Raw genomic sequence first — 113,931 nt, 5'->3', positions numbered from 1 at the left:
GGGTCCGCTGGAGCTGGCTGACGCTGTCGGCGGAGACCTTGTTGAGGTTCGCGGCCCGGACCAGGGCCAGATTCAGCAGCTGCGGGGAGTTGGCGTCCACCGAGTCGCGCCACCGGGTGTGGATCTCGCCGAGCACCAACTCGCCCTGCGTGTGGTGGGGACCGGCCTCGACGATCTGCCCCTCCAGGTTCTGCTGGGTCGCCCAGGACTTGGCGGCCGTCAGCTTTTTGTACGTGTCGCGTTCGGCCCCGGTGAGGCTGAGGGCGACCCGCTGGAGCAGGTAGTCCTGAGCGCCGACGGCATCGACGAACACGTTGTATTCCTCGATCGTCAGATACCCGCTCTTCCAGTTCCTGCCGAGCAGGGAGTTCTCGCGCCCGAGCATGTCGATGGCGCTGTAGAGGTCGACCATGGTGTGCGCCAGCAAGGTCACACCGGCGTTGCTGCTGCGGCCCAGCGCGGTGAAGACGCTGATCAGCGAGTCGACGGTGCCGCTGTAGTAGGTGAACGCCGCCTTCTGGCCGGCCGACCGGGTGTCCACCGCCTGGCGCCGCACGGAGAGTTCGTCGAGATCGCGCACGGTGTCGGCGAGAGCCTTGCCGAGCCCCTGCTGCCCGTGCGAGGTGCTCTCGGCCGCGACGGGACGGAAGCCGGTCACCGCCTTGTCGGTCGCCGTGCGCGCGGCGACCAGCTTGCCCCGGGTGGTGGCGCCGGGGTCGGCCAGCGCTTCCGCGGTGAGCCGCCGCTCCTCCTGGAGGGACCGGAAGAGGACGGCCGCCGGCCGGTTCAACGAGGCGGTCAGGTCGGTCTGGGACTTCTCCGACTGCCAGCGGGTGGCGAGCTGATACGTGCTCAGGCCCCACAGGGGCGCGAGCGCGAGGCTCGGTACGACCACGAGGATGATCAGAACGGTACGCAGGGGCAGTCGACGGGAGCTGCCCCTTGACCCAACCAGTGCCGCGACAACGTTGGTTGACGTCGGAGCAGCAGCATCCGATGGCTGGTTCCCGACGGCCGCGCTTCGGGTCCGTCGGCCCCCGAACCTACCCAATCCGGTCACTTTAGGGATGCTCCCCTCACCGTTCGGTGCCTCTATGAGGAAAAATCGCCAAAGTCCGGCGACTGGTGGCTGATAGTAGCCACACACAACGAACCTCGTAAGCCCCTGGGCCACACCCGGCGCATCCGGTCTTCCACGGACCATCTCCGCGAGCCCGCCGGGTGGTTGGTCATGTGTCCAGCGTGTTCCGGACAATCCCGGCCGTGGTGCCCGTGGAGGGGGGTGGGGTGGAAGCGGCAGGAAGAGAGGACAGATGACAACGCAGCGGCCGGAACGGCTGACCCACGCTGCGGGCCGACGGAACGGAGTGGGCCTCGGGGCCCCAGTGGCATATGCGGCGAGTACCGGAACGGCTGGGCGACAGCGTTGTGCCGGGCCGTACTTCTGGGACAGTGAGCAACGGATTCCGAACCCACGGCACGCCGTGGGGCGTTCGCATCCAAGCGCAGTCTCAAGCGCACTCTCATGCACAGTCTCAAGCGCAGGCTCAAGCACCGGATCGCGCAGGCAGCACTCATCAACAGGAGGCACGCCCATGCACGTCCGCACCGCAGATCTGCCCATCAGACCCGTCCGGGCCGTACTGCTCGTCTTAGGCATGCTGGCCGCTCTGCTGGCCGCGGCCCTTCCCGCTGCCGGCCCCGCCCAGGCCGCCGTACCCGACCGCTGGGGATTCGCGTATCTGGACAACGCGACCCCGCCTCCCGGCTACGTACCCGATCCCTCCCGGCAGTGGGGCAGTTGGACCTCCCCGTCCACCAACCCCGTCAAGGTGGACCAGATCGGCCTCGGTTCGTACGTGGTGCACTTCCCGCTGATCGGCGGTCCGGGCGGGATCGCCCACGCCACCGCGGTGAACAGCGGCCCCCAGTGGTGCCAGATCGCCGACTGGAAGACCGTCGGGTCCGGTCAGGACGTCTACGTGAGCTGCTACCTGCCCAGCGGCGCACCCGCCAACTCCACCTTCACGGTGCTCTACACGAGCAGCAGCGGACTGCCCGCCGCGCCCTCGGGCTCGTACGGCTACATCAACTCGGACAGCGCCGGCACGGTTCTCACCCAGTACAACTCCACGGGTGCCACCAACGCGGTGAGCAAGGGCTCGACCGGCATCTGGAAGGCGTGGCTCCCCGGTCTCGGGCTGTCCACCAACGCCGGCGACCTTCAGGTGACCGCGGTCGACGCGCTACAGGGTGCGCGATGCAAGGTGTCCGACTGGGCACCGGGCACGGCGGGTCAGACCGTCCTGGTCGCCTGCTACGACGCGTCCAACGCCCCGTACGACACCGAGTGGACCTTGAGCTACTCGTACCTGCGAGCGGTCCACGGCCCGGCCTTTCCGCCGAGGTCCTTCGGATACCTCTGGTACAACGGATCGCTGCCTCCCCTGACCAACTACAACTCCAGCGGAGCCACCAACACCCTCGGCGGCTCGGGAGCCCCCTTCACGGTCACCATGCCGTCGGTGGCGGTCCCCTCGGACACCGCCCAGGTCACCGCCTACGGCAGCGGCCCCGCGTACTGCGGCCTACAGATGCCCTGGTCCAGGACCAGCGGCTCGGCCCGGCTCTACGTCACGTGCTTCGCCCCAGGGGGTGCCCCGGTGAAGGCCCCGTTCTTCGCCGCCTACACCTCGGCTTTCTGACCTGAGACCCGGCTGCCGCGGAGCACATCACCACAACGGCACGCTCCGCGGCACGCCGGAGACCCCCAGGAATCCGAGGCATCCGTACAGCGAAAGGGCCCAGGTCACCGACCTGGGCCCGGACGTCGGCGGCCGGACGGTACCCGTGGCCTGCCGGTGGGCGGGACCGGTCTCACCACCCGCAGTCGATGTCGGCGGATCCGCCACACCGCATCCCATGGACGACGCCGACCCCGACGCCGACGCCGCCGGTGGCACAGAAGACGGGCGCTTCCCGAACCGCGGAGTGCTACGGCTGCATCCTCCACATGCTCCAGGTCCGCAATGTATGTCTTCGCCGCATTGCCGTGGAACTTTTCGCGCGCCGCTCGGAGGCAAGCGCGGGGCGCAAGGAGCGTTCGCCAAGGGTCGATCGGGAGGTGTGCGCAGGGCGCTCCGAGCTTGGGAATCACTGGTGCTTGATCGCCTTCGGTTGCCCCGGTTGCCCCGGTTGCCCCGGATGTCAACACCATCGCGCCGCAGCTTGGTCCGGCTACGGGGGATTCACTGGGGGGAGGACCAGTACACCGACGGCACGATGAAGATCGCGGTGAATGCCGCCGTCGGTAGTCGTCCTTCGTCGGAGCCCGGTGATGACGATCGGGTGACTTCCTCACGGTCACCCGGATCGGTGGCCCGTCCCGCATGCTGCAGGGCTCACCGATCACGCCGATGAGCCCTGCGGGTTGCCGCTCCCACCGCCTCGCGGAAGTCGCCGGGGCGGGAATCCGTATCGGCCCCCACCACACCCGCGAGACCCCCGGACCGTCAGCCCGCCGTCGGCGGCGTCGGTACCCAGTCCGCGCCGGGCGCGGTCTCCGTACCATCGGCGAGTACAGCCGTCACCCAGTAGTAGTGGGTCGTGCCGGAGGCCGCTGTGGTGTCCGTGTACGAAGTGAACGCATGCGGGTCGGCGCCGGTCAGCGGCTCGTACCGGGCCGCGGCCCGGTCCCAGCGGTACACGCGGTAGCCTGTCGCCCCCTCGACCGCGTTCCAGGACAGCTCCACCGCGCCCTGCGTCCCCGTCCGGGCGTTCAGGTACAGGGGTGAACCCGGGGGAGTAGGGACGGTCGGCGTCAGGTCCAGCGCGGTGACGATCCTGGCGTCGGCCGCCTTGGTCCACCGGTAGTTCGAGTTGCCGCTGGTGTCGACGGCGTCGATCCAGAAGCAGTGCTCGCCGCCGTTCGGCTTCGCCGAGTACAGGTAGTGCGTCGTGGACGTGTCGAGGTAGGCGTACTCCGTGCCGCTGCACACGGTCTCGCCGTCGTCCCCGCGCAGTACCGTCCCGACGTAGACCACGTACCGCGCGAGGTCGGACTCGGTGTTCGCCTTCCAGTTCAGTGCGATGCCGTACTCGGTCGCCTCGGCGGTGACTCCGCTGACGGCGGCCGGCGGGGTGAGGTCGCGGTCGGAGACGAGCGTGGTGACGGACGCGGTGCCGGAGGCGGCCGACTCGCGGCCGCCGTTGTCGTAGCCCTTCACCACGTAGTGGTAAGTGGTCTCGGCGCCCGTGGTCGTGTCAGTACAGCTGTACTGCTTCTGGCCGTCGGCGAGAGTGGTCGACCGCGCGTCGCACCGCACCGGCTCGCCGGTGGTGTCCACCGGCAGGGACGTGGAGCGGTAGACGTGGTAGCCGAAATAGGCCCCGCCCGTCACAGAGTTGACCTTCCAGGTCAGTGCCACCCGATTGGCGTCCGCCCGGGCGGCGACCTCGTACGGCGCCGCGACGGGGCGCGAGACCTCCACACCGGCACTGATCGGTGATACCTGGTACCTGGTGGCGTGCCTGCCCTCCTGTATGCGCCGTGGCGATGGCGAAGTAACCGAAGCTGTTGGCCGGTGTTCGCCGATCCGGGATGATCCACGTATCGGGAGGCGGGGCTTCCGTTGTCAGACCTCTCGGTCAGACTCGTGGCATGAGCGTGAGGTCGGACTTCTCCCTGGATTTGCAGTTGGGGCTTGTGCTGAATGAGGCCGTTCATCCGGATGTGAAGGGAGCTCTCGTATCGGCAAGAGAGCACATGAACAGTGGGCGAGGAGGGCATCGCCGTGGCGGGAAGGTCCTCATCCATCTGTTGGAGACGGTCCGTCGACGTGCGGCGGACGTTGGCGAATGGCAGGTCGTCCGGCTGGTCCAGGACTCACTGGACTATGCCGAGGGGCGGATCCTTCAACCTGACTTCCATGAGCGCCATCGCCTGTTCCAGGATGGCGTTCGTAACAAGAGGCTCCAGAAGTATGCGGGAAACGGGCTCGGGATCGAGCTCAAGTACCTTGCAGAGGCAGGTCGTGAGTTCGTTGACGAGCATCCTGATGCCAGCCTGGACGATCTGATCGTCCACCTCTTCTCGCTCTCAGAGGACGCGCGGTTTCTTGATGCGCCGGAGGACCGTCCGGGGCGGTATCGCCTTCTTCGCGGGCGCGCGGAGTTGGCGGTGTGGCTGCAACGTGTCCTGCAGGAGCGGGTGGACATCGAGGATCCAGCAGAAGCTGCTCGCCGAATCACCACCTCGCCGGAGGCCATTGCTCTGCTTGCCGCAGATACAGAAGGCCAGATGGTTCTCCGCGCGGCTGAGTTGCACCGGCGATCGGGCGGCCTGGCGGCCCTCCGTACGGTTGTGGAGGATCCATCGGCATCCGAACACGCCCTTCAGCGTGCCTTGGAAGGACAGCACTGGATCTTCGGCGGACGGTTCGTGGGGGAGGCGATCCATCGGCGGCTGGTTCCGGGGGACGAGGTCGATCTTCCTCTGATCCGCCATGACGGGGCTTTGCACGTCGTCGAGTTGAAGCGAGCCATGAGCCTGAGCGGCCCTCTGGTGAAGAAGCACCGCGGATCATGGATTCCTACGGCCCAAGTACACGACGCCGTCGGTCAGGCCGTGAACTACCTGGTCGGCTTGGACGAGAACCGCCACCGGCTCCGCGAAGATCTCGGCATCGAAACCCGTCGAGCCAGCGCGATGGTGCTGATCGGGCACCCGTTGGTGCAGCCCCTCGTACCCGAGGAGTCGATCAACGAGGCGCTGCGCACACTCAACACTCACGTGAATCGCGTCGAGGTTCTCACCTACAAGGAGTTGATCGACAACGCCGAACGTTCCCTTGGCAGCACATCGGCGGCTTAGCTCCTTCGTGACAGCTTGGCCGAAGGTGAAGAAATAGGCTGCGGATTTCGCTAGGGCGACGGTCCTGGATCGGTCGGTCGCGGTCAGCCTGTGAGCGGTGATGTGCCGCCGCTCTACCTGCCTCGTGGAGGGCGACGACTTCGCACAGGACGTTCGTGACCATGACGTGCGTGAGGCTTACGGCGATGGACACGACCTCCGGCCAGTTGTCGACGTCGCAGAAGTCGTCCTACAGGGTGCCGAAGATGTCGTCCAGGCTCTCGAATGCGGAGGGTTCGAGCCGCACGTCCTGCTGCCAGAGTGAATTGGCGGGTGCCGGCACGGCGTGTGCAACATGGATGCGGAAGTTCGCTGTGTGCCGATTACCGTCGGTCACCGGGCGGAGCCCAACGGCTGTGGCTTCTGGGCGGCGCCGCCGTTTCCGGCACACGCCGATACGCCTGCCGGACCGCCGGCACGCTACCGGTGCGCACCCCGCCTTCCCAGCCGCGCCGGTGCGGGGTGACAAGGCTGGAAGCCGCAGTGGCTGAGAGTGCCGTTAAGGTCTTGGCATGGTTACTGAGCCGGTGTTGCGTGGGTACCTGCTGGAGGAGGTTCTTGCCTGGCTTCTGCGGTCCAGCGGTTACGAACTGCTCTCAGCGGCGGACGAAGAGGAGAAGGATCCCGAGCGGCGGGTTCTCGCCCAGCGCAACAACGGGCTGGCCGTTCGGGGGAGGGGAGCCTGGCACCAAGCCGACGCGCTCGGGCAGTTCCGCTATGTACCTCCGTTCTCTTTGCCCGTCAGGCTATTCGTCGAGGCGAAGTTCACGGGTCGCAATGTCAAGCTTCCGACCGTTCGCAACGGGCACGGAGTGGTGCACGACGTCAACGAGAACGTGGTCACGTCGATTCGCGGTGTCGGACCGAGCCGCCCCAGGACGCGCTATCGCTACAGCTACGCCATCTTCTCCACTTCCGGCTTCAGCCGGGATGCCCAGGAGTACGCGCTCGCCCACCAGATATCTCTGGTCGACCTCTCCATGCCTGATTTCGAGGGGTTGAGGACCCTCGTGTCGTCCACGGCGAAGCTGGTCCACGTGGCACTCGACGAGCTCCCGGTGGGGTCACGGCCGCCGGTCCACCGTCTACGCGGCTACCTACGGGATCGACTGCTCCGGACCGTGGACGCGTATCCGCTCTTCGACGGGGAGTCTCCCCTCCTGCACCCGATCGCCGCCGGGCCCCTTGATCACCTTGCCGAAAGGCTCAGCAGCCGCCAGACGCTCGGCCTGGTCCTCGCCTTCCCCTCCGCGCCCTTTGTCCTGGGGCTGGCCTCGGAGAAGCTCTACGACTTCGTGAACTATGCCCGTGAGCATCCCACCCACACTGTTCACCTGCGCAGACTCCGACGGAGTGCCTCGCATCCGCTGTGGGAGGTCCGTTCGGCCGAGGACCCGGACGCCTACGCCATGACGTTCAGCCTTCCTGAGCAGGTCGAGTCGTGGATCTTGGCTCAGGACGAAGCCGTCGGCTCACGGACGCGGTGGATCAAGAGGAGTGTCCTTTCCACCATGACGATTTACTGGCTGCACGGCGACCACGCCCTGACCTTCCAGTTGCGCTACGCGGCAGCCGAACTGCGTCAGTGAACGCGGGGCCGATGTCTCCGCGCTTCCCAACCGGCCATAGACCTCGGATTCCACAAGCAGGCCCGCGACCTGTCCACCGCCTCGAGCCAGGAGATCAGAGAACCCCACCGCACCTTCTTCTTCGCAGAGGCATCGCCGGCCCACAAAACAGCCTGCACACTGAGGGACTGCGGAGATCGACAGGGCGCGATCCGGCAGTTCCGTCGTAGGGTCCGCACCCCAGCTGGACGCGCGGGCCGCCGCCTATCTCGCACGAGTAGATTCACGCCGTCGTCGCGAAGGGGAGTGCGGATCGTATGTCGGAGTCGCTGGAGATCAAGCCCGTCGCCACCGTGGTCGGCGGACGCACCGAGCCCACCGACGACCACTGGACCGGGACGGCCATCATCCGCCTGAACCCGGACTTCGCCGTGGAAGTCGTCCAGGGCCCGGAGGAGTTCTCCCACCTGGTCATCGTCTGGCACTTCCACAAGGCGTCGCCCGACGACGTGGCGCTCCACGCCCGCAGTCCCCGCAACAACCCGGAGTGGCCGGCCACCGGGACGTTCGTCCACCGCAACCACCGCCGGCCCAACCAACTGGCCCAGTCCTTCCCCCGGCTGCTGAAGGTCGACGGCTTGGACCTCCACGTCGCGGACCTGGACGCGATCGACGGCAGCCCGGTCTTCGACCTCGCTCCCTACTTCCGCGAGCTGGGCCCTCGGGGCGAGGTATGTGAACCCGGCTGGCCGGGCGAGATGCTCGCGGACTACTGGGGTGACCCGCAGGACTGACAACACCCGTCCCCTGGCGGGCCGTACATGGTTGCGGCGCGACCGGGGCGCGTCAGGTTGTTCTGGTTGCCTCGTCCGTGTGTGCGGACGGGCGGGGGTCTGCGGCCCGGATGTGGCTACCCAGGTCGGGGAAGAGGGCTGGTTGGCCTGCGGCCGTGCGTACGGATGCCAGGCTGACGCTGTTTGTGTTGAGGCGTTCCAGCTTTGGGCGGGGGAGTACGTAGAACTCCCACTGGCCGGTGTCCAGCGGGTCGTAGCTGGTGTGCTCGGGTGCTGTTTGGACGGCGAATACGTAGACGTCGGCGTTGTAGGACTTCTCGTTGGAGTATCCGGTCGCGGGGGCCCAGGTGCGGGCGCGCAGTCCGGTGAAGCGGATGTCCGAGTGGCGGTGTTGTTCCCATGCCTGGAGGTAGGCGCCGGCCTTCACTTCGATGCGGAGGCCGTCGTCCGTCTCCACGTCGTGGCTGGCCCACTCCACCCGACGCCGAGTGGAGCCGACCGCCTGGTGAACGAGAAATTCGGCGAACACGCCACGAGTGTTGTTGACCTTGAGGTCGGGCATGGCGAAGCGCCAGAAGTCGACGACTGCGGTGTCGGAGAGTCCGGCGATCGGCTCATCCCCGAGTAAGGGCACCACTGGGAGTGGACTCATGGGTGTTTGGAAGGACAGCGTCATGGAAGCAGTTTTCCAGGGTCCAGCGCCGGCCTCGACGCGGCCGACGCTGGACCCTGGCCCGCAAGAAGTTGGTCTGGACAATATAGAGGCCCCTGGCCTCTTGGCCAGGGGCTTTTGTGTGGAGCGGGTGACGAGAATCGAACTCGCGCTCTGAGCTTGGGAATCACCCTGTACTTGATCGCGAAATGGGTCTCTGAACTGGGGAAGCGTGGCGTGGAGTGCCTGCGGGCGATGGCTGGTGCGGCGCCTGTGGTGACCGCTGTGGCAGGTAGTGGCACGGAGCCGAGCCGAGGTCGAGCCCGACTGCGGCATTCCCACCTCCCGGCCATCAGGCTCGCCCGTGCGTGCGAGGCCGGGGTCCGGCGCGGTCCGCGGGCGCGGGCGGGGGCGCGGGAACGGATCAGGAGCGGCCCCAGGAAGGCCAACAGGAGGCAACTGTTCACCAACAGGAAGGACAGCGGGTCGAATGTCCGGGTCGCCGTGCGCCGCCAGTACGGGGTCCGGAGACGGCACCGGACAACAACAGAAGCCCCAGGTCGCTGGCCTGGGGCTTCTGCATGAATCATTTTACGCGCGTCCGTCTAGGATAGTACGTCCGTTCCTCCCGAATCATTCACAGGGAAGCGAAAAAGGTGGTTTGGGCCCGGCTTCTTGAGGGTTGGTACACCGTAGTTGCCAAAGGCCTTTGCAATACTGCGCTGCTGGCCGGTACAAGTGTTGTTCCATGCCGTCGCAAAAAGGTGCATGACCTGGATAGCCGATTGCATGCCCCTCACCGGCTGCCGAGTGCCCTTTTCGATCGATTCTCCGCCTAGGAAGTAGTTGCGCAATACCAGTCCCGGGTCGCGTCGCTGGAAATTCTCCCCGGTTCCCAGCTGTGCGTACCACTGGTCCGGAACCTCGGAAGATCCGCACGCCTGAGTCGCCAGATAGTGAATGAGGGTGGTCGCACGTGCCGACGCCCGCGGAATCGGCTTTCCCCGCTTCACCGAGTGCCGGATTCCCGGGTGGCGGTCCAGCACCGTCTTGAGCTGGTCATCCGACACGGGATACCGGTTCTTCCATTTCTCGATCGGATGGTTTTCCCACATCCACAGCAGACGCAGAGCAGCGGACAGGTTGAAGGCATCCTTCTCGCCGGCGGCTGTGAACGTGTACGAACTGCTGCGCATCTTCCCACGGTCGACCACGTTGAAAGTGTCGCCCTCGATGCCACGCGCCACGCTGTAGCGCAGCGTGATCCCCACAATCACCTGAGCGGCCAGCCTGTGCTGTCCGTCGTACAGCATCCCCTGCTGGTCGATCGCCAGCCCCTGATGGGTGGTTCTCCACTCCTTACGGTGCATGGCGCCGGCCCATTCCTCGACCTTGCGCTCCTCCAAGGTGCGCTGGTACCACGGGATTCGGAGCAGCAGCTCGCACGCATCCATCGGAGAGATGTCCTCGAACGACAAGGAGGGGGCGCCGGACCAGAGGCGGGGCGCGGGGCGCCAATTTCTCTTGTAGAGCTTGTGCGTAAAGTCCAAGTACTCCGCGCCGGTCACTACCTCCGGCACGAGGAAGGGCTTCGTTGGGCTGTCTGTTCGGATTTCCCACGCGTCGTCATGCCGACTCATTGAGAATCTCGGATCTGAGCAGACCATGTCTGCGAATCTGGCCATGTTGTACAGGGGTGCGGTGGGCGCTTCGGTCGCACTGCTTTGTGGGGCGGTCATTGCGGCCTTCCTTGGGAGTTTCGGGGTAGATAGTCACTCTTTTTGGCGTGGTGGGTCAAGCGATTCAGGGAGCCAGTGGCAAGGGAATCGAGCAACGAGCGATTTGGTGTAAAAAAACTATCGAAAATCGACTGAATGTTCGGTCTTATGGCCCGTTTTTTCGAGCCACTTCGTGGTGACTGACGTCATCTCATCGCGCTTGTGCAGCCAGTCGATGTCCCGCCGCGTGCGTGACGGAGGAGGACAGCGGCCCAGGTGGTCTCCTCGGGGGCCGCATGGCATCGCGGGCAGGAATCTGACTCCGGCCCTGCCGGACCTGATTGGCGCGCTTCTTCCGTGCCGGACTTGACCAAGCGACCGGCGCTGCCGCCTCGCGTGCCGAAGGCTGCGGGTCGAGAACTGACGGGACGGCGTAGGGAGGAGGACACAGACGCCGCAGGCGCCGACCTGGGCCTTCGCCAGAGGATGAATGGTGGGGTATCGAAAGCGTGCCTCGAGTTTCGGAACGCTGATCCTGATCTGGTGCTCCTTGCCCTGCGAGGAGCACCGTCTGCGGTCTGCGTCTGCGAGTTTGCACCTGAGGATCCGTCGACAGGTGCTCAACGGCAGGCGGTCGAGCCGCTCGAGTTCTTGCGCCGTGTTTGTCGTCGACACGGTGCTGTACGCATGTGGGGTGGGGCGTGCCTGGTGGTACGTACCGCATGACCTGGTGACGCGGGGGCGTCGCCTGTCGCTGGTTTCGGGCATGGGCTCCGGACGAGATCTGGGACCGGGGCCATGACGCGTGCGTGACCGGGGCGGGTGACCGACGGGCGTCAGTCCGCAGGCCTCAACGACCGACTTGCCTCGGGGTCGGCGACGTTCTGTCAGGGCGGTGAGGCTGTCGGGTCCGATGCCGGCTGGCGGATGCATGTCCCAAGCACCGCCTGCGGGGGGGGGGCTTGGGGGCTGATCTTCCGGGTGTTGGCGCGCTCCGCCTCGGTCCGGATCAGCCAGGCATGGGACTGGTTGCGTCCGGTAGCCGGTCGCTGTCTCCGCATGGGCTGGTGGCCAACCGATTGCCCAGCATCTTCCGAGGAGTGGAAGTCTGCGGAGCAGGATACTGGACCGCCCCGTCGCCGGACTGTACGGCGAGCGGGCATCTCGTGTGACCGGTGGACGAGGCCGGGGGGAGGGCGTGGACCGCGGCGGAGTATGCCCACCGGACGCGGGCCAGGGCGGCCATGGGGCTCTCGACGGGTTCCGCGGGGGGGAGAAAACCATCGGTCGGATCGATGCCCTGGGCCGTGAGGGTGTTGGTCAGATAGGCGGTCAGGATGCCGAGGGGCTGTGGCTGGGGCACGTCAGAGCTCCTCGAAGTAGGCGTCGGGGTCGACCGGACTGGTCCAGGCCCAGTGACCACCCAGGGACGCACCGAAGCCTGCCCGTGTCGAGAAACCCTCCGAGCCGTTCATGATCTCGTTGACGAGACTGGGCACGGTGCCCGGGCGGACGGCCTTGGCGCGCAACCGTTCCAGCCCTGCGTGCACGTCCACTTGAGATGCATCTCGTCATGCGGACTGCTGCGGTCTCATGTGGCACTCGCGGTTGTTCACCCACGCTCCGCCTACCTGCCTGGGCTCAACCGGCACGCCACCGATACGCCACTTCCTCCCATGCATAACAAAGCCCCAAGCCAATGACCTGGGGCTACGCATGGAGCGGGTGATGAGAATCGAACTCGCGCTCTGAGCTTGGGAATCACAGGGACCTTTTCGCCGTCCGTGCTGGTCAGCTACACGTACGGTCCTGAAGTGCCCGCTGGACCGGTGTCGTTGGTGACCGTGGTTGACCGCTCCGTACCGCTGCGCGTGGTGCGGAAGTGGCGCGGCGAGCAAGCCTTACCGGTCGTGCAGGACGGTGGGCCGGGTGACGGGTACGACGGTCAGCAGTCCGTCGAGGCCCTTGTAGTCGTCGGGGTTGGTGGTGAAGAGCGGTAGTTCTTCGGCGATGGCAATGGCGGCGATCATGAGATCCGCAATCCGGCGGCGGGGTTTGCGGCCGGCACCGATCACGGCCGCACATACTCTCCCGTAGATGCGGGCGGCTTCGGTGTCGAAGGGGATGGGGTCGAACTCGTTCTCGGCGCGTTGCAGGATGTCGAGGCGGCGACCCCGTTCCGTGTGCTCGTCGTAGTCCTCCTGTTCCTCGTTCCTGCGCACCTCGTGCGGGCCCGCGGAGAGCTCGGCCAGGGTGACGGCGCTGATCGCCACCTCGGCAGGGAGTTCCTGGGGATCGAGCCACTTGCGCAGGATCACGATGTTGGTGTCGAGCAGGCCCTGAGCGTATTCAGCGGGCATAGGGGTCGTCCGTCTCCTGCTCGGCCGTGGCGTCCTGGTCGGACCGGAACGCCTCCAGGGAGACGTCCGACGCAGTGCGGGACATGGCGGCGAACTCCGAACGCGGGACGAACCGCCGACGCCTGCGCAAGGGGATCAGCTCGCCGATCTGGTGACCGTCGCGAGTGACGGTGAAGGACTGTCCGCCCTGGACGGCGTCCATGATCTCTTTGGAACGGCTGCGCAGGTCACGTTGGGTGATCTCGGGCTGGGCTGACATTTGTCCAGGGTAGCACTCTGTAGCACCATGTGCTCCGAAGCTCGGGTGCGGTCAAGTGTGAGCGGAAATGTCGATCGGCGTCGCCGGCGCCCGAGTGAGATACGGCGTCGGGCGAGGTGGGGGTCCGGCTGTCGGACCCTTCGATCAGACTCGTCGCACGAGTGTCAGATCAGATTTCTCTTTGGATTTGCAGCTGAAGTGTGTGCTGGAGGCGGCAGTTCATCCGGACGTGAAGGCTGCCCTCGTCTCGGCGTGCGCACATATGAACAGTGGAAGTGGAGGCCATCGCAGAGGTGGGAAGGCCCTCGTCCAGATGCTGGAAGCGACTCGCGGGCGCGCGGCGGATGTCGGAGAGTGGCAGGTCGTCCGGCTGGTCCAGGACTCTTTGGACTACGCCGAGGGACGGATTCTCCAGCCTGACTTCGACGAGCGGTACCGCCTGTTTCACGATGGCGTACGCGATGAGAACCTGCGGGAGTTCGCCGCAAACACGCTGTGGAACTCCTTCAGGTTCGTCGCGCGGGCGAGCCGTGAGTACGTGGATGAACACCCCCGGGCCGGAGTGGACGATCTGATTGCGCACTTCGGCTCGCTCTCGGAGGATGCGCGGTTTCTCGACGCTCCTGAGGACCGCCCGGGGCGGTACCGCGTTCTCCGCGGCCGGGCGGAGATGGCGGTGTGGCTGGAACGTGTCCTGCGTGAACGGGTGGACATCGAGGATCCGGCAGAGGCCGCCCGCCGGATCGCCGCCTCACCCGCCGTCGTCGTCTTTCTTGCCGCCGACACAGAGGGGCAGATGGTCCTAAGAGCGGCGGAGTTGCAGCGGCGAGCGGCGGGCATGGAGGCTTTGCGTACAGTTGTGGAGGACACCACGGCTTCCGAACGCGCGCTACAGCGAGCCCTGGAGGGGCAGCACTGGATCTTCGGCGGGCGGTTCGTGGGGGAGGCCGCCCACCGCAGGCTTGTGCCGGGCGACGAAGTCGACATCCCTCTGATCCGTGGTGACGGAGCGCTGCATGTGGTCGAACTGAAGCGCGCCGCAAGCCTGGCCGGCCCACTGGTGAAGATGTACCGCGGATCGTGGGTTCCCACGGCTCAGGTGCACAACGCCGTCGGCCAGGCGGTGAACTATCTGGTCGGCTTGGACGAGAACCGCCACCGGCTCCGCGAGGAGCTCGGGATCGAGACCCGCCGGGCCAGCGCGATGGTCCTTATCGGACACCCCTCGGTTCAACCCTCCGTGGCGGAGGAATCAATCAACGAGGCACTTCGCACCCTCAATACACACGTCAATCGCGTCGAGGTGCTTACCTACAAGGAGTTGGTCGACAACGCCGAGCGTTCCCTGGGCAGCACGCCTTCGGCGTAGCCGCCCGCTGACCTGCCCGCCACTTACGCCAGTCGGCTCTGTATCAAGATGGCCATACGCGGCCTGCGCAGCCACAGGTCGTTGACCTGGGGCTGTGCGCGGAGCGGGTGACGAGAATCGAACTCGCGCTCTGGGCTTGGGAATCACCGGGTCCTGCGAAGCCGATGTGTTGTCTGACCTGCGAGAACAGGAGCGCCAATGGCCCCTGGCGCAGACCGGATTGCACCGCTGTTGACTGGGGTTGTCCGGTCTGGAGGGCACGGTTGGGGCACGCCGTGGTCGAGGTGGTCCGTTGAGGTGCGATGAGCTGTCGGATCTGCCCCGTAGTGTGTGCGCACTCTTGTGCCGGGAGATCGAGGTTGCGGGAGCAAGGATGACCGCGAACGGGCTGTTTCGCCTCGCGGCGTGGTCCTCTCCTGCCACGCTGCTCGTCGTGACCTATGTCGTGAGTGTGGAAACCCACATCGCGCAGGACTCTCCGGAGACGGACCCCCTGCAACGTGCCGGCGCGGTGGCCATCCTCGAATCCGGGCTCGACTCGGTGGAGGGCATCGAGGGCCCGGACGGGATGGAGGCGGACCTCCACGAGTCGCTTGTGGCCGTCCGTCCGGGCGGGGCACTGCTGAGGATCTTCGTGGATGCTCCGGCGCTGGAGTTCGCAGAGGAGGCGGTTCGTTCGGTGGTCGGGGAACTGCTGGAGCGCTCTGAGCTGCTGGCCGAGTGGACGGTGGACAAGTGTGAGGTCCAGCTCCACCCCGGCTTGGCCCGGGAGGGGCTTGCTGCCGCCGACGGCCCGGATGTCCCTCCCGATGATTCCCCTTCACGACTCGGCGGATGGGATCGACGAGGATGCGGTGGGTGCCGCCCTCGGCATTGCGCCCATGGCGATCGGATCCTGGTTCACGCCTTCAACGAAGGCCGGTACGTCCATCCATATGCTGCCGACGCGTCGTCGGCCAGGTAAGTGAGAGCGGGCGTCTGTCGTCCCGAACGAGGTCCACCCAAGATCCCTGCCAGGTCGGATGGGGATTTGCGCTGGTCAGGGGTTTGGGCTGGGGTGGTTTCGCGTGGCCTCGGTGGGCCTTTAGGGGAAGATCATCTCTCAGTTTTCTTCCAGGCCACGGATCGGTAGTGCTGTCCCTGCGGCCGCAGGCCGCAGGCCGCAGGCCGCCGGACCTTCCGAGTCCGCGTCTCGTGGCCCCATGTTGGGCCGCTGAGTTGGCGTTCTCTCGCGTCGGACACTCGGTTGCCCACTTGTTCCCCGGTTGGGCAATCGAGCAGGAGCAGACCGGGCGCCGGCCGAGGCTGGTGTGCGGCCGGGTTCGTGTGCTTCCACCGGGTCCGTCCAGCCTGGCTTCGCGGTGGATTACCTCGCCGCCGAACGCGCGGAAATCTGTGTCGGCTGGAGTAGACATTGGGTGGCTGTGTGGTTATGGTTTCTCTCGTAGCCCAGAGAGACGGCAGGGCCTGGCAGGGAGAACTGCCGGGCAGCAGTAGAGCAATTGTGGTGTGCAGGGCGGTGCGGTGGTGGAGTTGCGAAGCCAGAGCAGTTGCAGGACGGCGACGGGACTGGCGACCGGACCGGGTGGCCCGCAGTGATCAGGGGCCGCCGTGAGCAGTACAAGCAGTGCGAAGTGCTCAGCAGCGGAGTAGGTAGTGGTACCTCGGTGAAGGCGTCGGCTGCGGGCGCGCGTACCGGGAAGTTCGGCAGTGGGGTTCTAAGCCAGAGCAGGAGCAGGACGGGCGACGGGGCTGGCTGCCGGAGAGTGGTGCTGTGACAGGCCCTCAGCAGTTCGCAGTACAGGCAGTTCGCAGTACAGGCAGTGCGAAGTACCCGTTGGTAAAGGCTGATCAAGAGGGAAGAACGGAGGAGCCGAGCGCCATCAGGATCGCCCGGGCGGAAACCTTGAGCCCGGGTACCGCAGGACATCGATAGTGAGGTGGTCTCCGGTCAAGCAACCGCGATCCCCGCATTCCCCACCCTCCCCCGGGTGGCCGTGCGGACACAGAAGGCCGGCGCAGCATGAGGGCCGGCGGATGGTGTAGCAGTTCCTTCGGGGCCTTGGTGCCAATCGGCACCAAGGCCCCTCCACGCGTTCCACAGAGAGGTGCGATGACAGCAAACGACTCCTACGGGCGTCTCGACGACGACGACTACCCCGCCTACACGATGGGCAGGGCCGCCGAGATGCTCGGCACCACCCAGGGCTTCCTCCGAGCCATCGGCGAAGCCCGCCTGATCACCCCGCTGCGCTCGGAGGGCGGACACCGCCGCTACTCCCGCTACCAGCTGCGCATCGCCGCCCGCGCCCGCGAACTCGTCGACCAGGGCACCCCCATCGAGGCCGCCTGCCGCATCGTCATCCTCGAAGACCAGCTCACAGAAGCCCAGCGCATCAACGCCGAACACCACCGCGCGGCGGAACCGGCGAATCCCACGACCGCGGCCTGAGGCGGCCGGCCACCGGCAGACGGCGCTCTGGTAGCTACACCGTTCGGGTCGGCCGGCTGTGGCGAGGCCAACTCGTGGCATGGCGAGGGGCCGACGGGACCTGGCACGTTCCGAGAAGTCGGTGAGTTGCGCGCACCCGTTTGAACTCGTCGGCAGTGAGGTTTTTCAACGAACTCAAGCGCGTGAGGTGACTCGGACCTGGGGTCCCGTGAGCCGCGATGAGTCCTGTGGCGTCCGGCTGTCGTACGGTCGAACCGTCACCGAGAAGAGCAGTTCTGATGCGAAGCGTGACCTATTCGATGAGGGTCTCGCTTGACGGCTATATCGTCGGGCCGGACGGTGGCTTCGACTGGACGGCACCCGACGAGGCGCTCTGTCGCTTCGCCGCCGATGAGGTGCAAGAGGTCGGCGTTCACCTGTTGGGACGACAGCATCGCGATCGGCGGCGCGGCTCTCGCCGCCGAGGCCGCCACGTCGGGGCTGATCGACGAGTATCGGCGTGCGTCAGCTCGTGAGTCGTCTGCCTTCGCTACCGCGTTCCCGCCCTTACGGGTCAGTACAGATAGTCCACCTCGCCTGCGACGAGAAGGATTGGAAAGCTGGGGGCTCTTGAGGGGTGAAGCTCCGCGGCGGCTGCATCGCATCTGGAACGGGACTTGAGGAGCAAGTGCCAGTGCAGGTCGTGTAGCTGCTGGTGTAGCCCTCCATCGTCGTTCGATCGGTTCGGCGCTGGTACCGCGCGGCAGTAGGTCGTGCTCGACAAGGTTCGACGCGACATCCGAACCCCCAAGGGGCGAGGCGCCTTTCTCGCCGCGCATGGCGCCGGCGCCGGGCGGAAGGCCGCCGCGGCGACGAAGGGCGAAGAGGGCGGCGCCTGCTGCTCGCTGTTCTGCTCTACGGAGGAACACCCCGCGGCGCTGAGGAGGGGCGCGGATCCCCGGGGCCCCGCAGCTGCTCGACCGGGGGCCCACGCCCTCCAGGCCGCCACCGGCGGCACCCGATTCTCATCTCAGGAGCCGGCCCGTCACTCTGCTGACCTCCTCAGGTCACGCAAGGCGCCATGCGGCTCGGCGGCCAAGAGGCCGTGGCAGCACGGCCCTGCGCCGGGAACCGCAGGTTCTGTTCTGCTCACGGACGTGAAGCTATCGCGGCAGGCATAGATATTTACCCAATGCGCGGTCAGGGTTTATGGAACGCCCGGTGGAACGATATGCAATGCCTCGCAAGGCCCTTTGGTTCATGCTAGTGTCTGTCTCAGTTGCAGTTGTGGATCCCAAAGACTTCAAGCGTTTTCATTCCGGATTTTCTTTCGGGTAAGGCGCTTACTGTATTTCCGGTCGGTTTTCCGGGTGGGTGATCATTGTGGCGATCAAGTTTCGCGCAGTGCGAAGCTCAGGGTTTTGCCCCGAAGGAGATCAAAATGGCCAGTGGTACCGTCAAGTGGTTCAACGCGGAAAAAGGTTTCGGCTTCATCGAGCAGGACGGTGGCGGCGCTGACGTCTTCGCCCACTACTCGAACATCGCCGCCCAGGGCTTCCGCGAGCTCCAGGAGGGCCAGAAGGTGAACTTCGACGTCACGCAGGGCCAGAAGGGCCCGCAGGCGGAGAACATCGTTCCCGCCTGACGCTTAGGCGCATGACAAGCTGGGGTCCGCTCCTTGGGATGCGGACCCCAGCTCGTTGCTTTTTGCAGGACCCGCCCGGACCGCCGTAACGGCCGCGTCGGGCGACGAGAGACCAAATACGCCGGCTCAGGCCCTTTTCGCCCCGGCGTGGCTCCGTTCAACGAAATTCCGGCTCGTTCTTGCGATTCTCTGTGCGGTCACCCCTGCCAAGAATTCTCGATACGTGCCGCATCGAGAAAGGTTCGGATATGAACCGCACACGCACGAACGACCGCTACTCCCGTACCCGTACGGGCGGCGGCTCCGGCTCCACCGGCAACGGCGCCGGCCGCTTCCGCTCCGGTGCCGCACCTACCCGTTCGGGTGCCCCCGGCCGCTCCGGCGGTTCGAGCCGCAACGGCGGCTCCGGTGGCTCCTACGGGCGCCGCCCCTCCGCCGTCCAGGGCGAATTCGCCCTGCCGGTGACCCTCACCCCCGCGCTGCCGGCCGTGACGAGCTTCGCGGAGCTGGACATGCCGTCCGCGCTGACGGACATGCTCACCAGCCTCGGCATGAACGAGCCCTTCCCCATCCAGGCCGCCACGCTGCCGAACTCGCTGGCCGGCCGGGACGTCCTGGGCCGCGGCCGCACCGGCTCCGGCAAGACCCTCGCCTTCGGCCTGGCCATGCTCGTCCGCACCGCGGGACAGCGCGCCGAGGCGAAGCAGCCGCTCGCCCTGGTCCTGGTCCCCACCCGCGAGCTGGCCCAGCAGGTCACCGACGCGCTCACCCCCTACGCCCGCTCGCTGCGCCTGCGCCTTGCCACGGTCGTCGGCGGCATGTCGATCGGCCGCCAGGCCGGCGCGCTGCGCGGCGGCGCCGAGATCGTCGTCGCCACCCCGGGCCGCCTCAAGGACCTCATCGACCGCGGCGACTGCCGCCTGGACCGGGTCGCCGTCACCGTCCTCGACGAGGCCGACCAGATGACCGACATGGGCTTCATGCCCCAGGTCACCGCACTGCTCGACCAGGTGCGGCCCGACGGGCAGCGGATGCTGTTCTCGGCGACCCTCGACCGCAACGTCGACCTGCTGGTGCGCCGCTACCTGCACGACCCGGTCGTCCACTCGGTCGACGCCTCGGTCGGTACGGTCACCACGATGGAACACCACGTCTTCCACGTCCACGGCGCCGACAAGTACGCCACCACCACCGAGATCGCGGCCCGTGAGGGCCGGGTGCTGATGTTCCTGGACACCAAGCACGCCGTGGACCGGCTCACCGAGCACCTGCTCAACAGCGGTGTCCGCGCCGCCGCGCTGCACGGCGGCAAGTCCCAGCCGCAGCGCACCCGCACGCTCGCCCAGTTCAAGACGGGCCACGTCACCGTGCTGGTGGCGACCAACGTCGCCGCCCGCGGCATCCACGTCGACGACCTCGACCTCGTCGTCAACGTGGACCCGCCCAGCGACCACAAGGACTACCTGCACCGCGGCGGCCGTACCGCCCGCGCCGGCGAGTCCGGCAGTGTCGTCACCCTGGTCCTGCCGAACCAGCGCCGCGAGATGACCCGCCTGATGGCCGACGCCTGCATCACCCCGCAGATCACCCAGGTCCGCTCCGGCGAGGCCGAACTGAGCCGTATCACCGGCGCACAGGCCCCGTCCGGCGTCCCCGTCGTCATCACCGCCCCCGTCTCCGAGCGCACCAGGAGCGCCGGCAACTCCTCCCGAGGCCGCCGTGGCGGGCCGGCACGCACGCGTCGGGCCACCACCGCCCCCCAAGCTCGGACCGGCGCCTCTGCGCGGCCGCCCCTCAGCGCTGCCGCCTGAACACCGGCACACGTAAGGCCGCACTCCGGGCTGAGGGCTCTCGCGTCTTCCTTCGAACCTGCCGAGGCACTGTGCATTGCGTAATCGCCCGCTTCCCCTTCAATTTCCTCAAGAGCGAAGTGCTGCAGTCGATGAAGGGCATCAAACCCGAACCCGGCACGGGAGAATCCGTGATCATCGGCCGCCGCACCTACCCCGTCAAACAGGTGGGGGAAGTGATCACCAAACAGGACAGGCGTGACTTCTCAGCCGGCGAAGTGACCAGAGCGATGGCTCGTCTCGGCTTCACCTGTCGCATCATCCCCCCGACCGCCCTGGCTTCCGTCCTCGGCGGGGTCGCGCCGACAGCGATCGACCCGTACGCGCGACAGTGACTTCGGCCAGGCGCCACATGGGTGCTTCGGCATCGTGACGAGGGTCCGAAGGCGCCTGGAACTGGACGGAGCGCTGGTGAACTGCTTCGAAGGAGTTGGGCATGGCTACCGGAACCGTCAGGTGGTTCGATGCGGCGAAGGGCTTCGGCTTCATCGAGCCGTCAGGTGGTGGCGCGGACGTGTTCGCCCACTACGCCTACATCGCCGCGCAGGATGTGCTGGAACTACAGCATGGCCAAAGGGTGAGCTTCGACCTCAAACAGGGGAGGAAGGCACCGCATGCGGAGAACATCATTCCTGAATAACGCCACCGGCGGTGCCGGAATACCTGCTGAGCTGCTGGAGGGTTCCCGGACAAGGCTTCACCCGGTCGCCCCGAGAGCCGCGTCACGTACAGACCAGTGGTGATCCCGACTCCGATGCGTAGTGCGGGTACGTCGCTTCGGCGGCAAGCGGGCGCAGCGTCAAGCCTGTACAGCTGACACGGCTGGTTCGTACGTACGCTCAGCCTCGACGATCCGCTTCATGCGGCTGATGGGCCTCGTTGGGCAGTACGCGCAGGAGCATCAGGGTTCAGTGGCGATCGGCGTCGGTGAACGCGTGGTGGACAGGTTGAGGATCGATCACGCCATCATTTTGGCGATCCCTTCTGCGACAACGGCTTTGCCGCCGCCGGCGAGGCGGCCTGGCCGGTCGGCCGGCCGGCTTCGTGTGCTCACCACAGGCCTTTGGTCACGCTGACGGAGGCGTCGTCGTCATCGCCGTTGTCGCGGTGAAGGAGGGACGCGACGCCTGGCAGGGCAAGGGCTGCTGCGCACCCACCGCCCACTCCCTCTCAGCCGTCCCGTCCCCGGACGGCTAGGAGGACACGTGCGGCTGCCGCCCCGGCTGCACCTGCTGCTCAGGAGCATCACGTTGCCCACCGACCACGCCGTCGCCGGGTGCGCTGATACTGGTCCGGCAACGGACGGGCGGGAGCAACGGTGGACTGGTGGACGGCGCTGGGAGGGCTGGCCGCCGGGCTGCTGATCGCGACGATGACCGCGCCGGTCGGGGTGTCCGGGGCGGTGTTCCTTCTCCCGGTTCAGCTGAGCGTCTTCGGCGTGCCCAACCCCGCGGTCACGCCGACCAACCTCCTCTTCAACGTCATCGCCGGACCCGGGGCCTTGCTGCGCTATGGCCGGACCGGTGCCCTGCGCGGACCACTCACCCGGCGCCTGGTGGCCGGGACCCTCCCCGGAGTGGTATTCGGCGCGGTCATCCGGGTCTTCGCCCTTCCCGGCCCCACCGTCTTCCGTCTCCTCATCGCCGCCTTCCTCCTCCCGCTCGGCCTGTGGCTGTGCGTACGAACCCTCCGCCCAACACGGGCGCGTGCCACCGCCGGTGAACCCTCCGCCCGCACCGTCACCGGCCTCGCGCTGGCCGTGGGCATCGTGGGCGGGATCTACGGAATCGGAGGCGGCTCGCTCCTCGGACCGATCCTCGTCGGCCGGGGCATGCCGGTGGCCCGCGTCGCCCCGGCCGCCCTCGCCTCCACCTTCGCGACCTCACTCGTCGGCGCGGCCACCTTCGCGCTGCTGTCCCTGATCAGCCATGGAGATGTGGCACCCGACTGGTCACTAGGGCTCGCCTGCGGAGCCGGTGGCCTGATCGGTGGTTACCTCGGCGCCCGCCTGCAACCCCACCTTCCCGAGACCGCCCTGCGACTCCTCCTCGGCACCCTCGCCGCAGCACTGGGCATTCTCTACGCGGTGCAAGCCAACCGCTGATCGTATTGAGGAGCGTCACCGTTGTTGCGGATTCACTGACTTTGACTGCGCGGTGGCGGCCCTTCGGCCTGAGAATTCCCTGTAGTTAGGGCATGTGGAGGGCACGAACTGCTCTAAGAGGTCTAGACAAAAAAGAAGCCCCCGGCCGATGACCTGGGGCTTTTGTGTGGAGCGGGTGACGAGAATCGAACTCGCGCTCTGAGCTTGGGAATCCCCCATCGCTCGGTCGCCAGAAACAGGTCCGAACAGCGAAAACCCAGTGCAGATGCACTTTTGCTCGGCTGCCGGATGGTGCACTTGGTGACCGCAGTTCACCCCCACTAATGGCACGTAGTGGCACGCAGCCCCCGTGGCGGTGCCAGGTGGGGCGCTCTCCTGCCTGCCTCACCACCCGCAGTAGATGTCGGCGGATCCGCCACGGACAACAGGATCGGTGCTCGTGCCGCTGACTAGTAGAAGGCCGCCGTCCCGACCCCAGTTCAAGTCGTACGTGCCTGCGTCGACAGGCCGGTATCCATCATCGACCGTCCACGATCCGGACTCGCCCAGGGCCAGGCCGGTGCGCCCCACCGCGTATGCCTTGCCCTTGCCAATCGAGAGAAAGGATGTCTCCCGCACCACGGCCGTGCAGCCTCCGGGGCCCGCGGGGCGCAGCACGTGGTACTCCGCGTTCGATATCAGATCGTTCGCCGCTCCCCATACAGTGCCAAGCACCGCCATGGCGATCAGCAGACCGTTGCCCAGCCGTGCCCACACGGCTCGCTTCCGCAGGAGCCTGGAAGCCCCCGCCGGCCGGCCCACCCGGCTGACGACCCTTCGGAGAACGAGCGCCAAGACCAGGAGAACCGCACTCACCCCCCACCCGGGGAGCACCCGCCCCCGCACGACCAGCAGGAGGCCGCTCGAACTCGCCACGGCAGCGAGAACCAGACTCCCGCTGCGCACGGCCCTGGAGACGGCCGCCGACAACCCCCCGCCGCGCTGTCCACGTTCTTCGATCACTGCGGGTACGACTCCCCGACCGCGCCGACAGTTGCGCCGAGAAGCCAAAGCGCTTCGAGAGCCAGGCCCGGGCCGGCGCTGGAGCTTTGCCGGGCGGCAGGGGACCTGCGGCGTGGCGTGGTGGACGACATGAGTGTGGTCATTCCGACCGAGCAGGACAGCCACCGGCCCGAGCCTCCCAGGTTCGGCTCGCGGCACGCCGACGTCCGACAGGCTGTGGCCGTGCCGGGCGGCCAACGTTAGGTAACGGCGCTGGCATTCTCGGAGACTTGGCGCTCATCCGGGAGGGCTGGAAGACCCCGGAACGCGGCTGCCACGACATCCTTGTCTCCTGCGGCCCTCCGCCGATCGTCTGACCGGCGCGGGCTGCCAGGGTGGGTCGCGCGCCACACCACACCGTATGACCGTGCGCGGACCGCACCACAGAAGGGAACCCCATGGGCAAGCAGCGCATCACGGTTTGTCTGCCGCCCGTCGACCCCGATGGGCTGAGGCAGGCGATCGGGCAGGTGATGGCCCCCTTCTGGTACGACCGTGAGGACCGCCCCCACCCGGACTGGGTGGGGGAGTGGAGCCACTGGTTCGTCTCCGGGGCCGGCTGTCTCTTCGACGTACTGTCGGGCCACGAGGACGACCCCCGGCTTGTGCGGTACGACGACTGGACCGATTCCCCCGACGACCTGCCACCTTCCCGCTGCCACGGCGGCCCGCGCGGAGTCCTCGACCTGGGCACGCCTCGTACCGTAGAGGCCCGCCGGGCGGCCGGCACCTGGACGGCGTACCACGCCAGGGAGGCGGCCGTGGCGGCCGTACTGACCACCCCCGCCTTGCTCACTCTCGACGGGCGGTGGGTCGAGGGCAGCGGCCCCGACTACGAGCGAATGTTCAGCGCCTACCTGGACGGCCTACCCGGCGACACGATGGTCGTGCGAGTGCTCTATCACTCGTGACGGTTGCCGTGGGGCCTGGCCCGACAGGCCTCACCGGCCAGACGGTTCGGCGCTATGACGAAAAGGCACGTGCTTGGGTACGACACTCCGCGAAGGGCAGACAGAGTACGGATCTGGCCCCGCGCGGAGCGCCGGACCGGGAACCCGCTGGTCCGGCGCTTCCATGCGCCACACCGCCTCGACGACCGGTCGGACTCCGCCCTCCAATCAGGCAAGCCTTGGCGCGAGCCCGCAGTTGGCGGGCGCGAGCCTCTGCCGAGGGCGCTTGTCCCGACTGAAATGCTGTCGGATCCTCGTGGCCCACCCACCCACCCCCTCCAGTGAGCTCAATCCCGCCTTGAGAGAGGGGTGCGCAGTTCGACGCGGAGCCGGATGGACGTGTCGATGGGCAGTCCTGTTCGGACGTATCGAAGATCGTTCGAGAAACATGCGATGAGGTCGAGATCCCGTAGCTGCCGTTGCAACTCGGAGACCAGCGCCTCGTCCGGGTCAACGGGAAGTTCGTCGGTCTCCTGCTCAGCCAGATACTGAAGACGCTGGTCGACGGCCTCCACTGCCCGGCCGCTGGTCCAGATGGCGAACTCCCGACAGGCGAACAGGTAGGCATGCGCGGCGTGCAACGCCGCCGCAGCGGCCGACTCGTCGGCGTCGTCAGGGCCGTCCTGGCCGTCGTTGTGGCAGTACTCGCTGAGCATGTATTCGGCGACGCCACGCTTCACGGCGGAGAAGGCCGTCGAGTCGCCGAGCACACCCTGCCAAACCGAATCGAGCAGCGGCCGCAGGCTCACGGTGAACGGCGCCTGCTCGTCCGCCGGCAGGGCTTCGTGCCAACCCATCAGGCGCTCCGCGACTCCAGCTGCGAAAACGCCCCGCTCACCGGACGACGCTGCTGTCAGCCGCTCCTCGACCAGTGCGGAAAGCCTTCGCCATGTATCCATGTGAACCCACCCCTGCTTCGCCCTACTGACGTACTCACGCCGACTAGCGCGATGATCGCAGTCACGTGTGACAACCCCATGCAGGAGCCCCCAGCGCAGCGCGGGAGTGTCGATGGGGTGGTGGGCGGTGTGACAACGTCGACAGCACCACTCCAGGACCTGACCTCCGTGCTCGGCAATTCAGGCCTCGGCCAGCACGACGAGGGGCATCGCGTTCAGGGCCATGAAGCGGTGTGCTCGCGAAGCTCCACCGATGTGCCATTGACCGGCCCTGCTGGTGTGCGTCTGGTACGTCAGCCTCTTCCGAACTATGAGCTCCGCTGACAAGCGAGCCGTTTAAGGAGTAAGTCACGAGCGGCTATTCACGACGTAGACGGTCTCACCGCTCATAATCTTGTCAACTACATCTTTGAAGCCATCGGCGAAGTCCATGCCCAAGATCCCGAACGGCCCGGGTTCGCAGCCTACTTGAGGGAGAACCTGCTCACGCTGAAGGTCCCGGTTTCGTGGAGAACGTACCCGAGGCCCAGCTGCGGGAACTCATGGACGACAAGGCCCGGTTCGAGCTGTTCCTCGACCGTTCGGAACGGGTCGGCGTGATATGGCGGAGCGCGGGAAAGACCCAGCGCAGGACACACGACCAGCAAGTGGAGGAGTTGCACAACTCCAGGGGTCTGAAAGTGCAACAGGTCACGCTCCGTCGACGGTTGCGACTGATCGTCGTGAGCGGCAAGGTTGACGCTGGCCGTGCCCGCGAGGCGATCGCCACGTTGGTGGAGAAGGGAGTGATGCGGCGTGACTGGACGGTCTGGGAGAAGAAGGCCGAGGTTCGGGTGGCCGTCCCGGTTGCAGACCCCCTCAGCGTCGGGCGGCTCCACACCTTTCTGCCGATGAGCGAACAGATCCGCCGCGAACGGAGTCACGGATCTCATCGACGCGAAGCTCCACCCTGTTCGGCTGGATCGGCTGATGGCTTTGGCCAAGGCCGTGGGCACGCGATGGGAACCGCCCACTGAGAAGCTCACGTTCAGGGTGGAACGGCTCGCAAAGGCCGCCGCACACGGTCCCTTCGATTCCGGCTGGTGGGCGGACTTTTACTACGATCTCTCCCAGACATTCCCCGACGGCACGGCCCTGACCGGCAAGCGGATCATCATCAACTCCCGGTCGAGCACGACACCGGCTGGCGGGGAAAGTGTCTTCTTCGACCGTGAGACGCTGCGAGACGGTTCCCTACCGCCTATGCCTCACGAGTACGCTCGACCGCCTGCACTTCGTGCATGAGGGGATCGCCTGGTCCGGCAAGGGCCGCAAACGCAGACCCCACGGCCGCGAGTGGCTCAGGACCACCAACCTCGTCCACGACTACGGTGCCGATCGGGTGCTCGACGTGGTCGTTGCCGCCCTGCGCGCGGACGACGTGGGCGGAGCTGCACGCCTCGCATATCTGCGCTACGCCTGCGCGGTCTCTCACGCACTGAAGAACGAGGGGCGGTTCCTGTCCTGAAGGGGCTGCGCGTACTGACCCGCCCCGGCTGGACCGACGCGGGACACGCCATGTTCGGGCCGGGCCGGCCCGGGGAGCACTCCTCCGTCGACGACACACTGACCAGGTTCCTGGAAGGCGTACGCGACCTGTCGACGGTGCTCACGCAGACAGATCGGCTGCTCCTCTCCAGCCCCGAGGACTGTGCGGAGGTATGGTCTCCGTGACCGCGATGTCGCACTTCCTCGAAAGTCACCAGGTCGCGCATGGTTTGCGTCCCCGATACGAGTTCTCCAGACCAAAGTCAGGGGCGAGACGATCGACCGGCCGACCCGCTTTTGGTTCCCGGGCCGGCACGGCCTGTTGCCGCATTGGAGGTCCACCGCCGAGGGCTGGCCGACCCGTAACCAGGTCTACTATTCGAGCGCCGGGTACCACCCACGCAACTTCTCCATGGCCGTGTTGCTGGGCCAGGACAACTACGCGGCCCTCGCCGAGGAGAACCGCGGGTTCTATGCGAAACTGATCGTGTATGGCCTTGCTGTCACCTGGCCCGACACCGCGCTCGAGATGCGGTTCGTATGCCACAGCGACACCGTTACACGCCGTTGCCCACTCCGCTCTCCGCCTTCCTCGGCTATGCGCCGTGGATCCCACATACGGCGGTTCCTGGTGCTGCTGCGGAGGGGATTGCGTTCGCCCCAGCCGCCAGCCCGGATCACGGACCGTGTCCTGTCGTCGGACCCGCGTGCCGCCCGAGGTGGTGCAAGGTGGTGCGCCGCGTGTCCTCTGAGCTGGACATTCTCCTGGGATACGGCACGTGAAAGGCACGGCAGGTCGTGAGAGGTCTAGACAGCAACGAGGCCCCAGGTCGATGACCTGGGGCCTCGATCAAGAGCGGGTGACGAGAATCGAACGCGCGCTCTGAGCTTGGGAATCGTCCGGTACTAGGTTGCCGAGACCTATCTGACCTGTGGAAATTGCGATTCAGGGACGCTGGCGGGTTGCCTTGTCCTTGCCGTTCGAGACCGTCGTGCACCGGTCCGACCGGCACGCTGTGGCACGGCCGGCCCACAGTGAGGTTCCCTCGAACCCGAACGGGACGCCGCACCACCCCGGCCAGGTCACGGAGGTCAGCCGGCGTGGCGGTCCGGCGGACCTGGTTGCCGCCGAACAAGGAAGATTTTCTGGGAACTCCCCTCCACGAACGGCACGTTGAAGGGATGCTCAGGACCCCGCAGCCACCTCACGCGTGTCACGGGTCAGCCACGCCGACGAGAAGGACTCAACACATGGACGACATCTTCGGGGAACTCATCGAGGAGATCGCGGAAGAGACGGCCGAAGAGATCGGCGGCGAGGTCGCCGAAGAGGTCGTCGAAGGACTCTTCGACTGACCAGGCGTCCATGGGATGCGGCAACGGTCCGGCCCGCACCGCATCCCATGGACGACCCCGACGCCGACGCCGCCGGTGGCACAGAAGAGGGGTACAGAAGGTGACGTTCGGGGTCAGGAGATCTCCCTCCGAGCCACCGAAAGACAGGGACACGGATGCCTTCGCCGCATTGTCGTGGAACTCTTCGCGCGCCGCTCGGAGGCAAGCGGACATGTAAGCCGGACACCTTCTGAGCAACATCTCTGTACAAACGTCTGCGGAGCTGGGGAGGTCGTAGTCGGTCATCCCCGTGCCGTTGACTTCATACGGCGCAAGGAGCCGTCGTCAACGGTCGATCGAGAGGTGTTCGCCTGCGGCAAGGCTCAGTTCGGGGTGCGGGTGCGCGTCCGAATGGTGCGTCGGAGGGAAGCGCGATCAGTACGCGGAGTGCTCCTCACCTGCGGCAGGTCGGAGTCAGCCGCAGGTGAGGAGCACTCGGTGCAGAAGGGGGGAACCGTGACGTGGTTGTGCGGGTGCGACGGCGTCTACCAGGCGACGCTGTAGGTCTCCGAAGCGGGGGATTCCGTACCGTCCTCGTACATGGCGGTCACTCGGTAGAAGGTGGTGGTGCTCCGCGGCATCGAGTAGTCGCCGTACTCCACCAGACTTGTGTCCGCGGGGTCGTACGGCACCGGCTCGGCGGTCAGCCGCTCGAAGACGCCCCCGGCGCGGTTCCAGCGGTAGACGTGGAAGCCACTGGCCCTGGCGCCCTGCTCGTTGGCGTCGGCCGCGAGGTCCCAGCGCATCCAGCCGTAGTTGGTGGCTTGGAGATCGGTGATCACGCCGCCCGGGGCCGGCGCGACGGTGGGGCGGAGGTCCAGCTCGGTGAACTCAGGCGTCACCGCCGCCTCGTGCGGCGCACGCTTGTTGCCCCAGCGGTCGACGGCCACCACGCTGTAGCGCGCGGACTCGCCGTCCGGCAGTGTCTGGTCCAGGTACTGGAGGCTGGGGTTGTCGACCGAGCGTCCGGTGGTGACGATCAGGGTGTAGGCCCACTGCCCGTCAACGAGCCTGCCCCGGTAGATCTCGTAGTGGTCGGCGTCGGCGGCCGTGCTCCTGTCCCACTGGACTTGGACGCCGTTCTCGCGTGGCTGTGCGGTCAGCCCGGTGACTGCGCCCGGCGGGGTGGTGTCGGCGGCGAATACCACCTGGGCCTCGGCGGACGGGGCGGCACAGTTGTACGACCTGTCGCAGGCGTCCAGCCAGTAGTAGTACGTGGTGCCGGGTACGGCGTTGGCGTCGGTGTACGTGGTGTTGAGCACCCCGCCCCAGATGGCCGTGCCGCGGGCGCCGGACGAGCGGGGCTTCGTCGACCGCCAGATCGTGTAGCCCGCGAAGTCCGGGCTGGGCGTCTGTGAGTGGGCCCAGCTCAAGGTGACGCCGGCCTCGCCGCCGGTGCCCTGGAGCTGGACCGCCTGGTTCGCGGGAGCGGTCTTGTCGAAGGTGGAGAAGCTGGCCGTCCCCGAGGGGGCGGACTCGTGGCCGTTGGTGTCCACGGCGGTGACGACGTAGTGGTAGTCGGCGCCGGTGGGCGGTGGCGTTTCGGTGTACCAGGAACTCGAGAGCGGCGCGCTGCCGCTCACCCGATTTGCGGCGGTGACGACGACGGGATGGGCGGTGGACCGGTAGACCCGGTACCCGGCAAGGTCAGGCTCGGTGTTGGCGGGCCAGGACAGCGGGACCTGGGTGACCGGGCCGATGGCCCAGTTTTCGTCGACGCCTTTGGGCGCGGCGGGTACGGTCCGGTCGAGCGTGACGGCCTTCTGGTCGGTGCTGCCGGTCGAGGTGTTGCCCGCCTTGTCGAGGGCGCGGACCTCGTAGTAGAAGGACTGGCCGGTGGCGGGCGGGGTGTCCGTGAAGGAAGTCCCGGTCAGCAGACTGGATCCGCTGACCAGCTTGTACTCGCTCGCTCCGGCCAAGCGGCGGTAGATCCGGTAGCCGGCGAGGTCCATCTCGGCGTTCTTCGACCAGCGGACCGTCGCCTTGAGTGTGTTGGTGCTGTAAGCGACGCTCGTGCCCGTGGGAGCGAGTGGCTTGACCTTGTCGACGGCGGAGGGGGTGCGGGGGCCGTACGAGAACTTGACGTTGGCGGAGCCCGTCCAGGCAACGAAGTCGACGCGGATGGTGTGGGCGCCGGAGGGGATAGTGACGTTGACCGTCTTCTTCTGGGTGCTGGAGACGTTCTTCCACATGTCGACCTTGCGTACGCCGTCGACGTAGACACGCACGCCGTCCTGTGCCCCCGCGGTGAACGAGAACGGGCCCCCGGAGCCGAAGTTGCGGCTCATTGTCCAGCGCACGCTGAAGTTGTCCCGGGGCAGCGTGACGCCGGCGGGGTCACCCGTGCCGTATTTCTCGTCGATCACGGAGTCGCACGCGGTGAGCTTCGGCGTGCCGCTGAAGGTGGTGTTGGCATAGAACTGGGCCTTCCACGTGGGGGAGGCGCAGGTCACGGCGGCGGCGGCCGGAGAGGCAGTGGCGAAGGCGCTGGCCACAAGAACGCTTCCGGCGGTAACCAGAGTCGCACGGCGGGTACGGACTGTCACAGTCGCAGGGGCCCTTCAGACACGCGGAGACGCCCGGGCTCACGGTCGGCCCGGCGTCGATCAGGTCGCGCGATACTATCGGATGTAGATCATTGTCTGATGGCGGATGCGGAAGCTCACGGTGCCACCCGCCGAGCCCACCCCATGACGTCCGTCGTCGTGTTGCCGCCGCACAGCACGAGACGCAGGCGCACATTCTCGCGGCCGACGCGGTCCAGGACCTGCTGGGCCGCGCTGTCCCGGACTCGTCCGGTCGGTGCCCGGCACATACTGCTCAACCAGCAAGGTCCATCGGCCACGTCGACGACCTATTCGGCTGACCCTGGCGTACCGCACTGAAGGCTGGGGTGGGGGCTGGCCCCCGGCAGGGGGGGGTACGAGACGCAGAACAGCACCCGGAGCGGAGCGTGGAACCGCCGGATCGCAGGACCACGTACTCGTGTAGCTCGCAGTGGATGCCGGGAGTCGGCAGTTGCCGGGGGCCGTGGGCCCGCAGCTCCTGGTCGTGCTCATTGCGGTGGGTGCGGAGGCGGGCGTGATCGACGGTGCTCGCACCATCCGGGAGGTCGCCGACGAATGCGAAGTGCCGCGGCAGACTGTCCAGAACTGGGTGAAGAGCCGTAGGGCGAAGCGTGGAATCCCGACGCCGCGGCCTGGGTCCGGACCGTCGACCCCAGAGCGCATGGCCGCTCGGCTTGAGAAGTTGGAGAAGGCCAAGGCGAATGCTGAGGCGCGAAGTGCATCCCTGGAAGCACTCGTTACTCGGCAGGGTGCCGCAGTGGCAGCACTCAAGGAGACGTTGCGGTTGTACGTCGATCCGGATGGCTTCGGCAATGGTATGACCCCTGCCTGAGGTGAGGCAGCAGCGATGGGCAGGATTGATTCTGATTCGAGCGGTACTTGCCCCCATTACGAGCGTGCGGGCCGTGGCCATCCGATTGAGGCGCGTGCCTCCGCCTACGTTCAACGATGCCTGGCGGTTAGCAAGGGTCACGGCGCATCCAGATGAGCTGGTCTACTACCTGTGCAAGATCCGGGTGGGTGCAGTCACCGGATCTCCATCGCTTCGGGTGGTAAGAGAGCGCAATGACAATCATTGATCAAGAGGCGCCACGCTGATACCACGCTCTACCCGACGACACGGTGGCGAAGTCAAACCGATCGGATACGCGACGCCAGCAGTCGCGTTGGGGCTACCGCCACAGTAACCATGCGCCCTCGGTGGCCCCTTGAGGGACGGCTTCCACTGCGATCAGCTTGTCCCGTACGTACTGGGGAGTTTGAGGCTGGTTTCGGTCGGCCCTTCCGGAGGGGGAGTAGTGCCGATCAAGACATTGGGGCCCCTGAAACCTCCCGCGTACTACAAGGCGGCGGACGACGGTGGGCTGCTAGTAGCGATTGAAGCGGAACAGGTGATCGGCTATGCACTGTTCGGGCTCTCGATAAGGAGCGCTCACATCCGCCTGGCCCACCTGTACGTGGCGGAAGAGCAGCGTGGCAGGAGCGTTGCACGGTGGTTGGTGGGGGAGATCAAGGAGTGGTATCCACAACGGCTCGGCATCAAGGCCAAGTGCCGGTGTCGTTCCCGCCATGGACGAGAAAACGTGTTGGCCGGCTGCCGACGAGCTGCGAGGATGCGCCTGTTTCCCAGGCGGAGGACATTTGTTCCTTTTCGTGTGCGCTGGATGCGGCGTCGAGTTGACCACCCCGCTGTCTCAGGTCTCACTGCCAGTCCACGCGCGTCAGAAGTACGGGAACGGTGCCCAGCTTCCGGTGCTCATGGAGTCCGGGACGTTTGCTGTGGACCCGGACCCCTGGGGAGGGCCATGGCGGATGTGGGGTGAGATCGATCCGGACGGGGCGGAGGCACACGGCATCTACGCGCCGGTCTACGCCCTGTCCGACAGCACCCCCTGGGCGAGTGTCATCGCGCCCGGTGATATCCGTGGAACCCGGCTGATTCCCGAGAAGCGCGGCGGTGCCTGCTGCGGCCTCGACGGAGCCGACGGGCCCAACATGGCCTGCACGACATGCGGCCTCCCCGTGGCGACCAGGGTCGACGACTGCTCGCTCTGGCAGGCAGTGCGGCTCAGCCCCGACGCCGTGCACCGCGTGCCCGTTGACGGTATCCACGCTGCGCCCCTCTCCTGGGCGGAGCTGACAGAGAAGGGCGAGAAGACAGCTCCGTTCGAGCCGATTGCCACGTGGGGAGGGCGGTTGGGGTCGAACCACTACTGGTCGTGGAGCCCGCAGTGGGAGGCAGCAGCAGGCCAGGCGCTCGCCCACCTGCTGGTTGCCTCCCAAGGACAGCCGGTGAAGGTCCCGGGCGGTCTGACCGCGGACCTCTTCCAACGCGCTCTCGACGCCCTGCTGCCGGCAGGCCCCCCGAAGCGGCGCGCCGTCCTGGCCGGCCCCGGACAGGAATCCCCGAACGCGGGCGCCGACATCCTCCTCGTACCGGTCCATCCCCAGACCGGCCAGACCTGGACGCCCGCCGGCCCGGCTGCGTCGGCATACCTGGTGCCCCTGCCGCTGGGGGTGTGGCTGTGGCTGGTCTCCCCCCAGCCCTACTTGCCGGTTCCCGCCTCAGGCCGCATACCCCAAGACGTACTCCGCGACGACCCGCTCCCGCCGCGCCCCAACTACCTGTTCCGGGCCGACCGGGAAACGTTCCGGTACACCTTGGTCCGGCTGCCAGCCGTGCGAAGCCCGTGGCTGCGGACCATCCTCGAGAATCTCACGCAGGGCACCTCGGCGGACCTCTTCTAGCCGTCTGGCAATCGAAAAGCGCCGGGCGCTCGTGCCTCCGAAGTGGTCGACATCTGTTGTCCCGATCTCCTGAACAAAGCCACCCTGTTCCCGACGACGCCTGCGGCGACGGGGAGGTCACTGCCGGGCGGCCCGGTTCTGCCGGGTGTGGCGTGCGTTGCGTGACGCTGCGTGCCCTGGCTGTCTGAGCTCGGGGACTCGGAGCGGGACGCTCGCCGGGGCGGCGGACACACCAGGTCAGTGCGCGTGCCGCGCTGCGCGCATCGACCGGGGGGCGTTGACCGAGTGCTTGGTAGAGGATGGTGCCGGCGTTGTGTCCCGCCGCTTCCGCTTCGGCGAGGACCATGGCGAGCGCCTCCGTGCATCGCGAGGCTACTGCGGTGAGCACCGTGTCCAGGAGCATCGCGAAACCTGGTGGCTACAGTGGCCTGGTGCCACGGATTGCCTGGCCGAACGGCGACCGGTTCGGAGCCGGTGGCGGTGAGACGCTGACGGATCTGAGGGCGGAAGACGCTGGAACGCGGCTGTAGGGCCCGCGCGCCAAGGGGGGGCCTGCCGGAGGGCTTTCGTTTCTACGACCTCCGTCATACCGGCCACACCTTGTCCACCCAGTCGGGCGCCACGCTCAAGGACACGATGGTTCGCGCCGGCCAATCCTCGGAGAAGGCAGCGCTGATCTACCAGCACTCTGACGGAGAGCGGCAGCGGGAAGTCGCCGGGGGGATCGATGCCCGTGTCAGGGCCGCCCGCCAGCGGGCGGACCAGCCTCCGGTGCGCGAGGCCTGAATTGGCCGCAGGGGCGTGCGGTGCCACACTGCGCGCCCTTGTAGTCCAGGCTCCGGGGGCCTGATGACTTGAAAGATCTGACGGAAGTGCAAGATTCGCGTGATCCACTAAAGTTCCTGCGGTATCATCCTAGGGATAACGCAAGCTGTTGTGGAGCGGAGTGATGCGTGGACGCGAACGTCGACGGACCTATGCCGTCCTGGGCCAGTGGTCGATTCGGGGAGGATGTCGCCGGTCTTCGACTCGCGATTCAGATGGGGCTTCTCGACACGGAGTCGGCGATGCTCGAGTCGCATGTGGCTGGTCGGTCCAAGTACAAGTTCGCCGCAGGGGCGGCGCGCATGACCAATCAGTACGACCGGATCGCTGAACACGTGCTTGACCTCGGCATCCCGGGGACCGAACTTATCAAGCCCGGCACGTTCTACGAGCTTGTCCTGGTACACAACACCATCCTCTGCCCCTACCGCGTGGATTCGGTCGACGGCTTCGAGCCCGGTGACAAGTGGCCGAAGAAGCTGTCTCTCGTCATGCGTGAGCTGTTCGCCCTCACCGATGCGCCGACACCGCGATGGGTCGCGGATCCCTTGGTGGAAGTGGAAGGCCCGGAGCTGCTTCTTCGGCGATCGCTGGCCGATCTTGCACAGAGGGACCCCCGTCCTGGCCTGGTCCTCATCCCGTACGAGATGAACATGAGTGGTCTGCAGCGCGCCTGGTGGGGGCAGGCGAATCTCCTGGACGACGCTGGGAACCTGCAGTGGGTGACCGAGAAGTCTCTCCTCACGACCGGTGCCGAGAGTCGCATCTACGCTGTACCGAACCAGCGCGCAGGGGATAACTTTGCCTCTGGTGATCTTCCTGAGGTTGCGCTCTCCACACGCAGCGAGGCGGCCCGTGCCACGGGAACTCCGCCGCAGAGTGAGACCGAATACGACGCGTTCGTCAACGCCGCTGAGGACAATGGACATTGAGCAACCACTACTGCCGGGGACGAGTCTGGGCGGTACTTCGCCCAGGGCGGTCTGGGACGGTTTCCACGCACCCCGGCTGACGCAGGCACGGCGCCTTGCTGGGCTCACCAAGCGCGAGGTCGCGGACGGTATAGGCGTGTCGGCAGCTGCTGTTGGCCAGTACGAGGCGGGGACCAACCGCCCTCGCCCTGAGCTCATTCCTCGGCTTGCCGACGTGCTGGACGTGCCCATCCAGTTCTTCGTCGCGGGCCGCCCGATGGGCAAGGTGGACAGTTCCATGGCTCACTTTCGGGCATTGCGTTCCACATCTGGGGCGCAGCGAGAGCGGGCCCTCGGCTTCGTCGAACAGGTCTGGGAGCTCACTCACGCGCTGGAGAAGCGGGTGCAACTTCCTCCTGTGAACCTTCCCGGCTTCACGGGAGGCGAGGTGTGTCCCGGCGCCGAGCTACCTGAAGATCCCGTCGGTGCTGCCCGTGCGCTCCGGCATCACTGGGGGCTGGGTGATGGCCCGGTGCGCCATCTGGTTCGCCGGATGGAAGCCAATGGCCTCATCGTGGTGGCGCCTGCGGAAGCTGAGAAGGCCGCAGCCAAAGTCGATGCTTTCTCCAGCTCCGGGCTGTTGCGACCCGTTGTCGTTCTCACACCGAATCGCGCCGACGACGTCTACCGATACCGCTTCAGCGCGGCCCACGAACTCGGCCACCTGGTGCTCCACGCGGGTGCCACCGGCGACGTCCGCTCGGAGCGCGAGGCAGATGCGTTCGCTGCCGAGTTCCTCACCCCTCAGAAGTCGATCCACCCATTGCTGCCGCAGAGAGTGGACCTTGCACAGTTGGCCGGCCTGTCGCAGACCTGGGGCGTGTCGGTGAATTCGCTCGTCTACCGGTACCGCGAACTTGGGCTCGTCTCTGACGCGACGATCAGCCGCGCGTACCAGCGGCTACGAGGACTCAGCGCGCAGCCCGGGTTCGCCCCGCAATCGGTACGCGGATACCCCGGCGAGCAGCCGGTGATGCTCAGCAAGGCATTCGAACTGGCAGAACGTGAAACGGGACTGACGATACGTGCGCTTGCGGCGGAACTCGCGTGGAAGCCGGCCAGGGTGCGTGAGCTGCTGGGGATGCCAGACAGCCGCCCAGTGCTGAGCCTTGTTTGACGGGGCCGCGGGGAGGGGCCAAGCCCCTCCCCGCAGCTGCCAGCCCTGCCAGTTCTTTGCCGACGGACGAGGGTCAGTCCGTAGTCTTAAGGCCAGGACGCGTCCGCTGCGTCGGCCTCACCGCAAACCGTATGCGTTACGGTAGGGCAGTTCGGCGTCGGTGGCGCGTAGGAAGTGAGGCTCCATTTTGGTCCTGCCGCCCGCTGTCTGGCAGGCCACTCCGATCTGGGCTCCGCAGTCACGGCATTCCCAGTCCAGGGCCTCCAAGAGTCCCTGCTGCTTGATCTCGTCCAGCACCTCTCTGCGTCGCTTCCACCATGCCTCCCTGTCGGTGGCTGAAGGGCGCTGCGATTCCTGGTGCTTGAAAGCGCGCTGGCGTTCGGGGTCGGCGAGCGGGCCTGAAAGAGGCTTGGTGAAGATGGCTGTCTCTGCCGCGCTTTCCTTCGCCTCCAACTCCGTTTCCAGGGAGTCGACCCGTTGGCGCAAGTGGTGCTCGAAGTCGGCCAACGTCGCTTCAGGATGCGTCCACGAGAGGTTCAGGGTCTCCAGATGGATGGCACGCAGAACGCTGAGTGTCTGTTGCGCTTTGTGGTTGGTGAACTCGCTCATTGTGGTACCGGTTCGTCCTCTCGAATGACGGCGGAGTGGTCTCAGAGGTGACGTGCGAATGACTTCTCCAGACGGCTTGCGGCGTCGTGGTGGGCTCTCAGATGCGGCTGCATCACCCACACGTCCTCGCGGAAGGGCTCGAACCCCAAGGACTGCCAAACGCTTTGGACCACGGCCTTCTCCCGTGCTTCCCGCGCGTCGTCGTCCCGTTCGCCGACCGGGATGTCGATCGGGATGTCGATCGGGTACGGATGGGTCGCCACGATCGCGGCGTGTCCGGCCACCCAGCGGAGCAGGCGGCCGATCAACAGTCGACCAACCCCGCCCAGCCCACGCCACGCCGGAGCGATCCGCACGCGGTCGATGATGACGACCTGGCTACCGCTCACCAGGCACTCCTCCAGGTCGGAGTGCAGGCCGAGATCTCCCGACCTGTCGAAGAGCGGTGCGAAGTGTTCATAGTCGGCGTCGCGCGAGTCCAGCGATTCGTAGACGTTCCCGATGCGCCACAGGTCCAGCGTGAGACCGGACATCGTGAGGATTGTCAACTCCTGGCGTTCGCCCTGGAACGTCTGGGCCAGCGACATGCCAGGCGTAAGGAGGCGAGCGTTGTCGGCCACGGCCTCTTCGTCGTCCGGCTCCCACAGGGGCAGGACGGCACGGCAGCCCCATTCCAGCGTCGCCGGATCGTCGTGGGCACCCGATGCGACCAGAGTGGCTGCGGAGTCGAAACGTAACTCCAGGCGGCTGAGACACGAAAGGAATTCCACCCCGGCGGGTGAGACGTCAGTCATGCGGCCACACGCTAGTCAAGCGCGCTGTCGCGCATGAGGTGTTTCCGGGGACGAGTGGCGATCCTCTCGGCAGGGCCCACGCAGGTGGTTCACCGCGTGTCCTCCTACCAGCGCATTCGTGCGCCATGGGGCACGCGGAGGGCACGGCAGCCTCCGAGAGGTCTAGACAACGACAAAGCCCCGGGCCGCTGGCCTGGGGCTTTACTGTGGAGCGGGTGACGAGAATCGAACTCGCGCTCTGAGCTTGGGAAGCTCATGTTCTACCATTAAACTACACCCGCCGAGCGAGGCGTTTGTTGGCCTCGCATCGTCGGATACTCTACCTCATCGTGGGGCCCGGGCGTGTTTTCGTCTTGGGTCCTGTTTGCGTTCGGGGATGGAGTGGGGTGGGGGTCGGGGTCGGTAGGTTGGGGGGCGGAGTGCCGGGGAGGGGGTGTTCTGTTGATCCTCTAGTGTGGGGCTTTGTCCGCGTTTGTTGGGGAAAGGACCTCATGGATCTGATCGAGCGCCCCGTTGTTCGCTGTGCCGAGGGGCATGTGTTCCGTACGTCGACCTTTCCGATGCAGCAGCTCGACGCCGGGCGCATCGGGCCCGGGCGGCTCATTCGGTGTCCGCGGTGTGCGCGGTTGCGGCATGCCGTGCCGGTGGAGGTCGTCACTCGCGTGACTGGGGCCGCTTTCTAGGGGTTTTGGGCTTTTCTGGGTATGGGGGCGCTCGGGGTGCGCGTTGGCCGATTGCGGGTGGCTCGTGCTCCTTGCGTATCCTCGGGGCGTGCTTCTCTCTGACAAGGACATCCGGGCCGAGCTCGACTCCGGACGCGTACGTGTCGAACCGTACGACGCATCGATGGTGCAGCCGTCGAGCATCGACGTGCGGCTCGACCGGTACTTCCGGGTGTTCGAGAACCATCGCTATCCCCACATCGACCCCGCCGTCGAGCAGAGCGATCTGACGCGCCAGGTGGAGCCGGACGGCGATGAGGCGTTCATCCTGCATCCCGGGGAGTTCGTGCTGGCCTCGTCGTACGAGGTCATCTCGCTGCCCGACGACATCGCCTCCCGGCTGGAGGGGAAGTCCAGTCTGGGGCGGCTTGGGCTCGTTACTCATTCCACCGCCGGATTTATCGATCCTGGGTTTTCCGGGCATGTGACGTTGGAGCTGTCCAATCTCGCCACGCTCCCCATCAAGCTCTGGCCCGGTATGAAGATCGGGCAGCTGTGCCTCTTCCGGCTCAGCTCGCCGGCGGAGTTCCCGTACGGCTCCGAGCGGTACGGGTCCCGTTATCAGGGGCAGCGCGGGCCTACCGCCTCTCGGTCCTTTCTCAACTTTCATCGCACTCAGGTTTGAGGGTGGTGGGGTGACGGGCGGGTGGGCGGGTGGGCGTTGTGAGTTTGCGTGAATCGCTCTCCTACGAGGAATTCGGGCTTGCCGTGCGGCAGCTCGCCCAAGCCGTCGCCGACGACGGCTACCACCCCGACGTCATCCTCGGCATCGCCCGCGGCGGTGTGTTCCTCGCCGGTGGGCTCGCCTATGCCCTCGACTGCAAGAACCTCTCCCTCGTCAACGTCGAGTTCTACACCGGCGTGGGTACGACCCTGGAGATGCCGGTCATGCTCGCGCCCGTCCCCGACCTCATCGACTTCACGGACAAGCGGGTCCTGATCGCCGACGACGTCGCCGACAGCGGCAGGACGCTCAAGCTCGTCCGGGATTTCTGCGTCGGCCAGGTGGCCGAGGTGCGCAGCGCCGTCATCTACGAGAAGTCCCAGTCGCTCGTGAAGTGTGAGTACGTCTGGAAGCGCACCGACGACTGGATCAACTTTCCCTGGAGTGTTCTGCCACCCGTGCGATGAGCGTCGGTGGCCGACGTCGTACGCTCCCTCTGAATCAGACGGAGAGTTCCTGGGGGGAACGTTCATGCGCGTCAGCTTCACCCACCTCGCCCTGCTCGGCGCCGGCGCCGGCCTCGCGCTCGCCGCCACGGCAGTCGGCGCCACCGCCGCCCAGGCGGAGGACGGCGGCAGCGGCAACATCACGATCGACAAGGTCGTCGTCAACGGCGGCAAGCCGGTGGTGGTCGGTACTACCGACGTGGTGTCCGCCAAGGTCTCCGTGACCGCGTCCGACGATTCGGGCATCGCCGGGACCACGTACATCAGCGCCTTCGGTCCGAAGCCGAACTACGCGCAGATCTGGGACGACGAGATCTCGTGCGTCAAGGTGAGCGCCACGACGTCGACCTGCTCCGGCACGCTGACCTTCGACCCGCAGGCGTCGACCGGGTTCGTCGGGAACAGTGCGGCGGCCACCTGGAAGCTCGGCACGCTGGTCTCCGCCCACGACGCCGACTACATCCACCGGGACGCGGCCACCACGTTCAAGGTGCAGCGCTACTCGAAGCTGACGGTCAACGCCTCGCCCGAGCCCGTGAAGAAGGGAAAGACCGTCACGGTCACCGGCAAGCTCTCCCGTGCCAACTGGGACGACAACAAGTACCACGGCTATACGAACCAGCCGGTCAAGCTCCAGTTCCGCAAGAAGAACAGCAGCTCCTACACCACGGTGAAGACGGTCAGGTCCAACTCGACGGGCGCCCTCAAGGCGACCGTCGCCGCCTCCACCGACGGCTACTTCCGCTACAGCTTCGCGGGTACGGCGACCACACCGGCGGTCAGTGCCGCCGGTGACTTCGTCGACGTCCGGTAGGCCCTGGGCACGCCTTACAGCGTGCCCAGCTTCAGCAGGGACAGCAGCGCGATCAGCTGGATCGCCGACGCTCCCAGTGCCTTCGGCCACGGCAGGTCGTGGCTCTTGCTCACCATCGTCGTGAAGAGGAAGCCCGCCGCGATCCAGGTCACCCAGCCGAGGACCTGGACCAGGGAGTTCCCGCCGCCCAGGAAGACGCCGAAGATCAGGCGCGGGGCGTCCGTGATCGACATGATCAGCATCGACAGGCCGACGGTCGGCTGCCAGGCGCCGTCGCCGCCCAGCTGGCGGGCCATGGTGTGCGTCACCACGCCCAGGATCAGGCCGCCGATGACGAAGGTCACAGCGGTCACCAGGACGTACGGGACGGCCGTGGAGAGCGTCGCGTCGATCGTGTCCTCGCGGGCCGTGCCGAAGCCGAAGAGCGCCAGCAGGCCGTAGAGGAACGTCACCGTCAGGGCCGGGCCCCACACCGGGTAGTCCCGCATCTGGAGGAAGGTCTGGGCCGGGCGCAGCACGATGCCGCCCAGCAGTTCCTTCCACGGCAGCCGCGGGCCGGCCGGGGCCGCCGCGGCGCCGGCGTGGTACGCCGCGCCGTCGCCGTACGGGTCCTCGTTCACGCTGAACATCTGCGTGTGGCCCGGGTTGTTGGCGTACGGGTCGGCTCCCTGGCCGCCGCCCTGCCCCTGGTGCGGCTGCTGCTGGCCGTACGGGTCGCCGAAGTACTCCGGTTCGCCGTGCGCGCCGCCACCGCCCTGGGCGGGGCCGCCGCGCCCGCCGCCGTACTGCTGTCCGCCGCCGTACTGCTGTCCACCGCCCGTGGGCGGCCACTGCTGCTGCGGAGGGCGTGGCGGCTGCCCGTACGGAGGAGCGGGTTGGCCGCCACCCCCGTAGCTCGGGGGCGGCGCCTGCCGTCCGTACGGCTGCTGTTGTTGCTGCTGCCGCTGCGGTTGTTGTCGCGAGGTGCGGTTGTCCCGGCCGCGTCCGATCCTGAATCCAGCCACGTCATCGAACGTACCCGCTCCTGAGCCGTACGGCCGACGAGGTACGGGACCGGGCGGGGTTTGCTGCTGAGCTGTGACATCCCTTAGGGGAGGCCCGGGGGCGAACCCCAGGGGAGTCCGCTACTGCACCGGTGCCTCGTCCTGTGTCGGTTCCGGCTTCGGGTTCGGCTCCGGGTTCGGCTCCGGGGACGGTGAAGGTTCCGGCGCGACAGCCACCGCCCCCACCGGCACCCGTACCGAATCCAGCAGCAGCTGCGCCACATCCACCACCTGGATGGACTCCTTCGCCGCGCCCTCGTTCTTCTTCCCGTTCACCGAGTCCGTCAGCATCACCAGGCAGAACGGGCACGCCGTCGACACGATGTCCGGGTTCAGCGAAAGCGCCTCGTCCACCCGCTCGTTGTTGATGCGCTTGCCGATCCGCTCCTCCATCCACATCCGCGCCCCGCCCGCGCCGCAGCAGAAGCCCCGCTCCTTGTGACGGTGCATCTCCTCGCTGCGCAGGCCCGGCACGCTCGCGATGATCTCGCGCGGCGGGGTGTAGATCTTGTTGTGACGGCCGAGGTAGCACGGGTCGTGGTACGTGATCAGACCCTCGACCGGCGTCACCGGTACCAACTTGCCCTCGTCCACCAGGTGTTGCAGCAGCTGCGTGTGGTGGATGACCTCGAACTCCCCGCCCAGCTGCGGGTATTCGTTCGCGATCGTGTTGAAGCAGTGCGGGCAGGTGGCCACGATCCGCTTCGCCGACCTCGGCTTCCGAGTGGTGGCGTCCGCGCCCTCGTCATCTTCGTCGGACTCGCCGAACGCCATGTTCAGCAACGCCACGTTCTCCTGGCCGAGTTGCTGGAACAGCGGCTCGTTGCCCAGGCGCCGCGCCGAGTCACCCGTGCACTTCTCGTCGCCGCCCATGATCGCGAACTTCACACCCGCGATGTTCAGCAGCTCCGCGAAGGCCTTGGTGGTCTTCTTCGCCCGGTCCTCCAGCGCGCCCGCGCACCCCACCCAGTACAGGTAGTCGACCTCCGACAGGTCCTCGACGTCCTGGCCGACGACCGGTACCTCGAAGTCGACCTCCTTCGTCCACTCCAGCCGCTGCTTCTTCTGCAACCCCCACGGGTTGCCCTTCTTCTCCAGGTTCTTGAGCATCGTCCCGGCCTCGCTCGGGAACGCGCTCTCGATCATCACCTGGTAGCGGCGCATGTCGAGGATGTGGTCGACGTGCTCGATGTCGACGGGGCACTGCTCGACACACGCGCCGCACGTGGTGCACGACCACAGCACGTCCGGGTCGATGACCCCGTTCTCCTCCAGCGTCCCGATCAGGGGCCGTTCGGCCTCGGCGAGCGCGGCGGCCGGCACCCCGGCCAGCTGCTCCGGCGTCGCCTTCTCCTCGCCCTCCATCGTCTTGCCGCCGCCCGCGAGCAGATACGGCGCCTTGGCGTGCGCGTGGTCGCGCAGCGACATGATCAGCAGCTTGGGGGAGAGGGGCTTGCCCGTGTTCCAGGCCGGGCACTGCGACTGGCAGCGGCCGCACTCCGTACACGTCGAGAAGTCGAGGATGCCCTTCCAGGAGAAGTGCTCGATCTGGGAGACGCCGAAGACGTCGTCGTCGCCGGGCTCCTCGAAGTCGATCTCCTTGCCGCCGCTCGTCATCGGGAGCAGGGCGCCGAGCGCCGTGCCGCCGGCCGCGTCGCGCTTGAACCAGATGTTCGGGAACGCCAGGAAGCGGTGCCAGGCGACCCCCATGTCGGTCTTGAGCGCGACCGTGATCATCCAGACGAAGGACGTCCCGATCTTGATCATCGCGATCAGGTAGACCAGGTTCTGGAGGGTGGTGAGGCTCAGTCCCTTGAACGCCGCGACCAGGGGGTACGAGATGACGTACGCGGCCTGGTAGCCGTCCGCGTGGTGCAGCGCGCCCTCCAGCCCGCGCAGCAGCAGGATCGCCACCCCGATGACGAGGATCACGGCTTCCACGAAGTACGCCTGGCCGAAGTTCGAGCCCGCGAAGCGGGACTTGCGGCCCGCGCGGGCCGGCAGGGACAGCTGGCGGATGACGATCAGCGTCAGGATGCCGAGGGTCGTCAGCGCGCCGATCAGCTCGACGAACACCTCGTACGGAGTCCAGTCGCCGATCACCGGCAGCAGCCAGTCGGCCTGGAAGAGCTGTCCGAAGGCGTTGACGAGCGTCAGGACGAGCGAGAAGAACCCGACCGCCACGAACCAGTGCGCGACGCCGACGACACCCCACCGGTTCATCCGCGTGTGGCCGAGGAACTCCTTGGCCACCGTCAGGGTGCGCTGTCGCGGTTCGCCGGTCCGCGTGCCCGCGGGGACGTCCTGGCCGAGTCGCACGAAGCGGTAGATCTGCGCGATGGCTCGGGCGAACAGCGCCACGCCGACGACGCCGAGTACCAGCGACACGATGATCGCGGCGAGTTGCATGTGGGGCTCCTCGGGACTGCGAGGGTGGAAGGTCGGCACTGGTACGGATCCAGCACGCGTACTAAGCAGTAACTTAATCGGTTCGTGCTGAGGTTACCCAGTTGTCTCGACGCAATGTAGTGGCGCGGGTGGTGATCTGTGTCGCTGGGGCGCGCCCGCGGGCCGGGGAACGGGGGGCGGGCGCCGCTCCCCGGCCCCCAGGACGGCGGGCGGGCGCCGCGCGTACGAGCCTCGGGGCGCGCCCGGGAGGGTGTGGCCGGGGCTCCACCAGGAGCAGGGCCGGCAGCGTACGGACCAGGATCAGGAGGTCGAGGCCGATCCAGTGGTGCGCGACGTAGTGCTGGTCCAGCAGCGGGGTCTCGTCCCACGGCATTGGCGAGTGCCGCCGTACCTGCGCGAGACCGGTCAGACCCGGCCGTACGAGCTGCCGCCACGGAGCGGCCGCCGCCGGGGAGCCGTGTGCGAGCGGGGCGGGCCCGACCAGGGACAGGTCGCCCCGTACGACGTGGGGCAGCCTGGACACCAGGTCGAGGCGGAACCGGCGGGTGCGCAGCGCGCGCAGGACGAAGGGGCGGCCGTGCAGGCCGGTGCGACGGTCGGTGGTGAAGGCGGGCCGGCCCGGCCGCCGGCCCCGTACCACCTCCGTCAGTGCCGCCACCACCAGTACCGGCGCCGCCAGAACCAGCAGGACCGAGCCGAGCGTCAGATCCAGGAGGCGTTTGGGGTCCGCGAGCCGTGCCGCTCGCCCCGCCACCCATGACGTGAGTCGTTCCATGGCGGACACCTGACCGTTCCGGGCTCAAGAGGGCTCAAGGGGCTCAAGGAGGTTCAAGCGGCTCCCGGGGAACTTTCGGGGCCTTTGTGAAAGTTATGACAGAACGACCGCAGGACGCGGCCGCCTCGCCGCGCGAGGCGCTCCGCGTACCGGCGGACACTCCGCAAGCCCCCCGCCAGGCCCGTTGCGCCGCGTCAGCACGATTATTGAGCCCCCTCGACTCAGGTCCTTTGACTCGCCGCGATCCGTGATGCATCCTTGAGCCTGTTCCACTCAAGTCAGTTGGAGGAATTGAAATGGCACGTGCGGTCGGCATCGACCTGGGCACGACTAACTCCGTCGTCAGCGTTCTCGAAGGCGGCGAGCCCACCGTCATCACCAACGCAGAGGGCGCCAGGACCACGCCGTCCGTCGTCGCCTTCGCCAAGAACGGCGAGGTGCTCGTCGGAGAGGTAGCCAAGCGCCAGGCGGTCACGAACGTCGACAGGACCATCCGGTCGGTCAAGCGCCACATGGGCACCGACTGGAAGATGAACCTGGACGGCAAGGACTTCAACCCGCAGCAGATCTCGGCCTTCGTGCTGCAGAAGCTGAAGCGGGACGCGGAGGCGTACCTGGGCGAGAAGGTCACCGACGCGGTGATCACCGTACCGGCGTACTTCAACGACTCCGAGCGCCAGGCCACCAAGGAGGCCGGCGAGATCGCGGGCCTCACGGTGCTGCGTATCGTCAACGAGCCGACGGCGGCCGCGCTGGCCTACGGGCTCGACAAGGACGACCAGACGATCCTGGTCTTCGACCTCGGTGGCGGTACGTTCGACGTCTCGCTGCTGGAGATCGGTGACGGCGTCGTCGAGGTGAAGGCCACCAACGGTGACAACCACCTCGGTGGTGACGACTGGGACCAGCGCCTCGTGGACTTCCTGGTGAAGCAGTTCGCCAACGGCCACGGCGTGGACCTGGGCAAGGACAAGATGGCTCTCCAGCGTCTCCGCGAGGCCGCGGAGAAGGCGAAGATCGAGCTGTCCTCGTCCAGCGAGACCACGATCAACCTTCCGTACATCACGGCGTCGGCCGAGGGCCCGCTGCACCTGGACGAGAAGATCACCCGCTCGCAGTTCCAGCAGCTCACCTCCGACCTGCTGGACCGCTGCAAGACGCCGTTCCACAACGTCATCAAGGACGCCGGCATCGCGCTGTCCGAGATCGACCACGTGGTGCTCGTCGGTGGCTCGACCCGTATGCCCGCCGTGGCGGAGCTGGTCAAGGAGCTGACCGGTGGCCGTGACGCCAACAAGGGTGTGAACCCCGACGAGGTCGTCGCCATCGGTGCCGCGCTCCAGGCCGGTGTCCTCAAGGGTGAGGTCAAGGACGTCCTGCTCCTTGACGTGACCCCGCTGTCCCTGGGTATCGAGACCAAGGGCGGCATCATGACCAAGCTGATCGAGCGCAACACGACGATCCCGACGAAGCGCTCCGAGATCTTCACGACGGCCGAGGACAACCAGCCGTCGGTGCAGATCCAGGTCTACCAGGGCGAGCGCGAGATCGCCGCGTACAACAAGAAGCTCGGGATGTTCGAGCTGACCGGCCTGCCGCCCGCCCCGCGCGGGGTGCCGCAGATCGAGGTCGCCTTCGACATCGACGCCAACGGCATCATGCACGTGGCCGCGAAGGACCTCGGCACGGGCAAGGAGCAGAAGATGACCGTCACCGGCGGCTCCTCGCTGCCGCGCGACGAGGTCAACCGGATGCGCGAAGAGGCCGAGCAGTACGCGGACGAGGACCACAAGCGCCGCGAGGCCGCCGAGACGCGCAACCAGGCGGAGCAGCTCGTCTACCAGACGGAGAAGTTCCTCAAGGACAACGAGGACAAGGTCCCCGGCGACGTCAAGACGGAGGTCGAGGAGTCCATCGCCGAGCTGAAGGAGAAGCTCAAGGGCGAGGATACCGCCGAGATCCGTACGTCCACGGAGAAGGTCGCGGCCGTCTCCCAGAAGCTGGGCCAGGCGATGTACGCCAACGCCCAGGCCGAGGGCGCGACCGCCGGTGCCGAGGCGCCGGGCGGCCAGCAGGGCCAGGCGTCCCAGGACGGTACGGACGACGTCGTCGACGCCGAGATCGTGGACGACGAGCGTGACACCAAGGGCGGTGCCGCGTGACCGAGGAGACCCCGGGCTTCGAAGAGAAGCCTGACGTCCCCTCCGGCGCGACCCCCGAAGACGCCGCGCCGCAGGCCGGCGGGCCGGACTCCGTGAAGGAGACCGGCCCGGCGGCCCCGGCCGGGGACGTGAACGACATAGCTCTGACAGCACAGCTGGACCAGGTGCGCACGGCGCTCGCCGAGCGTACGGCGGACCTCCAGCGGCTCCAGGCCGAGTACCAGAACTACCGCCGCAGGGTGGAGCGCGACCGGGTCACCGTCAAGGAGATCGCTGTCGCGAAGCTCCTGACGGAGCTGCTGCCGGTGCTCGACGACATCGGGCGCGCCCGGGAGCACGAAGAGCTGGTGGGCGGCTTCAAGTCGGTCGCCGAGTCGCTGGAGACCATCGTCGCCAAGATGGGCCTCCAGCAGTTCGGCAAGGAGGGCGAGCCCTTCGACCCGACGATCCACGAAGCGCTGATGCACTCGTATGCGCCGGATGTCACGGAAGACACCTGCGTCGCGATCCTTCAGCCTGGGTACCGGTTCGGCGAGCGGACGATCAGGCCCGCCCGGGTCGCGGTGGCGGAGCCCCAGCCGGGGGCCACGCCGAAGTCGGCGGAGGAGGCGGGCGAGTCCGGCTCGTCCGCCCAAGGCAAGGACGACGGTGGCCCCGACGAGGGCTGACGCCGAGGCACGGACGAGTGCTGACGCACGCACGGACGGCGTGAGGGTGGCCGGTGGAGAGGAGGGACGTCGGGAATGAGCACGAAGGACTTCGTGGAGAAGGACTACTACAAGGTTCTCGGCGTCCCCAAGGACGCCACCGAGGCCGAGATCAAGAAGGCGTACCGGAAGCTCGCCCGCGAGTTCCACCCGGACGCCAACAAGGGCGACGCGAAGGCCGAGGAGCGCTTCAAGGAGATCTCCGAGGCCAACGACGTACTCGGCGACACCAAGCGCCGCAAGGAGTACGACGAGGCCCGCGCGCTCTTCGGCAACGGCGGCTTCCGGCCGGGACCCGGCGCCGGCGGCGGTTCCTTCAACTTCGACCTGGGCGACCTCTTCGGGGGCGCCCCGGGCGGCGGTGGTACGGGAACGGCGCAGGGCGGCGGCTTCGGCGGCGGCGGTGGCGGCATCGGGGACATGTTCGGCGGCCTCTTCAACCGGGGAGGCCCCGGCACCACCCGCGTGCAGCCGCGCCGCGGCCAGGACATCGAGTCCGAGGTGACGCTCAGCTTCACCGAGGCGGTCGACGGGGCCACCGTCCCGCTGCGGATGTCCAGCCAGGCACCCTGCAAGGCCTGCTCGGGCACGGGCGACAAGAACGGCACCCCGCGGGTCTGCCCGACCTGCGTGGGCACCGGACAGGTCTCCCGTGGCAGCGGTGGCGGCTTCTCGCTCACCGACCCGTGCGTGGACTGCAAGGGCCGCGGTCTGATCGCCCAGGACCCCTGCGAGGTCTGCAAGGGCAGCGGGCGCGCCAGGTCGTCCAGGACGATGCAGGTACGGATTCCGGCGGGCGTCAGCGACAACCAGCGGATCCGGCTGCGCGGCAAGGGCGCTCCCGGCGAGCGCGGCGGCCCGGCGGGCGACCTGTACGTGGTCGTGCATGTCGGCGCCCACCCGGTCTTCGGCCGGAAGGGCGACAACCTCACCGTCACGGTGCCGGTCTCCTTCACGGAGGCGACGCTGGGCGGCGAGGTGAAGGTGCCGACGCTCGGCGGCCCCCCGGTCACGCTGAAACTGCCCGCGGGGACCCCGAACGGCCGTACGATGCGCGCCCGTGGCAAGGGCGCCGTACGCAAGGACGGCAGCCGCGGGGACCTGTTGGTCACCGTCGAGGTCGCCGTCCCCAAGGACCTCGGTGTGGAGGCACGTGACGCGCTGGAGGCCTACCGGAAGGCGACGGCGGACGACGACCCGCGGGCGGAGCTGTTCCAGGCCGCGAAGGGAGCATGACCCGAGATGGACAGGGACGGGCGGCGCAGACCGCCCTCTGCGTTCGGCAGGGCGTACGAACTGACCGAGGAGACGCCGGTGTACGTCATCTCGGTGGCGGCCCAGCTCTCGGGGCTGCACCCGCAGACCCTCCGGCAGTACGACCGCCTGGGCCTGGTCTCCCCGGACCGTACGGCGGGGCGGGGCCGGCGCTACTCGGCCCGTGACATCGAGCTGCTCCGCCAGGTGCAGGCGCTGTCCCAGGACGAGGGCATCAACCTCGCGGGCATCAAGCGGATCATCGAGCTGGAGAACCAGGTCGCCGCGCTCCAGGCCCGGGTCGCCGAGCTGTCGGCGGCCGTGGACGGCGCGGCGGCGGCCATGCGCCAGCGCGAGGCGCAGGTGCATGCCTCGTACCGCCGCGACCTGGTGCCGTACACGGACGTACAGGCGACCAGCGCGCTGGTGGTGTGGCGGCCGGCGGACAGGCCTTAGCGGCCTTCGCGAAGTGGCCCGCCCCCGGATGCCTGTGTGTCGGCTCCGGGGGCGCTGTGCTGCGTCCAGCGGGTCGGAGGGCCTGTGTTGAGAGGTTCTGGCAAGAGGCCCGCGCATGCAGGTTCCTGGTCAGGAGTCAGGATCGCCGGTCCGGGTTCCTGGTCAGGACCGCTGGTCCGGGTTCCTGGTCAGGATCGGCCGGTCCGGGTTCCTGGTCAGGATCGGCCGGTCCGGCTCGTGGTCACGACTGCTGGTTCAGAATCCCCGAATTCGCGATGAGGTAGCCGAGTTGCGCGCGGCTGCCGCTGCCCAGCGTGGTGGCGAGCTTGGCGATGTGCGCGCGGCACGTCCGTACGTTCATCCCGAGCCGGCGCGCGATGGCCTCGTCCACGTACCCCTCCACCAGGAGCTGGGCGATGGTCCGCTGGACACCGGTGATGCCGGCCGGGGTCGGCTCGTACTCCACCTGCTCGGTGAGGGGCGTGGCGCGCCGCCAGAGCTGCTCGAAGACCTGCGCCAGGTAGTCCACGAGCCCCGGGTGACGCAGCTCCAGGGCCACCTGGCGGTCGGACCTGGCGGGGATGTACGCGACGGTCCGGTCGAAGATGATCAGGCGCTCGGTGAGCTCTTCCAGTGTCCTGATCTCCACCGTGTTCTGGCCCAGCATCTCCGCGTAGGCGAGGGTGCCCTGGCTGTGGCGTGCCGTGTGCTGGTACAAGGTTCGGATGCTGACGCCGCGGTTCACGACCGCCCTGCCGCGCTCCAACGCCTGGGCGAGCAGGTGCGCGCTCCTGCCGCCGCCCGGTTGCAGGGTCAGTACTTCCGTTTTGCACTCGGCGGTGGACAGGTCGAGCGCGGCGTTGATCCGGCTGTCGCCCTCCAGGACGGTGATCGCGTGGGTGATGGGCGGATCCTGGGCGCTGATCGTCATGAACGGCTCGAAAGAGTCGGTCAGTTCGACGGCGAAATGTCGCCTCTCCTGGATCTCCCGCTCGATGGGGTGGAGCCGCTGGGCGAGCGCCGCGGACGGTGGAACGGGGCGAAGCCAGTCCGCATCGTCCGGATCCGGGTGCAGAAGCGGGAATTCCATGAGGCACGGAGCCACCGCGGCTTCGCTCCGGGCGATGCGTCCGGAGCGCAGCGCACTGGCGTAAAGCCGCCTGCCCTCATCACACATATCGGTGATGGCATGGGGATGTGTCGGGTTTGTGTCTCTTGCGGGCAAATCTCCACCCCCCAGGGTCCTGAACATACAGGAACATGATGCCTCGATCCGGTGGCGTTGGTGTGCCCGGGTGGGACATCGTCTTCATGGCGGGGGAAGAGGAACCCATTAAGTGAGGACGAAGCCGACTATGTATAAGAGAATGCTTCGCGCGGTGGCTGCCACTGCTTTCTCTGCGGCTCTGGCCTGTGGTGTGCTGGCTGTCGGGGGAGACGCAGGTCAGGTCACCACGCCTGCCGGATCGCAGGCCGCGGGAGCGGGTGACATCGCGTGGGGAGCCGCGGCGGGTGACATCGCGTGGGGTGCCGCAGCGGGTGACATCGCGTGGGGCCCGGCACCGACGGACATCGCCTGGGGCGAGCCGGCTGGCACCGGCGCATGACTGTCCCGCCGGACGACCGGGTCTTCCGGCGGGAGATGGCCACGGCTTACCGGTCGGGCTGGCACTTCATCGACCTTGTCACGGCGATTCCGCACCGTGGCGACTCGCTGACAGTGACCCTGTTCGGAGAGCCGATCCTCGTGGTACGCGAGGAGGACGACGATGTCCGGGCCTACCGTTGCCTGCGGAAGCCGAGGGGCGCCCCACAGCCCGTCCGCTGTGCCATCCGGTACGACATGATTTTCGTGAACCTCGACCAGCGTGATCACCAGCTGGTCGAACCCAAGACCATCCTCGCCACCCCCCGCAGTGCCTGAGCGATTCCCCCGTCGTTGTAGATCGCTCCGGCACTTCCCCCACACAGCGGCGCCATCGTGGACCTGAAACACGATGGCGCCGCTGTGCCCCCCGCCCGCGTGCGGGCGCGTCCGGTCGGGGCACCCCCCTGGCCCCGACCGGACGATCACGCGCGACCGAGCGCCCGGTCCAGGGCGATCTCGATGACAACCCGGTCCGGGTTGGGCGCGGGAGTGCGTCCGTAGCGCTCCGCGTAACGGCTTTCCGCGTCTGCCACGGCTTCCTGGCCCGTACGGATCGTCGCGACGCCTTCCAGGGTCGCCCAGCGCCTCTTGTGCACCTGGCAGACGGCGACCCGTGCGCCGCCGCGTGACGTATCGCCTGATGTGGCGCCTGATGTGTGGCCTGATGTGTGGCCGCTTCCCGCGCCCGACGCCAGGATGTTGGCCACCTTCCTGCTGTTCTTGTTGGTGATGACCCGTGCGAGGCGAGCCTCCGGGTCGTACGTCACCCCCACCGCGACCACATGCGGCGTGCCGTCGGCCCGCAGGGTGGTCAGCGTGCACAGGTGGTGCTCGCGCCAGAACGCGAGAAACTCGGGGCTGGGGTGGTGTACGTCATGAGCCATGTGGAAAGCGTAGGCGTGCGACCCTGAGTGGAATAGACTCAACTTTGCGTAGGTTGCCTCAGTCAGAGTTGAGACTGGGGCGCGACACCCCAGCCAGAGTTGAGATCCGCGCGAGGAGGAGAAAGCGCCCGTGGACGCCGAGCTGACCAACAAGAGCCGGGACGCCATCAACGCCGCCACCAGCAGGGCCGTGGCGGCGGGCCACGCCGACCTGACCCCCGCCCACCTGCTGCTCGCCCTGCTCTCGGGCCAGGACAACGAGAACGTGACCGATCTGCTGACCGCCGTCGAGGCGGACCAGGCGGCGGTACGGTCCGGTACGGAGCGGCTGCTGGCCGCCCTGCCGACCGCCGCGGGCTCCACCGTGGCGCCCCCGCAGCCCAACCGCGAGCTGCTGGCCGTCATCGCGGACGCCGACCGGCGGGCGAAGGAGCTGGGCGACGAATACCTTTCCACCGAGCACCTCCTGATCGGCATCGCCGCGAAGGGCGGGCGGACCGGGGAGGTGCTGGACCGGCAAGGGGCCGGGGCGAAGAAGCTGCTGGACGCGTTCGAGAAGGCAAGGGGAGGGCGCCGGGTGACCACACCCGACCCGGAGGGCCAGTACAAGGCCCTGGAGAAGTTCGGCACCGATTTCACCGCCGCCGCCCGCGAGGGCAGGCTCGACCCGGTCATCGGCCGGGACCAGGAGATCCGGCGTGTGGTGCAGGTGCTGTCACGCCGTACGAAGAACAATCCGGTCCTGATCGGTGAGCCCGGCGTCGGCAAGACGGCCGTGGTCGAAGGGCTCGCACAGCGGATTGTCAAGGGCGACGTGCCGGAATCGCTCAAGAACAAGCGGCTGGTTTCGCTGGACCTCGGTGCGATGGTGGCCGGCGCGAAGTACCGCGGAGAGTTCGAGGAGCGCCTCAAGACCGTCCTCGCCGAGATCAAGGGCAGCGACGGACAGATCATCACGTTCATCGACGAACTGCACACCGTCGTCGGCGCGGGCGCCGGCGGCGACTCCGCCATGGACGCGGGCAACATGCTCAAGCCGATGCTGGCCCGTGGCGAGCTGCGGATGGTCGGCGCGACGACGCTCGACGAGTACCGCGAGCGGATCGAGAAGGACGCGGCGCTGGAGCGGCGCTTCCAGCAGGTGCTGGTGGCCGAGCCGAACGTCGAGGACACGATCGCGATCCTGCGCGGGCTCAAGGGCCGGTACGAGGCCCACCACAAGGTGCAGATCGCGGACGCGGCGCTGGTCGCCGCCGCCACCCTCTCCGACCGGTACATCACCTCGCGGTTCCTGCCCGACAAGGCCATCGACCTGGTGGACGAGGCCGCGTCCCGGCTCCGGATGGAGATCGACTCCTCGCCGCTGGAGATCGACGAGCTCCAGCGGTCCGTCGACCGCCTCCGTATGGAGGAGCTGGCGCTCAAGAACGAGTCCGACCCCGCCTCCAAGCAGCGGCTGGAGAAGCTGCGCCGCGACCTCGCGGACCGCGAGGAGGAGCTGCGCGGGCTGAACGCGCGCTGGGAGAAGGAGAAGCAGGGCCTCAACCGCGTCGGTGAGCTGAAGGAGCGCCTGGACGACCTGCGCGGCCAGGCGGAGCGCGCGCAGCGTGACGGCGACTTCGACACCGCGTCCAAGCTGCTGTACGGCGAGATCCCCGGCCTGGAGCGTGAGCTGGAGGAGGCCGCGGAGGCCGAACAGGAAGCGTCCAAGGACACGATGGTCAAGGAGGAGGTCGGCCCCGACGACATCGCGGACGTGGTCGGCTCCTGGACCGGCATCCCGGCGGGGCGGCTGCTGGAGGGCGAGACGCAGAAGCTGCTGCGGATGGAGCAGGAGCTGGGCAAGCGCCTGGTCGGCCAGCACGAGGCCGTGCGGGCCGTGTCCGACGCGGTACGCCGTACCCGCGCCGGAATCGCCGACCCGGACCGGCCCACCGGGTCGTTCCTCTTCCTCGGCCCGACGGGCGTCGGCAAGACCGAGCTGGCGAAGGCGCTCGCGGACTTCCTCTTCGACGACGAGCGGGCGATGGTCCGCATCGACATGAGCGAGTACGGCGAGAAGCACTCGGTGGCCCGGCTGGTCGGCGCGCCTCCCGGCTACGTCGGCTACGAGGAGGGCGGCCAGCTCACGGAGGCGGTGCGCCGGCGCCCGTACTCGGTGATCCTCCTGGACGAGGTGGAGAAGGCCCATCCCGAGGTCTTCGACATCCTGCTCCAGGTCCTGGACGACGGCCGGCTCACGGACGGCCAGGGCCGGACGGTCGACTTCCGCAACACCATCCTGGTCCTGACGTCGAACCTGGGCAGCCAGTTCCTGGTCGAGCCGCTGACGGGCGAGGAGGAGAAGAAGCAGCAGGTCCTGAAGGTCGTCCGGTCCTCCTTCAAGCCGGAGTTCCTGAACCGCCTGGACGACCTGGTGGTCTTCTCGGCCCTGTCCAAGGACGAACTGGCCCACATCGCCGGCCTCCAGATCGACCGCCTGGCCGCCCGCCTGGCGGAACGCCGCCTGACCCTGGACGTCACTCCCGAGGCCCTGTCCTGGCTGGCGGAGGAGGGCAACGACCCGGCGTACGGCGCCCGCCCCCTGCGCCGCCTGATCCAGACGGCGATCGGCGACCAGCTGGCGAAGGAGATCCTGGCGGGCGAGATCACGGACGGCGACACGGTCCGCGTGGCCCGCTTCGGCGACGGCCTGATCGTGGGGCCGGGGGAGCCGGAGGAGGCGGAGGCTTCGGGGAGCGCGCCGACGGAGAAGACGTTGTAGTGCGTGTCGGCTTTGACGGGCCCGTCACCCACCTGGGTGGTGGGCCTGTCCACGTTCGTGGGCAGGAAGCTACCATCGGATAAAGCTTGATACTGGCGGTTCACTTGCGCACAAGGCTCTTTGGAGGCGCCACGGCATGTTGCTGAGCTTTCGTGTCGCCAATCACGGCTCCCTGCGCGAGCCGCAGGAGCTGAATCTCGCACCGGTGTACGGGGACGAGCGGCCCGCGGTGCCGGTCGTGGCGATCTACGGTGCCAACGCGTCGGGGAAGTCGACGGTTGTGGACGCGTTTAAGTTCTTCAAGACGGCCGTGCACCAATCGCAGGCGAGGTGGTTGCCTGGTGCGCCTGTCCCGCGTCGGCCCTTCCTCCTGGATCACGAGAGCCGGGCGGAAGCGTCTTCCTATGCTGTCGACGTGCGGCACAAAGGCGTGCGGCACGTGTACGGCTTCAGCATCACGGATGCCGAAGTGACCGAGGAGTGGTTGTACGTCTATCCCAAGGGTCGCAGACGCGTCCTCTTCGAGCGCGCCCGCATGGCGATGGCCTACGGCGCCACGCTGACGGGTGAGCGGGTCGCCGCCGAGCGCATCATGCGGCCCAACAGCCTTTATCTCTCCGCTGCCGCCCAGTCGGCACACAGGCAGCTCGGCGCGGTGTGGCTTGAGCTGCACAGTGCGCTGGTCATTGAGGACCACACACGGCAGTCGATTGCCCAGTTCGGGGCGTTTGCGGTCGCGGCCTACGAGAAGCTCGCCAACAAGGGACTGCCCCTTGGGGCGGAGGTTCTGGCGGCGGCGGATCTGGGTGTGCACGGCATTCGTCGCGGACCGGCGGACGCGCCGAGCGGGCGAGTAGACCAAGAGGACGCCTTCGAACTGGCGGAGTCAGAGTCGATGGAATTCGTTCACCGCGTAGGCACTGAGGATTTCGTACTGCCCGTCGATGCTGAATCGGCCGGCACGAAAACGTGGCTGACGCTGGTGACGGGAGGACTCTCCGCGATCTTGGCGGGCCGGGCCATGTGGGTCGACGAGGTCGACGTCAGCCTCCACCCCATGCTCACGGCCAAGCTGGTCACCCTGTTCCAGAACCCGGAGCTGAATCCGCACGGCGCCCAGTTGATTTTCACCACCCACGACGCCTCGCTCCTCGGCACCATGCTCGGTGACCAAGTTCTGCAGCGGGACCAGGTGTGGTTCGTGGAGAAGGACCCCGCGACCGGGGCCTCCGAGCTCTACCCGCTCAGCGACTTCAAGCCCCGCAAGGGAGAGAACTTCGAGCGGCGCTACCTGGCGGGCAGCTACGGGGCCGTACCGCTGCTGCCGGAGACGGCGTTCGAGGACATGCTCAAGAAGTACTGGGGGGCGCATGGCGAGGTCATTTCCACGTGAGGGCTCGGGCCGGCGCCGTGGTCCGGTCCGGCGGTCCGCCCGCACCATGCTGGTCGTCTGCGGCAGCAAGGAGACCGAGCGGCAGTACCTGCAAGGGTTACGCGATCACCTGCGCAACCCGGCCGTCTCCGTCGTCGTACGCGGCAAGGCGTGCTCGCCGACGCAGCTGGTCGAGTACGCACGCGGGCAGTGGGACCTGAACCGGGACGGGTACGACGAGGTGTGGTGCGTCTTCGACGTCGATGAGTACCCCGACGTGGCCGAGTCGGCTGTCCTGGCCCGCCGGTACGGCATCAGGATCGCCGTGTCGAACCCGTGCTTCGAGCTGTGGCTGCTCCTCCACTTCGCCGATCACCGCGCGCACGTCGCCACGTACAAGAAGCTGCTGCCCCTGATGCTCAAGCACGTCCCGGCCTACGACAAGACACGCATCGACTTCGCCCGATACCGGGAAAATGTGGCCCAGGCGACCGTCAGAGCCCGCACGCTCGACCCCAGCGGGGAGGAACACGCCCGCAACCCGTCGACCGGCGTTTGGCGGCTCACGGACCGTATGACTGACCCGTGAGCGCATCGAACGGCTATCGCGACTAGGGTCGATGGGAGACAACGGCACGCACGCCATCCTCAGGAGTTTCCAGCGATGTCTATCGACCCGTCCTCGATTCCGAATTTCGGGGGACCGCCCCAGCCGCAGGGTGCAGGACCGGCGGGCCCCGTCGTCCCCGACCAGGATCTGGTCAAGCAGCTCCTCGAACAGATGGAGCTGAAGTACGTCGTCGACGACGAGGGTGACCTCGCGGCGCCGTGGGAGGAATTCCGTACGTACTTCATGTTCCGCGGCGAGGACGACCAGCAGGTCTTCTCGGTGCGGACGTTCTACGACCGGCCGCACCCGATCACGGACAAGGACAAGATCCTCGACGCGATCGACGACTGGAACCGCCGGACGCTGTGGCCCAAGGTGTACAGCCACATCCACGAGGAGGGGGACGGTCCGCCCACCATCCGCCTCATCGGTGAGGCCCAGATGCTGATCAGCATGGGCGTCAACCTGGAGCACTTCGTGTCGTCCACGGTCAGCTGGGTGCGCGCGTCGATCGAGTTCGACAAGTGGCTGCTTGAGCAGTTCGGCCTCGCGCCGGGCGACGAGAACCCCGAGGACGCCTAGGTCTCGTACGTCCCGTAGCGGAACGACAGCCCGGCCAGGGCAGTGATCACCACGATCGCCGCCCTGGCCGGGCTTTTCGCTGCGCCGTCGCGAGCGGCAGTCGCGTACGTCGCGGCGCCTATCGTGAGGCGGACCAGCGGACCAGCGGACCGGCGGATGGGTAGAGGCGTGGACATGGATCTGGGTGTGGGTACGGGCGTCGGCGCGGATACGGATACGGGTACGGGCGCGCGCGCCTGGCCGGCCGCCGGGCGCGTGCGGGGCATGGGTACGTCGATCTTCACCGAGATGACCGAACTGGCCCGCAGCACCGGCGCGATCAACCTCGGCCAGGGCGTCCCGGAGCTGCCCAGTCCGCCCGGCCTCCTGCGCGACGTGGCGGACGCCGTGCTCGCCGGCCACAACCAGTACCCGCCCGCCGTCGGCTTCCCCGCCCTGCGCGAGGCCGTCGCCGCGCATCAGCTGCGGTGGTACGGGCTCGCGTACGACCCGGTCGGCGAGGTCCTCGTGACGACCGGCGCGACCGAGGCGCTCGCCGCCGCCGTGCTGGCCTTCTGCGATCCCGGGGACGAGGTCGTCGCCTTCGACCCCTGCTACGACGCGTACGCGGCGGACGCGCGGCTCGCGGGGGCCACGCTCGTCCCCGTACCGCTGGCCCTCGACGGGGACCACTTCGCGCTGGACGCCGACGCACTGCGCGCCGCGGTGTCCCCCCGTACACGCGTCCTGATCCTGAACACCCCGCACAACCCCACCGGCAAGGTCTTCACCCCGGCGGAACTGGCCGAGGTCGCGGACGTGTGCCGTACGTACGACCTGACGGTGATCACGGACGAGGTGTACGAGCACCTCGTGTACGAGGACGGCGTCCGCCACCTGGCCGTCGCCGCGCTGCCCGGGATGCGGGAGCGGACCGTGGTCGTCTCGTCGGCCGGCAAGACCTTCAACACCACGGGCTGGAAGATCGGTTGGGTCTGCGGGCCCGCGCCGCTGGTGGCCGCGGTGGGCGCGGCGAAGCAGTTCCTGACGTACGCCTCGGGTACGCCGTACCAGGAAGCACTCGCCCGGGCCCTCGGCTCGGTCGAGGAGTGGGCGGCGGAACTGCGCGGCACCCTGCGCGCGCACCGGGACCTCCTGAGCACCGGACTGGCGGCGGCGGGCCTGCGCCCCTTCCGCGCGGACGCGGGCTACTTCGTCCAGGCCGACGTACGTCCGGCGGGGTACGAGAACGGCGTGGACTTCTGCCGCGACCTGCCGGGCCGCGCCGGCGTGGTGGCCATCCCGACCTCGGCGTTCTACGTGGGCGCGGACGCGCCGGCCTGGCTGGTGCGCTTCTCGTTCTGCAAGCGGGCGGACGTGTTGGGGACGGCGGTGGAGCGGCTGTCGGCGCTCGCGCCCTGACTCGCGCGGTGATGCGTGTGTGGTGCGGGGCGCGTGGGCGAAGCGGGTTCGAACCTCTGGAGTTGCTCAATTCGGCTTTGGCCGTGGGGGCGTGGGGGGACATCCCTGTCACGGGGGAAACGCAGGAAACGAAGGAAGCAAAGGAAGCCAAGGAACGCAGGAAGCCGGGCAGTAGCGGAGCCGGCCACGCGAAGGCGCGAGGGTCTCGCTTCGGGGGAAGTGAAGGATGGGGGGGCCATGGCAGGTCTGGTGATCGCGTTTGTCGTGTTCGTGGTGATCGCGATAGCGGTGAAGGCGGTGGTCGGGAGTGTCACTCGCGACCAGCGGCGTACGACGGCCGTGAACGGCGTGACGTCGTTGAAGAAGAAGGGTGCCAAGAAGAAGCGCTCCGAGGGCAGTTGGTGGGCCGGGGGCGGCGCTGCCGGCGGGGGCGGCGGGGGCGGGGGCGGTGCGTCCTGCGCGGGCGGGGGTTCCTCCTGTGGCGGCGGATCGTCGTGCGGCGGTGGCGGGGGGTGCGGCGGCGGAGGCGGCTGACACGGGGCAGCCGGTCCGCAGTTGTTGACCGTCGCGGTTGTTGACCGTCGTCGGCGCCCGGTGGGGAGCACGTGCCCACCGGGCGCCGTCGTGCCCGGACGTGCCGGGGAGTGCCGGGAGGGTGTGCCGGGACGCACCGGGAGTGTGTGTCCCGCGAGGCCGCCGGATACCCCCCGGGCCGCCGTTGCGTGGGTGAAGTACCCATGTTGACCGGTTCGTTGACTTCATCTTCGTTTTCTGGTGAACAGTTGAACCGAGCAGCCCCCATGGGGATGGAAACCCCGTCAAGTTGGGTAAAAACGCTGTGAGCGCGGCGTAGTTCGTGATTCCCTCGCTGTGGAGAGCCCCAGCCCCCGGCCCTCGTTCAAGCCGGGCGGGCCACCTTCCCCACCAATCCATTCGCTCGTTCCCGGGAAGCCCCCGGTCCACCCGTCAAGCGTGTTTGCGGAGCCGACCCATGCTCACGACCCTCAATACCGCCTACACCGACACCCGTGCCGCCGATCTGGCCTGGGCGTTGGGCCGGGAGCCGCTTCCCGCCCTGGCCGTCCTCGATCTCGAACTGTCCGGTACGACACTCCAGCTCAGGCTCCTCGGCGCCTCCCACCAGGTCCTCGTGGAGGAGGAGCGGGGCACCTGCTCCGAGACCGTCGCCTGCATCCCCGGCAGCAGCACACCGCTGCCGCTCGGCGTCTCCGAACGGCTGGGCGAGTGGGAGTACGAATTCGCCGCGCGGGTGGAGACGCTGTCGCCCGGCAAGTTCGCGGCCCGCGCGCAGGAGCTGCTCGCGCTGGTGACCGACCACCCGAACGGGCTGGCCGGGACGTTCCCCGGCTCACCGCACGCGTTCACCGCGATGGTGGCGCACCGAGAGAAGGGGCAGCTGGGCTGGCGCACGTGGCACGCCTACCCCCAGGAGGGGCGGCTCGTCGTCACACGGACCCGGATCGGGGTCCGTATGCCCGCCACGCTGTAGTTACACGCTTGCGCCGTTTTTTACACCCGTGTGGGTGACAAACCGGCATGTTGCTGTGACGTAGCGTTACGGCATGATCCAGCAGTCCGTCTCCTCGCCACCGCAGGGTGGACCGCCTCACGGTGGGCCCCCTCCAGGCGGACCGCCGCAGGGCGGGGCACGGCTGCCCGTGCGGCCGGATGCCGGCCGCTTCCTGATTCTCGCGGTGGTCTTCATCTGCGCCGCGTGTGGACTGGTGTACGAGCTGGAGCTGGTCGCGCTCGCGTCGTACCTGATCGGGGACTCCGTCACGCAGGCGTCCGTCGTGCTCTCGGTGATGGTCTTCGCGATGGGCATCGGCTCGCTGCTCGCCAAGCGATTACGGCCCTGGGCGGCGGTCGGGTTCGGGCTGGTGGAGGCGGCGCTCGCGCTGCTGGGGGGCTGTTCGGCGCTGGTCCTGTACGCGAGTTTCGCGTGGGTCGGCGAGTCCCGGCCGGCGCTCGTCGCCTTCTCGCTCGCCATCGGTGTCCTGATCGGCGCGGAGATCCCGCTGCTGATGACGCTCATCCAGCGCGTCTCCCGGCAGGACGCGGGCGGGACGGTCGCGGACCTCTTCGCCGCCGACTACGTGGGCGCGCTGGTCGGCGGTCTCGCCTTTCCGTTCCTGCTGCTGCCGTGGCTGGGCCAGTTGACCGGCGCGCTGCTGACGGGCGCGGTCAACGCGCTGGCGGGCGGGGCGCTCGTCCTGTGGGTCTTCCGCCGGGACCTGACACCGCGTTCGCGGCTGTTGCTGGTGATCGTCAACATCCTGGTGCTGGCGGTCCTGGCGACGACCGCGGCGCTCGTGGACGACTTCGAACGGGCCGCGCGGCGGGCCGTGTACGGGGACCGGGTGCGGGTCGCGGTGCACACGGAGGTGCAGGAGGTGGTGCTGACGGGCGGGCGCGGCGAGCCGCTCGACCTGTACCTGGACGGGCGCCTGCGGGTCAGCGGACGCGACGAGTACCGCTACCACGAGGCGCTCGTGCACCCCGCGATGCGCGGGCCGCACCGCCGGGTCCTGGTCCTGGGCGGGGGCGACGGGCTGGCCGCGCGGGAGGTGCTGCGGTACGGGGACGTCCGCGCAGTCACGGTCGTGGAGCTGGACCCCGGGGTGGTCCGGCTGGCCCGTACGGACCGGGCCCTGTCCGAGCTGAACGGGCACGCGTACGACGACCCGCGCCTGCGGGTGGTGACGGCGGACGCGTTCGCCTGGCTGCGCGGGCGGCGCGGCGAGCCGTACGACGTGATCGTCTCGGACCTGCCGAACCCGGGCATCACCGCCAGCACGAAGCTGTACTCGGAGGAGTTCTACGGCCTCGCGCGGGGGGTCCTCGCGGACGGTGGCCGGCTGGCGGTGCACGCGGGCTCGCCGACGGCCCAGCCGCGTACGTACTGGACGGTCGACGCGACGCTCAGGGCGGCCGGGTTCGGCACGAGCCCGTACCGCGCGGAGGGCCGGCTGACCCGCTTCACGGCGGGCCCCGACCGGGTCAGGGGCGGCCGCCCGGCGCCGGGCGACTGGGGCCTGCTCCTGGCGGCGAGGGCCCGCCCGCCCCGCCTGGGCCTCCCGCCGGGAGCGCCTCATCTCCGCTCCCTGACCTTGTCGGAGCTGGCGTCGGATGCCCGCGAGGCGGCCCGGTCCCGACTCGGCGGGCTGCCGGCGTCGACGCTGGTGCATCCGCGGTACGGGGGGTGAGGGGGCCTGTCCGGGCGGGGCGGGGGCGGAGAGGTGTGGTCCGCGGGGGTGGAAGCCGGGAAACCGCACCCGTACGGATTCGGTTCGTCGCTTGGGGGCGCCCTGCGCGGTTGGGCTGAGTAGGCTCGGTTCCCATGGAGCATGAGGTGTTCGTTCCGGTGACGGCAGAGACCCTCCGGCAGACGCTGCGGGACCCCGTCCGCGTCGCCCGCTGCGTACCGGGACTCCAACAGGACGCGGACGCCGACGCGGGCGCGCTCGCGGGGCGGCTCAAGTTCCGGGCCGGCGGCCACACCATCACGTACCGGGGCGCGCTGACGCTGACCGAGGGCGCGGACGGTGTCTTCACCGCCGGGGCCGAGGGTACGGAGATCCGGGGTACGGGCTCCGCCAAGCTGACGCTCACGCTGCGGCTGACCGACGCGCCGGGCGGCGACGGCACCACGCTCGTCTTCACCGGCGCCTCGCGGGCCGAGGGGCGGCTCGCGGAGCTGCCCTCGGAGGCGGCCACGGCTGCCGCGCACCGGCTGCTGAACCGGTTCGCCACCCGTCTGGCGGAAGAGGCCGTGACGCCGGAGGGGACGAGAGGGCCGGAAGGGGCTGAGGGGGCGGGGGCCGCTGACGTGCCCGAGCCCTCTGAGACCTCGGAAACGTCCGCCGCTCCGGACAAGCCCGCGCCCCCGCCGTCCGCCGACCGGGCCGCTGACGCGCTGCCGCCCGCCCAGGACGAGCAGGATCACGGGGACGCCGACACGGACGACGTCGATCCCGATCCCGATGCCGACGCCGGCAGTGGGTTCGGGGCCTCCGTCCCCCCTTCCGCCCTCGACGGCCCGCTCGACGTGCCCCTCGACGGCGAGACCACCGCCGGCGAAGGTGACTTCCTGGTCCCCGACGAACCCCCCGCCGAGGCCGCGCACGCCCGCCGCACCATGATCGGGCGCAGCGCCGAGGAGGTCGACCACGCGCCGCCGCGCGGCCGGTACGCCCCCGTGCCCGCCCCCGAGACCGGCGGGGCCGTCGGTGCCACGCTCCGGTGGATCGCGCCCGCCGCCGCGCTGGCCCTCGCGTCCGCGGTGGTCGTCGGGCGTGTCCTGCGGCGGCGCAAGTAGGGGCGGCGCGAGTAGGGGCGCCGCGAGCAGGGGCGGGCGCAAGTACTGTCGGAGGGTGACTAGCAGCGATGAGAGCATCCGACTGAAAGCCGGCGACGCCGAGTTGACCATCGACCCGGAGAACGGCTGCCGGATCAGCAGCCTGCGGATCGACGGGACGGAACTGCTGCGCCAGGGCGAGCGGTTCGGCTGCTTCCCGATGGTGCCGTGGTGCGGCCGGATCGAGAACGGCCAGTTCCGTACCGGGGACGTCGTGCACCAGATGCCGTTGAACTCCGGCGCGCACGCCATCCACGGCACCGGCCGCGACACCAGCTGGCGGGTCGCCCGCACCAGCGGGATCGAGACCGAGGGCCGGGCGGCAGCGACCGAGAGCAGGGCGGCGTTCAGCTACGACCTGACCGAGCCCTGGCCGTACAGCGGACGGGTCTCCCAGACCTTCGAGCTGGCCGACGACTCCCTGATGCTCACGATGGGGGTGGAGACGTACGACTCGTCGTTCCCCGCGCAGGCCGGCTGGCACCCGTGGTTCCGGCGCAACCTCGGCAACGGCGACGTCCACCTCGACTTCAACCCCGCCTGGCAGGAGGAGCGCGGCGGGAACTCGCTGCCCACCGGCCGCCGCATCGAGCCGGTGCCGGGCCCCTGGGACGACTGCTTCGGGATGCCCGACGGCGTCGACGTCACCCTCACCTGGCCGGGACAGCTGCGGTTGAAGGTCACCAGCCGCGAGGAGTGGGTCGTGGTGTACGACGAGCAGGACGAGGCGGTCTGCGTCGAACCGCAGTCGGGCCCGCCGAACGGGCTGAACACCCTGCCCCGCCTGGTCACCCCGCTGGAGCCGCTGGAAGTGTCGGCGAAGTGGAGCTGGCAGCGGCTCTGAGCGCACCGGCGTCCCCCCTGACCGGTCGGTCTAAGCTCGTGACCATGACTGACGTACGCGCTGAACTGCTCCAGCAGATCAAGGACATCGCCGTGGTGCACGGCAAAGTGACCCTCTCCTCGGGTCTGGAGGCCGACTGGTACATCGACCTGCGCCGGATCACGCTGGACGGTCACGCCGCGCCGCTGGTCGGCCAGGTCATGCTGGAGACCACCGCCGAGCTGGACTTCGACTGCGTGGGCGGGCTCACGCTCGGCGCCGACCCGGTGGCCACGTCGATGCTGCACGCCTCCGCCGCGCGCGGGAAGCGGCTGGACGCGTTTGTGGTCCGCAAGGCGCAGAAGGCGCACGGGATGCAGCGCAGGATCGAGGGCACGGACGTCAAGGGCCGCCGCTGCCTGGTGGTCGAGGACACGTCCACCACCGGCGGCTCCCCGCTGACGGCCGTGGAAGCGGTACGGGAGGCGGGCGGCGAGGTCGTCGCGGTCGCGGTCATCGTGGACCGGGGCGCGGCGGCGGCCGTGCGGGAGGCGGGGCTCCCGTACCTCCACGCGTACACGACGGTCGATCTCGATCTGGCCTGAGGCTCCTGGGGTGTCTGTTACCTGCCGTGACCTGGCCCTTTGTGGGTATGGGGGCCGTTTCACGTGAAACGGCCCCCGCTCATGGTCGAGCCACCACAAGAGTCTGGAAAGATGGGGCCGACGATGACGTCGCCCCACGACATGCCCCCGGTCAGGGACTAGTCCTCACACCCGCACATCACAAGGAGCGGCCCGATGCCCATCGCAACCCCCGAGGTCTACAACGAGATGCTCGACCGGGCGAAGGCAGGCAAGTTCGCCTACCCGGCCATCAACGTCACCTCGTCCCAGACCCTGCACGCTGCGCTGCGCGGCTTCGCGGAGGCCGAGAGCGACGGCATCATCCAGATGTCCACCGGTGGCGCGGAGTTCCTGGGCGGCCAGTACAACAAGGACATGGTGACGGGCGCGGTCGCGCTCGCCGAGTTCGCCCACATCGTCGCCGCGAAGTACGACATCACGGTGGCGCTGCACACGGACCACTGCCCCAAGGACAAGCTCGACACGTACGTCCGCCCGCTGCTCGACGTCTCCGCCGAGCGCGTGAAGGCCGGCCGTAACCCGCTCTTCCAGTCGCACATGTGGGACGGCTCCGCCGAGACGCTCGCCCACAACCTGGAGATCGGCTCGGAGCTGCTCGCCAAGGCCGCTGCCGCCAAGATCATCCTTGAGGTCGAGATCACCCCGACCGGTGGCGAGGAGGACGGCGTCAGCCACGAGATCAACGACTCGCTCTACACCACGGTCGAGGACGCGCTGCGCACCGCCGAGGCCCTGGGCCTGGGCGAGAAGGGCCGCTACCTGCTGGCCGCGTCCTTCGGCAACGTGCACGGCGTCTACAAGCCGGGCAACGTCGTCCTGCGCCCGGAGCTGCTCAAGGACCTCCAGGAGGGTGTCGCCTCGAAGTACGGCAAGCCCTCGGGCAGCCAGCCCTTCGACTTCGTCTTCCACGGCGGCTCGGGCTCCTCGGCCGAGGAGATCGCCACCGCGCTGGAGAACGGCGTCGTGAAGATGAACCTCGACACCGACACCCAGTACGCGTTCACGCGGCCCGTCGTGGACCACGTGTTCCGGAACTACGACGGGGTGCTGAAGGTCGACGGCGAGGTCGGCTCGAAGAAGACCTACGACCCCCGCACCTGGGGCAAGCTCGCCGAGGGCGGCATGGCCGCCCGGGTCACCGAGGCGTGCGGCGCGCTGCGCTCCTCGGGCACGAAGATCAAGTAGAAGACCGAGTAGCAGGCACCAGCTCAGCACCGCGGGCCCGGTATCCCACACGATGCCGGGCCCGCGTCATGCCCGGAGGGACCTCACCATGGGTCACGTGGACTTCGATTTCGACACCGCCATCGACCGTACCGGCACCTGGTCCGTGCAGTGGGACGGCGTCGCCGACCGCTTCGGCGCGGCGGCGGCCCACGGGATGCTGCCCTTCACCATCTCCGACATGGACTTCGCGTCGCCGCCGGTGGTGCTGGACGCGCTGCACCGCCGTATCGCGCACGGCGTGCTCGGTTACACGGACTGGCGCAACGACGACTTCCTGTCGGCGGTACGGCACTGGTTCGCGAGCCGGTACGACACCGCGATCGACACGGACCGGCTGGTGTACGCGCCGTCCGTGCTCAACCAGCTCTCGCAGCTGCTGCGGATGTGGACCGGGCCCGGGGACGGGGTGGTGGTTCACACGCCGACGTACGACGGTTTCCTCAAGGCGATATCGGGCCTGGGGCGCGAGCTGCGCGGGGCCCCGGTCGGCGACACGGCCGCGCTGGAGCGGCAGCTCGCCCGGCCCGGCAGCAAGGTGCTGCTGCTCTGCTCGCCGCACAACCCGACCGGGCGGGTGTGGACGGAGGGCGAGCTGACGGAGTTCGCGCGGCTGGCGGAGGTGTACGGGGTCGCGGTGATCAGCGACGAGATCCACGCGGACTTCCTGCACAGGCCAGGCGCTCGCCACCTGCCCTGGACCCGCTTCGGCACCGGGCGCTGGGCGCTGATCACCTCCGGCTCCAAGGCCTTCAACTTCCCCGCGCTGAGCGGTTCGTACGGCCTCGTCGGCGACCCCGCCGACCATGCCGCCTTCATCCGCCGGATGGCGACCGGCGAAGGGCTGGAATCGCCCGCCGTGCTGGCGCTGACCGCCCACATCGCCGCGTACCGCGAAGGCGCCCCCTGGCTCGACGCCCTCAACACGTACGTCGAACAGAACCTCCTCCTGCTCGCCGACCGGCTGAACACCGCCTTCCCGCAGCTCGGCTGGCGGCCCCCCGAGGCCGGCTACCTCGCCTGGATCGACCTGCGCCCCCTCGGGATCGACGACGACGCGCTCCAGCGGGAGCTGGTGGAGCGCGAGAAGGTCGCGATCATGCGGGGCTCGACGTACGGCGCCCGCGGCGACGGATTCGTACGGCTCAACGTGGGCTGTCCGCGCGCGAAGGCGGAACGGGGCGCCGACGCGCTGATCCGTGCGCTCGGGAGGCTCGCCTCCTGACCTCCCGGCAGGGATGATCCGGGTATGGAGATCAGGCTGTCCTCGGCCAAGGGCCGCTGGATCATTCTCACGACGGTGCTCGGTTCCAGCATGGCCCTGCTGGACGGGACCGTGGTCAACGTGGCACTTCCGCACATCGGGGACGATCTCCACGCGAATCTCTCGGCCCTCCAGTGGACCGTCAACGCGTACACGCTCACCCTCGCCGCGCTGATCCTGCTCGGCGGTTCGCTCGGCGACCGGTACGGGCGGCGGAGGATCTTTGTGGTCGGGGTGGTGTGGTTCGGCATCGGCTCGCTGCTCTGCGGGATCGCGCCCGACGCCGATCTGCTGATCCTCGCGCGGGCGTTGCAGGGCATCGGCGGGGCGCTGCTCGTACCGGGCTCCCTGGCGATCATCCAGGGGAGCTTCCACCCGGACGACCGGGCGCGGGCCGTGGGCGTGTGGTCGGGGCTCGGCGGGGTGGGCGCGGCGGTCGGGCCGTTCCTCGGCGGCTATCTCGTGGACGGGCCCGGCTGGCGCTGGGTGTTCCTGATCAACCTGCCGCTGGCCGCGATCTGCGTGCCGGTGGCGCTGCGGCACGCGCCGGAGTCCAAGGACCCGGCGCACCACGGCCGGTTCGACGTGACGGGCGCGGTGCTGGGCGCGGGGGCGCTGGCGCTGGTGACGTACGCGCTGATCGCCAAGGAGCCGTGGTCGGGGATCGGCGGCGTCCTGGTCGCGGTCGGCTTCGTCCTGTACGAACACCGCAGGGCCGATCCGATGCTGCCGCTGTCGATCTTCAGGTCCCGGCTGTTCACCTCGGTGAACCTGGTGACGCTCTGCGTGTACGCGGCGTTCGGCGGGTTCTTCTTCCTGGCCTCGCTCCAGCTCCAGGTGGTGGTGGGGTACTCGGCGCTGGGCGCGGGCGCGGCCCTGCTGCCGACGACGGCGCTGATGCTGCTGTTCTCGGCGCGGTCGGGGGAGCTGGCGGGGAGGATCGGGCCGCGTATCCCGCTGACGGTGGGGCCGCTGCTGTGCGCGGGCGGGCTGCTGCTGATGCTGCGGGTCGGCCCGGGTGCCTCGTACCTCGCGGACATCCTGCCGGCGCTGTTGGTGCTGGGCCTGGGGATGGTGACGATCGTCGCGCCGCTGACGGCGACCGTGCTGGCGTCGGTGGAGGTGGGGCGCGCGGGACTGGCGAGCGGGATCAACAACGCGGCGGCCCGCGCGGCGGGTCTGCTCGCGGTGGCGGCGCTGCCGCTGATCGCGGGGACGAGCCCGGAGGCGTTCCGGTCGGCGACCGAGTTCAACCACACGTTCCGTACGTCGATGCCGCTGTGCGCGGGGATTCTGGTGGTGGGCTCGGTGATCGCGTTCCTGACCGTACGGACCCCGAAGGTGGCGGCGGGCGCGGAGACGTCCCGTGGCCACGAGCAGCCCGAGTGCAGGATTCACTGCGGGTTGTCGTCGCCGCCGCTGGAGCCGGTACGGGAGCAGGTGCGGGGGGTGGACCGTCCGGCGGCGGACGGCGGCCCGGGAGGTGGCTCCTGAAGAGGGCCGCCGATCGGGGCGGGCGCCCGGCGGGGCAAGGCAGGCCGATCGGGGCGGGCGCCCGGCGGGGCAAGGCAGACTGTAGGCATGGCCATTCACAAAGATCTTCTCGGGGGGCCGCCCCCCACCGAACTGCCCGACGATCCCGAGCCGCGCGAGCTGCTCGCCAACGGGACCTCGCCCGCCGATGTCGCCGCGAAGTACCCGACCTCCTCGCTGGCCTGGGCCCGGCTCGCCGACGACGCGTTCGAGGGCGGCCGGGTGATCGAGTCGTACGCGTACGCCAGGACCGGGTACCACCGCGGGCTCGACTCGCTGCGCCGCAGCGGATGGAAGGGGCACGGTCCGGTGCCGTGGGAGCACGAGCCGAACCGTGGCTTCCTGCGCGCCCTGCACGCGCTCGGCCGGGCGGCGCAGGCGATCGGTGAGCAGGAGGAGTACGAGCGCTGCTCGACGTTCCTGCGCGACTCCTCGCCGCTGGCGGCGGACACGCTGGGCTGAGCCTGGCCCGTACGTCCGCGCAGCTCGTACGTCCGCTGAGAGCGGATCGCGGTTCGATAATCATTGAACGAGCAACCTTGCGAAGGCCCGCCCCGTCTCTCCGGGGGTGGGTCTTCGTTGATTTCCGGTGCCGGAGGGGCTGAGGTGAGGGCGGTGGTGAGAGGTGAACGCCGTGGGCCGCGCGGTCGCGCGCTGCTGTTCGGGCTCTGCCTGGCGGTCCTGATCGGCGCCGGAGCCTCGCTGGGGTCCTGGCAGCGCGGCCCTGAGCCCGCCACGTTCACCACCGCGCGGGGGCACGGCAGCCCGGTCGGTTCCGGCACCCCGCGCCGCTACCTCGTACAGGTCGAGACCGGTACGGGCCTGTCGGCCGACCGGGCGGCCACCGAGATCCAGCACATCCTGGCCGACCCGCGCAGCTGGGCCGCACACGGGCGCGGCGCCTTCCAGCTGGTCTCCGAGAACGCCGACTTCGTCATCAGGATCGCCACCCCGGCCACCGCCGACCGGCTCTGCCGGGCCGAGGGGCTCGACACGCACGGCGAGCTGAACTGTGAGACCTCCGAGGGCGTGGTGGTCAATCTGCGGCGCTGGACGGAGGGCTCGCCCACCTTCGACGGGCCGTCGTCCGACTACCGGCATCTGATCATCAACCACGAGATCGGCCACGAGATCGGCATCCGCCGGCATCTGGCCTGTCCGGGCCCCGGCCGGCCAGCGCCGGTGATGATGCAGCAGATCAAGGGCCTGGACGGCTGCCGGGCGAACGCCTGGCCGTACGACAAGAAGGGGACGTACCTCTCGGGGCCCTTGGCCTGAGCCGTCCTCGGCGGTGGGCGCCGACCAGGGCCGATGGGGCACCTGTGGCCTGGCGGAGCCGTGCGCCGGGAGCCGGATTATGATGCGGACAGGGGACCGGAGCTCCGAGACGAACGGAAGGGGCGGACCGCTACCCGGTAGCAATATCGAGGAGACAGCAATGTCGCACGCCCCCGATGCCTCCGGATCCGCGGGTTCGGACACGCCGCATTCGGAAACTTCGCATGCGGACACCCCGCATTCGGACACCCCGCATCTCGACTTCGCAGGCACCACCCCGTACGAGGACTACGTCCAGGCGGACGTCCTCACCCACCTCCAGCACCCCCTCTCCGACGACCCCGGCGAGATGGTCTTCCTCGTCACCACGCAGGTCATGGAGCTGTGGTTCACGGTCATCGTCCACGAGTGGGAGACCGCGTCCCGCGCCCTGCGCGAGGACCGGATCCAGGTGGCCGTCGACGCGCTCAAGCGGTCCGTACGTGAGCTGGAGGCGCTCAACGCCTCGTGGAAGCCGCTCGGACAGCTGACCCCGGCGCAGTTCAACTCGTACCGCAGCGCCCTCGGCGAGGGTTCCGGTTTCCAGTCCGCGATGTACCGGCGGATGGAGTTCCTGCTCGGCGACAAGTCCGCGTCGATGCTCGTACCGCACCGGGGCGCCCCGCGCGTCCACGCCGAGCTGGAGAAGGCCCTGCACGAGCCGAGCCTGTACGACGAGACGCTGCGGCTGCTCGCCCGGCGCGGGCTGCCCGTGCCCGGCGCGGTGGTCGAGCGCGACCTCTCGCGGAAGTACGAGCCGTCGCCCGAGGTCGAGCAGGTCTGGGCCGGGATCTACGCCGACGCGGACCAGCACACCGAGCTGATCAGGCTGGGCGAGGCGCTGACGGACGTCGGTGAGCTGGTGTGGCGCTGGCGCAACGACCACCTGGTCGCCACGCGGCGCGCGATGGGCTCCAAGACCGGTACGGGCGGTTCCGCCGGTGTGGCGTGGCTGGAGAAGCGCGCGACCAAGAACGTGTTCCCCGAGCTCTGGACGGCCCGCAGCCATGTCTGACACGACCCGTATCGCCGCGCCCGCTTCCCTTGCTGCAAAAGCCGCCGCTCTCGACGCGGCCGACGAACTGGCCGGCCGCCGCGATCTCTTCGCGCTCGACGACCACTCCGTCTACCTGGACGGGAACTCGCTCGGCGCGCTGCCCCGCCACGTACCCGACCGTATGCGCGACGTCATCGGCCGCCAGTGGGGCGAGCTGCGGATCCGGTCCTGGACCGAGGGTGACTGGTGGACGGCGCCGGAGCGGATCGGCGACCGGATCGCCCCGCTCGTCGGCGCCGGACCGGGGCAGATCGTCGTCGGCGACTCGACCAGCGTGAACGTCTTCAAGGCCCTGGTGGCCGCCGTCCGGCTGCTCGACCCCACGGACCCGGCGAGGGACGAGATCCTGGTCGACGCCACGACGTTCCCCAGCGACGGGTACATCGCGCACTCCGCCGCCCGGATGACGGGCAAGCCGCTCGTCCCCGTCGATCCGGCGGAGCTGCTGGGGTCCGTCGGCCCGCGCACGGCCGTCGTGCTGATGAACCAGGTCGATTTCCGTACGGGCCGGCTGCACGACCTCCCGGGGATCACGGCGGCCGTGCACGAGGCGGGCGCGCTCGCCGTCTGGGACCTGTGCCACAGCGCGGGCGCGCTGCCGGTGGGCCTGGACGCGCACGGGGTGGACCTCGCGGTGGGGTGCACGTACAAGTATCTGAACGGCGGGCCGGGTTCGCCCGCCTTCCTGTACGTGGCCCGGCGCCACCAGGCCGCTTTCGACTCGCCGCTGCCGGGCTGGACCTCGCACGCCGATCCGTTCGCGATGGCGTCGGACTTCGAGGCGGCGGACGGCGCGACGCGGGGCCGGGTCGGTACGCCCGACATCCTCTCGATGCTGGCGCTGGAGGCGGCGCTCGACGTCTGGGACGGGGTGGGGATCGAGACCGTACGGGCGAAGAGCCTGGCGCTCACGGACTTCTTCCTGGAGTGCGTGGAGGCGTACGCCCCGCCGGGCCGGGTCAGCTCGCTGACCCCTTCGGCGCACGCGGAACGCGGCAGCCAGGTCGCCCTGCGCTGCGCCGAGGCCCCGGCGGTGATGGACACGCTCATCGCGCGCGGGGTGGTGGGCGACCTCCGCAGGCCGGACGTGCTGCGGTTCGGCTTCACGCCGCTGTACGTGGGTTTCGCGGACGCGGAACGGGCGGCGCGGGTGCTGGGCGAGGTACTGGCGGAGGTACCGGCCGGCGGATGACGTACGGGCCGCCGCCCGGGGATGTGATCGACTCCGGCTCCGACTGGTACCGTCCCGGCTGATCAGGTCAATTCGCAGCCTGTACCTAGAGGTTGGAGCACCATGCCGGACCCCGGCGCGCACGATCCCGTGGTTCGTGACGCAGCAGAGACCGAGTCGGCCTTCTCCCACCCGGTCGTCCCGCCCGACGCGACGGTCGCGTACGGCGATCACCCCGATCAGGTGATCGACTTCTACGCGCCCCGGGGCAACCAGGAACGGGTCCCGCTCGTCGTGGTGCTCCACGGCGGCGCCTGGCGCGCGCGGTACGACCGGGCGCACCTCACGCCGTTCGCGGACTTCCTGGCGCGCCGGGGCTTCGCCGTGGCGAACGTGGAGTACCGGCGCGGTCCCGGCATCCCGCACCAGGGCATTGACACCCCGCAGCCGGAGACCGACCGTCCGACGGCGGGCCGCTGGCCGGAGACGTTCGACGACGTGGCCGCCGCGATGGACGCGCTGCCCGCCCTGGTCACGTCCGCCGTACCGCAGGCCGACGCGCGCCGGATCGTGGTGACAGGCCACTCGGCGGGCGGCCACCTGGCGCTGTGGGCGTCGGCCCGCCATGTGCTCCCGGAGGGCTCACCCTGGCGCCTGCCGCACCCGCCACCGCTGCGCGGCGTCGTGGCGCTCGCCCCGATCGCGGACCTCGCGCGGGCGGTGGAACTGGACGTGTGCGGCGGCGCCATCGTCCAGCTCCTGGGCGGAGAGCCCCACTTCGAGGACCGCCGCCCGAGCGCCGACCCGGCGTCCCTGCTGCCCACGGGCATCGCCACGGCGGTGGTCCAGGGCCGCACCGACCTGACGGTGCCGTACGAGGTGGCGGAGGCGTACGTGGACGCGGCGGCCAAGGCAGGCGAAACGGTGGGCCTGACCCTGCTCCCGGACGTGGGCCACTTCCCCCTGATCGACCCGGCGGCGGACGCGTGCGCGGTGGTGGCGGAGGAGATCGCACAACTGGCGTGGTGAGGCGTCGCTGCCGGAGCGGTTGGCTGCCCCGTGATCAGGGGCAATCATCGATCAGGGCACTCATCGCGAACTGTCGAGACGCATGAGGGCGGAGTACGCGGACTCCGCCCGCCGCCCCGGGGCGGCATCCGAACGGGCATGGTCGAGGAAGCTCTGTGTATCGCCATGGTGGAGTACCCGGCCGGACTCCATGAGGGTGACAGTGGTGGCCGCGTCGGCCAGGTCGATCACGTCATGGGTTGACATCAGGACCGGGGTACTCCGCGCGATTTTCCCCAGGACGTCACGGAACACGGAACGCTGATGAGGGTCGAGACCCGCTGTCGGTTCGTCCAGAAGAATGACGCGGGCGTCGTGGGCGAGGGCACAAGCGATACCGACACGCCGGAGTTGTCCCCCGGAGAGGCCGGCCGTCTTCTGTCCGGACTGTTCGGCGAGACCGACCCGCTCAAGGGCGACGCCGGCCCGGTCCCACGCGTGGGAGCGGCTCTCGCCCTTCAGCCAGGCGATGTAGGCCACGTACTCGCGCGCGGTCAGCTGAGGAGAAGTAGGCACCCGCTGCGGTAGCCAGGCCACGTGACGGCGGTATTCACGGCTGGCGGAGGTGAGGTTCGTGTCGCTGAACAGCACTCGGCCCACGGTCGGCGCGACGATACCCGCGAGAAGGGCCAGCGTCGTGGACTTTCCCGCTCCATTGGGGCCGAGCAAGATCGTCAGACCGTGGTCCGGTACCTCGTAGGTGAAACGGGAGAGAACGGGGCGGCGCCTGCGCCGGTAGGTGAAGGTGACACGTTCGAGCAGGAGAGTCATCGGGCGGTCCTTGGCACGAGGCAGGTGAGGAGAACGAGTCCTGTCAGAAAGACGAGGGCGGCGCCGGTCGCGGCGTGGGCGACATCGGCCTTCTCCGTGACGATCACCCAGGGATAGGGGTCGTTGACATGTCTGCCCCCGGTGAACATGGCGAGGATCATCCAGAACGCGGGCAGGAGGGAAGCCCGGTGTCCGAGGAGAGGCCAGCTCCCGAGGGCGAGGCCGCAGAAGAGCAGATTGTTGCGGGCCGCCGTCCACATCGCCTCGGAGTCCAGCGGAGTCATCGCCGTCGCCACCGCGCTGGCCAGGAGGGCGAAGCCTGTCACCAGGGCGATGTCCCTCGCATCGAGCCGACGTACAGCGGATCGCTCCATACCGGGCAGGCGTCTTTCGAGGCATGAGACCAGGGCGACGGAAGGCACGAGGCAGAAGAAGTTACTCAATTCGGTCGGGACGGAGTAATTGCCAAGATAGGCCGGGAGGACGAGGATGAGATTCGATGTGAGGGAAATGCTCAGCACGAAGGCGAACAGTGAAAAGGGCAGCAGGTCGAAGGCGCCTCGTTGGCGCAGCCACCAGATCATCCCGACTGGCCGGCCTTGCAGGAGAGTCGGCGCTGCCCGATGTACCAGGTCTTCTGTTCGCCCAACGTGAGGCCGTCCACCCTGTCCATTTCCGTGAGGAGTTCCTCTTCGCCCTTCCCCTTCCGGAACGACGAGGATTCACGGGAGAGCCAGCCGAGGTAATCACCCGCCACCCCCATGGTCCGAGCGGTCCAGAGAGTGTTGTAGTGCAAGGTGTTCCAGTTCGGGTTTTTGCACGGCATTCCCACGACGACGATCGCCACATCTTCCCAGGGGATTCCGGCCGGGCTGCCGGCCGCGAGGTCGAGTGACCACTCCGTGCCGATCGCCTCCAATCGGCGGGGATCGGACACGGATATGTCGGTGATGCGAGAGGGGACCTCTTCGATGATCCCTTTGGTCCGCAGTTTTCTTGTCATGCTGGAAAGATCGGTTTGAATTTCTTCGAGATCTCCGGCACCGGCGGTGGGCATGCAGACTTCTGGAGCACGCCCCTGACAGGTGACCGGGGCCAGCCCCTTGGCGGCGGGAGCGAACGAAGTCCACTCCCGGGTGATGCCGTAGGCGCCGAGCAGGCCGCTGCCGGCGACCAAGACGGAGACCGCGACAGCACCGATACGGATGTGCCGAGGACCGATGGCCAGGACGAGGGCGAGCGCCAGGCAGACCGTCGGCAGAACGGCGGCGATGGTCATGGGGGCGGAGTACGCCTCACCGAAACCGACTTGGCCGACAGCCCCCGTCACGTGGTGCGTCCACCACGCACTCGTTCCCAGCGGGAAGCTGACTCCGATGAACACGGCTATGGAAACAAGCGGTGCGGAGTACGACGCGTGGAGACGCCGCCCGACGACGAAACCTATGACCGCGTGCGCGGTGAGGAGGACGACAACCATGCCGAAGAGCTGCAAGACATATGCGTCGGGAAGCACGCCGGCGATCGACAACGCGCCCACCGTGACGCCGGCGATCAGGCCCGCCATGGTGAGCACGACGACGAGGACCGGTTGGACGGCGACGCGAAGAGCGGAACGCGCCGGACCCATCTCCCAGACACCCAGGGTCCGTAGTCGCGTCGCCTCGACGGCGGCCAGTCCTGCCGCGGCGGCGGCGGCCAGCGGAACCGGAGCGTGTATGGCGTAGGACGCTACCTCGGCCGGCCAGGGGAGCGAGGCGAAATGGCCGATTCTTCCCTTGATCGTAAAGAAGACGTAGGCAAAAAAGAAACCGGTCACCGGAAATGCCAGAACGGCGGCGTGCGTGCGCAGAGTGGTGGAAAATCGCATGGAGCCTCAAGAAAATACAAGGCGGGCCGCCGCGCGGGATGCGCGGCAGCCCGGCGGGATCAGTCGGCCTGAGTCGTGTCCACGACGATTTTCCTAACGGACACTACGCAGCTTGCGCACGTAGTGTCCGTCTGGAAGTAATATGTGGCGGCAGGGAGGTTGGACTGCGTGTCGGCGCTGACGGCATCCGTGCCGTTGAAACAATTGGTGAACGTGAAATCGTCACGCAGGGTGTCGAGACCCCATGTGACCAATTGCCAGCGCTCGACTTCGATCTCTTTGGTCGTTACGGTGCCGCAGTCCTTGAACTTGATTTCATTATATTCTTCGTCGGACCATTCTCGCGACATGTTGCCGTCGCTCCACACTGTGCTCGCATTCGTCTCCCACGAAGCCCAGGCCGTCGGGCTGGTGGCGAGCGTGACGATCGCGGCGGTTGCCATCACGACGCCGACGTTGCGCAAGCGTTTTCCGTGCAACGCAAAGACCTCCTGTCCATTCGGTTAACGAGGCCCCCCCTCGAAGTGAAAACCGAACAGTTGCGCGACTGTAGCACCCGCCTCGCCGACCTCGCTGACCAATAGTCACGACTGATCGTCATCCCGTCAGCCGACCTCTGTGGACGAGCAGTTGGGTGCGTGGCAGAGCGGACGGCAGCTCCGCGGCAACCTCTGATGACATGGTGTTCCGGCCGGCACGCCCCCGCCCGCCGTCCCTCTCCACGTCCCCCCGTAGTACCTGCGACGGACCCGTCAGGATCCGCTTCCGTGGTGACGACCCGGGGGCGGGCTCCGCCTACCTTGGCAGGGTGACCGAGACAGAGACCGGGAAGACCCGGAGCCCCGAGTTCCGCCTCGCCATGGACGCGATCGGCGGCCTGCGCGAGGACCTCTTCCACGACGCCTTCGCCTACCGTCCGCTCAAGCCCCGGCGGACGGACGGCCCGATCACCCGTCGGCTGCCCGGCCGGATACGTGAGTACGCCGCCTGGCTGCCGCACGCCGTCGTCGTGCTGGCCGCGGTGATGATCTGCCTCATCGGCGTGGTCGAGGAAGGCTCGCTCTTCGGCGGGCTCCCCGCCATTCCGCTGCTGATGACGCTGGTCAGGCCGATCGGTGCCTGGTGGCTCTCCCTGGCGGTCTCCGCCGTCACGAGCGTGATCGGCGCGCACTACGACGGCTGGCCGTGGACTCCCGGCGCCTTCGCCGGGTACCTCTTCGTGATCACGGTGGTCGCGCTCCGGACCAGGCCGCGCACCGCCGGCTGGCTGTGGGTGGGCACGGCGCTGTACGCCATGTTCGCCACGGTCTTCGTCGGCGGGTACGGCGGCGGCTCCACCTCCGCCCCCATGCTCTTCCTCTCCGCGCTGGTCCTCCTCACCGTGACCGTCCTCCACGTCCGCCGCGAGGCGGAACAGGAGGTCGCGATCCAGCAGAGCGTCACCGCCGTCGAGCGCGACCGGCGCACGCTGCTGGAGGAGCGCACCACCATCGCCCGTGAGCTGCACGACGTCGTCGCCCACCACATGTCGGTCGTGGCGATCCAGGCGGAGGCCGCGCCGTACCGGGTGGAGAATCCGCCCCCCGAGCTGGAGAAGGCGTTCGCGACGATCCGCGAGAACGCGGTCGCCGCGCTGACCGAGCTGCGCCGCGTCCTCGGGGTCGTACGGGCGGAGGACTACCAGGCGCCCGACGCCCCGCAGCCCACGCTCGCCGACCTCGACGGGCTGCTGGGCAATGTGCGGGACGCCGGGCTGACCGTGGAGAAGGCGGTGACCGGCGCGGTACGGGAGCTGCCGCAGGGCGTCGAGCTGTCGGCGTACCGGATCGTCCAGGAGGCGCTGAGCAACGCGCTCCGGCACGCGCCGGGGTCCACGGCGCGCGTCGAGATCAGTTACGTGCTCGGCGGGCTCGGGCTGCGGATCGTGAACACACCGCCGCGCGGGCTGGTGAAGCCGTCGCCGGGGGCGGGTCACGGCATCACGGGGATGCGGGAGCGTGTGACGATGCTGAACGGTGAGATGACCGCGGATCTCCAGGAGGACGGCGGCTACGAGGTCGCGGCGTTCATCCCGGTGGCCGCCGTGAAGGACGGGGACGCGGCGTGACCATCAGGGTGCTGATCGTCGACGACCAGGTGATGGTCCGCGAGGGTTTCTCGGTGCTGCTCAACGCGATGCCGGACATCGAGGTGGTCGGCGAGGCGGTGAACGGGCGCGAGGCCGTCACGCAGGTCGCCGCCCTGGACCCGGACGTCGTCCTGATGGACATCCGGATGCCGGAGCTGAACGGGATCGAGGCGACCCGCGAGATCGTCGCGGCGGACGCGGCCGCGAAGGTGCTGGTGCTGACGACGTTCGACCTGGACGAGTACGTGTACCAGGCGCTGCGGGCGGGCGCGTCGGGCTTCCTGCTGAAGGACGCCTCCGCGCGCCAACTGGCCGACGGGGTACGGGTGGTGGCCTCGGGCGAGGCCCTCCTCGCCCCGACGGTGACGCGCCGCCTGATCACGGAGTTCTCGAAGCTGTCGGAGACCCCGAGACCCCCGGCCCTGGCCCGCGTCGGCGACCTCACGGAGCGGGAGACGGAGGTACTGGTCCTGATCGCCCAGGGCCTGTCGAACGCGGAGATCGCCGAGCACCTGGTGGTGGCGGAGTCCACGATCAAGACGCACGTGAGCCGCATCCTGGTGAAACTGGGCCTGCGCGACCGCACGCAGGCGGCGGTGTTCGCGTACGAGGCGCGCCTGGTGACCCCGGGCTAGCGGCCCTCCCGGACGGGGATCCGTACGCGGCCCGGTTCATCCACACCCTGTGGACAAACCGGTCCCGTACGGCGCTGAGGCCGCCCTGGCCGCCGACGCCCTGGCCGCCACGCCCATGCCGCCGACGACCCCGCCGCCGATCGCTCAGTTGCCGATGCCGGAGCTGCCGATCCCGGAGTTGCCGATGCCGGAACTGCCGATGCCCGTGTTGCCGAGGCCCGCGTTGCCCACGCCCCAGTTGGCGACACCGGAGTTGCCGACGCCGGCGTTGAAGGCGCCCGAGTTACCCACACCGGTGCTGAAGACACCCGAGTTGCCCACACCGGCCGGCCACATGTCGTGCGCACCGGCCACCCCGGCACCGCAGAGGGCCAGGGCCGCCGCGGCACCCAGCGTGGCCGTCACACGGAGAAGAGCTGAACGCATCGTCACATACCTCCTGCTTGAGGATTAATCGAGACCATTCGCCCCTATCTCTAGCACGCGTCCCTACCGGATACCGGCTACCGGACCCCATGTCCGGGGTTTCGTGCGGGCGAAGGCCGGGAGTTCCTCGGCCGCCTTGCGTTCGTAGCGACGGTGGAGCCGACGACGCCCCGCGCGCGGGCCGGGAGACTGTTCCGACGACGCCTCAGCCGACTGAGCGCCGGCCCGTCTTGTCCCGACCAGGGCCCCGCCTACCCCCGGTCCTCCGCCCTCCCCGCCGCTCCCAGGATTCGGTCCCGGGTCAGGCGGCCCGGAGTGCGGGCCCAGATCAGTTCGGCGCCTCCCGGGCGGGCCAGTACGCCGCCCGTCCGGGGGTCGCCGCACCACCACAGTTCGCCCGTCGGGCGGGGGTCCGCCGCGTGGTGGCGGCCTTGGAGGCCCACCAGGGTCAGGGGGATCGGGTCGCCGCCCGCCGGGTCGCGCAGGACCACCGCCGCCGCGTGCGGGCCGTGCGGTGCCGTTTCCGCCGGGAGGGCCGTCCAGGGGTGTGCGGCCAGCCGCAGGCGCATCAGGCGGGCCAGGCGCAGCGCGCTCAGCCCGATCAGCAGCGGCGCCAGCGCCAGGCCGCCCATGCCCTCCGCCACCAGGTCCGCCCACTCCAGGCGCCGGGCGGTGTTCGCCAGCTCGACGACCACGCCGCCGGCCGCCGTCGTCAGCCCGACGCGGAGCCACATACCCGCCCGCGAGCGGTAGCGGGCCAGCGCCTCCGCCGTCTCTGTGACGTCGAGGGCCACCTCCCCGACCGGCGTCGAATCGGGTGCCGAGTCGGGCGTCGAGTCGCGTGTCGCATCGTGCATTCGGTCGGCCCCCAGGCGTGGTACCGGCTTCGTGGCACCCGAGGCTATCGGTGCTCACCCCGTCCCAGAAGCCCCCGGAACGGAATACGTCGTCGGCAAGGTCAGCCCCCACGCCCCCGCCCGGAGCGTCCACGTCCGCGTCCGGACCGGGCCCGTGACCCGGGTGTCGGCCCGGTAGCGGAAATTCGCCCCCGAGACCGTCACGGACAGCGCGCTCGCCCGCAGCGGCTCCGCCGACGCGCGCGTACGGATCACCACCTCCGCCCGCCCGCCCCGCGAGCGGACCATGATCCCCTCCACCGGCTCGTCCAGATCGCTCAGCAGTACGCCGTCCGCCTCCACCCGCAGCCGGTACGTGTGCGCGAGGAACGCGCCCGGCGGCGGCCGTACCAGCGTGCGGACCAGCGAGCGGCACGTGTGCCACATGGACGCCGCGCCGTGCGCCCCGCCCGCGCCGCTCCCGTCACCGTCGCGTCGACCGTCTCCGGGGCCGTTCCCGGAGCCGTTCCCCTGACCAGCACCAGCACCAGCACCGGAACCGGGGCCCTTCCCCTTCCCGTTCTCCCGCCTCGCCCCCGCCAGCCCCGGAATGTGCAGATCCCCCAGCACCACCCCGTCACTGTCGTCCACCAGCAGATCCAGCCGCCGCACCACCCCGTCCAGCACCGCCCGCGCCGCCGCCACCGCGCCCGTCGGCACCCCCAGCGCCCGCGCCAGCTCGACCGACGCCCCCACCGGCACCAGCGAGAGCGCCCCGGAGGACAGCTCCCGCTCGCGGTGGAGCAGCGCGACCGTACGCAACAGCGCCCGGTCGTCGCCGATCACCACCGGCCGCCTGCCGCCCCGCCTGGCCAGCGCCCGCGCGAACTCCTCCGGCCCGTCGGGAAGGCATATCTTCACCGCCGCACCCGCGCTCAACACGTCTTTCGCGATCCGTACGGATTCGCCGTCGGTCCGGCGGGCGACCGGGTCGATGACCACCAGAAGCTGCTGCGCGCCGTTCTCGGCGGGCCCTGGAGCCGACACCTCGGTCCTTCCTCGGGTAGCATCTTTGTGCAAGAGCCCCTTGCGCTATTGCGCCAGGGGCTTCGTCTATTCCGGGGCAACCGGTTCGACGGCTCGGGCCGCGTCGTACGACGTCGTGCGATCCGCGTCTGTGATCTACGTCCAGCGGTTTCGTGCGATGTCGTGCGATGCCGTACGGGTCGTACGGCGCACACGTGACGTACGAACGCCGTATGTGCGCCCCCCGACCTTGGACATGCCCCGCCCGGAAGGGGTGTACGCCTGTGCCCGCACTTGTGCTGCTCGGTGCTCAGTGGGGTGACGAAGGCAAGGGAAAGGCCACCGACCTGCTCGGTGGGTCCGTGGACTATGTCGTGCGCTATCAGGGCGGCAACAACGCCGGCCACACGGTCGTCGTCGGCGACCAGAAATACGCACTGCATCTTCTCCCTTCCGGAATCCTCTCGCCCAGCTGTATCCCGGTGATCGGCAACGGAGTGGTAGTCGACCCGGCCGTCCTGCTCTCCGAGCTGAGCGGGCTGAACGACCGCGGTGTCGACACGTCCAAGCTGCTCATCAGTGGAAACGCTCATCTGATCACCTCGTACCACACCACCATGGACAAGGTGACGGAACGGTTCCTCGGTTCGCGGAAGATCGGCACGACGGGCCGTGGCATCGGACCGACGTACGCCGACAAGATCAACCGCGTCGGTATCCGCATCCAGGACCTGTACGACGAGTCGATCCTCATCCAGAAGGTCGACGCCGCGCTCGACTTCAAGAACCAGATCCTCGCCAAGCTCTACAACCGCCGTGCGATCGACTCCGCCAAGATCGTAGAGGAACTGCTGACCTACGCGGACCAGTTGAAGCCGTACGTCTCCGACACCACCCTGGTCCTCAACAACGCCATCGACGACGGCAAGGTCGTCCTCTTCGAAGGCGGCCAGGGCACGCTCCTGGACGTCGACCACGGTACGTATCCCTTCGTCACGTCCTCCAACCCGACCGCCGGCGGCGCCTGCACCGGCGCGGGTGTGGGACCGACGAAGATCAGCCGGGTCATCGGCATCCTCAAGGCCTATACGACGCGCGTGGGCGCCGGACCGTTCCCTACGGAGCTGTTCGACGAGGACGGCGACGCGCTGCGCCGCATCGGCGGCGAGCGGGGCGTCACGACGGGCCGCGACCGGCGGTGCGGGTGGTTCGACGCGGTGATCGCGCGGTACGCGACCCGCGTCAACGGCCTCACCGACTTCTTCCTGACGAAGCTCGACGTCCTGACCGGCTGGGAGCAGATCCCGGTGTGCGTGGCGTACGAGATCGACGGCAAGCGCGTCGAGGAACTGCCGTACAGCCAGACGGACTTCCACCACGCGAAGCCCATCTACGAGCTGCTGCCCGGCTGGTCGGAGGACATCACGAAGGCGAAGACCTTCGCCGACCTCCCGAAGAACGCGCAGGCGTACGTGAAGGCCCTGGAGGAGATGTCCGGGGCGCCGATCTCGGCGATCGGCGTGGGCCCGGGCCGTACGGAGACGATCCAGATCAACTCGTTCCTGTAGGAACGGCTGCCTGACGGTTGTACATGCACGACGCGGCGCTCCCGCGGCCCTTGGCGGCCAGGGGGCGCCGCGGTCGTCCGTGCGAGGAAGGGCAGGGTGTCAGCCCTGGCGGCCGGGGAGCATGGCCAGGGCCTGGGCGCGCTGGGCGACCAGCTCGTCGTACGTACCGTCGCGCTCGGCCCAGCGGTGCATGAGCACCTGCTTGACGAGGATTTCGTGCGGGGTGGGCTCCTCCGAGAGCAGCTGCATGACCTCGGTGGCGAAGCCGTCGAGCGGCAGCGCGTGCGGGTTCACCTTCTCCTGGCCCGCGACGGCGACGGCCGGTGGGACGAGTTCCACGACGCCGACGCCGGTGCCGTCGAGCTGCGCGCGCAGTGCCTCGGAGTAGGCGTGCACCGCGGCCTTCGAGGCGGCGTAGGTGGGCATGGGCGGGAAGGGCAGGAAGGCGATACCGGAGGTGACGGTGACGAAGGTGCCGGCGCCCCGCCGGATCAGGTGCGGGGTGAAGGCGTCGATCACCCGGATGGTGCCGGTCAGATTGGTGTCGATCGTCGTCCGCGCCGCCTCGAAGTGCGCGGGGTCGCGCAGGTCCTCCAGGAGCATGATGCCCGGCATGGTCACCACCGTGTCCAGCTCGGGGTACTCGGCGAGTACGGCGTCACGGGCCGACGCGACGGAGGCACTGTCGGTGATGTCGACGCCGACGGTGCCGAAATTCTCTCCGGCGAGTTCCGCGAGTGTCTTCCGGTTGCGGCCGCCGACGACCACGGTGCTGCCCGCCGCGGCGAACCGGCGGGCCAGCTCCCGCCCGATACCCGAGGTCCCGCCGACGATGAGAACGGTGCGCTTGGAGAGATCCATGAGATCTTCCCTTCGGTCCAGGGCGCCGAAGGCGTTCAGGCTGCGGCGCGGTCGTTGGTGTCCTGTGTCCTTCGCAGAACCCTTCCTCTACAGTCTTGACGGAATCCGCCCGGTGTGGAATGGCCCCCGTCTTCCATGGTCCTGCCAGGGCCCCCTCCGCGTCACCCACACCGCGTTACGGTGTGGGTATGAACGACGAGGACCCCGGCAACCGGCTCGGCGGCTACCTCCGCGCCCGGCGTGAGCTGGTCTCCCCGGCGCAGGCGGGAATCCCGCCCGGCGGCAACCGCCGTGTGCCCGGTCTGCGCCGTGAGGAAGTCGCCCTGCTCGCCGGAATCAGCCCCGACTACTATCTGCGGCTGGAACGCGGCCGCGACAAGAACCCCTCACCCCAGGTCCTGGAATCAATCGCGCGTTCGACGTCCTGGCCTCGAACGCCATGGCCGTCGCGCTCTCCCCGCGCCTGCGGCCCGGCCAGAACCGGCTCCGTTCCTTGTTCCTCGATCCCGAGGAACAGGCCTTTCAACAGGATTGGGCCAAAGCCGCCGCCGACTTCGTCGCCGCTCTTCGCACCACCATCGGGGACGACACCGACAACCCCCGGTTCGTCGAACTCGTCGGAGAGCTCGCCCTGTCCAGCCAGCGGTTCCGCACCCTGTGGGCCCGGCACGACATCCGCGACCTCGACGGCGGCACCACCACGGTCCACCACCCCGTCGTCGGCGAACTGCGGCTCCACCGCGACAAACTCCCCATTGGCGACGTCCTCCTCGTCGTGTACTACCCCGACCAGGACAGCGACAGCGACGAGAAACTGCGCCTTCTCGCCGCACTCACCCCGGCCTGACCCGATACGGCACCGGGACAGACGGCTGTCTGCCGTCGGTGAACACCACCCCGAGCGGGCGCGACGGTCATTACCGTTCAGTCGCATGACGACGGTCACCACGCGTACGACGGTCACCACCCGTACGGTCGCATACCCGGCCGACAACCTGACGATGATCGGACACCTCGCGCTCCCGGCCGGTGCGGGGCGCCGACCCGCGGTCCTGATCGGACCCGAGGGGGTGGGGCTCAGCGATGTCGAGCGCCGCCGGGCCGAGGCGCTGGCCGAACTGGGGTACGTGGCGCTGGCTTTCGACCTCCACGGTGGACGCTATTTGGACGACCCGGAAGAAATGTTGGCCCGCTGCCTGCCGCTGCTCGCCGACCCCGACCGGATGCGAGGAATCGGTCACGCCGCGCTCGACGTGTTGCGTGCCGAACCACGGGCCGACCCCGACCGGACCGCCGCCATCGGCTACGGCACCGGGGGTGCGGTCGCACTGGAACTCGGTCGCGAGGGTGTCGATCTGCGCGCGATCGGGACAGTCAACGCACTCATCACGGGCCGACCGGGCGAGGCGGCACGCATTCGCTGCCCGGTATGGGCCGGGGTCGGGTCGGAGGACCCGATCATGCCGCCCGCCCAACGGGACGCGTTCACCGCGGAGATGGAGGCCGCGGGCGTCGACTGGCGCCTCGTGGTGTACGGGGGAGCCCTTCACGCCTTCCACCATCCATCGGTCGGCCACACCGTGCGTCCCGGCGTCGGCTACCACCCACGGCACGCACAGCGAGCCTGGCGTGACATCGTCGCTCTGCTCGCCGAGTGCCTGCCCGTCACGGATTGATCCGATCGGCTCCTGATACGCACGGCAGGCGTCAGCCGGCCAGATGCTTGCCGAAGAACTCGGTGAGCTTGGCGACGGCGGGGGTGACGTATTCATCCTTGTCGTACAGGTCGACGTGAGTGGCGCCGTCGACGACGAACAGTTCCTTGGGCTCCGCCGTCTTCTCGACCGCCTCCCGGCTGAAGTAGGCGCTCTCCGCCTCCGAACCGGCGATCACCAGCAGGGGGCGGGGCGAGATGAGCCGGATCATCGCGTACGAGTCGTACTGGGCGAGCAGGTCGACGCCTCGCAGCACCCATCCCTGGACCGCACGGGTTGGTAGCCGCGCGGGGTGCGGTAGAACTCGTACGTCTCCCGGAACTGGCCTTGAGGATCGCCGGGTCCTGCGTGCGGCCCAGTCCCTCACGGATCACCGAGCCCAGATCCACGGCGCTGACCGTGGCGACACTCTTGACCCGGTGGTCGGTCTGCGCGGCGTAGGGAACGTAACCGCCGGACGCGCAGATACCCAGCGCCCCGATACGGTCCGGGTCGATGTCGTCACGGACGGTCAGGTAGGTCACGGCGGACTTGATGTCCTCGGCCCGCTGGAAGGGGCTCTCCAGCCCTCGCGGCTCGCCCTCGCTTTCGCCCTGGTAGGCGGCGTCGAAGACGAGCGCGGCGAACCCCGCACCCGCCAGCCGCTCCGCGTAGATACTCGGACTCTGCTCCTTCACACCGCCTCCCGGATGGGAGATGACAACGGCCGGCAACCGGCCGCCCATGTGGTCGTCGGGGGTGAAGAGAATTCCGGCGAAGCCGAGCCCGCCGCTGGGGAAGGTGACGCTGGTCCTCATGTCCCGTGGCTCCTGGGTGCGGGCGCCGAGCCCCGGACTCCCGAAGCGCGTTCCAGCTGCTCGGGAGCTTCGGCGCGTGCCGGCGTCAGACCGTCCAGCTGAGGAACGTCGTCCAGGAGGTGGGGGCGACGGCGAAGGTGGGGCCGTCGGGGTTCTTGGAGTCGCGGAGGTGGATGGAGTGGGGGGTGGTGGCGACCTCGACGCACTGGGCGTCTTCGCTGTCGCTGTAGGTGGACTTGCGCCAGTCGAAGGCGACTTCGATGCACTGCCCGCCGCTACCGTCGCTGTAGCTGGACTTGAACCACCGCAGGGGCTCACTCATTGCTTCTCTCCCACCAACCGCTCGATGAGGCCCAGCGATTCGTCCGGGCCAAGGGCCTGTGCTCGGATCTTGGCATACCGCTGAGCGCGCATGCTCACCTTTGCAGGATCGCTGATCAGCACGCTCTCCTCGTGCACTTCAAGGTAGACCAAGTGGTCATGGTCCGAAGTTTCCAACAGAGTCATCGACCCTCGCTCACCAGCATGCTCGCCGCGCTGCCCCCGGTCGAGCGGCATCACCTGAAACGTGACGTTACGACACTGGGCGAGTTCGGTGAGGTGTACCAGCTGCTCCCGCATGACTGCCTGGCTACCGAAGGAGCGCAGTAGCACCCCTTCATCGAGGACGAGCTCGATCAGCGCAGTTGGCTCCCGGTCGAAGAGTGCCTTACGGGCCATCCTGGCCTCCACCAACTCGCTGACTCGTGCCTCTGGCAGAGGTGGATAGCCGCCGCTGATCAAGGCACGAGCGTAGTCCGCCGTCTGGAAGAGACCGCTGACGACGAGCGTCTCGTACATCGAGAGGACCACGGCCCTTTGTTCCAGCAGGGCGAAATCTTTGAACTGCTTCGGATACTTGTCGTTCCGGACATCCTCCCGCGCCCGCTCGAAGATCCCGCTTCCCGCGCCCAGCTCCCGCTCCAGCCCCACCAACATATGGTCGCTCGCGGGCTGCGCACACGTCTCCATCGCGCTGACTGCCGAGCCCGTGAACCCGATCCGCTGTCCCAACTCCTCCTGCGACCAACCCTTTTGTTTACGCAAGAGCCGTGCGATGCCCGCAATATTACGCATCGCCGCGCTGACCGTTTCTTTGTTCTCCGCTCGCGCCATTGCGATCCCCTCTCGACTCAACCGGACTCAACCGGTCTCAACCGGAACCTGCCGTTTTCATCCCGCGTTCAACCAGGTCAGGGCCGTACGCGACCCTCTGCTTGTGGTGTAGAAAACGCTAGCCGGTGGACCGCACACTGTCTGTATGGATGCGAGAACTCGCCAATTAAAGGCAAGCTGGATTCCGTTTTCGGGATTCCAACTTCGCAAGGCCGGGGTGCAATTCGACGCCGTACGCGTGGACGGGGACAACGGTCGTCGTCTCGCCGACGCCATGGAGGCGATCACGGCCGGGGATCCCGGCCCCATCGTCAGCGAGGCGAACGGCCGCCGGGCCGTGTACTTCTACTTACCGCCCGGAAGCACCGCGCTGAGGGCCTGGCCGCCGAAGGTCACGCGGTTCAACTCCAGCTACGGCCACGTGAGTTACGTACCCGTACCCGCGTTGAAGGGGGACACCTGGCCGCTGTCCTGGTACGTACCGCCGACCGGTCCTGACCGGTTCGTACATCCGCTGCTGCTGCTCAACACCGCCGCGCTGCTGTTCGGTGAAGGTACGACGGTGTGTCAGTGGGGGGACTAGTACTCCAGCCGTAGCCCTCCTCGTCAGCCCCGCAGGAGGCAGAAGGGATGGCCGGCCGGATCCGCGAAGATCCTCCAACCGCCCGTGTCGACGTGGAGCAGTGTGGCACCCAAGCCGAGGACCTGCTCCTGGGCCCGGTCAAGATCGGGGACATCGAGGTCCAGATGGAACTGCTGCGGATATGCGCTGTCCGGCCACCGCGGCGCCCGGTGATCCTTCACGCGCTGGAACGCGAATACCAGACCAGAGTCCGTGTGAAGGGTCGCGAAGTCGTCACTGACCGCCCACCTGCGATCGGGCTGGTTGACCGTACCGCCGAGGAGTGATCGGTAGAACCGGGCGAGTTCAAGGACATCCGGACAGTCCAGAACCACGCATTGAAGCTTGCCGATCACCGGTGATCCTTCCTCCGACAGCACGGGCCCTGGTTCTGGTCAGCCACGGCCCGACGCGCAGCGCTGCGCGGGACCGCCGGGCGCGTAGACCTTAGCCGCATCGTCCGCCACTCGTCCGTCAGCGGGGCGGGCGGTGGCGTGGTGCCAGGGCCCCCGGCCGGGACGCTGGCACGATGGCGGTATGGAACGTGTGACGGGAATCGGTGGGTACTTCATGCGGGCCGCGGACCCGGCTGCCCTGAGCGCCTGGTATCGCGAATGCCTCGGCCTGGACCTCGACGAGAACGGTCTGTGGCGTCAGGAGGCCGGGCCGACGGTGTTCGCCACGTTCGAGTCCGGGACCGACTACTTCGGGTCCCGCGCCCAGCAAGCCATGCTCAACTTCCGGGTCGGTGACCTGGAGGCGATGCTCGCGCAGCTGCGTGCCAAGGGAGCCGACGTGGCGGAGGAGACGCAGGACATGGACGGTGTGGGCCGATTCGGCTGGGTCACCGATCCCGAGGGCAACCGGGTCGAACTCTGGCAGCCCGCCTGACCCCGTCTTCATGCGGGCCTGGGCCGTTACCTCGGAGGTAATGGCGTCGGTCCGGCGGGGGTGGCGAGGATGGGGATCTCGCCGCGTCAGCCGGACGCGGATGCCGGATCGGAGTGATGAGCCATGTCTACAGCCGCAGCCGCAGCCGCCGTACCCGCAGCCGCATCCGAGGTCACTCGTGCTGTGGTGCATGAGCTGTTGCGCCGGATCGGCGAGGGGGATGCGGCGGGCATCGCCGAGATGTATGCCGTACGGGTCGACTGGAAACTGGACTGGCCGGAGGCCGAGCACGGTCGGACGGCCACGCCGTGGATTCGGCATCGTGCAACCCGGGCGGATGCCGCCGCCCACTTCCGTGAGCTGGCCGAGCACCATGCCGCCGGGGAGGCGGCGACCGAGATCGAGCGCATCCTGGTCGACGGCGGCGAGGCGGTGGTGCTCGGCGAAATCCGTCAGACCGCCCGGTCCACCGGGCGCGCGTATCGCGCGCGGTTCGCTTTGCACCTCACCGTCGAGGACGGCCTGGTGACCCGGCATCATGTCTACGAGGACAGCCTTGCGGTGGCGCGGGCGTTCGAGACGGAGGGCTGAGCGAGGGCTGAGCGTGCCTCGGCAGGTTTGCGACGGGAGTTTCGGGACCCCGCCGGTGTTCGCCCGTCGCGCCGGTACGTTTTCCCGTATGCGGAACGATCAAGGGGTGGGCTGGTTCAGCGTGGAGACCCCGTTGCCCACGGGCGGGATGCGCATAGGTGTGACGGACCAGGGTGTGGTGTCGACCGTGGCGTTCGGGGCGGGGGCCGGTGGCGACGCGGACGGCGGGCCGGACCTCACCACCGAGGACCGGAGAGCCGCCGCTGTCACGGCTCAACTGGCCGAGTACTTCGCGGGCCGGCGAAGGGAGTTCGACCTGCCAATCGACTGGCGCGCGACCACCGGCGCCCAACAGACCGTCCTGCGGACCCTGCACCGCACGGTGGGGTACGGCACGACCCTCACGTACGGCGAACTGGCCGACCGCAGCGGTGCGTTCGACGAGGAGCCCGACGAACGCGGCCTCCGGGCCAAGACGGTGGGCTCCATCATGGGGTCGGCGCCGGTCTCCGTCCTGGTGCCGTGCCACCGGGTGGTGGCGGCGGGCGGGATCGGCGGTTACGGCGGGGGCGAGGCCGGACTGGCCACCAAGCACTGGCTGCTGACCCTGGAGGGAGTGCTGGCGCCTACGTTGGACTGGTCGTGAGCGGGGCGGGTGCGGACATGCGCCGGCGGTACGGATGGGCCCGGCGGTGCGGAGGGGCCTGGCGTACGGACGCGTCCTAGTGGAGCCGCTCGGTGAGGAAATCCTCCCAGGTGCGGGTGCCAAGGTCTGTTCCTTCGAGGGACAGGTTTCCGTCGGCCCGGTACACGCGGCCCGCCTTTCCCGGCATCCGGACCGGGACCAGCGGTCGCTTCCTGCCGCTGGCGCGGAGGTACGCGCGGATCGCGTCGGCCGACTCGTACACCTTCGGTCCTGCCAGGTCGGGCACCAGCCCGGCCGGCTTGTCCAGGGTCAGTTCCACCAGCCGGGCGGCCACCTCGCGTGAGTCGACCGGCTGGAGGCGGAGGCCGGGGACGGGAATCACGGGCAGCTTGGCCATCTTCTGCACGACGGTCAGGAGCAGGTCGTGGAACTGCGCGGCCCGCAGGATGGTCCAGGGCAGGCCGGAGGCGGTCACGGCCTCCTCGGCGGCGAGCTTGGACGTGAAGTAGCCGAGCGGGACGCGGTCGGCGGCGATGACCGAGATGAAGACGAGGTGTTTCACCCCGGCGCGGGAGGCGGCGCGCACCAGGTTCCGGGTGGCGACTTCGTCGCCCTTGGGGCCGCCGGCGAGGTGGAGGACGATCTCGGTCCCGTCGACGGCGGACTGGACGCTGTCTCCGCTTTCACCCTTGAGAAGGTCGCCGGTGACGTACTCGACGCTGTCTTTCGACGGGTGGGGGTGGCGGCTGAGTACGCGTACGCCGTGGCCGGTGGCGCGGAGGAGGGGGAGGACGTGACGGCCGAGGGTGCCGGTGCCGCCGGTGAGGAGGATGGGTGGCGTTGTCATGGGTCTCTCCAGAGTGGTCGCATGCGGTTTTCGCCCCCTGTCACCTCAGCAGGTTCCGGAGGGTCTCCTTCTCTGACACTCCGCGAGCGAGGGATGTGACCGATGGGCGAGGAAGCATGGCTGACCGGGCGTTTCGAGGAGGACAGGCCGCGCCTGCGCGCGGTGGCGTACCGGATGCTCGGTTCGGCGAGCGAGGCCGACGACGCCGTACAGGAGGCATGGCTGCGCATGAGCCGCGCCGAGACGGACGACGTGGAGAACCTCACCGCGTGGCTGACGACGGTGGTGGCGCGGGTGTGTCTGAACATGCTGCGTACGCGGCGGTCGCGGCGCGAGTATTCGCTGGATTCGCTGGATCTGTACGGGCCGGGGCCGGGGGAGAGGGAGGGGGCTGGTCCCGTCGACCCCGAGGAGGAGGCGCTGCTGGCCGACTCGGTCGGGTTGGCACTGCTGGTGGTGCTGGACACGCTGGCCCCGGCGGAGCGGCTCGCCTTCGTCCTGCACGACATGTTCGCCGTGCCTTTCGATGAGATCGGCCCGATGATCGGGCGTTCGCCGACGGCGGCGAGACAACTCGCGAGCCGTGCCCGCCGCCGGGTCAGAGGGGGCGCGCCGGTTCCCGAGGCGGACCTCACGCGCCAACGCCGCGTTGTGGACGCCTTCTTGGCGGCCTCACGCGGTGGAGACTTCGAGGCGCTGGTCGCGCTGCTGCACCCGGATGTGGTCCTCCGGGCAGACCGGTCGGCCGGCCCGACGCCCACCCCTCTCCTCATTCGGGGTGCCCGAACGGTGGCCGAGGGCGCGATGGCGGCGACGGGACGGGCGAGGTACACCCAACCGGCGCTGGTGAACGGGTCGGTGGGACTGGTGATGGCCCCTCGCGGCCGGTTGTTCTTGGTGCTGAGCTTCACGATCACGGAGGGCGGGATCACCGGTATCGACGTGATCGCGGACGCGGAGCGTCTGAGGACGTTGGATTTGGCGGTGCTGGAGGTGTGAGGTGGGGGATGTGGGCGGGTGGGGGTGCGGGCCGGGCTGGGGTGGAGGTGTGGCCGGGGTGGAGGTGCGGCCGGGGTGGGGGATGTATACGGGTGGAGACCACGGACGACGGTGTACGACGATGCTCGTATGACGTTGGCCTTCGTACCCATCGACCGTGAACCGGCCGCCGCCGGTGCCGTCCTGCTGACCGGTATCCCCGGCAGCGGCAAGTCCACGGTGGCTGCCGCGCTGGGTGCTCGGCTGCGGCGGGCGGCCCATGTCGAGGTGGATGGGCTCCAGCAGATGATCGTCAGCGGCGGCCTCTGGCCGACGCCGGAGCCGGACGCGGAGGCCGACCGCCAGATCTTTCTGCGTGCCCGCAACGCGTGCCTGCTGGCGGACAGCTTCGCGGCGGCGGGGTTCGTCCCCGTGATCGACGACGTGGTGGTCCGCCGTACCCACCTCGACTTCTACCGGCGCACACTGCGGACCCACCCGTTCCACCTCGTGGTCCTGACCCCCGGCCCGGCGGCTGCCTGGCAGCGCAACCAGACGAGGGCGAAGGTCCTGACGACGGACTGGTCACCGCTGGACGAGGCGATGCGCACGGAATTGGCCGGCCAGGGGACGTGGATCGACAACGCGGGCCAGACGGTGGAGGAGACGGTCGAGGCGGTGCTGGATGCGGTGGGGGTGGGGGGTTGGGGTTAGTGGTGCGGGAGGGGTGATTGGGTGCGGGTTCGGGCCGAGGGGTAGTCGGGGGCACCCGGGTTGTTGTGTGCGGGGTGGGGCCGCCCCTTGTTGTTGATTGTCGCGGGGCCGGGGTGGGCGTCAAGGGCGCTCCTGCGGAGCGTCGGCTTCGCCGATTCCACTGCGTTCCACCCTTGACGCCCACCCCGGCCCCGCTAGGGAAGGCGGAGGGGGGCGGCCCGGGGGGAGGGGTCCCCGGAGGGCCCGTCTGTTCTCGGCGTTTCGTCGCGGTCCGCGCCTTTCGGCGGGGCTTTGCGCACCACTTGAATGGGGCGGTGGCGACTCGGCTCGGCGGCTGCCACGCCGTCTGTCGGCGGGTGTGCAAGCACCGTGTCTGTGGTGGGTGGGTGGTGGGGCGGAAGGGGTGGGGGGAGGCGGCTGGTCTGGCCTGTTTCGGTGGGTTGTTTGCTCTGAGAGCCCTTTAACGCAACACAGGACACAAGACCGGGGAGGAGAGGCTTCCAGGAGCCCTCAAAGGTGGGGCAAATGGTGTATATGACCTGCCGGGGTGGGGTGGTGGGCCGCCTCGGCGGGGGTTGTCGGGGCCACCGGTCTTCGCTCTCCGCTCTTCCGTGGGCACGCTCCGTGCGCCATAGTGGGGCCAAGGGGAAGCTGAACATGGGGGGATATTTCGTGATCGAGCAGGCGTATGTTCAAGCCGCCGACGAGACCACACCGACGGTCAAGGGCGTCAGGGAGCGGATCTCGAAGGCGGTGGACGCGACGACGGGCACCGCCCTCGAACGTCTCAAGTGCTGGCTACAGATGCCGACCGATTCCACGTTCGCGAAGATGTCGGACAACGACTGCCAGGTGCGCGCTCGAAGGGTCGGCGGTCTGCTGAGCCCCGGGGAGGGAGGGCTGTGCGAGCCCAGCGACCTCTCGGTGGCGATGGGCGTCCCGGCCAAATGGGCTGCCATCGACAAGGCCTTGAAGGCCGAGCGTGCCGTGTACGTCAACGGTTCGACCGGACACGTGGGCGGGGTCAAGAGCAAGTTCAACAACGAAGGCAACGTCGGATTCCATGTGATCGTCTTCCTGGCCGTCGGGCAGGAGAAAGAGCGCGGCTACTACCTGGGCTTCGACCCGGACGTCAGCGCCACGACGGAGACTCAGGCCGCGTGGAAGGGGTTGGTCGTTGTCGGCGAAACCGAGACGAAGCCGCAGGACTTCACTGCCGCGAAGAGCCTGGAGGTCGTCAAGGCGATGATCCTCGGCAGCGCGGAGACCGGCTTCGGCCCGCTGGTCCGCAAGTACTACGTCGACACCACCAAGGCCTTCCCCAAGATCAATCGCGGCTGAGCACACCCACCGGAGGGGCCGTCCAAGGTGGACGGCCCCTCCGCTGGGTTGTGTGCTGCCAGAGCCCCTTAACGAAACACAGGACGCAAGACCAGGCGGAAGAGGCCCCCAACGAGCCTCAAAGTCTGTGCAAATGGGGCATATTGACCACCAGGGCGGCCCGGGGCCCTGCCCGACCCCGCTGCTGACCACGGATCTCAGACGCGGTGCTTGTACGCCCGCCAACGGACGGTTGTCAGCCGCCGAGACGAGTGGCCACCGCCCCATTCAAGTGGTGCGCAAAGCCCCGCCGAAAGCCGCAGCCCGCGACGAGACGCCGACAACAGACTGGCCCCCGGGGACCCTTCCCCCGGGCCGCCCCCCCCAGCCTTCCCTTGCGGTTTCGGGGTGGGGGTCAAGGGTGACCGCAGGTCATCGCGCAGCGACGCGACGCAGGAGCGCCCTTGACGCCCGCCCCGAAACCGCGACACTCAACCGCAAGGGGCGGCCCCACCCGAACCACACAACCCGGCCACCCCCGACTACCCCTCGGCCCGAACCCGCACCCGACCATCCCACCTCAACCCCGTCAAGGCAGGACCTCGACGTACCCCTCCCCTCCATGTACGCGGATTCGCTCCCCGTCCCGGATCAGTCGCGTCGCCCGGTCCACGCCCACCACCGCCGGCAGGCCGTACTCGCGGGCGATCACCGCTCCGTGGGTCATCAGGCCCCCCACCTCCGTCACCAGGCCCGCGATGCCCACGAACAGGGGTGACCAGCTGGGGTCGGTGAAGGTGGTGACCAGGATGTCGCCCGCTTCCAGGTCGGCCTCCGCCATGTCGAGGATGACGCGGGCCCGGCCCTCGACGGTCCCCGCCGAGACCGCCAGGCCGACCAGGGCGCCGGCCGGCGCGTCGTCGCGGTGGTACGAGCCGCTCAGCGCCTCGCCGTCCGAGGTGAGTACCCGGGGCGGGGTGAGTGTCTCGTACGAGCGGAACTCGTCCTTGCGTTGCCGGATGAGGATGAGGTGGTCGTTGAGTTGGTCGTTGAGTTGGTCGTTGAGGTGGCGGGACTCGCCTACGGCGTCGTGGAGTTCCTGGAACGTGAGGAAGAAGATGTCCTCCTTCTCGGGAAGCACGCCCGCCCGCACCAGCCGCTCGGCCTCCGCCAACAGAGCCCGCTTGTAGACGAAGTAGCGGCTGACAATGCCGTACTTCGGGTACTCGCGGTAGCCGATGAAGGCTCTGACCTGGTCGATCATCCGCTTGGTCTCTTCGGCCCTCCGCTCCCCGTCCTCCGGCAGGGCTCGGAGGCGGGACAGCACGTCCTCTTCCTTCTTCCGCGCCTTCTGGCGGCCCTCTTCGAAGCGGCGCCCCGCCGCGCCCGGTTCAAAGTTCCGTACGTTGTCGAGGATCGCCGGCAGGAGTGTGGTGGGGCGCTCGCGCCACCGTGGCCTGGTGATGTCGATCTCGCCCGCGCAGCGCATGCCGTACCGGTCGAGGTACGCCTCGATGGCGTCGCGCGCCTCCGCACCACCCGGGAGCTTCGGCAGGTCGTCCAGGAAACCCTCGTCCTCGACCTCCCGCAGGAACGCCACCACCTCGGGCAGGGGGCGGATCACGTCCGCGACGTCCAGCAGCGCCAGGCCCATCTCCGACGTGATGTTGTCGGGGGCGGACAGGGTGAGCGTGTCAGCGGCGTTCTTCTCGCCCAGCCACTCCCCCAGCTTGTCGTTGAGCCACCAGGTGGCCTCCATCCCCGCCATGATCGCCTGGAAGTTCAGCGGCTCACCGAGGACCCGCTTGTGCTCCTCGAAGGCCTCCAGCAGGAAGTCGAACAGCGCCGGTCCGGTCTTCGTCCGGATGTCACGCTCCAGCGTGGCGATGGACTCCTGACTGCGCCGGATCAACTCGGCGACGATGGCCGGGTCGGGCTCCGCCGGAGCGGACGCCGTGCGGGCCGGCGGCGGCCCGGTGTCCGGGAGCGTCGGGACGAAGTCGTCGCGGTCGAGGATGGTCTCCAGCGCGTCCCTGACCAGCGGATCGCCCTTCCCCATGACGTCCAGGAGGGCGACCCGGCTCGCGGGGGAGGCCAGGCGGCGCGTGACGTCGACAAACAGCCGTCCACCGGCCGCGTGCATCGGCACCATGGCGGTCAGCTGCCACATGGAGAGCCCCAGGGGCTTCATCGCGTCGGTCATCATCTGCTGATGGCCGACGGAGACGTACAGGTGATTCTCCTCGTCACCGGCCTCGGGGATGGGGAACAGCGTGGTGATCGGTCGGCTCTGCACGATCTGGAAGGTGTCGTCGGCCAGACACCACTCGATGTCCTGCGGACGGCCGAAGTGCGCCTCGATCCGCCGCCCGAGCTGTACGAGCCGTACCACCTGCTCATCCGTGAGCGACGGTACGTCGCCGACCGACTTCGCGACCACTTCACCGTCCCGCACGGTGAAGCCGTCCGGGTTCACCAGCCCGGAGACCAGGGCCTCGCCCAGGCCGAAGCCGGCGTCCACGGTGGCGACCTTCCGGGAGCCGGTGACGGGGTCGGCCGTGAACAGAACCCCGGACGCGTCCGCGAGGACCATCCGCTGCACGACGACGGCCATGTGGACCGTACGGTGGTCGATGCCGTTGCGTTGCCGGTAGGTCACGGCGCGCTCGGTGAACAGCGAGGCCCAGCACCGGCTGACGTGTTGAAGAACCGCCGCCGCGCCCACGACGTTCAGATACGAATCCTGCTGTCCGGCGAAGGAGGCGGTCGGCAGATCCTCGGCCGTGGCACTGGACCGGACGGCATAAGCCGCGTCACCGTCGAGCGCGCGGGTGATGGCCGCCGCGAGATCGGCCGGAATGGCAATCCCCTCGATGGCCCGGCGGATCTCCGCACTGAGCGCACGGATCCCGTCCCGATCGTCCGCGTCCAGACGCGCCAACCGATCAACCTGATCACCGACCGTCGGCGCGATGACCTGCCGGTAGGCGTCCGTCGTCACACAGAAACCGGCCGGTACGCGGATGCCGTCCATCCGCGACAACGCGCCCAGGTGCGCGCCCTTACCACCGACAACGGCGACCTGACTCTCGTCGACCTCGCGCAGATCCCGCACGTACCGCTGGTTCACCGCGGCACCCCCGACGCGGCCGCCGGTCCCCCATACGTCACCAACACACGCACGTCGTGCCCTCATTTCCGCAGGTTGTGGCCTTGCCCGCCGATTTTGCGCCACCCCCTGGGCCTTGCCGCAAGCCCCCCAGTGCGCTATACCTTGAGAGCGGCAAGGAGAGCGATCTCCTTGCCTTTGTTGTTTTCTCCCTGCTTCCTCACCCCGACTTCGTGTACGTCAGCTCCTCGCCGCTCGTCGTCACCCGGCGCAGCCTGCCGTCGCCGAGGAGCGTCAGTTCGGTGGGGGTGCCCGGGGTGCAGGACGACGCCGGTTCGCCGACCGTGACCTTCGACGGGCCGATGCTGACCGGGTCGCCCGGGGTGGGGGCGGCGGCCAAGGCGGCTTCGAAGACGCAGTGGTACGTGCCGTCCTCCGTCGGTCCTTCCGCCGTCAGGGAGAGGACCGTCTCGCCCACCTCGCCCTGGGTGATGACCAGTTCGCGGGTGCCCGTACCTGTAGCGGTGTCGACGCCGCCGGTCCAGGTGCCGAGGTACTCCTTCGGCACCTCGCCCGCCGTCTCGGACGGTGAAGCGGATGGGGAGGGGGACGGCGATCGGTCGGCCGGGGTCGGGTCGTCCGCGGGGGGTTTCGGGCGGGGGCTGTCGCTCGAACTCGCCTTGTTGCCGTCCGTGCCGCCGCCGTCCATGAACGCGTACACCGAACCACCCGCCCCGATCGCGACGACCAGAGCCACCGCGATCAGCGCGAGGGTCGCGCGCTTGCTGCGGGGCGCCGCCGGTTCCGGGGCGGGGGGTGGCGGGACCGGGTCGTACGGGGACGGGGCCGGGGAGGGCTGAGGGGGGCCGTACGGCGTCGCGGGGGTTGCCCCGTACGGCGGTGTGGGGCCGAAGGACGCCGACGGCGGTATCGGCGGGCCGAATCCGGGGGGTGTCGGTGTCTGCGGGTATCCGTAGGGTTGTTGCGCCTGCGCCGGGGCCAGCGCCTGCGCCCGCGCCGCGGCGTGCGGGAGCGGTGGCGGAGACAGAGGGGTCACCTCCTGCCCCGGCCCCTGCACCCGCGTCGTCGGGTCCTCCTGGTTCAGCAACTCCACCGCCCCCTGGCCCAGTTGGGCCAGCAGCCCGCTCGGCAGCCAAGGTTCTCCAGGCGGGGGCGAGTCCCCCGCCACCCGCACCAGCACCTCCGCCGTCGTCGGGCGCGCCGCCGGGTCCTTCTGGAGGCAGTGGCGTATCAACTCCAGCAGGCCGTCGGGGAGGCCGGACAGGTCCGGTTCCTCCTGCGCGATGCGGTACAGCAGCGCCGGTATCCCGCTGTCCGCCGCGCCGAACGGCTGCCGGCCCGTCGCCGCGTACAGCAGGACGGAACCCAGGCAGAAGATGTCGCAGGCCGCCGTCACCCGGTCCCCCCGCACCTGTTCCGGTGCCATGAAGCCGGGGGAACCCATCAGCGCGCCGGTCCGCGTCAGGCCGTCCTCGCCGACCGACTCCAGCGCGCGGGCAATGCCGAAGTCGATGACGCGCGGGCCCTCGATCGTCACCAGCACGTTGGACGGTTTGAGGTCGCGGTGGATGAGCCCCGCCGCGTGGATGTCCTGGAGCGCGCGGGCGAGTCCGGACGCGAGGACGCGTACGGAGGTTTCGGGCAGCGGGCCGTGGCCGGCGCCGGTGCCGTCCTCGCCCGAGACGATCGTCTGGAGCGTCGGGCCCGCCACGTACCCCGTCGCGACCCAGGGCACCTCCGCCTCCGTGTCCGCGTCGAGCACCGGCGCCGTCCACGCGCCCCCGACGCGCCGCGCCGCCTCCACCTCGTGCCGGAACCGGCTCCTGAACTCGTCCTGTTCGGCCAGATCCCGCCGTACGAGCTTCACGGCGACGGTACGTCCCCGGTTCGAACGCGCCAGATACACCCGGCCCATGCCGCCCGCCCCCAGGCGCGCCAACAGCCGGTAGGAGCCGATCTGTTGTGGATCTCCTGCTACGAGTCTCTCCATGGCCGCGCGGCCCCTCCCCGAACCCGACGCACCCGGCGCGCCCGATCCTTCGCGGGCCACGCCCCTGTCACGCCCTGGATCATCTCGCATGACACGGCAGGACTCGTCGACTATCCCAAGGTCGTTCCGCTCGGCTCCGGCCGCCCCCGCCCCCCTCACCGCGCCGGTGGGGCAGTGGCGGCGGCCCGGCGCCCCCGGGGCGGAGGGCGCCGAGCCCGCCAGGGCTGATCCGTGGGGTCAGCCCCGTCCCGTCACTCCGGCCACGCGGAGTTCTCGATCACCTCGACGAAGTCCGTACGGACGAAGCCGGGCGAGAAGCGCGCCAGCACGTCCGCCTTCACGTTCCCGAAGGCCGTCTGCGGGCGGTGTTCGATCCCCTCCGTGAACGCCTGGAGGATCCGGCGCTTGAAGTCCGGCCTCGGGTGCGCCGCCACGACCTCGTCCCTGACCTCCTGGGGTACGACGTCCAGGCCCATCCCCAGGACGTCGAACTCGACCCCCGCCGTCACCAGCGCCACCTCCGGCTCCATGTGGCCCGGGATCTCCGGTGTCGTGTGCAGCGCGATCGCGGTCCACGCGATGCGCGCGCTGTCCTGCGAGAGGCCGTGCCGCAGCAGGAAGTCGCGGGCCGCGTCGGCGCCGTCGATCTCGAACCGCTGCCGGGAGGTCGTCCGGTAGCCCGGCGTCAGCCCGAGGTCGTGGAACATCGCGCCGACGTAGAGCACCTCGGGGTCGTACGACAGCCCGCGCCGCCGCCCCTGGAGCGAGCCGAACAGGAAGACCCGGCGGGAGTGGTCGTACAGCAGCGGGCTCGCCGTGTCCCGGATCAGCTCCGTGGCTTCCTTGGCGAGCGCGCTGTCGGGGATCTCGATACCGGCGACGGTCTCGGGCATGGCGGGATTCCTTTTCCTGAGGATGCGAGGAGGCGCTGCTTCCGACTTCCACTGTCGGCCCGGACGCCGGTGTCCCGCCATGTCTGCCGAGACGTACACCCCACACATCCGGACATGGATCGGGGCTAGCGTGGTCGTATGGGAGCCATGAGAGCTGGACAGCGGCGTGGGAGGCGGCGGCGCGAGCCCCGCGCCGTCGTCGTGTTCGTCTACGACGGCGTTCGGCTGATGGATGTCGCCGCGCCGCTGGAGGTGTTCGCCACGGCGGCCGGGCTGGGGGGTTCGTACGCGCTGACCGTCTGTTCGGCGGACGGGGCTCCCGTCATCACGTCCACCGGGACCCGGCTGCACGCCGACGCGGCCGTGTCGGCGATCGGCGAGGTCCACACCGTGATCGTCCCGGGCTCGGACGACCTGCCGCACCACCCGCCGCCGGACGGGCTCCTCGACGCGGTCACGTTCCTGGCCGGGCGGTGCGCGCGGGTCGCGTCCGTCTGTACGGGCGCGTTCGCGCTGGCCGCGGCGGGGCTGCTCGACGGGCGGCGCGCCACCACGCACTGGCGGCACGCGGCGGCCCTGGCCCGGCGCCGTCCCGCCGTGACGGTGGACCCGGACGCGATCTTCGTACGGGACGGGCACACGTACACCTCCGCGGGCGTCACCGCGGGCATCGACCTCGCGCTCGCCCTGGTGGAGGACGACGAGGGCGCGGATCTGGCGCGCGAGGTGGCGCGGGACCTGGTGGTGTTCCTGCGGCGGCCGGGCGGGCAGTCGCAGTTCTCGGTGGCCGCCCGTACGCCGAGCCCGCGGCACGAGGTGCTGCGCGGCCTGCTGGACGAGATGGCCGGGGATCCGGCCGCCGATCACTCGCTCGCGGCGCTGGCGCGGCGCGGGGGGCTGAGCGCGCGCCACCTCACGCGGTTGTTCAAGGAGCAGGTCGGCAGTACGCCGGCCGCGTACGTCGAGTCCGTACGGCTGGAGGCGGCGCAGGCGCTGCTGGAGGCGGGGGAGACGGTGACGGGGGCGGCGCGGCGGAGCGGGCTGGGGAGTGACGAGTCGCTGCGGCGGGTGTTCCTGCGGCACCTGGGGGTGACGCCGTCGGCGTACCGGGCGCGGTTCCGTACGACGGGAGCGGGGGCGGGGGCCGGGGCCGGGAGCGGGGCGGGGGTCCGTAGCCGCTGAGTCGGCTCTCCCCTGCGGGCGACCCCGTTCGACACCCTGCCCAGCAAAGTGGCCTACTCCATACAGGGTGGCCATACCGTCCCCCACCTGCGCCTCCTTACCCTGGGCCGCATGACCCCTCCTCTGGACCGGCACGTCGACCGGCACGTCGACCGGCACGCCGGCCCGCACGTCGGCCCGCACGCCGACCCGCAGGCCGGCGCGGCCGTGAAAGCCGCTGACCGCGCGCACGTGTTCCACTCCTGGTCCGCCCAGGAGCTGATCGATCCGCTCGCCGTCGCCGGCGCCGAGGGCTCGTACTTCTGGGACTACGACGGCAACCGCTACCTCGACTTCACCAGCGGCCTCGTCTTCACCAACATCGGCTACCAGCACCCGGCCGTCGTCGCCGCGATCCAGGAGCAGGCGGCGCGGCTCACCACCTTCGCGCCCGCGTTCGCGATCGACGTACGGTCCGAGGCGGCGCGCCTCATCGCCGCCCGTACCCCCGGCGACCTCGACAAGATCTTCTTCACCAACGGCGGCGCCGAGGCCGTCGAGAACGCCGTCCGGATGGCCCGGCTGCACACCGGCCGCCCGAAGGTGCTGTCGGCGTACCGCTCGTACCACGGCGGTACGACCACCGCGATCAACGTGACCGGCGACCCCCGCCGCTGGGCGTCGGACACCGGCACCGCCGGGGTGGTCCACTTCTGGGCGCCCTTCCTCTACCGCTCCCCCTTCTACGCCTCGACGGAGGCCGAGGAGTGCGAGCGCGCGCTGGAGCACCTGGAGTCGACCATCGCCTTCGAGGGGCCCGCGACCGTCGCCGCGGTCATCCTGGAGACCATCCCGGGTACGGCCGGTGTCATGACGCCGCCGCCCGGCTATCTCGCGGGGGTGCGCGAGATCTGCGACCGGTACGGGATCGTCTTCGTCCTGGACGAGGTGATGGCGGGGTTCGGCCGTACGGGGGAGTGGTTCGCGGCCGACCACTTCGATGTCGTACCGGACCTGCTGACCTTCGCGAAGGGCGTGAACTCCGGTTACGTACCGCTCGGCGGGGTCGCGATCTCGGCGGCGATCGCGGAGACCTTCGCCACCCGCCCGTACCCCGGCGGTCTCACGTACTCCGGACACCCGCTGGCCTGCGCGGCGGCGGTCGCCACGCTCCAGGTGATGGAGGACGAGAAGGTGGTCGAGCACGCGGCGCACATCGGCGCGACCGTCCTCGGCCCGGGTCTGCGCGAGCTGGCGGAGCGTCATCCGTCGGTGGGCGAGGTGCGCGGCACGGGGGTGTTCTGGGCGCTGGATCTCGTACGGAACAGGGAGACGCGCGAGCCGCTCGTCCCGTACAACGCGACGGGTGAGGCGAACGCGCCCATGGCGGCCTTCGTCGCCGCCTGCAAGAAGAACGGCCTGTGGCCCTTCGTGAACATGAACCGCACGCACGCCGTCCCCGCCTGCAACGTCACGGAGGCGGAGGCGAAGGAGGGGCTGGCTGTCCTGGACGCGGCGTTGGCGGTGGCGGACGAGTACACGGCGTAGACGAGTACGCGGAGCAGCGGCGAGGAACGAACCGCGTGCGCTGAGGGAGCGTCAGGCGGGCAGAACATGTAGGTATGGTGCGTTACGTGAAAAGGCTCGGTCGGTTTCCGTCCCGCCGACCGGGCTACGGCCGGCGGGAGCCCATGCTCTGGGCGCCCCTGGTCCTGACCGCCGTCCTCGGTCTCCTGGCGTTCCTCACGCCCCCCGAAATCCCCTTCACCCGCCTCCTGCCCGCCGCGCCCGCGCTGGCCGCGTCGCTGTGGTCCGTGGCGGCGACCCTCGGGCTCGGCGTGGTGTGCGTGCTGGGCGTCGTCGCGTACGCGCTGTTCACCGACCACGACGGGACCTTCTACACCGCCGGTGCCATCGCCGCCGTCACGCTGGCCGCCGCCTACGCCAGCCGTCTGCGCCTCCAGCGAGAGGACACGCTCGCCGAGGTCCGCGCCGTCGCCGACACCACCCAGCGCGTCCTGCTGAGGCCGGTCCCCCGGCGCATCGGATGCCTGGAGATCGAGACGCTGTACGTGGCCGCCGCGCCGCAGGCGAGGGTCGGGGGCGACTTCTACGCGGTGGTCGACACGGCCTACGGCGTCCGGCTGATCATCGGGGACGTACGCGGCAAGGGGCTGGACGCGGTCGGCGTGGCCTCGGCCGTGCTGGGCTCGTTCCGGGAAGCCGCGTACGACGCGCCGGACCTCGGCCGGCTCGCCCTTCGCCTGGACACCACCGTCGGCCGGTACGAGGCGACCGTCCCGGCCCCGGACTCGCCCGAACTCTTCGCCACCGCCGTCCTCGCCGAGATCCCCGCGCATGGCACGCACGCGCGCATCCTGAGCTGCGGGCATCCGCCGGTCCTGCTCACGCACGACGGGCACGTCCGCTCCCTCACGCCCCGGACGTCGTCACCGCCCATCAACCTCGCGACGCTGCTGGGCGGCGCGTACCACGTGGAGGAGGTGCCCTTCGTCGCCGGTGACCAACTGCTCCTCTACACCGACGGCGTCAGCGAGACGCGGGACGGCGACGGGGAGTTCTTCCCGCTCGCGGCGTGGGCGGGGGAGTGGACGTCCGTACCGCCCCGGGCGCTGCTCGACCAGCTGTACCGGGCGCTGCTGCGGCACAGCGACGGGAAACTGGACGACGACATCGCGGTCCTGGCCGTACGGACGACACCGGAAGCGGGGGTCACGGCGCCGGGTGCGTGAGGGGCCGGCCGTGGGCGTGACGTCGTCCCGCGCCCGCTGGCTTAGGGTGTCGGGAGCCGGACGAGGGGACGTACCACCATGCCTGCCAGTGGAGCTGTGACGCGCAGCACCTTGCGGCAGCAGATCGCGGACGCGCTGCGTGACGAAGTGCTCGCTGGGCGTTTGCTGCCGGGACAGGAATTCACCGTCAAGCACATCGCCGAGCAGTACGGAGTCTCCGCGACGCCCGTGCGCGAGGCGCTCGTCGACCTCTCCGCGCAGGGTCTGCTCGACTCCGACCAGCATCGGGGTTTCCACGTCCACCAGTTCACCGTCGAGGACTTCCGGGGGATGGTCGAGGCGCGTTCGCTCGTCGTGGACGGGGTGGTCCGCAAGCTCGACGGCACGGGTCTGGCGACCCGGGCGCACGGCGAGTCACTGGTGTCCGTACGGCGCAGGGCCGAGGAGGCCGCGCGCGCGGCCAGGGCCGGGGACCTGGACATCCTGATCGGGTACGACCTGCGCTTCTGGCGCGAGCTGGGCGGGCTGATCGCCAACCGTTACGTGTGTGAGTTCCTGCACCGGATGCGGGTGCAGGCGTGGGTGTTCTCCGTACCGTTCCTGCGGGCGGACGCGGAGGGCGAGAAGTGGCTGTGGAGCGGACATGAACCCCTGGTCGACGCGCTCACCCTGGGGGACGCGGGGGCGGTACGGGCGGTGATCGGGGCGTACGACGAGCACGCCCTGAGATGGGCGGACCGACTGGAAAGTACGCGCGGGTGAGCGGGGGTGTTCCGGGGGCGCCGGAGGGGCGGGACGGGCCGGACGCGGAGACCGTTCAGCGGACCGTCGCCCTCTCCGTGGTCGTCCCCGCCTACAACGAGGAGGCGCGCCTGCGCCCCACCCTCGACGCCGTCCGCGCCCATCTGGGCGCCGATCCGGGCCGCTGGGGCGAGTGGGAACTGATCGTCGTGGACGACGGCTCGTCGGACGGTACGGTCGCGGTCGCCGAGGCCGTGGCCGCCGAGGAACCGCGCGTACGGGTGGTACGCGGCCCCGGCAACCACGGCAAGGGCCACGCGCTGCGCCTCGGAGTACTGGCCTCGTACGGCCGGCGTGTCCTGCTCACCGACGCGGACCTCGCGACGCCGATCGAGGAGCTGGACCAGCTCGACAAGCAGCTCGACGAGCAGCACACGGGCGACGGCAAGCGGGAGACCGAGCAGCCCGGCGAGCAGTCCACGGACGACGGCCCCGGCGCCGCCATCGGCTCGCGTGCCCACCCCGACGCCCGGATCGAAGTGCGCCAGTGGGCGCTGCGCGAGTGGCTGGGCCGGCTCGGCAACCGGCTCATACAGGCCGTCGCGGTCGACGGCATAGCCGACACCCAGTGCGGCTTCAAGCTGTTCGACGGTGACCAGGCGCGCGCCGCGTTCGCCGCCTCCCGGCTGGACGGCTGGGGCATCGACGTCGAGATACTGCGGTACTTCCGGCGCGCGGGCTGGCCGGTGACGGAGGTCCCGGTGCGCTGGGCGCACCAACCGGGCTCCAAGGTAAGGCCGTTGGACTACGGCCGGGTGCTGCTGGAGCTGGTACGCCTCAAGGCGGGCCGGTCGCGTTCCGCGCGCTGGGCGCGCCGGGCCCCCGGTCTGCGGCCGGTGGACCTGACGGTGACCGTCCTCTTCGTCCTCGCCGCGCTCGTCCTCTACAAGGGCCTCTGGAACGATCTCGACCACTCCTACCTCGCCGACTCGGGGTCGGACCAGAACCAGTGGGAGTGGTTCTTCGCGGTCACCGCCGACAACGTGCGGCACCTCCACAACCCCCTCTTCACCACCTTCCAGAACTTCCCCGACGGCGTGAACCTCATGGCGAACACCGTCATGCTCGGCCTCTCCGTCCCCCTCACACCTGTCACGCTCGCCTTCGGGCCGACCGTCACCTGGGCCATCGTCCTGACCTTCGGGCTGGCGGCGACGGCGACGGCCTGGTACTGGCTGTTCGCGCGCCGGCTGGTACGCGACCGCCGGGCCGCCGCGCTCGGCGCGGCGCTGGCCGCGTTCGCGCCGCCGATGATGTCCCACGCGAACGCGCACCCCAACTTCCTTGTGCTGTTCATGATTCCGGTGATCATCGACCGGGCGCTGAGGCTGTGCGAGGCGGGCGCGGGCGGCGGGAGCGACCCTGACGGCCCGGCCCCGAACCGCGTCGCCCGGGACGGCGTGCTCCTCGGCCTCTTCATGACGTACCAGATCTTCCTCGGCGAGGAACCGCTGCTGCTCGCCGTCATGGGCATGCTGCTCTTCGCGCTGGCGTACGCCTTCCAGCGCCGCGACGTCGCGAAGGCGTCGATCCGCCCCCTGCTGCGGGGGCTCGGGTACGCGCTCCAGGTCTGTCTGCCGCTGCTCGCGTTCCCGCTGTACTGGCAGTTCTTCGGCCCGCAGAGCTATCACAGCGTGCTGCACGGCGACAACGCCGGCAACAGCCCGCTCTCCTTCCTCCACTTCTCCGGCCGCGCGCTCTTCGGCACCGAGGCGGCGGCGGACCCGCTGGCCATGAACCGTACCGAGCAGAACGCCTTCTACGGATGGCCGTTGATCGCCCTGTCCGTGGGACTGGGGGTGTGGCTGTGGCGGCTGGCCGTGGTGCGGGCCCTGGCCTTCACGGCGGTGGTCGCCGCCCTGCTCTCGCTGGGGCCGAAGGTACGGATCCCCTTCACGGACGTCGTGCTGACCGGCCCCTGGCGGGTCCTCGCCCACCAGCCGCTCTTCGAGTCGGTCATCGAGTCGAGGGTGGCGATGATCTGCGCCCCGGCGCTGGGCGCGCTGCTGGCGCTGGCGGCGGACCGGCTGGGGGACGTGGAGGCCGTCCCCCGGCGTACGGAGCGGCTCGTCGGCCTCATGGCACTGGCGGCGGCGCTGATCCCGATCGTGCCGACGCCGATGCCGGTACGGGAGCGCCCGGACGTCCCGGCGTTCATCGCGGACGGCACGTACCGCTCGTACGTCTCCCCGGGCGAGTCCGTGGTGCCCGTACCGCTGCCGGATTCCGGGGAGGCGGAGGCGCTGCACTGGCAGTCGGCGTCCGGGCTCGGCTTCTCCGTGCCGGGCGGGTATTTCAACGGGCCCTGGGGAACCGACCGGATGGGGATCTACGGGGCCTCCCCGCGCTTCACCTCGAACTGGCTGCGTGAGGTCCGTAACACCGGCCAGGTGCCGCCCATCGGGCCCGGTCAGCAGGCCCAGGCGCGGTTCGACCTCGCGTTCTGGAAGGCGGGGGTGGTGGTGCTGGCGCCGCAGCCGAACGACGCGGCGCTGTACGAGACGGTGGAGAAGCTGCTGGGGGAGCCGGGGAGGCGGGTGGACGGCGTGTGGATCTGGGATCTGCCGCCGACGGGCGCGGGGTCCTGAGGCGTCGCCTGGACGGCTTCCTGGGACGGGTGACGCATAGTGAGAGAGCAAGGCCGGTCGACCGGCACCCTTCGCGGAACGTGCCCGCCGCACTACGCTGTCCCGACCATCGTGACCATCGCGCGCACGCGTACGAACTCGTTGGAGAGCGAGCCTCCCTTGGCCTGTGACCTGTGGTTGGTCCCCCTCGTCGATGTGCTGTGCCACAGCCCCGACAACCCTTTCGCCGATGAGATCGCCGTCTACGACAAGGCGCTCGGCGACGCCGGACTCCCCGCCGTCCCCGTTTTCGCCTATATGCCGGGCCTCTCGGGGGACGTCGCCCCCGTCGCCGGTTTCGACTACGACGCGCTGCACTTCCTGCGGCGTGTGTACCTGCTCCAGGTGTGCGGCCTGGCGATCACGCCGGTCGGTGAACTGGGCGGTGACTACGAACAGTTGCTGGAGATGTTCGAGTCGACGGCCCAGCAGTCGCACCTGGTCTGGCACTACGACCACGCGGGCGCGTACGTCCCGGTGGACTTCGCCGTACCCCTGTCGAACGAGGAACTCCTCGCGGGCGGTGGCCCGCTGGGCTCCACGCACGGTCTGCTGCGGGAGCTCGAATTCGTCGCCGCGTCGATCGGTATCGACGCGGCCAACCCGCCGTCTCCCCCGACCCCGCCGGACCGGCCGACCTCCTTGGAGGAGCCGGCGAACCCGATTCCGTACGACGACAGTCCGTTCGCCAGGGAGCGTCACGTCTGGCTGGGGCTGCACGCGGCGGCCACGAGGAGTCTGGCGCAAGGCTCCATGATCATCTTCAGCTGACGGCGACCGGGGTGCCGGGGCGGGGGTCGGACGAGCGCGCCGGCACCCGCCCCGGCCCCCTCCCGCCCCGGCTCCCTCCCGCCCCGGCCCCCTCCCGCCCCGGCCCCCTCCCGCCCCGGCCCCCTCGCGCCCCGGCCTCCTCGCGCTCACCTCACCGGGGCGACTCCGGTGGCCGCTGGCGCGGCATGTTGGGGCGGGTGCCCGGGGGCAGCGGGAAACGCCCCGGTCCCGGCCCCGTGTCCTGCCGCCCGCCACCGCCCCCCAGGGACTGCATGACGAGCGGGGCGGGCCCCGACCGGAACTCCACCATCCAGTCCGCCGTCTCCGACCGAACTAACTCCGTCACGTCCTCGGAGAAGCGCCGCAACACGTTCAGGCACCGCTCCGCCGCCTCGCTCGCGGTGCCCTCGGCCGGGCCCAGCACCTCCCGTACGCTCTCCGACGCCCAGTCGAACTGGAACGTCTGGAGCCGGCGCTGCACCGCCTGGGCCGTCGCGACCGACCGCATCCACCCGGACGTGAAGCCGAAGTACCGGTCGCAGCCCACGCAGGCCGCGCCCAGCAGGAGCGAGACGTACCCCCAGCCCGCGGCCCCGGGCAGCGCCCCGGTCAGGTCCAGCAGCGGCAGGGACGTACCCGCGACCACCCCGAACGCCGTGGCGGTGCGCAGGACGCGAGCGGCGCGCCGTTTCCGTACCCGGTCGGCGAGGTACCAGGCGGCCGTACGCAGCGCCCCGGTCTCGGCCCACCGGTACAGCTCGTCCAGCCGCTCCGCCGGCTCGCCCCAGTCCCCGAGCGGGAAGGGGCCGCCGGTCAGGTCGCCGACGGGCGGGCCGGACGTGGCGCTTCCGCTCTCGGGCGGGAGGTCATGCGCGTCCGCGGGATCGGGCCGGCCCGGGTCCGGCCGGCCCGGCGCGTCCGCGGGGTGATCGGGCGGGTCGGGCCGGTCGGGCCGGTTCGAAGGGTCGGGCCGGTTCGAAGGGTCTGGGCGGTTCGACGGGTACGAGTGGTCCGAGGGGTCCTCCTCCCGGGCGGGGCCTCCGGGCTGCATCTCCGGCTGGCTCACCGGGGCACTCCTCTGCGGTCTGCTGTGACGGATTACGGATTACGGATTACGGATAGCGGACTACGGACTACGGATCGCGGATCAACGGATGCGCTTGCTCGCGTGACGCTTCGTGACAATGTGTGACGCTGTGACGACGGGTGTGGACGCGCATGCACTTCCTACCGCCGAATGGTGGGCCGGAGGCTCGAAATCCGGGGGGTTTCGGCCCGCACGGGCGTGTTGATCAGGTAGAGGAGCCCGGGGCACTCACTCGAAAGAGTTGGTCCCTGTGGGGTAGGGCGCGCTGCTCGGGGACCACGTAGGCTCGCCTTACGGATAAAACGTCGTCGAAACGCGCAGGAGTGACCGTGATTCCCGGTGGTGGTCAGCCGAACATGCAGCAGCTCCTCCAGCAGGCCCAGAAGATGCAGCAGGAGCTGGCACAGGCACAGGAAGAGCTCGCGGCGACCGAGGTCGACGGGCAGGCGGGCGGTGGCCTCGTGAAGGCCACGGTCAACGGCTCCGGTGAGCTGCGCGCCCTCGTCATCGACCCGAAGGCCGTGGACCCGGACGACACGGAGACGCTCGCGGACCTTGTCGTCGCCGCGGTGCACGCCGCGAACGAGAACGCGCACCAGCTCCAGCAGCAGAAGCTGGGCCCGCTGGCGCAGGGCCTGGGCGGGATGCCGGGCCTGCCCTTCTAGATGCCGGGCCTGCCCTTCTAAAGGCACAGGGGCACCAACTACGGTACGTACAAACCGAAACAGCACAGCACCGAGCGCAGACGCGGCACCAGGAAAGGCAATCCGTTGTACGAAGGCGTGGTTCAGGGCCTCATCGACGAACTGGGCAGGCTGCCCGGCGTCGGCCCCAAGAGTGCGCAACGGATCGCCTTCCACATCCTCCAGGCCGAGCAGACCGACGTCCGCCGCCTCGCCCACGCCCTTCTTGAGGTCAAGGACAAGGTCAGGTTCTGCGCGGTGTGCGGCAATGTCGCGCAGGAGGAGCTGTGCGGGATCTGCCGTGACGTCCGCCGGGACGTGACGGTGATCTGTGTGGTGGAGGAGCCCAAGGACGTCGTCGCGGTGGAGCGTACGCGCGAGTTCCGCGGGAAATATCACGTCCTCGGCGGGGCGATCAGCCCGATCGAGGGCGTGGGCCCGGACGATCTGCGGATCCGCGAGCTGCTCACCCGCCTCGCCGACGGCACGGTCACGGAGCTGATCCTGGCGACGGACCCGAATCTGGAAGGCGAGGCGACGGCGACGTACCTCGCCCGCATGATCAAACCGATGGGCCTGCGGGTCACACGCCTGGCCAGCGGTCTCCCCGTGGGGGGCGACCTCGAATATGCCGACGAGGTCACGCTCGGGCGTGCCTTCGAGGGGAGACGACTTCTCGATGTCTGACGCAACGCTGCACGCGGTTCATCAGGATCCGGACGATTTCGCGGTCCAGATCGCCGACCAGATCGAGAGTTTCATCGTCGCGGTCACGGAGGTCGCCAAGGGCGACGAGCCGGACAGCGCCGTACCGTTCCTGCTGCTGGAATTCTCCCAGCTCCTGCTGGCGGGCGGCCGGCTCGGGGCGCACGAGGACATCCTCCCCGACGAGCGGTACGAGCCGGACCTCGGCCCGGAGCCGGACACGGACGACCTGCGCGAGCGGTTCGCCGTACTCCTGGAGCCGATCGACGTCTACTCGGAGGTCTTCGACCCGTACGAACCGAGGAAGGCGCCGGTCGCGGCGCGGATCTCGGACGACATCGCGGGGGTGGTGGCGGACCTGCGCCACGGCCTGGCGCACTACCGCGCGGGGCGGACGACCGAGGCGATGTGGTGGTGGCAGTTCTCGTACTTCTCGAACTGGGGCTCCACCGCCTCGGCCACCCTCCGCGCCCTCCACTCCCTGGTCGCCCACGTCCGTCTGGACCAGCCACTCCCGGCCCTGGACGGCCTGGACACGGACCAGGATCTGAGCGAGGACGCGGAGGACGCGCTGGCGGAGGAGGCGGGCCGGGTGATGGCGGAGGAGATCGGCGGACCGCTGGGCCTGGGGGCACGGCCGGCGAGGTCGTAAGCACATCCATCACACTCTGTTGGCCTTGGAACACGGGCACGCGCTAATGTCACGCTGAGCGACGGTGCGAACGCGCACCGCGACGGATGTGGCGCGGGAGTGCGACGGTGCGGTACTCGCAGGGGTGGCAGCAGGTATTCGCCCTGTCGGAACCGGTCACGGCCGCACCACCCCCGTTCGTGGAGTCGCCAGGATTACGCCACACCACCGGCCCGTGGACGAGCGCGTCCGGTACGGCGAACACCCTGCGGACGAACACAGAACGAAGCCGCGCCCGCCTGCGCCCGGCGCACGAGGGCGTGATGGCCGGCGGGCGGGGCCTGTCGGCGGTGGCGGCGGCCACGGCGGTCCTGGCCTCCTGGGAGGAACGCCTCGTCGCGGTGCGTGACGAATGCGGCTACCTGGCAGGGGCGTTGAACCAGGTGGGCAGGGCGATGGGGGAGACGGACACGACGGTGAGGTCCGGCCTCCAGGCGATCAGGACAGCCCCGGCGGTCGAGCGGCACGAACGCCGATGACGACCGACTTCCCCCTGACCTGGCAGCGGTTACGGGACCTGAAACCCTCGGAGTTCGAGGAGGCGGCCGACGGCTGGCACGAGGTGTCGGCGGGGGCGGAGGCGGACCGGGACGCGGTGGACCGGGCGATGACGGCGAAACTGCGCGAGACGCAGGAGAGCGAGTCGGCGCGGGCGGCGATCGCGAGGCTGCGTCGGCTGAGCAGGAACTACCAGTACGTGCACACCGAGGCGGCGCTGATCAGGACGACACTGAACGGCCTGTCGGCGGAACTGACCAGGGCGCAGCGGGAGCTGACGGAGGCGCTGGAAGACGCGGAAGCGCTCCGATTCACGGTCCACCCGGACGGCACGGTGAACTACCCCCCGGCGGAGGCGAACACGTACCTGGGCGACGCACTGGGCGCGGGGAAGCCCCCAGGAGGCAGAGCAAGGGGCAACGCGACGCAGGCGCTCCAACTCCCAGGCCTGACAAACGAATACACAGCGCCCTTACGGACGGACACTCCCGCCCTCAACCCGAACGCGGCGAAGGCCCAAGCCATCGCGGACCGCATCGCGAGGGCGGTGAGATCGGCGACGGAGATCGACGACCGCTACACCCGGGCCCTGAACAACCTCAAGGCCGCGAAAGGCCTGGACGTCACCGAAGCAACCGTGGCGGACACCACCCGAGACACGACAACGGTCCGCGGGACGGCGGAACGCTACCTGGAACGCGGCATCCCGTCGGAGACGTCTCCCCAGGCCGTCCACGCGTGGTGGAACTCCCTGACGGAGGAACAACGCAACGACTACATGGAGGTCGCCCCCGACCTGATCGGCAACCTGGACGGCATCCCGTCCCTGGCCCGAGACGAGGCAAACCGCCACTACCTTCCGGTCCTCATCGCCCAGTTGGAGAAACAGGGCGGCGACGACGCGAGGACGAAGCTGGAGGGCCTTCGGGGCATCGAGAAGAGGCTGAACGAGCCCAGCCGTGTGCCGATGTTCCTGCTCGGCATCGGAACAGAGGGAAACGGCCGCGCGATTGTGTCGTACGGGAACCCGGACACGTCGCGGAATGTGTCGGCGTATGTGCCGGGGCTGGGGACGAAGCTCGACGCGGAGTTCGCGGAGGGGACCCTGAATCGCGGTTTTGACACCGCGAAGGGCGCACGGGTGCACGACAGCTCCTCCGCCGCGATTGTGTGGCTCGGCTACGACGCTCCTCAGAGTCTGGACGTCATGGGCGAGGGCGACGCGGCGCGAGGAGCCCCCGCCTACAACATTTTCATGGACGGTCTGGGCGCCACCAACACCCACAGAGACCCGCATCTCACGGCGATCGGCCACTCCTACGGCTCGTTCACGGTCGGTACGGCGGCTCAACGAGAGGGCGGGATCCCGGGCGCGGACGACATCGTCCTTCTGGGCAGCCCGGGCACCGGTGCCGACAAGGCTGAGGATCTCGGCGTAGGCAAGAACCATGTCTTCGTCGGAGCCGCCGAGAACGACCCGGTGACCAAGCTTCCGTCGTCGCAGCAAGCTTGGGCGGGCGGCGCGGGCTTCGTCGTGGCCGGTCCGGCAGGTGCGTATGCCGCAGGTGATATCGCGGACCAGGGCGACGACGATCTGTGGTTCGGCAAGGACCCGGCGAGCCAGGCCTTCGGCGCCAGACGCTTCCACGTCGCAGACGGACCCCGGCCGTTTGTCGACGGACAGGGACCCACACCAGCGCATTCCAACTACTTCTCACCGGAAGAGGATCGGGTGTCCGCAGGAAACATCGCCAGGATTGTCGCTGGGAAGCCCGAGCAGTTGGAGACGCAGGAATGGCGATGAAGTGGTTGGCGAAACGTGTACCTGCACCGCTGCTGGCGACCGTACTGCTCGCCGGGTGCGGGAACACCGGAAATGACAAGGGAGCCGCGGCCACCATGAACATGCAGGAGGCAGCCGAACGTTCGGACTCGCTGCTGGACGCCACGTTCGGAGCGATTCGGCCAGAGGTCCAGTGGGCCCACGACGACACCTCCGCAGGGAACTGCGACGTGGTTCGCCGACGGGTCGTGCTGACCGTCATCTCGGAACAGCGGCGCGGCAGCTTCCTCGGTGTCATCGAACGGTTCTGGAAGAAGAGCGGGTTCGACATTATCTCCGTGAACCGCAGCGTGGCTTCTCCCGACATCTACGCGAAGACGGCCGACGGATTCACGATCGGTCTGATCATCGGCGACAGGGGCCAGGCCTTCTTCGAAGCGGACACGCCATGTGTCGAGAAATCAACGGTGACCGAGCCGGCCACCAAGCCCAACGGGCCTGCCTACGCGGGCGTTCAGATCCCGTACCCCAACGTCCATTCCGCCTTCTGGTCGGCGTCCGACGCCGGGTGACCGCCGCTCGGGGGCTCGACGTCCAGCTCG

106 protein-coding genes, 1 tRNA gene and 5 pseudogenes (2 of these 112 only partly in view) are annotated in these 113,931 nt (G+C 68.9%); 74 read left to right on the top strand and 38 right to left on the bottom strand.

Features of this window, described 5'->3' with window-relative positions; translation table 11 throughout:
• Nucleotides 1-895 carry the start of a sensor histidine kinase gene (locus tag OG349_RS16800; RefSeq protein WP_327235376.1) on the bottom strand. It extends 1,709 nt beyond the left edge of the window, so only the first 895 of its 2,604 coding nucleotides appear in the window; it begins with the start codon at nt 893-895; the stop codon falls past the left edge of the window.
• A 700-nt stretch (nt 896-1,595) separates the two neighbouring features.
• On the opposite strand from OG349_RS16800, the gene OG349_RS16795 reads away from it, so the two are divergent.
• Entirely contained in the window at nt 1,596-2,705 is a 1,110-nt protein-coding gene (locus tag OG349_RS16795) for a hypothetical protein (RefSeq protein WP_327235375.1), read from the top strand.
• An 807-nt stretch (nt 2,706-3,512) separates the two neighbouring features.
• On the opposite strand, the gene OG349_RS16790 is transcribed toward OG349_RS16795, so the two are convergent.
• Nucleotides 3,513-4,490: a hypothetical protein gene (locus OG349_RS16790; protein WP_327235374.1), complete on the bottom strand. Its 978-nt coding sequence runs from the start codon at nt 4,488-4,490 to the stop codon at nt 3,513-3,515.
• A gap of 170 nt (nt 4,491-4,660) precedes the next feature.
• On the opposite strand from OG349_RS16790, the gene OG349_RS16785 reads away from it, so the two are divergent.
• From OG349_RS16785 to OG349_RS16775, 3 genes are all read left to right on the top strand, one after another.
• Nucleotides 4,661-5,872 (top strand): Shedu anti-phage system protein SduA domain-containing protein, encoded by a 1,212-nt coding sequence (locus OG349_RS16785; protein WP_327235373.1) that lies wholly within the window; start codon nt 4,661-4,663, stop codon nt 5,870-5,872.
• Between the two features lie 551 nt (nt 5,873-6,423).
• The gene (locus OG349_RS16780; RefSeq protein ID WP_327235372.1) at nt 6,424-7,500 is read left to right on the top strand and encodes a hypothetical protein; all 1,077 of its coding nucleotides are present in this window, start codon (nt 6,424-6,426) and stop codon (nt 7,498-7,500) included.
• Nucleotides 7,501-7,796: 296 nt separating this feature from the next.
• The gene (locus tag OG349_RS16775) at nt 7,797-8,273 is read left to right on the top strand and encodes an SAM-dependent methyltransferase (RefSeq protein WP_327235371.1); all 477 of its coding nucleotides are present in this window, start codon (nt 7,797-7,799) and stop codon (nt 8,271-8,273) included.
• A 52-nt stretch (nt 8,274-8,325) separates the two neighbouring features.
• Here OG349_RS16775 and OG349_RS16770 read toward each other — a convergent pair whose 3' ends face one another.
• From OG349_RS16770 to OG349_RS16750, 5 genes are all read right to left on the bottom strand, one after another.
• A complete protein-coding gene (locus OG349_RS16770; RefSeq protein WP_327235370.1) occupies nt 8,326-8,925 on the bottom strand; it encodes a hypothetical protein in 600 nt (199 codons plus the stop codon).
• A gap of 605 nt (nt 8,926-9,530) precedes the next feature.
• Nucleotides 9,531-10,664 (bottom strand): hypothetical protein, encoded by a 1,134-nt coding sequence (locus tag OG349_RS16765; protein WP_327235369.1) that lies wholly within the window; start codon nt 10,662-10,664, stop codon nt 9,531-9,533.
• A 1,343-nt stretch (nt 10,665-12,007) separates the two neighbouring features.
• Nucleotides 12,008-12,199 (bottom strand): hypothetical protein, encoded by a 192-nt coding sequence (locus OG349_RS16760; protein ID WP_327235368.1) that lies wholly within the window; start codon nt 12,197-12,199, stop codon nt 12,008-12,010.
• A 345-nt stretch (nt 12,200-12,544) separates the two neighbouring features.
• A complete protein-coding gene (locus OG349_RS16755) occupies nt 12,545-13,003 on the bottom strand; it encodes a type II toxin-antitoxin system VapC family toxin (RefSeq protein ID WP_327235367.1) in 459 nt (152 codons plus the stop codon).
• Entirely contained in the window at nt 12,993-13,262 is a 270-nt protein-coding gene (locus tag OG349_RS16750; protein ID WP_161308067.1) for a type II toxin-antitoxin system Phd/YefM family antitoxin, read from the bottom strand. Before OG349_RS16750 ends, OG349_RS16755 begins: the two co-directional genes overlap by 11 nt.
• Before the next feature lie 181 nt (nt 13,263-13,443).
• Here OG349_RS16750 and OG349_RS16745 point away from each other — a divergent pair, with 181 nt between their 5' ends.
• The 10 genes and pseudogenes from OG349_RS16745 to OG349_RS16700 all read left to right on the top strand — a co-directional run bounded on the left by OG349_RS16745 (nt 13,444) and on the right by OG349_RS16700 (nt 22,661).
• Entirely contained in the window at nt 13,444-14,631 is a 1,188-nt protein-coding gene (locus tag OG349_RS16745) for a Shedu anti-phage system protein SduA domain-containing protein (RefSeq protein ID WP_327235366.1), read from the top strand.
• 373 nt (nt 14,632-15,004) lie between these two features.
• The gene (locus OG349_RS16740) at nt 15,005-15,595 is read left to right on the top strand and encodes a hypothetical protein (protein ID WP_327235365.1); all 591 of its coding nucleotides are present in this window, start codon (nt 15,005-15,007) and stop codon (nt 15,593-15,595) included.
• Between the two features lie 1,149 nt (nt 15,596-16,744).
• Nucleotides 16,745-17,083 carry a helix-turn-helix domain-containing protein gene (locus OG349_RS16735; RefSeq protein ID WP_327235364.1) on the top strand — a complete coding sequence of 113 codons (339 nt, stop codon included), beginning with the start codon at nt 16,745-16,747 and terminating at the stop codon, nt 17,081-17,083.
• Nucleotides 17,084-17,361: 278 nt separating this feature from the next.
• Nucleotides 17,362-17,514: pseudogene (locus tag OG349_RS16730) on the top strand (dihydrofolate reductase family protein); the annotation flags it as partial.
• 989 nt (nt 17,515-18,503) lie between these two features.
• Nucleotides 18,504-18,707, top strand: coding sequence for a cold-shock protein (locus tag OG349_RS16725; RefSeq protein WP_014061102.1), 204 nt, complete (start codon nt 18,504-18,506; stop codon nt 18,705-18,707).
• A 248-nt stretch (nt 18,708-18,955) separates the two neighbouring features.
• On the top strand, nt 18,956-20,518 hold the full coding sequence (locus tag OG349_RS16720) for a DEAD/DEAH box helicase (RefSeq protein WP_327235363.1): 1,563 nt from the start codon (nt 18,956-18,958) through the stop codon (nt 20,516-20,518).
• Nucleotides 20,519-20,589: 71 nt separating this feature from the next.
• Complete coding sequence (locus OG349_RS16715; RefSeq protein ID WP_327235362.1) at nt 20,590-20,892, top strand: SCO5918 family protein; 303 nt, start codon at nt 20,590-20,592, stop codon at nt 20,890-20,892.
• A 101-nt stretch (nt 20,893-20,993) separates the two neighbouring features.
• The gene (locus OG349_RS16710; protein WP_327235361.1) at nt 20,994-21,197 is read left to right on the top strand and encodes a cold-shock protein; all 204 of its coding nucleotides are present in this window, start codon (nt 20,994-20,996) and stop codon (nt 21,195-21,197) included.
• A gap of 446 nt (nt 21,198-21,643) precedes the next feature.
• Nucleotides 21,644-21,754, top strand: a pseudogene (locus OG349_RS16705) (cation transporter); the annotation flags it as partial.
• Nucleotides 21,755-21,875: 121 nt separating this feature from the next.
• Nucleotides 21,876-22,661 carry a sulfite exporter TauE/SafE family protein gene (locus OG349_RS16700; protein WP_327235360.1) on the top strand — a complete coding sequence of 262 codons (786 nt, stop codon included), beginning with the start codon at nt 21,876-21,878 and terminating at the stop codon, nt 22,659-22,661.
• Nucleotides 22,662-23,045: 384 nt separating this feature from the next.
• Here the strand turns inward: OG349_RS16700 and OG349_RS16695 are convergent, their stop codons facing one another.
• Nucleotides 23,046-23,417 carry a hypothetical protein gene (locus OG349_RS16695; RefSeq protein WP_327235359.1) on the bottom strand — a complete coding sequence of 124 codons (372 nt, stop codon included), beginning with the start codon at nt 23,415-23,417 and terminating at the stop codon, nt 23,046-23,048.
• Nucleotides 23,418-24,100: 683 nt separating this feature from the next.
• Between OG349_RS16695 and OG349_RS16690 the strand changes: the two genes are divergently transcribed.
• On the top strand, nt 24,101-24,613 hold the full coding sequence (locus OG349_RS16690; protein WP_327235358.1) for a hypothetical protein: 513 nt from the start codon (nt 24,101-24,103) through the stop codon (nt 24,611-24,613).
• Nucleotides 24,614-24,939: 326 nt separating this feature from the next.
• Here OG349_RS16690 and OG349_RS16685 read toward each other — a convergent pair whose 3' ends face one another.
• The gene (locus tag OG349_RS16685; RefSeq protein WP_327235357.1) at nt 24,940-25,551 is read right to left on the bottom strand and encodes a hypothetical protein; all 612 of its coding nucleotides are present in this window, start codon (nt 25,549-25,551) and stop codon (nt 24,940-24,942) included.
• Between the two features lie 506 nt (nt 25,552-26,057).
• Here OG349_RS16685 and OG349_RS16680 point away from each other — a divergent pair.
• Together OG349_RS16680 and OG349_RS16675 are read left to right on the top strand one after the other, a co-directional pair.
• Nucleotides 26,058-26,567 carry a hypothetical protein gene (locus tag OG349_RS16680; RefSeq protein WP_327235356.1) on the top strand — a complete coding sequence of 170 codons (510 nt, stop codon included), beginning with the start codon at nt 26,058-26,060 and terminating at the stop codon, nt 26,565-26,567.
• A 260-nt stretch (nt 26,568-26,827) separates the two neighbouring features.
• Nucleotides 26,828-27,058, top strand: coding sequence for a hypothetical protein (locus OG349_RS16675; protein ID WP_327235355.1), 231 nt, complete (start codon nt 26,828-26,830; stop codon nt 27,056-27,058).
• A gap of 1,900 nt (nt 27,059-28,958) precedes the next feature.
• Here the strand turns inward: OG349_RS16675 and OG349_RS16670 are convergent.
• Nucleotides 28,959-30,968: a fibronectin type III domain-containing protein gene (locus OG349_RS16670; RefSeq protein ID WP_327235354.1), complete on the bottom strand. Its 2,010-nt coding sequence runs from the start codon at nt 30,966-30,968 to the stop codon at nt 28,959-28,961.
• Between the two features lie 1,370 nt (nt 30,969-32,338).
• On the opposite strand from OG349_RS16670, the gene OG349_RS16665 reads away from it, so the two are divergent.
• From OG349_RS16665 to OG349_RS16640, 5 genes and pseudogenes are all read left to right on the top strand, one after another.
• The gene (locus tag OG349_RS16665; protein ID WP_327235353.1) at nt 32,339-32,863 is read left to right on the top strand and encodes a GNAT family N-acetyltransferase; all 525 of its coding nucleotides are present in this window, start codon (nt 32,339-32,341) and stop codon (nt 32,861-32,863) included.
• Nucleotides 32,853-33,788, top strand: a complete 936-nt coding sequence (locus OG349_RS16660) for a hypothetical protein (RefSeq protein ID WP_327235352.1) — start codon at nt 32,853-32,855, stop codon at nt 33,786-33,788. Before OG349_RS16665 ends, OG349_RS16660 begins: the two co-directional genes overlap by 11 nt.
• 546 nt (nt 33,789-34,334) lie before the next feature.
• Nucleotides 34,335-34,574, top strand: a pseudogene (locus tag OG349_RS16650) (tyrosine-type recombinase/integrase); the annotation flags it as partial.
• Nucleotides 34,575-34,741: 167 nt separating this feature from the next.
• Nucleotides 34,742-35,545, top strand: coding sequence for a hypothetical protein (locus OG349_RS16645; RefSeq protein WP_327235351.1), 804 nt, complete (start codon nt 34,742-34,744; stop codon nt 35,543-35,545).
• Entirely contained in the window at nt 35,535-36,701 is a 1,167-nt protein-coding gene (locus OG349_RS16640; protein ID WP_327235350.1) for a helix-turn-helix domain-containing protein, read from the top strand. Before OG349_RS16645 ends, OG349_RS16640 begins: the two co-directional genes overlap by 11 nt.
• A 117-nt stretch (nt 36,702-36,818) precedes the next feature.
• Here OG349_RS16640 and OG349_RS16635 read toward each other — a convergent pair whose 3' ends face one another.
• The 3 genes from OG349_RS16635 to OG349_RS16625 all read right to left on the bottom strand — a co-directional run bounded on the left by OG349_RS16635 (nt 36,819) and on the right by OG349_RS16625 (nt 38,385).
• Nucleotides 36,819-37,310: a zinc finger domain-containing protein gene (locus OG349_RS16635; protein WP_327235349.1), complete on the bottom strand. Its 492-nt coding sequence runs from the start codon at nt 37,308-37,310 to the stop codon at nt 36,819-36,821.
• A 41-nt stretch (nt 37,311-37,351) separates the two neighbouring features.
• A complete protein-coding gene (locus OG349_RS16630; RefSeq protein ID WP_327235348.1) occupies nt 37,352-38,104 on the bottom strand; it encodes a hypothetical protein in 753 nt (250 codons plus the stop codon).
• A gap of 207 nt (nt 38,105-38,311) precedes the next feature.
• Nucleotides 38,312-38,385: transfer RNA gene (locus OG349_RS16625), tRNA-Gly, on the bottom strand.
• A gap of 210 nt (nt 38,386-38,595) precedes the next feature.
• On the opposite strand from OG349_RS16625, the gene OG349_RS16620 reads away from it, so the two are divergent.
• The 4 genes from OG349_RS16620 (at nt 38,596) to OG349_RS16605 (ending at nt 40,810) form a co-directional block, all read left to right on the top strand.
• On the top strand, nt 38,596-38,787 hold the full coding sequence (locus OG349_RS16620; protein ID WP_327235347.1) for a hypothetical protein: 192 nt from the start codon (nt 38,596-38,598) through the stop codon (nt 38,785-38,787).
• Nucleotides 38,788-38,875: 88 nt separating this feature from the next.
• On the top strand, nt 38,876-39,451 hold the full coding sequence (gene dcd / locus OG349_RS16615) for a dCTP deaminase (protein WP_161308049.1): 576 nt from the start codon (nt 38,876-38,878) through the stop codon (nt 39,449-39,451).
• A gap of 44 nt (nt 39,452-39,495) precedes the next feature.
• Nucleotides 39,496-39,957 carry a phosphoribosyltransferase gene (locus OG349_RS16610; RefSeq protein WP_442806391.1) on the top strand — a complete coding sequence of 154 codons (462 nt, stop codon included), beginning with the start codon at nt 39,496-39,498 and terminating at the stop codon, nt 39,955-39,957.
• Between the two features lie 64 nt (nt 39,958-40,021).
• Nucleotides 40,022-40,810 (top strand): calcium-binding protein, encoded by a 789-nt coding sequence (locus tag OG349_RS16605; protein ID WP_327235345.1) that lies wholly within the window; start codon nt 40,022-40,024, stop codon nt 40,808-40,810.
• A 14-nt stretch (nt 40,811-40,824) separates the two neighbouring features.
• Here OG349_RS16605 and OG349_RS16600 read toward each other — a convergent pair whose 3' ends face one another.
• The 3 genes from OG349_RS16600 to OG349_RS16590 form a co-directional block, all read right to left on the bottom strand.
• Nucleotides 40,825-41,814, bottom strand: a complete 990-nt coding sequence (locus tag OG349_RS16600; protein WP_327235344.1) for a Yip1 family protein — start codon at nt 41,812-41,814, stop codon at nt 40,825-40,827.
• Between the two features lie 120 nt (nt 41,815-41,934).
• Entirely contained in the window at nt 41,935-44,262 is a 2,328-nt protein-coding gene (locus tag OG349_RS16595) for a (Fe-S)-binding protein (protein WP_327235343.1), read from the bottom strand.
• A 73-nt stretch (nt 44,263-44,335) separates the two neighbouring features.
• Nucleotides 44,336-45,037 carry a sugar transferase gene (locus OG349_RS16590; protein WP_327235342.1) on the bottom strand — a complete coding sequence of 234 codons (702 nt, stop codon included), beginning with the start codon at nt 45,035-45,037 and terminating at the stop codon, nt 44,336-44,338.
• 296 nt (nt 45,038-45,333) lie between these two features.
• Between OG349_RS16590 and dnaK the strand changes: the two genes are divergently transcribed.
• From dnaK to OG349_RS16570, 4 genes are all read left to right on the top strand, one after another.
• Complete coding sequence (dnaK, locus tag OG349_RS16585; RefSeq protein WP_327235341.1) at nt 45,334-47,199, top strand: molecular chaperone DnaK; 1,866 nt, start codon at nt 45,334-45,336, stop codon at nt 47,197-47,199.
• Nucleotides 47,196-47,867, top strand: a complete 672-nt coding sequence (gene grpE / locus OG349_RS16580) for a nucleotide exchange factor GrpE (protein ID WP_327235340.1) — start codon at nt 47,196-47,198, stop codon at nt 47,865-47,867. The genes dnaK and grpE overlap by 4 nt, the downstream gene beginning before the upstream one ends.
• A 75-nt stretch (nt 47,868-47,942) precedes the next feature.
• A complete protein-coding gene (dnaJ, locus tag OG349_RS16575) occupies nt 47,943-49,142 on the top strand; it encodes a molecular chaperone DnaJ (RefSeq protein ID WP_327235339.1) in 1,200 nt (399 codons plus the stop codon).
• A gap of 6 nt (nt 49,143-49,148) precedes the next feature.
• Nucleotides 49,149-49,616: a heat shock protein transcriptional repressor HspR gene (locus OG349_RS16570; protein WP_327235338.1), complete on the top strand. Its 468-nt coding sequence runs from the start codon at nt 49,149-49,151 to the stop codon at nt 49,614-49,616.
• Between the two features lie 241 nt (nt 49,617-49,857).
• Here OG349_RS16570 and OG349_RS16565 read toward each other — a convergent pair whose 3' ends face one another.
• Nucleotides 49,858-50,868, bottom strand: coding sequence for a helix-turn-helix transcriptional regulator (locus OG349_RS16565; protein WP_327235337.1), 1,011 nt, complete (start codon nt 50,866-50,868; stop codon nt 49,858-49,860).
• Between the two features lie 351 nt (nt 50,869-51,219).
• On the opposite strand from OG349_RS16565, the gene OG349_RS16560 reads away from it, so the two are divergent.
• Complete coding sequence (locus OG349_RS16560) at nt 51,220-51,540, top strand: (2Fe-2S)-binding protein (RefSeq protein ID WP_161310980.1); 321 nt, start codon at nt 51,220-51,222, stop codon at nt 51,538-51,540.
• 146 nt (nt 51,541-51,686) lie between these two features.
• On the opposite strand, the gene OG349_RS16555 is transcribed toward OG349_RS16560, so the two are convergent.
• On the bottom strand, nt 51,687-52,148 hold the full coding sequence (locus tag OG349_RS16555) for a pyridoxamine 5'-phosphate oxidase family protein (protein WP_327235336.1): 462 nt from the start codon (nt 52,146-52,148) through the stop codon (nt 51,687-51,689).
• A gap of 130 nt (nt 52,149-52,278) precedes the next feature.
• On the opposite strand from OG349_RS16555, the gene clpB reads away from it, so the two are divergent.
• The 4 genes from clpB to OG349_RS16535 all read left to right on the top strand — a co-directional run bounded on the left by clpB (nt 52,279) and on the right by OG349_RS16535 (nt 57,476).
• On the top strand, nt 52,279-54,912 hold the full coding sequence (clpB, locus tag OG349_RS16550) for an ATP-dependent chaperone ClpB (RefSeq protein WP_327235335.1): 2,634 nt from the start codon (nt 52,279-52,281) through the stop codon (nt 54,910-54,912).
• Between the two features lie 136 nt (nt 54,913-55,048).
• Nucleotides 55,049-56,305: an AAA family ATPase gene (locus tag OG349_RS16545; RefSeq protein WP_327235334.1), complete on the top strand. Its 1,257-nt coding sequence runs from the start codon at nt 55,049-55,051 to the stop codon at nt 56,303-56,305.
• A gap of 46 nt (nt 56,306-56,351) precedes the next feature.
• Nucleotides 56,352-56,873 (top strand): RloB family protein, encoded by a 522-nt coding sequence (locus OG349_RS16540; protein ID WP_327235333.1) that lies wholly within the window; start codon nt 56,352-56,354, stop codon nt 56,871-56,873.
• Between the two features lie 75 nt (nt 56,874-56,948).
• Nucleotides 56,949-57,476 (top strand): YbjN domain-containing protein, encoded by a 528-nt coding sequence (locus tag OG349_RS16535; RefSeq protein WP_161310977.1) that lies wholly within the window; start codon nt 56,949-56,951, stop codon nt 57,474-57,476.
• On the opposite strand, the gene OG349_RS16530 is transcribed toward OG349_RS16535, so the two are convergent.
• Nucleotides 57,473-57,652: a hypothetical protein gene (locus OG349_RS16530; RefSeq protein WP_327235332.1), complete on the bottom strand. Its 180-nt coding sequence runs from the start codon at nt 57,650-57,652 to the stop codon at nt 57,473-57,475. The two genes, OG349_RS16535 and OG349_RS16530, sit on opposite strands and share 4 nt — an antisense overlap.
• On the opposite strand from OG349_RS16530, the gene OG349_RS16525 reads away from it, so the two are divergent.
• The 15 genes from OG349_RS16525 to OG349_RS16455 all read left to right on the top strand — a co-directional run bounded on the left by OG349_RS16525 (nt 57,651) and on the right by OG349_RS16455 (nt 73,320).
• The gene (locus tag OG349_RS16525; protein ID WP_442806263.1) at nt 57,651-58,877 is read left to right on the top strand and encodes an aminotransferase class I/II-fold pyridoxal phosphate-dependent enzyme; all 1,227 of its coding nucleotides are present in this window, start codon (nt 57,651-57,653) and stop codon (nt 58,875-58,877) included. The genes OG349_RS16530 and OG349_RS16525 overlap by 2 nt on opposite strands.
• A gap of 237 nt (nt 58,878-59,114) precedes the next feature.
• On the top strand, nt 59,115-59,411 hold the full coding sequence (locus OG349_RS16520) for a hypothetical protein (protein WP_327235331.1): 297 nt from the start codon (nt 59,115-59,117) through the stop codon (nt 59,409-59,411).
• Nucleotides 59,412-59,868: 457 nt separating this feature from the next.
• Nucleotides 59,869-60,387 (top strand): DUF2617 family protein, encoded by a 519-nt coding sequence (locus tag OG349_RS16515; RefSeq protein ID WP_167029704.1) that lies wholly within the window; start codon nt 59,869-59,871, stop codon nt 60,385-60,387.
• A gap of 73 nt (nt 60,388-60,460) precedes the next feature.
• The gene (locus tag OG349_RS16510) at nt 60,461-62,104 is read left to right on the top strand and encodes a polyamine aminopropyltransferase (protein WP_327235330.1); all 1,644 of its coding nucleotides are present in this window, start codon (nt 60,461-60,463) and stop codon (nt 62,102-62,104) included.
• Between the two features lie 134 nt (nt 62,105-62,238).
• Entirely contained in the window at nt 62,239-63,216 is a 978-nt protein-coding gene (locus OG349_RS16505) for an SRPBCC domain-containing protein (protein ID WP_327235329.1), read from the top strand.
• 55 nt (nt 63,217-63,271) lie between these two features.
• Nucleotides 63,272-64,099 (top strand): aldose epimerase family protein, encoded by an 828-nt coding sequence (locus tag OG349_RS16500; protein ID WP_327235328.1) that lies wholly within the window; start codon nt 63,272-63,274, stop codon nt 64,097-64,099.
• A 44-nt stretch (nt 64,100-64,143) separates the two neighbouring features.
• Nucleotides 64,144-64,683: an orotate phosphoribosyltransferase gene (gene pyrE, locus OG349_RS16495; protein ID WP_327235327.1), complete on the top strand. Its 540-nt coding sequence runs from the start codon at nt 64,144-64,146 to the stop codon at nt 64,681-64,683.
• 195 nt (nt 64,684-64,878) lie between these two features.
• Complete coding sequence (fbaA, locus tag OG349_RS16490) at nt 64,879-65,910, top strand: class II fructose-bisphosphate aldolase (protein ID WP_327235325.1); 1,032 nt, start codon at nt 64,879-64,881, stop codon at nt 65,908-65,910.
• Nucleotides 65,911-65,998: 88 nt separating this feature from the next.
• The gene (locus OG349_RS16485) at nt 65,999-67,174 is read left to right on the top strand and encodes a MalY/PatB family protein (RefSeq protein WP_327235324.1); all 1,176 of its coding nucleotides are present in this window, start codon (nt 65,999-66,001) and stop codon (nt 67,172-67,174) included.
• Between the two features lie 24 nt (nt 67,175-67,198).
• On the top strand, nt 67,199-68,707 hold the full coding sequence (locus tag OG349_RS16480) for an MFS transporter (RefSeq protein ID WP_327235323.1): 1,509 nt from the start codon (nt 67,199-67,201) through the stop codon (nt 68,705-68,707).
• Between the two features lie 87 nt (nt 68,708-68,794).
• The gene (locus OG349_RS16475; RefSeq protein WP_327235322.1) at nt 68,795-69,208 is read left to right on the top strand and encodes a DUF3151 domain-containing protein; all 414 of its coding nucleotides are present in this window, start codon (nt 68,795-68,797) and stop codon (nt 69,206-69,208) included.
• A gap of 153 nt (nt 69,209-69,361) precedes the next feature.
• The gene (locus OG349_RS16470) at nt 69,362-70,024 is read left to right on the top strand and encodes a DUF3152 domain-containing protein (protein WP_327235321.1); all 663 of its coding nucleotides are present in this window, start codon (nt 69,362-69,364) and stop codon (nt 70,022-70,024) included.
• 160 nt (nt 70,025-70,184) lie between these two features.
• On the top strand, nt 70,185-71,078 hold the full coding sequence (locus OG349_RS16465) for a tryptophan 2,3-dioxygenase (RefSeq protein WP_327235320.1): 894 nt from the start codon (nt 70,185-70,187) through the stop codon (nt 71,076-71,078).
• Nucleotides 71,071-72,312 (top strand): kynureninase, encoded by a 1,242-nt coding sequence (kynU, locus tag OG349_RS16460; protein WP_327235319.1) that lies wholly within the window; start codon nt 71,071-71,073, stop codon nt 72,310-72,312. Before OG349_RS16465 ends, kynU begins: the two co-directional genes overlap by 8 nt.
• 102 nt (nt 72,313-72,414) lie before the next feature.
• Complete coding sequence (locus tag OG349_RS16455) at nt 72,415-73,320, top strand: alpha/beta hydrolase (RefSeq protein ID WP_327235318.1); 906 nt, start codon at nt 72,415-72,417, stop codon at nt 73,318-73,320.
• Nucleotides 73,321-73,380: 60 nt separating this feature from the next.
• Here the strand turns inward: OG349_RS16455 and OG349_RS16450 are convergent, their stop codons facing one another.
• Genes OG349_RS16450 through OG349_RS16435 form a run of 4 tightly spaced genes read right to left on the bottom strand, consistent with a single transcriptional unit; the run spans nt 73,381 to nt 76,464 of the window.
• Complete coding sequence (locus OG349_RS16450; protein WP_327235317.1) at nt 73,381-74,130, bottom strand: ATP-binding cassette domain-containing protein; 750 nt, start codon at nt 74,128-74,130, stop codon at nt 73,381-73,383.
• On the bottom strand, nt 74,127-74,714 hold the full coding sequence (locus tag OG349_RS16445) for a hypothetical protein (protein WP_327235316.1): 588 nt from the start codon (nt 74,712-74,714) through the stop codon (nt 74,127-74,129). Before OG349_RS16445 ends, OG349_RS16450 begins: the two co-directional genes overlap by 4 nt.
• Nucleotides 74,711-76,000 (bottom strand): magnesium transporter, encoded by a 1,290-nt coding sequence (locus tag OG349_RS16440; RefSeq protein ID WP_327235315.1) that lies wholly within the window; start codon nt 75,998-76,000, stop codon nt 74,711-74,713. The genes OG349_RS16445 and OG349_RS16440 overlap by 4 nt, the downstream gene beginning before the upstream one ends.
• 59 nt (nt 76,001-76,059) lie before the next feature.
• Nucleotides 76,060-76,464, bottom strand: a complete 405-nt coding sequence (locus OG349_RS16435; protein ID WP_327235313.1) for a hypothetical protein — start codon at nt 76,462-76,464, stop codon at nt 76,060-76,062.
• Between the two features lie 395 nt (nt 76,465-76,859).
• Between OG349_RS16435 and OG349_RS16430 the strand changes: the two genes are divergently transcribed.
• The gene (locus tag OG349_RS16430) at nt 76,860-78,107 is read left to right on the top strand and encodes a sensor histidine kinase (protein WP_327238600.1); all 1,248 of its coding nucleotides are present in this window, start codon (nt 76,860-76,862) and stop codon (nt 78,105-78,107) included.
• On the top strand, nt 78,104-78,763 hold the full coding sequence (locus tag OG349_RS16425) for a response regulator transcription factor (RefSeq protein ID WP_327235311.1): 660 nt from the start codon (nt 78,104-78,106) through the stop codon (nt 78,761-78,763). Before OG349_RS16430 ends, OG349_RS16425 begins: the two co-directional genes overlap by 4 nt.
• Nucleotides 78,764-78,907: 144 nt before the next feature.
• On the opposite strand, the gene OG349_RS16420 is transcribed toward OG349_RS16425, so the two are convergent.
• From OG349_RS16420 to OG349_RS16410, 3 genes are all read right to left on the bottom strand, one after another.
• Complete coding sequence (locus OG349_RS16420; RefSeq protein ID WP_327235310.1) at nt 78,908-79,189, bottom strand: hypothetical protein; 282 nt, start codon at nt 79,187-79,189, stop codon at nt 78,908-78,910.
• Between the two features lie 251 nt (nt 79,190-79,440).
• Nucleotides 79,441-80,046: a hypothetical protein gene (locus tag OG349_RS16415; RefSeq protein ID WP_327235309.1), complete on the bottom strand. Its 606-nt coding sequence runs from the start codon at nt 80,044-80,046 to the stop codon at nt 79,441-79,443.
• Nucleotides 80,047-80,100: 54 nt separating this feature from the next.
• Entirely contained in the window at nt 80,101-81,072 is a 972-nt protein-coding gene (locus OG349_RS16410; protein ID WP_327235308.1) for a diacylglycerol kinase, read from the bottom strand.
• Between the two features lie 263 nt (nt 81,073-81,335).
• Here OG349_RS16410 and OG349_RS16405 point away from each other — a divergent pair, with 263 nt between their 5' ends.
• Nucleotides 81,336-82,619 carry an adenylosuccinate synthase gene (locus tag OG349_RS16405; RefSeq protein ID WP_327235307.1) on the top strand — a complete coding sequence of 428 codons (1,284 nt, stop codon included), beginning with the start codon at nt 81,336-81,338 and terminating at the stop codon, nt 82,617-82,619.
• Between the two features lie 99 nt (nt 82,620-82,718).
• On the opposite strand, the gene OG349_RS16400 is transcribed toward OG349_RS16405, so the two are convergent.
• Nucleotides 82,719-83,480 carry an SDR family oxidoreductase gene (locus OG349_RS16400; protein WP_327235306.1) on the bottom strand — a complete coding sequence of 254 codons (762 nt, stop codon included), beginning with the start codon at nt 83,478-83,480 and terminating at the stop codon, nt 82,719-82,721.
• A gap of 188 nt (nt 83,481-83,668) precedes the next feature.
• Here OG349_RS16400 and OG349_RS16395 point away from each other — a divergent pair.
• Nucleotides 83,669-84,327: pseudogene (locus OG349_RS16395) on the top strand (helix-turn-helix domain-containing protein).
• A gap of 85 nt (nt 84,328-84,412) precedes the next feature.
• Nucleotides 84,413-85,156, top strand: coding sequence for a dienelactone hydrolase family protein (locus tag OG349_RS16390; protein WP_327235305.1), 744 nt, complete (start codon nt 84,413-84,415; stop codon nt 85,154-85,156).
• A 31-nt stretch (nt 85,157-85,187) separates the two neighbouring features.
• Here the strand turns inward: OG349_RS16390 and OG349_RS16385 are convergent, their stop codons facing one another.
• The 4 genes and pseudogenes from OG349_RS16385 to OG349_RS16370 form a co-directional block, all read right to left on the bottom strand.
• Entirely contained in the window at nt 85,188-85,451 is a 264-nt protein-coding gene (locus OG349_RS16385; RefSeq protein ID WP_327238838.1) for an alpha/beta hydrolase, read from the bottom strand.
• A 178-nt stretch (nt 85,452-85,629) separates the two neighbouring features.
• Nucleotides 85,630-85,920, bottom strand: a pseudogene (locus OG349_RS16380) (alpha/beta hydrolase); the annotation flags it as partial.
• A 157-nt stretch (nt 85,921-86,077) separates the two neighbouring features.
• Nucleotides 86,078-86,314 carry a DUF397 domain-containing protein gene (locus OG349_RS16375; protein ID WP_327235304.1) on the bottom strand — a complete coding sequence of 79 codons (237 nt, stop codon included), beginning with the start codon at nt 86,312-86,314 and terminating at the stop codon, nt 86,078-86,080.
• Nucleotides 86,311-87,147, bottom strand: coding sequence for a helix-turn-helix domain-containing protein (locus OG349_RS16370; RefSeq protein ID WP_327235303.1), 837 nt, complete (start codon nt 87,145-87,147; stop codon nt 86,311-86,313). Before OG349_RS16370 ends, OG349_RS16375 begins: the two co-directional genes overlap by 4 nt.
• Before the next feature lie 145 nt (nt 87,148-87,292).
• Here OG349_RS16370 and OG349_RS16365 point away from each other — a divergent pair, with 145 nt between their 5' ends.
• Nucleotides 87,293-87,730: a hypothetical protein gene (locus tag OG349_RS16365; RefSeq protein WP_327235302.1), complete on the top strand. Its 438-nt coding sequence runs from the start codon at nt 87,293-87,295 to the stop codon at nt 87,728-87,730.
• Between the two features lie 23 nt (nt 87,731-87,753).
• Here OG349_RS16365 and OG349_RS16360 read toward each other — a convergent pair whose 3' ends face one another.
• Nucleotides 87,754-88,125 carry a VOC family protein gene (locus OG349_RS16360; protein WP_327235301.1) on the bottom strand — a complete coding sequence of 124 codons (372 nt, stop codon included), beginning with the start codon at nt 88,123-88,125 and terminating at the stop codon, nt 87,754-87,756.
• Nucleotides 88,126-88,306: 181 nt separating this feature from the next.
• On the opposite strand from OG349_RS16360, the gene OG349_RS16355 reads away from it, so the two are divergent.
• The 3 genes from OG349_RS16355 to OG349_RS16345 all read left to right on the top strand — a co-directional run bounded on the left by OG349_RS16355 (nt 88,307) and on the right by OG349_RS16345 (nt 89,897).
• A complete protein-coding gene (locus tag OG349_RS16355) occupies nt 88,307-88,660 on the top strand; it encodes a VOC family protein (protein WP_327235300.1) in 354 nt (117 codons plus the stop codon).
• 123 nt (nt 88,661-88,783) lie between these two features.
• Complete coding sequence (locus OG349_RS16350) at nt 88,784-89,251, top strand: nuclear transport factor 2 family protein (RefSeq protein ID WP_327235299.1); 468 nt, start codon at nt 88,784-88,786, stop codon at nt 89,249-89,251.
• Between the two features lie 88 nt (nt 89,252-89,339).
• A complete protein-coding gene (locus OG349_RS16345; RefSeq protein ID WP_327235298.1) occupies nt 89,340-89,897 on the top strand; it encodes a methylated-DNA--[protein]-cysteine S-methyltransferase in 558 nt (185 codons plus the stop codon).
• A gap of 76 nt (nt 89,898-89,973) precedes the next feature.
• On the opposite strand, the gene OG349_RS16340 is transcribed toward OG349_RS16345, so the two are convergent.
• The gene (locus OG349_RS16340; protein ID WP_327235297.1) at nt 89,974-90,744 is read right to left on the bottom strand and encodes an SDR family oxidoreductase; all 771 of its coding nucleotides are present in this window, start codon (nt 90,742-90,744) and stop codon (nt 89,974-89,976) included.
• A 102-nt stretch (nt 90,745-90,846) separates the two neighbouring features.
• Between OG349_RS16340 and OG349_RS16335 the strand changes: the two genes are divergently transcribed.
• The 3 genes from OG349_RS16335 to OG349_RS16325 all read left to right on the top strand — a co-directional run bounded on the left by OG349_RS16335 (nt 90,847) and on the right by OG349_RS16325 (nt 93,777).
• Nucleotides 90,847-91,743: a sigma-70 family RNA polymerase sigma factor gene (locus tag OG349_RS16335; protein ID WP_327235296.1), complete on the top strand. Its 897-nt coding sequence runs from the start codon at nt 90,847-90,849 to the stop codon at nt 91,741-91,743.
• Nucleotides 91,744-91,872: 129 nt separating this feature from the next.
• A complete protein-coding gene (locus OG349_RS16330) occupies nt 91,873-92,436 on the top strand; it encodes an AAA family ATPase (protein ID WP_327235295.1) in 564 nt (187 codons plus the stop codon).
• A gap of 657 nt (nt 92,437-93,093) precedes the next feature.
• Nucleotides 93,094-93,777, top strand: coding sequence for a hypothetical protein (locus tag OG349_RS16325; protein ID WP_327235294.1), 684 nt, complete (start codon nt 93,094-93,096; stop codon nt 93,775-93,777).
• Nucleotides 93,778-94,345: 568 nt separating this feature from the next.
• Here the strand turns inward: OG349_RS16325 and rph are convergent.
• The 3 genes from rph to OG349_RS16310 form a co-directional block, all read right to left on the bottom strand.
• Nucleotides 94,346-96,886 carry a rifamycin-inactivating phosphotransferase gene (gene rph / locus OG349_RS16320; protein WP_327235293.1) on the bottom strand — a complete coding sequence of 847 codons (2,541 nt, stop codon included), beginning with the start codon at nt 96,884-96,886 and terminating at the stop codon, nt 94,346-94,348.
• Nucleotides 96,887-97,085: 199 nt separating this feature from the next.
• Nucleotides 97,086-98,876, bottom strand: coding sequence for a serine/threonine-protein kinase (locus tag OG349_RS16315; protein WP_327235292.1), 1,791 nt, complete (start codon nt 98,874-98,876; stop codon nt 97,086-97,088).
• A gap of 251 nt (nt 98,877-99,127) precedes the next feature.
• Entirely contained in the window at nt 99,128-99,769 is a 642-nt protein-coding gene (locus OG349_RS16310; RefSeq protein WP_327235291.1) for an HD domain-containing protein, read from the bottom strand.
• A 147-nt stretch (nt 99,770-99,916) separates the two neighbouring features.
• Between OG349_RS16310 and OG349_RS16305 the strand changes: the two genes are divergently transcribed.
• The 6 genes from OG349_RS16305 (at nt 99,917) to OG349_RS16280 (ending at nt 107,882) form a co-directional block, all read left to right on the top strand.
• The gene (locus tag OG349_RS16305) at nt 99,917-100,951 is read left to right on the top strand and encodes a GlxA family transcriptional regulator (protein WP_327235290.1); all 1,035 of its coding nucleotides are present in this window, start codon (nt 99,917-99,919) and stop codon (nt 100,949-100,951) included.
• 111 nt (nt 100,952-101,062) lie between these two features.
• The gene (locus tag OG349_RS16300) at nt 101,063-102,478 is read left to right on the top strand and encodes an aspartate aminotransferase family protein (protein WP_327235289.1); all 1,416 of its coding nucleotides are present in this window, start codon (nt 101,063-101,065) and stop codon (nt 102,476-102,478) included.
• 143 nt (nt 102,479-102,621) lie between these two features.
• Entirely contained in the window at nt 102,622-103,683 is a 1,062-nt protein-coding gene (locus tag OG349_RS16295; protein ID WP_327235288.1) for a PP2C family protein-serine/threonine phosphatase, read from the top strand.
• A gap of 78 nt (nt 103,684-103,761) precedes the next feature.
• Nucleotides 103,762-104,445: a GntR family transcriptional regulator gene (locus OG349_RS16290; protein ID WP_327235287.1), complete on the top strand. Its 684-nt coding sequence runs from the start codon at nt 103,762-103,764 to the stop codon at nt 104,443-104,445.
• Entirely contained in the window at nt 104,412-107,072 is a 2,661-nt protein-coding gene (locus OG349_RS16285) for a dolichyl-phosphate beta-glucosyltransferase (protein WP_442806261.1), read from the top strand. The genes OG349_RS16290 and OG349_RS16285 overlap by 34 nt, the downstream gene beginning before the upstream one ends.
• Before the next feature lie 159 nt (nt 107,073-107,231).
• Nucleotides 107,232-107,882, top strand: a complete 651-nt coding sequence (locus OG349_RS16280) for a hypothetical protein (RefSeq protein WP_327238598.1) — start codon at nt 107,232-107,234, stop codon at nt 107,880-107,882.
• A gap of 151 nt (nt 107,883-108,033) precedes the next feature.
• On the opposite strand, the gene OG349_RS16275 is transcribed toward OG349_RS16280, so the two are convergent.
• Nucleotides 108,034-108,948, bottom strand: a complete 915-nt coding sequence (locus OG349_RS16275) for an SLATT domain-containing protein (protein ID WP_327235286.1) — start codon at nt 108,946-108,948, stop codon at nt 108,034-108,036.
• Between the two features lie 350 nt (nt 108,949-109,298).
• Between OG349_RS16275 and OG349_RS16270 the strand changes: the two genes are divergently transcribed.
• The 6 genes from OG349_RS16270 to OG349_RS16245 all read left to right on the top strand — a co-directional run bounded on the left by OG349_RS16270 (nt 109,299) and on the right by OG349_RS16245 (nt 113,901).
• Nucleotides 109,299-109,634 carry a YbaB/EbfC family nucleoid-associated protein gene (locus OG349_RS16270; RefSeq protein ID WP_161311310.1) on the top strand — a complete coding sequence of 112 codons (336 nt, stop codon included), beginning with the start codon at nt 109,299-109,301 and terminating at the stop codon, nt 109,632-109,634.
• A gap of 105 nt (nt 109,635-109,739) precedes the next feature.
• On the top strand, nt 109,740-110,339 hold the full coding sequence (gene recR / locus OG349_RS16265) for a recombination mediator RecR (RefSeq protein ID WP_161311300.1): 600 nt from the start codon (nt 109,740-109,742) through the stop codon (nt 110,337-110,339).
• Complete coding sequence (locus OG349_RS16260; RefSeq protein WP_161311299.1) at nt 110,332-111,009, top strand: DUF5063 domain-containing protein; 678 nt, start codon at nt 110,332-110,334, stop codon at nt 111,007-111,009. The genes recR and OG349_RS16260 overlap by 8 nt, the downstream gene beginning before the upstream one ends.
• Nucleotides 111,010-111,116: 107 nt before the next feature.
• Nucleotides 111,117-111,527, top strand: coding sequence for a hypothetical protein (locus OG349_RS16255; protein WP_327235285.1), 411 nt, complete (start codon nt 111,117-111,119; stop codon nt 111,525-111,527).
• Complete coding sequence (locus tag OG349_RS16250) at nt 111,524-113,350, top strand: alpha/beta hydrolase (RefSeq protein ID WP_327235284.1); 1,827 nt, start codon at nt 111,524-111,526, stop codon at nt 113,348-113,350. Before OG349_RS16255 ends, OG349_RS16250 begins: the two co-directional genes overlap by 4 nt.
• Nucleotides 113,341-113,901, top strand: a complete 561-nt coding sequence (locus tag OG349_RS16245; protein ID WP_327235283.1) for a hypothetical protein — start codon at nt 113,341-113,343, stop codon at nt 113,899-113,901. The genes OG349_RS16250 and OG349_RS16245 overlap by 10 nt, the downstream gene beginning before the upstream one ends.
• Here the strand turns inward: OG349_RS16245 and OG349_RS16240 are convergent.
• Nucleotides 113,844-113,931, bottom strand: the 3' end of a protein-coding gene (locus OG349_RS16240; protein ID WP_327235282.1) for an ATP-binding protein. Its footprint extends 359 nt past the window's final position; only the last 88 of its 447 coding nucleotides appear in the window; its start codon lies off the right edge, out of view; it ends in the stop codon at nt 113,844-113,846. The genes OG349_RS16245 and OG349_RS16240 overlap by 58 nt on opposite strands.

It is taken from the genome of Streptomyces sp. NBC_01317, from assembly GCF_035961655.1.
Classification (GTDB): domain Bacteria; phylum Actinomycetota; class Actinomycetes; order Streptomycetales; family Streptomycetaceae; genus Streptomyces.
This window is presented reverse-complemented; position numbering and strand designations above follow the sequence as displayed.

Bases quoted from the DNA above. Each gene is read 5' to 3' on its own strand.
- OG349_RS16400 (WP_327235306.1), bottom strand. From the start codon at position 83,480: ATGGATCTCTCCAAGCGCACCGTTCTCATCGTCGGCGGGACCTCGGGT.
- OG349_RS16720 (WP_327235363.1), top strand. From the start codon at position 18,956: ATGAACCGCACACGCACGAACGACCGCTACTCCCGTACCCGTACGGGC.
- OG349_RS16335 (WP_327235296.1), top strand. From the start codon at position 90,847: ATGGGCGAGGAAGCATGGCTGACCGGGCGTTTCGAGGAGGACAGGCCG.
- OG349_RS16345 (WP_327235298.1), top strand. From the start codon at position 89,340: ATGCGGAACGATCAAGGGGTGGGCTGGTTCAGCGTGGAGACCCCGTTG.
- fbaA (WP_327235325.1), top strand. From the start codon at position 64,879: ATGCCCATCGCAACCCCCGAGGTCTACAACGAGATGCTCGACCGGGCG.
- dnaJ (WP_327235339.1), top strand. From the start codon at position 47,943: ATGAGCACGAAGGACTTCGTGGAGAAGGACTACTACAAGGTTCTCGGC.
- OG349_RS16455 (WP_327235318.1), top strand. From the start codon at position 72,415: ATGCCGGACCCCGGCGCGCACGATCCCGTGGTTCGTGACGCAGCAGAG.
- OG349_RS16570 (WP_327235338.1), top strand. From the start codon at position 49,149: ATGGACAGGGACGGGCGGCGCAGACCGCCCTCTGCGTTCGGCAGGGCG.
- OG349_RS16590 (WP_327235342.1), bottom strand. From the start codon at position 45,037: ATGGAACGACTCACGTCATGGGTGGCGGGGCGAGCGGCACGGCTCGCG.
- OG349_RS16750 (WP_161308067.1), bottom strand. From the start codon at position 13,262: ATGTCAGCCCAGCCCGAGATCACCCAACGTGACCTGCGCAGCCGTTCC.
- OG349_RS16340 (WP_327235297.1), bottom strand. From the start codon at position 90,744: ATGACAACGCCACCCATCCTCCTCACCGGCGGCACCGGCACCCTCGGC.
- pyrE (WP_327235327.1), top strand. From the start codon at position 64,144: ATGACTGACGTACGCGCTGAACTGCTCCAGCAGATCAAGGACATCGCC.
- OG349_RS16630 (WP_327235348.1), bottom strand. From the start codon at position 38,104: ATGACTGACGTCTCACCCGCCGGGGTGGAATTCCTTTCGTGTCTCAGC.
- OG349_RS16415 (WP_327235309.1), bottom strand. From the start codon at position 80,046: ATGCACGATGCGACACGCGACTCGACGCCCGACTCGGCACCCGATTCG.
- OG349_RS16735 (WP_327235364.1), top strand. From the start codon at position 16,745: ATGACAGCAAACGACTCCTACGGGCGTCTCGACGACGACGACTACCCC.
- OG349_RS16740 (WP_327235365.1), top strand. From the start codon at position 15,005: ATGACCGCGAACGGGCTGTTTCGCCTCGCGGCGTGGTCCTCTCCTGCC.
- OG349_RS16540 (WP_327235333.1), top strand. From the start codon at position 56,352: ATGCTGGTCGTCTGCGGCAGCAAGGAGACCGAGCGGCAGTACCTGCAA.
- dnaK (WP_327235341.1), top strand. From the start codon at position 45,334: ATGGCACGTGCGGTCGGCATCGACCTGGGCACGACTAACTCCGTCGTC.
- OG349_RS16795 (WP_327235375.1), top strand. From the start codon at position 1,596: ATGCACGTCCGCACCGCAGATCTGCCCATCAGACCCGTCCGGGCCGTA.
- OG349_RS16290 (WP_327235287.1), top strand. From the start codon at position 103,762: ATGCCTGCCAGTGGAGCTGTGACGCGCAGCACCTTGCGGCAGCAGATC.
- OG349_RS16260 (WP_161311299.1), top strand. From the start codon at position 110,332: ATGTCTGACGCAACGCTGCACGCGGTTCATCAGGATCCGGACGATTTC.
- OG349_RS16545 (WP_327235334.1), top strand. From the start codon at position 55,049: ATGTTGCTGAGCTTTCGTGTCGCCAATCACGGCTCCCTGCGCGAGCCG.
- OG349_RS16710 (WP_327235361.1), top strand. From the start codon at position 20,994: ATGGCTACCGGAACCGTCAGGTGGTTCGATGCGGCGAAGGGCTTCGGC.
- OG349_RS16770 (WP_327235370.1), bottom strand. From the start codon at position 8,925: ATGAGTCCACTCCCAGTGGTGCCCTTACTCGGGGATGAGCCGATCGCC.
- OG349_RS16685 (WP_327235357.1), bottom strand. From the start codon at position 25,551: ATGGATACATGGCGAAGGCTTTCCGCACTGGTCGAGGAGCGGCTGACA.
- OG349_RS16370 (WP_327235303.1), bottom strand. From the start codon at position 87,147: ATGGCGCGAGCGGAGAACAAAGAAACGGTCAGCGCGGCGATGCGTAAT.
- OG349_RS16390 (WP_327235305.1), top strand. From the start codon at position 84,413: ATGACGACGGTCACCACGCGTACGACGGTCACCACCCGTACGGTCGCA.
- OG349_RS16520 (WP_327235331.1), top strand. From the start codon at position 59,115: ATGGCAGGTCTGGTGATCGCGTTTGTCGTGTTCGTGGTGATCGCGATA.
- OG349_RS16350 (WP_327235299.1), top strand. From the start codon at position 88,784: ATGTCTACAGCCGCAGCCGCAGCCGCCGTACCCGCAGCCGCATCCGAG.
- OG349_RS16365 (WP_327235302.1), top strand. From the start codon at position 87,293: ATGGATGCGAGAACTCGCCAATTAAAGGCAAGCTGGATTCCGTTTTCG.
- OG349_RS16690 (WP_327235358.1), top strand. From the start codon at position 24,101: ATGGGCAAGCAGCGCATCACGGTTTGTCTGCCGCCCGTCGACCCCGAT.
- OG349_RS16445 (WP_327235316.1), bottom strand. From the start codon at position 74,714: ATGATCTGGTGGCTGCGCCAACGAGGCGCCTTCGACCTGCTGCCCTTT.
- OG349_RS16355 (WP_327235300.1), top strand. From the start codon at position 88,307: ATGGAACGTGTGACGGGAATCGGTGGGTACTTCATGCGGGCCGCGGAC.
- OG349_RS16485 (WP_327235324.1), top strand. From the start codon at position 65,999: ATGGGTCACGTGGACTTCGATTTCGACACCGCCATCGACCGTACCGGC.
- OG349_RS16635 (WP_327235349.1), bottom strand. From the start codon at position 37,310: ATGAGCGAGTTCACCAACCACAAAGCGCAACAGACACTCAGCGTTCTG.
- OG349_RS16305 (WP_327235290.1), top strand. From the start codon at position 99,917: ATGAGAGCTGGACAGCGGCGTGGGAGGCGGCGGCGCGAGCCCCGCGCC.
- OG349_RS16555 (WP_327235336.1), bottom strand. From the start codon at position 52,148: ATGGCTCATGACGTACACCACCCCAGCCCCGAGTTTCTCGCGTTCTGG.
- OG349_RS16295 (WP_327235288.1), top strand. From the start codon at position 102,622: ATGCTCTGGGCGCCCCTGGTCCTGACCGCCGTCCTCGGTCTCCTGGCG.
- OG349_RS16765 (WP_327235369.1), bottom strand. From the start codon at position 10,664: ATGACCGCCCCACAAAGCAGTGCGACCGAAGCGCCCACCGCACCCCTG.
- OG349_RS16505 (WP_327235329.1), top strand. From the start codon at position 62,239: ATGGAGCATGAGGTGTTCGTTCCGGTGACGGCAGAGACCCTCCGGCAG.
- OG349_RS16300 (WP_327235289.1), top strand. From the start codon at position 101,063: ATGACCCCTCCTCTGGACCGGCACGTCGACCGGCACGTCGACCGGCAC.
- OG349_RS16330 (WP_327235295.1), top strand. From the start codon at position 91,873: ATGACGTTGGCCTTCGTACCCATCGACCGTGAACCGGCCGCCGCCGGT.
- OG349_RS16430 (WP_327238600.1), top strand. From the start codon at position 76,860: ATGGACGCGATCGGCGGCCTGCGCGAGGACCTCTTCCACGACGCCTTC.
- OG349_RS16560 (WP_161310980.1), top strand. From the start codon at position 51,220: ATGACTGTCCCGCCGGACGACCGGGTCTTCCGGCGGGAGATGGCCACG.
- OG349_RS16285 (WP_442806261.1), top strand. From the start codon at position 104,412: ATGGGCGGACCGACTGGAAAGTACGCGCGGGTGAGCGGGGGTGTTCCG.
- OG349_RS16315 (WP_327235292.1), bottom strand. From the start codon at position 98,876: ATGGAGAGACTCGTAGCAGGAGATCCACAACAGATCGGCTCCTACCGG.
- OG349_RS16535 (WP_161310977.1), top strand. From the start codon at position 56,949: ATGTCTATCGACCCGTCCTCGATTCCGAATTTCGGGGGACCGCCCCAG.
- OG349_RS16480 (WP_327235323.1), top strand. From the start codon at position 67,199: ATGGAGATCAGGCTGTCCTCGGCCAAGGGCCGCTGGATCATTCTCACG.
- OG349_RS16620 (WP_327235347.1), top strand. From the start codon at position 38,596: ATGGATCTGATCGAGCGCCCCGTTGTTCGCTGTGCCGAGGGGCATGTG.
- OG349_RS16775 (WP_327235371.1), top strand. From the start codon at position 7,797: ATGTCGGAGTCGCTGGAGATCAAGCCCGTCGCCACCGTGGTCGGCGGA.
- OG349_RS16440 (WP_327235315.1), bottom strand. From the start codon at position 76,000: ATGCGATTTTCCACCACTCTGCGCACGCACGCCGCCGTTCTGGCATTT.
- OG349_RS16780 (WP_327235372.1), top strand. From the start codon at position 6,424: ATGGTTACTGAGCCGGTGTTGCGTGGGTACCTGCTGGAGGAGGTTCTT.
- OG349_RS16310 (WP_327235291.1), bottom strand. From the start codon at position 99,769: ATGCCCGAGACCGTCGCCGGTATCGAGATCCCCGACAGCGCGCTCGCC.
- OG349_RS16640 (WP_327235350.1), top strand. From the start codon at position 35,535: ATGGACATTGAGCAACCACTACTGCCGGGGACGAGTCTGGGCGGTACT.
- OG349_RS16515 (WP_167029704.1), top strand. From the start codon at position 59,869: ATGCTCACGACCCTCAATACCGCCTACACCGACACCCGTGCCGCCGAT.
- OG349_RS16530 (WP_327235332.1), bottom strand. From the start codon at position 57,652: ATGTCCACGCCTCTACCCATCCGCCGGTCCGCTGGTCCGCTGGTCCGC.
- OG349_RS16725 (WP_014061102.1), top strand. From the start codon at position 18,504: ATGGCCAGTGGTACCGTCAAGTGGTTCAACGCGGAAAAAGGTTTCGGC.
- OG349_RS16605 (WP_327235345.1), top strand. From the start codon at position 40,022: ATGCGCGTCAGCTTCACCCACCTCGCCCTGCTCGGCGCCGGCGCCGGC.
- kynU (WP_327235319.1), top strand. From the start codon at position 71,071: ATGTCTGACACGACCCGTATCGCCGCGCCCGCTTCCCTTGCTGCAAAA.
- OG349_RS16755 (WP_327235367.1), bottom strand. From the start codon at position 13,003: ATGCCCGCTGAATACGCTCAGGGCCTGCTCGACACCAACATCGTGATC.
- OG349_RS16565 (WP_327235337.1), bottom strand. From the start codon at position 50,868: ATGTTCAGGACCCTGGGGGGTGGAGATTTGCCCGCAAGAGACACAAAC.
- OG349_RS16375 (WP_327235304.1), bottom strand. From the start codon at position 86,314: ATGAGTGAGCCCCTGCGGTGGTTCAAGTCCAGCTACAGCGACGGTAGC.
- OG349_RS16525 (WP_442806263.1), top strand. From the start codon at position 57,651: ATGGATCTGGGTGTGGGTACGGGCGTCGGCGCGGATACGGATACGGGT.
- OG349_RS16475 (WP_327235322.1), top strand. From the start codon at position 68,795: ATGGCCATTCACAAAGATCTTCTCGGGGGGCCGCCCCCCACCGAACTG.
- OG349_RS16595 (WP_327235343.1), bottom strand. From the start codon at position 44,262: ATGCAACTCGCCGCGATCATCGTGTCGCTGGTACTCGGCGTCGTCGGC.
- OG349_RS16250 (WP_327235284.1), top strand. From the start codon at position 111,524: ATGACGACCGACTTCCCCCTGACCTGGCAGCGGTTACGGGACCTGAAA.
- OG349_RS16785 (WP_327235373.1), top strand. From the start codon at position 4,661: ATGAGCGTGAGGTCGGACTTCTCCCTGGATTTGCAGTTGGGGCTTGTG.
- OG349_RS16420 (WP_327235310.1), bottom strand. From the start codon at position 79,189: ATGCGTTCAGCTCTTCTCCGTGTGACGGCCACGCTGGGTGCCGCGGCG.
- OG349_RS16325 (WP_327235294.1), top strand. From the start codon at position 93,094: ATGGGGGGATATTTCGTGATCGAGCAGGCGTATGTTCAAGCCGCCGAC.
- OG349_RS16660 (WP_327235352.1), top strand. From the start codon at position 32,853: ATGTGGGGTGAGATCGATCCGGACGGGGCGGAGGCACACGGCATCTAC.
- OG349_RS16245 (WP_327235283.1), top strand. From the start codon at position 113,341: ATGGCGATGAAGTGGTTGGCGAAACGTGTACCTGCACCGCTGCTGGCG.
- OG349_RS16450 (WP_327235317.1), bottom strand. From the start codon at position 74,130: ATGACTCTCCTGCTCGAACGTGTCACCTTCACCTACCGGCGCAGGCGC.
- OG349_RS16510 (WP_327235330.1), top strand. From the start codon at position 60,461: ATGATCCAGCAGTCCGTCTCCTCGCCACCGCAGGGTGGACCGCCTCAC.
- OG349_RS16465 (WP_327235320.1), top strand. From the start codon at position 70,185: ATGTCGCACGCCCCCGATGCCTCCGGATCCGCGGGTTCGGACACGCCG.